Annotated in this window: 93 protein-coding genes and 1 riboswitch (2 of these 94 cut by a window edge); of the genes, 32 read left to right on the forward strand and 61 right to left on the reverse strand. The window is 48.8% G+C overall.

The window, feature by feature from the left end; translation table 11 throughout:
• Both AB8599_RS16040 and AB8599_RS16045 read left to right on the forward strand, forming a co-directional pair.
• Positions 1–1360, forward strand: partial view of an efflux RND transporter permease subunit gene (locus AB8599_RS16040; protein ID WP_407333908.1) — the 3' portion only. The gene continues 1769 nt to the left of window position 1, outside the view; 1360 of the gene's 3129 nt are visible here — the last part of the coding sequence; the start codon falls outside the window, past its left edge; it ends in the stop codon at positions 1358–1360.
• A 54-nt stretch (positions 1361–1414) separates the two neighbouring features.
• Complete coding sequence (locus AB8599_RS16045) at positions 1415–1993, forward strand: copper-binding protein (protein ID WP_407333909.1); 579 nt, start codon at positions 1415–1417, stop codon at positions 1991–1993.
• Between the two features lie 98 nt (positions 1994–2091).
• Here the strand turns inward: AB8599_RS16045 and AB8599_RS16050 are convergent, their stop codons facing one another.
• A complete protein-coding gene (locus AB8599_RS16050) occupies positions 2092–2376 on the reverse strand; it encodes a hypothetical protein (RefSeq protein WP_407333910.1) in 285 nt (94 codons plus the stop codon).
• A gap of 345 nt (positions 2377–2721) precedes the next feature.
• On the opposite strand from AB8599_RS16050, the gene AB8599_RS16055 reads away from it, so the two are divergent.
• Positions 2722–3330 (forward strand): YitT family protein, encoded by a 609-nt coding sequence (locus tag AB8599_RS16055; RefSeq protein WP_407333911.1) that lies wholly within the window; start codon positions 2722–2724, stop codon positions 3328–3330.
• 55 nt (positions 3331–3385) lie between these two features.
• On the opposite strand, the gene AB8599_RS16060 is transcribed toward AB8599_RS16055, so the two are convergent.
• A complete protein-coding gene (locus AB8599_RS16060; protein ID WP_407333912.1) occupies positions 3386–4255 on the reverse strand; it encodes a GyrI-like domain-containing protein in 870 nt (289 codons plus the stop codon).
• A gap of 112 nt (positions 4256–4367) precedes the next feature.
• Between AB8599_RS16060 and AB8599_RS16065 the strand changes: the two genes are divergently transcribed.
• Positions 4368–5555: a PLP-dependent aminotransferase family protein gene (locus AB8599_RS16065; protein WP_407333913.1), complete on the forward strand. Its 1188-nt coding sequence runs from the start codon at positions 4368–4370 to the stop codon at positions 5553–5555.
• 115 nt (positions 5556–5670) lie between these two features.
• On the opposite strand, the gene AB8599_RS16070 is transcribed toward AB8599_RS16065, so the two are convergent.
• The 8 genes from AB8599_RS16070 to AB8599_RS16105 all read right to left on the reverse strand — a co-directional run bounded on the left by AB8599_RS16070 (position 5671) and on the right by AB8599_RS16105 (position 15997).
• Entirely contained in the window at positions 5671–6108 is a 438-nt protein-coding gene (locus AB8599_RS16070; RefSeq protein ID WP_407333914.1) for a DUF4156 domain-containing protein, read from the reverse strand.
• A gap of 104 nt (positions 6109–6212) precedes the next feature.
• Complete coding sequence (gene atzF / locus AB8599_RS16075) at positions 6213–7973, reverse strand: allophanate hydrolase (RefSeq protein WP_407333915.1); 1761 nt, start codon at positions 7971–7973, stop codon at positions 6213–6215.
• Positions 7973–11656, reverse strand: a complete 3684-nt coding sequence (uca, locus tag AB8599_RS16080; protein ID WP_407333916.1) for an urea carboxylase — start codon at positions 11654–11656, stop codon at positions 7973–7975. Before uca ends, atzF begins: the two co-directional genes overlap by 1 nt.
• Positions 11657–11780: 124 nt before the next feature.
• Complete coding sequence (locus tag AB8599_RS16085) at positions 11781–12425, reverse strand: urea amidolyase associated protein UAAP2 (protein WP_407333917.1); 645 nt, start codon at positions 12423–12425, stop codon at positions 11781–11783.
• Positions 12426–12435: 10 nt separating this feature from the next.
• A complete protein-coding gene (locus tag AB8599_RS16090; protein WP_407333918.1) occupies positions 12436–13161 on the reverse strand; it encodes an urea amidolyase associated protein UAAP1 in 726 nt (241 codons plus the stop codon).
• A gap of 41 nt (positions 13162–13202) precedes the next feature.
• Positions 13203–14060, reverse strand: a complete 858-nt coding sequence (locus AB8599_RS16095; RefSeq protein WP_407333919.1) for an ABC transporter ATP-binding protein — start codon at positions 14058–14060, stop codon at positions 13203–13205.
• Complete coding sequence (locus AB8599_RS16100) at positions 14060–14884, reverse strand: ABC transporter permease (protein WP_407333920.1); 825 nt, start codon at positions 14882–14884, stop codon at positions 14060–14062. The genes AB8599_RS16095 and AB8599_RS16100 overlap by 1 nt, the downstream gene beginning before the upstream one ends.
• A 9-nt stretch (positions 14885–14893) precedes the next feature.
• Positions 14894–15997 (reverse strand): putative urea ABC transporter substrate-binding protein, encoded by a 1104-nt coding sequence (locus AB8599_RS16105; RefSeq protein ID WP_407333921.1) that lies wholly within the window; start codon positions 15995–15997, stop codon positions 14894–14896.
• A gap of 56 nt (positions 15998–16053) precedes the next feature.
• Positions 16054–16197, reverse strand: a riboswitch (guanidine-I (ykkC/yxkD leader).
• Between the two features lie 440 nt (positions 16198–16637).
• Between AB8599_RS16105 and AB8599_RS16110 the strand changes: the two genes are divergently transcribed.
• A complete protein-coding gene (locus AB8599_RS16110; RefSeq protein ID WP_407333922.1) occupies positions 16638–16853 on the forward strand; it encodes a TIGR02450 family Trp-rich protein in 216 nt (71 codons plus the stop codon).
• 203 nt (positions 16854–17056) lie between these two features.
• Here the strand turns inward: AB8599_RS16110 and AB8599_RS16115 are convergent, their stop codons facing one another.
• The 5 genes from AB8599_RS16115 to AB8599_RS16135 all read right to left on the reverse strand — a co-directional run bounded on the left by AB8599_RS16115 (position 17057) and on the right by AB8599_RS16135 (position 23830).
• The gene (locus tag AB8599_RS16115) at positions 17057–17896 is read right to left on the reverse strand and encodes a lipase/acyltransferase domain-containing protein (RefSeq protein ID WP_407333923.1); all 840 of its coding nucleotides are present in this window, start codon (positions 17894–17896) and stop codon (positions 17057–17059) included.
• A gap of 478 nt (positions 17897–18374) precedes the next feature.
• A complete protein-coding gene (locus AB8599_RS16120; protein WP_407334411.1) occupies positions 18375–18791 on the reverse strand; it encodes a GNAT family N-acetyltransferase in 417 nt (138 codons plus the stop codon).
• A 116-nt stretch (positions 18792–18907) separates the two neighbouring features.
• Entirely contained in the window at positions 18908–21538 is a 2631-nt protein-coding gene (locus tag AB8599_RS16125) for a hypothetical protein (RefSeq protein WP_407333924.1), read from the reverse strand.
• Positions 21539–22107: 569 nt separating this feature from the next.
• Positions 22108–23370, reverse strand: coding sequence for a mechanosensitive ion channel family protein (locus AB8599_RS16130; RefSeq protein ID WP_407333925.1), 1263 nt, complete (start codon positions 23368–23370; stop codon positions 22108–22110).
• Positions 23371–23524: 154 nt separating this feature from the next.
• On the reverse strand, positions 23525–23830 hold the full coding sequence (locus AB8599_RS16135; RefSeq protein WP_407333926.1) for a DUF6482 family protein: 306 nt from the start codon (positions 23828–23830) through the stop codon (positions 23525–23527).
• 349 nt (positions 23831–24179) lie between these two features.
• Here AB8599_RS16135 and AB8599_RS16140 point away from each other — a divergent pair, with 349 nt between their 5' ends.
• Complete coding sequence (locus AB8599_RS16140; protein ID WP_407333927.1) at positions 24180–25250, forward strand: M28 family metallopeptidase; 1071 nt, start codon at positions 24180–24182, stop codon at positions 25248–25250.
• A 166-nt stretch (positions 25251–25416) separates the two neighbouring features.
• Here AB8599_RS16140 and AB8599_RS16145 read toward each other — a convergent pair whose 3' ends face one another.
• The gene (locus AB8599_RS16145; RefSeq protein WP_407333928.1) at positions 25417–25611 is read right to left on the reverse strand and encodes a hypothetical protein; all 195 of its coding nucleotides are present in this window, start codon (positions 25609–25611) and stop codon (positions 25417–25419) included.
• A gap of 428 nt (positions 25612–26039) precedes the next feature.
• On the opposite strand from AB8599_RS16145, the gene AB8599_RS16150 reads away from it, so the two are divergent.
• Entirely contained in the window at positions 26040–27194 is a 1155-nt protein-coding gene (locus AB8599_RS16150; RefSeq protein ID WP_407333929.1) for a DUF5666 domain-containing protein, read from the forward strand.
• A 120-nt stretch (positions 27195–27314) separates the two neighbouring features.
• Here the strand turns inward: AB8599_RS16150 and AB8599_RS16155 are convergent, their stop codons facing one another.
• Entirely contained in the window at positions 27315–28988 is a 1674-nt protein-coding gene (locus tag AB8599_RS16155; protein WP_407333930.1) for a Calx-beta domain-containing protein, read from the reverse strand.
• A 1098-nt stretch (positions 28989–30086) separates the two neighbouring features.
• Between AB8599_RS16155 and AB8599_RS16160 the strand changes: the two genes are divergently transcribed.
• Positions 30087–30371, forward strand: a complete 285-nt coding sequence (locus AB8599_RS16160; RefSeq protein WP_407333931.1) for a hypothetical protein — start codon at positions 30087–30089, stop codon at positions 30369–30371.
• Positions 30372–30580: 209 nt separating this feature from the next.
• Positions 30581–32515: a hypothetical protein gene (locus AB8599_RS16165; protein WP_407333932.1), complete on the forward strand. Its 1935-nt coding sequence runs from the start codon at positions 30581–30583 to the stop codon at positions 32513–32515.
• A gap of 293 nt (positions 32516–32808) precedes the next feature.
• Here AB8599_RS16165 and AB8599_RS16170 read toward each other — a convergent pair whose 3' ends face one another.
• Together AB8599_RS16170 and AB8599_RS16175 are read right to left on the reverse strand one after the other, a co-directional pair.
• Positions 32809–33471 (reverse strand): SCO family protein, encoded by a 663-nt coding sequence (locus tag AB8599_RS16170; RefSeq protein ID WP_407333933.1) that lies wholly within the window; start codon positions 33469–33471, stop codon positions 32809–32811.
• A 201-nt stretch (positions 33472–33672) separates the two neighbouring features.
• Complete coding sequence (locus tag AB8599_RS16175; protein ID WP_407333934.1) at positions 33673–36216, reverse strand: galactose oxidase-like domain-containing protein; 2544 nt, start codon at positions 36214–36216, stop codon at positions 33673–33675.
• Positions 36217–36509: 293 nt separating this feature from the next.
• Here AB8599_RS16175 and pyrC point away from each other — a divergent pair, with 293 nt between their 5' ends.
• Positions 36510–37535 carry a dihydroorotase gene (gene pyrC / locus AB8599_RS16180; protein ID WP_407333935.1) on the forward strand — a complete coding sequence of 342 codons (1026 nt, stop codon included), beginning with the start codon at positions 36510–36512 and terminating at the stop codon, positions 37533–37535.
• A gap of 195 nt (positions 37536–37730) precedes the next feature.
• On the opposite strand, the gene AB8599_RS16185 is transcribed toward pyrC, so the two are convergent.
• The 5 genes from AB8599_RS16185 to AB8599_RS16205 all read right to left on the reverse strand — a co-directional run bounded on the left by AB8599_RS16185 (position 37731) and on the right by AB8599_RS16205 (position 44544).
• Positions 37731–39986, reverse strand: a complete 2256-nt coding sequence (locus AB8599_RS16185) for an Orn/Lys/Arg decarboxylase N-terminal domain-containing protein (RefSeq protein WP_407333936.1) — start codon at positions 39984–39986, stop codon at positions 37731–37733.
• Between the two features lie 424 nt (positions 39987–40410).
• On the reverse strand, positions 40411–40998 hold the full coding sequence (locus AB8599_RS16190) for a hypothetical protein (protein ID WP_407333937.1): 588 nt from the start codon (positions 40996–40998) through the stop codon (positions 40411–40413).
• Positions 40999–41290: 292 nt separating this feature from the next.
• Entirely contained in the window at positions 41291–42205 is a 915-nt protein-coding gene (locus AB8599_RS16195; RefSeq protein ID WP_407333938.1) for a hypothetical protein, read from the reverse strand.
• A gap of 105 nt (positions 42206–42310) precedes the next feature.
• Positions 42311–43675 carry a PIN-like domain-containing protein gene (locus tag AB8599_RS16200; protein WP_407333939.1) on the reverse strand — a complete coding sequence of 455 codons (1365 nt, stop codon included), beginning with the start codon at positions 43673–43675 and terminating at the stop codon, positions 42311–42313.
• Positions 43676–43950: 275 nt separating this feature from the next.
• Positions 43951–44544 carry a histidine phosphatase family protein gene (locus AB8599_RS16205; RefSeq protein WP_407333940.1) on the reverse strand — a complete coding sequence of 198 codons (594 nt, stop codon included), beginning with the start codon at positions 44542–44544 and terminating at the stop codon, positions 43951–43953.
• A gap of 411 nt (positions 44545–44955) precedes the next feature.
• Between AB8599_RS16205 and AB8599_RS16210 the strand changes: the two genes are divergently transcribed.
• The 13 genes from AB8599_RS16210 to rocF all read left to right on the forward strand — a co-directional run bounded on the left by AB8599_RS16210 (position 44956) and on the right by rocF (position 58716).
• The gene (locus AB8599_RS16210) at positions 44956–45750 is read left to right on the forward strand and encodes a DeoR/GlpR family DNA-binding transcription regulator (protein WP_407333941.1); all 795 of its coding nucleotides are present in this window, start codon (positions 44956–44958) and stop codon (positions 45748–45750) included.
• Positions 45750–46766, forward strand: coding sequence for an ABC transporter ATP-binding protein (locus tag AB8599_RS16215; RefSeq protein WP_407333942.1), 1017 nt, complete (start codon positions 45750–45752; stop codon positions 46764–46766). Before AB8599_RS16210 ends, AB8599_RS16215 begins: the two co-directional genes overlap by 1 nt.
• Positions 46767–46871: 105 nt before the next feature.
• On the forward strand, positions 46872–48137 hold the full coding sequence (locus AB8599_RS16220) for an ABC transporter substrate-binding protein (protein WP_407333943.1): 1266 nt from the start codon (positions 46872–46874) through the stop codon (positions 48135–48137).
• Between the two features lie 116 nt (positions 48138–48253).
• Positions 48254–49147, forward strand: coding sequence for a carbohydrate ABC transporter permease (locus AB8599_RS16225; protein WP_407333944.1), 894 nt, complete (start codon positions 48254–48256; stop codon positions 49145–49147).
• A complete protein-coding gene (locus tag AB8599_RS16230) occupies positions 49144–49989 on the forward strand; it encodes a carbohydrate ABC transporter permease (protein ID WP_407333945.1) in 846 nt (281 codons plus the stop codon). Before AB8599_RS16225 ends, AB8599_RS16230 begins: the two co-directional genes overlap by 4 nt.
• A gap of 26 nt (positions 49990–50015) precedes the next feature.
• Positions 50016–50813: a phosphodiesterase gene (locus AB8599_RS16235; protein WP_407333946.1), complete on the forward strand. Its 798-nt coding sequence runs from the start codon at positions 50016–50018 to the stop codon at positions 50811–50813.
• A gap of 208 nt (positions 50814–51021) precedes the next feature.
• On the forward strand, positions 51022–51756 hold the full coding sequence (locus AB8599_RS16240; RefSeq protein WP_407334412.1) for a MipA/OmpV family protein: 735 nt from the start codon (positions 51022–51024) through the stop codon (positions 51754–51756).
• A gap of 347 nt (positions 51757–52103) precedes the next feature.
• Positions 52104–52808 (forward strand): response regulator transcription factor, encoded by a 705-nt coding sequence (locus tag AB8599_RS16245; protein ID WP_407333947.1) that lies wholly within the window; start codon positions 52104–52106, stop codon positions 52806–52808.
• A 124-nt stretch (positions 52809–52932) separates the two neighbouring features.
• A complete protein-coding gene (locus AB8599_RS16250; RefSeq protein ID WP_407333948.1) occupies positions 52933–53454 on the forward strand; it encodes a hypothetical protein in 522 nt (173 codons plus the stop codon).
• A 53-nt stretch (positions 53455–53507) separates the two neighbouring features.
• On the forward strand, positions 53508–54206 hold the full coding sequence (locus AB8599_RS16255) for a fimbria/pilus periplasmic chaperone (RefSeq protein WP_407333949.1): 699 nt from the start codon (positions 53508–53510) through the stop codon (positions 54204–54206).
• Entirely contained in the window at positions 54203–56638 is a 2436-nt protein-coding gene (locus AB8599_RS16260; protein ID WP_407333950.1) for a fimbria/pilus outer membrane usher protein, read from the forward strand. The genes AB8599_RS16255 and AB8599_RS16260 overlap by 4 nt, the downstream gene beginning before the upstream one ends.
• Positions 56625–57518, forward strand: a complete 894-nt coding sequence (locus AB8599_RS16265; protein ID WP_407333951.1) for a hypothetical protein — start codon at positions 56625–56627, stop codon at positions 57516–57518. Before AB8599_RS16260 ends, AB8599_RS16265 begins: the two co-directional genes overlap by 14 nt.
• Positions 57519–57786: 268 nt before the next feature.
• Positions 57787–58716, forward strand: coding sequence for an arginase (gene rocF, locus AB8599_RS16270; protein WP_407333952.1), 930 nt, complete (start codon positions 57787–57789; stop codon positions 58714–58716).
• A gap of 146 nt (positions 58717–58862) precedes the next feature.
• Here rocF and AB8599_RS16275 read toward each other — a convergent pair whose 3' ends face one another.
• The 8 genes from AB8599_RS16275 to AB8599_RS16310 form a co-directional block, all read right to left on the reverse strand.
• On the reverse strand, positions 58863–60677 hold the full coding sequence (locus AB8599_RS16275) for a calcium-binding protein (protein ID WP_407333953.1): 1815 nt from the start codon (positions 60675–60677) through the stop codon (positions 58863–58865).
• A 345-nt stretch (positions 60678–61022) separates the two neighbouring features.
• Positions 61023–61742, reverse strand: coding sequence for an aspartate/glutamate racemase family protein (locus AB8599_RS16280; protein WP_407333954.1), 720 nt, complete (start codon positions 61740–61742; stop codon positions 61023–61025).
• Between the two features lie 13 nt (positions 61743–61755).
• Entirely contained in the window at positions 61756–63036 is a 1281-nt protein-coding gene (locus AB8599_RS16285; RefSeq protein ID WP_407333955.1) for a TRAP transporter large permease, read from the reverse strand.
• Between the two features lie 112 nt (positions 63037–63148).
• On the reverse strand, positions 63149–63703 hold the full coding sequence (locus AB8599_RS16290; RefSeq protein ID WP_407333956.1) for a TRAP transporter small permease: 555 nt from the start codon (positions 63701–63703) through the stop codon (positions 63149–63151).
• Positions 63704–63782: 79 nt separating this feature from the next.
• A complete protein-coding gene (locus AB8599_RS16295) occupies positions 63783–64769 on the reverse strand; it encodes a TRAP transporter substrate-binding protein (protein WP_407333957.1) in 987 nt (328 codons plus the stop codon).
• 109 nt (positions 64770–64878) lie between these two features.
• Positions 64879–66066, reverse strand: coding sequence for a DegT/DnrJ/EryC1/StrS family aminotransferase (locus AB8599_RS16300; protein WP_407333958.1), 1188 nt, complete (start codon positions 66064–66066; stop codon positions 64879–64881).
• A 52-nt stretch (positions 66067–66118) separates the two neighbouring features.
• Positions 66119–67432: a histidinol dehydrogenase gene (hisD, locus tag AB8599_RS16305; protein ID WP_407333959.1), complete on the reverse strand. Its 1314-nt coding sequence runs from the start codon at positions 67430–67432 to the stop codon at positions 66119–66121.
• 96 nt (positions 67433–67528) lie between these two features.
• Entirely contained in the window at positions 67529–68539 is a 1011-nt protein-coding gene (locus AB8599_RS16310; RefSeq protein WP_407333960.1) for a D-cysteine desulfhydrase, read from the reverse strand.
• A 163-nt stretch (positions 68540–68702) separates the two neighbouring features.
• On the opposite strand from AB8599_RS16310, the gene AB8599_RS16315 reads away from it, so the two are divergent.
• From AB8599_RS16315 to AB8599_RS16325, 3 genes are all read left to right on the forward strand, one after another.
• The gene (locus tag AB8599_RS16315) at positions 68703–69605 is read left to right on the forward strand and encodes a LysR family transcriptional regulator (RefSeq protein WP_407333961.1); all 903 of its coding nucleotides are present in this window, start codon (positions 68703–68705) and stop codon (positions 69603–69605) included.
• Positions 69606–70057: 452 nt separating this feature from the next.
• Positions 70058–70363, forward strand: a complete 306-nt coding sequence (locus tag AB8599_RS16320) for a hypothetical protein (RefSeq protein WP_407333962.1) — start codon at positions 70058–70060, stop codon at positions 70361–70363.
• 1 nt (position 70364) lies between these two features.
• Positions 70365–70964, forward strand: coding sequence for a hypothetical protein (locus AB8599_RS16325; RefSeq protein ID WP_407333963.1), 600 nt, complete (start codon positions 70365–70367; stop codon positions 70962–70964).
• A 310-nt stretch (positions 70965–71274) separates the two neighbouring features.
• On the opposite strand, the gene AB8599_RS16330 is transcribed toward AB8599_RS16325, so the two are convergent.
• Entirely contained in the window at positions 71275–71718 is a 444-nt protein-coding gene (locus AB8599_RS16330; protein ID WP_407333964.1) for an Lrp/AsnC family transcriptional regulator, read from the reverse strand.
• Positions 71719–71972: 254 nt separating this feature from the next.
• Here AB8599_RS16330 and yjeH point away from each other — a divergent pair, with 254 nt between their 5' ends.
• Together yjeH and AB8599_RS16340 are read left to right on the forward strand one after the other, a co-directional pair.
• A complete protein-coding gene (yjeH, locus tag AB8599_RS16335) occupies positions 71973–73226 on the forward strand; it encodes an L-methionine/branched-chain amino acid transporter (RefSeq protein ID WP_407333965.1) in 1254 nt (417 codons plus the stop codon).
• Positions 73227–73326: 100 nt separating this feature from the next.
• Positions 73327–74217 carry a homocysteine S-methyltransferase family protein gene (locus AB8599_RS16340; protein ID WP_407333966.1) on the forward strand — a complete coding sequence of 297 codons (891 nt, stop codon included), beginning with the start codon at positions 73327–73329 and terminating at the stop codon, positions 74215–74217.
• Positions 74218–74278: 61 nt separating this feature from the next.
• On the opposite strand, the gene AB8599_RS16345 is transcribed toward AB8599_RS16340, so the two are convergent.
• The 4 genes from AB8599_RS16345 to dctP form a co-directional block, all read right to left on the reverse strand.
• Positions 74279–75067 carry an alpha/beta fold hydrolase gene (locus tag AB8599_RS16345; RefSeq protein WP_407333967.1) on the reverse strand — a complete coding sequence of 263 codons (789 nt, stop codon included), beginning with the start codon at positions 75065–75067 and terminating at the stop codon, positions 74279–74281.
• A gap of 5 nt (positions 75068–75072) precedes the next feature.
• The gene (locus tag AB8599_RS16350) at positions 75073–76374 is read right to left on the reverse strand and encodes a TRAP transporter large permease (RefSeq protein ID WP_274164223.1); all 1302 of its coding nucleotides are present in this window, start codon (positions 76372–76374) and stop codon (positions 75073–75075) included.
• A 121-nt stretch (positions 76375–76495) separates the two neighbouring features.
• On the reverse strand, positions 76496–77032 hold the full coding sequence (locus AB8599_RS16355) for a TRAP transporter small permease (protein WP_407333968.1): 537 nt from the start codon (positions 77030–77032) through the stop codon (positions 76496–76498).
• Between the two features lie 17 nt (positions 77033–77049).
• Positions 77050–78054: a TRAP transporter substrate-binding protein DctP gene (gene dctP / locus AB8599_RS16360; RefSeq protein WP_407333969.1), complete on the reverse strand. Its 1005-nt coding sequence runs from the start codon at positions 78052–78054 to the stop codon at positions 77050–77052.
• A gap of 452 nt (positions 78055–78506) precedes the next feature.
• On the opposite strand from dctP, the gene AB8599_RS16365 reads away from it, so the two are divergent.
• Positions 78507–79490 carry a LysR family transcriptional regulator gene (locus AB8599_RS16365; RefSeq protein ID WP_407333970.1) on the forward strand — a complete coding sequence of 328 codons (984 nt, stop codon included), beginning with the start codon at positions 78507–78509 and terminating at the stop codon, positions 79488–79490.
• Positions 79491–79513: 23 nt separating this feature from the next.
• Here the strand turns inward: AB8599_RS16365 and AB8599_RS16370 are convergent, their stop codons facing one another.
• Positions 79514–81517 carry a DUF4157 domain-containing protein gene (locus AB8599_RS16370; protein WP_407333971.1) on the reverse strand — a complete coding sequence of 668 codons (2004 nt, stop codon included), beginning with the start codon at positions 81515–81517 and terminating at the stop codon, positions 79514–79516.
• Here AB8599_RS16370 and AB8599_RS16375 point away from each other — a divergent pair.
• Entirely contained in the window at positions 81516–81656 is a 141-nt protein-coding gene (locus AB8599_RS16375) for a hypothetical protein (protein ID WP_407333972.1), read from the forward strand. The two genes, AB8599_RS16370 and AB8599_RS16375, sit on opposite strands and share 2 nt — an antisense overlap.
• Before the next feature lie 203 nt (positions 81657–81859).
• Here AB8599_RS16375 and AB8599_RS16380 read toward each other — a convergent pair whose 3' ends face one another.
• From AB8599_RS16380 to AB8599_RS16475, 20 genes are all read right to left on the reverse strand, one after another.
• On the reverse strand, positions 81860–82327 hold the full coding sequence (locus AB8599_RS16380) for a hypothetical protein (protein ID WP_407333973.1): 468 nt from the start codon (positions 82325–82327) through the stop codon (positions 81860–81862).
• 14 nt (positions 82328–82341) lie between these two features.
• Positions 82342–85695: a DUF6519 domain-containing protein gene (locus AB8599_RS16385; protein WP_407333974.1), complete on the reverse strand. Its 3354-nt coding sequence runs from the start codon at positions 85693–85695 to the stop codon at positions 82342–82344.
• An 11-nt stretch (positions 85696–85706) separates the two neighbouring features.
• Entirely contained in the window at positions 85707–87791 is a 2085-nt protein-coding gene (locus AB8599_RS16390; RefSeq protein WP_407333975.1) for a hypothetical protein, read from the reverse strand.
• Entirely contained in the window at positions 87788–90544 is a 2757-nt protein-coding gene (locus AB8599_RS16395; protein WP_407333976.1) for a hypothetical protein, read from the reverse strand. The genes AB8599_RS16390 and AB8599_RS16395 overlap by 4 nt, the downstream gene beginning before the upstream one ends.
• 1 nt (position 90545) lies before the next feature.
• On the reverse strand, positions 90546–93065 hold the full coding sequence (locus AB8599_RS16400; RefSeq protein ID WP_407333977.1) for a baseplate J/gp47 family protein: 2520 nt from the start codon (positions 93063–93065) through the stop codon (positions 90546–90548).
• Entirely contained in the window at positions 93062–93427 is a 366-nt protein-coding gene (locus AB8599_RS16405) for a GPW/gp25 family protein (RefSeq protein ID WP_407333978.1), read from the reverse strand. The genes AB8599_RS16400 and AB8599_RS16405 overlap by 4 nt, the downstream gene beginning before the upstream one ends.
• Before the next feature lie 70 nt (positions 93428–93497).
• Positions 93498–93821 carry a hypothetical protein gene (locus AB8599_RS16410; protein WP_407333979.1) on the reverse strand — a complete coding sequence of 108 codons (324 nt, stop codon included), beginning with the start codon at positions 93819–93821 and terminating at the stop codon, positions 93498–93500.
• 76 nt (positions 93822–93897) lie between these two features.
• Positions 93898–94413 carry a phage baseplate assembly protein V gene (locus AB8599_RS16415; RefSeq protein WP_407333980.1) on the reverse strand — a complete coding sequence of 172 codons (516 nt, stop codon included), beginning with the start codon at positions 94411–94413 and terminating at the stop codon, positions 93898–93900.
• Positions 94410–95537, reverse strand: a complete 1128-nt coding sequence (locus AB8599_RS16420) for a hypothetical protein (RefSeq protein ID WP_407333981.1) — start codon at positions 95535–95537, stop codon at positions 94410–94412. The genes AB8599_RS16415 and AB8599_RS16420 overlap by 4 nt, the downstream gene beginning before the upstream one ends.
• Complete coding sequence (locus AB8599_RS16425; RefSeq protein WP_407333982.1) at positions 95537–95881, reverse strand: LysM domain-containing protein; 345 nt, start codon at positions 95879–95881, stop codon at positions 95537–95539. Before AB8599_RS16425 ends, AB8599_RS16420 begins: the two co-directional genes overlap by 1 nt.
• A 77-nt stretch (positions 95882–95958) precedes the next feature.
• Positions 95959–96582 (reverse strand): hypothetical protein, encoded by a 624-nt coding sequence (locus AB8599_RS16430; protein ID WP_407333983.1) that lies wholly within the window; start codon positions 96580–96582, stop codon positions 95959–95961.
• Positions 96583–96585: 3 nt separating this feature from the next.
• Positions 96586–96807 (reverse strand): hypothetical protein, encoded by a 222-nt coding sequence (locus tag AB8599_RS16435; RefSeq protein WP_407333984.1) that lies wholly within the window; start codon positions 96805–96807, stop codon positions 96586–96588.
• A gap of 14 nt (positions 96808–96821) precedes the next feature.
• Entirely contained in the window at positions 96822–98465 is a 1644-nt protein-coding gene (locus tag AB8599_RS16440) for a DUF4157 domain-containing protein (protein WP_407333985.1), read from the reverse strand.
• On the reverse strand, positions 98458–100527 hold the full coding sequence (locus AB8599_RS16445) for an ATP-binding protein (protein WP_407333986.1): 2070 nt from the start codon (positions 100525–100527) through the stop codon (positions 98458–98460). The genes AB8599_RS16440 and AB8599_RS16445 overlap by 8 nt, the downstream gene beginning before the upstream one ends.
• Positions 100524–101834, reverse strand: a complete 1311-nt coding sequence (locus AB8599_RS16450) for a DUF4255 domain-containing protein (protein ID WP_407333987.1) — start codon at positions 101832–101834, stop codon at positions 100524–100526. Before AB8599_RS16450 ends, AB8599_RS16445 begins: the two co-directional genes overlap by 4 nt.
• Positions 101831–102835 (reverse strand): hypothetical protein, encoded by a 1005-nt coding sequence (locus tag AB8599_RS16455; RefSeq protein WP_407333989.1) that lies wholly within the window; start codon positions 102833–102835, stop codon positions 101831–101833. Before AB8599_RS16455 ends, AB8599_RS16450 begins: the two co-directional genes overlap by 4 nt.
• Positions 102836–102898: 63 nt before the next feature.
• On the reverse strand, positions 102899–103699 hold the full coding sequence (locus AB8599_RS16460; RefSeq protein WP_407333990.1) for a hypothetical protein: 801 nt from the start codon (positions 103697–103699) through the stop codon (positions 102899–102901).
• A gap of 10 nt (positions 103700–103709) precedes the next feature.
• Positions 103710–104237, reverse strand: coding sequence for a phage tail protein (locus tag AB8599_RS16465; RefSeq protein WP_407333991.1), 528 nt, complete (start codon positions 104235–104237; stop codon positions 103710–103712).
• 71 nt (positions 104238–104308) lie between these two features.
• Positions 104309–106252, reverse strand: a complete 1944-nt coding sequence (locus AB8599_RS16470; RefSeq protein ID WP_407333992.1) for a phage tail sheath family protein — start codon at positions 106250–106252, stop codon at positions 104309–104311.
• 608 nt (positions 106253–106860) lie between these two features.
• Positions 106861–107352 (reverse strand): cyclin-dependent kinase inhibitor 3 family protein, encoded by a 492-nt coding sequence (locus AB8599_RS16475; RefSeq protein ID WP_407333993.1) that lies wholly within the window; start codon positions 107350–107352, stop codon positions 106861–106863.
• Between the two features lie 197 nt (positions 107353–107549).
• Between AB8599_RS16475 and AB8599_RS16480 the strand changes: the two genes are divergently transcribed.
• On the forward strand, positions 107550–109058 hold the full coding sequence (locus tag AB8599_RS16480; RefSeq protein ID WP_407334413.1) for a DEAD/DEAH box helicase: 1509 nt from the start codon (positions 107550–107552) through the stop codon (positions 109056–109058).
• A 349-nt stretch (positions 109059–109407) separates the two neighbouring features.
• A complete protein-coding gene (locus tag AB8599_RS16485) occupies positions 109408–113940 on the forward strand; it encodes an SslE/AcfD family lipoprotein zinc metalloprotease (protein ID WP_407333994.1) in 4533 nt (1510 codons plus the stop codon).
• A gap of 69 nt (positions 113941–114009) precedes the next feature.
• On the opposite strand, the gene AB8599_RS16490 is transcribed toward AB8599_RS16485, so the two are convergent.
• The 3 genes in view from AB8599_RS16490 to AB8599_RS16500 are tightly spaced (at most 15 nt apart) and all read right to left on the reverse strand, a layout consistent with a single transcriptional unit that may run on beyond the window.
• A complete protein-coding gene (locus tag AB8599_RS16490) occupies positions 114010–114801 on the reverse strand; it encodes an ETEC_3214 domain-containing protein (protein WP_407333995.1) in 792 nt (263 codons plus the stop codon).
• 3 nt (positions 114802–114804) lie between these two features.
• The gene (locus tag AB8599_RS16495) at positions 114805–114966 is read right to left on the reverse strand and encodes a hypothetical protein (protein ID WP_274164248.1); all 162 of its coding nucleotides are present in this window, start codon (positions 114964–114966) and stop codon (positions 114805–114807) included.
• 15 nt (positions 114967–114981) lie between these two features.
• Positions 114982–115343: the final stretch of a transglycosylase SLT domain-containing protein gene (locus AB8599_RS16500; RefSeq protein WP_407333996.1), read on the reverse strand. 1360 nt of this gene lie beyond the right edge of the window; the window shows 362 of its 1722 coding nt (coding positions 1361–1722); the start codon falls outside the window, past its right edge; its stop codon occupies positions 114982–114984.

Below are 115343 nucleotides of genomic sequence, written 5' to 3' on the forward strand. Positions count from 1 at the left end.
AACCGTACCGGAAGTGGAAACCGTATGGGGCAAAATTGGCCGAGCGGAAACCGCGACTGACCCTGCTCCGCTCACCATGATTGAAACCGTCATCCAATTAAAGCCAAGAGAAGAATGGCGAGAAGGGTTGACCACTGACGCATTACGTAAAGAATTTGATGATTTGGTGCAATTCCCTGGCCTCACCAACGCTTGGGTTATGCCGATCAAAACCCGTATCGATATGTTAGCGACAGGCATTAAAACGCCCATCGGCATCAAGATTGCGGGCCCTGACCTCAAGGTCATCGAAGGCATAGGTGCCGATCTCGAACCCATCTTGAATCAAGTGGCTGGTACAGCATCGGTGTATGCGGAGCGCGTGGCTGGCGGACGTTATGTCACCATCGACATTAAACGCCTCGCTGCCGCCCGTTATGGCTTGAGCATAAAAGACGTTCAACAAGTGGTTTCTACCGCTGTCGGCGGCATGAATGTGGGTGAAACCATTGAAGGGTTAGAGCGTTACCCTATCAATGTTCGCTACCCACAAGACTACCGAGACTCTGTGGTGAAGCTGCAAAACCTGCCGCTTGTGACACCCAATGGCGCACGTATCGCACTGGCTGATGTGGCCGATATTCGCTATGAAGATGGCCCACCGATGATCAAAACCGAAAACGCGCGTCCTAATGGTTGGGTGTTTGTCGATATCGACGGTCGAGATCTAGGCTCTTACGTGGTTGATGCGCAAAAAGCGGTCGCAGAACAACTGCTGTTGCCAACCGGTTATTCCTTGGCATGGTCAGGTCAATACGAATACATGGAGCGTGCAAAAGAACGCTTGAGCATGGTCGTGCCTATCACCATCGCCATCATCATGTTGCTGTTGTACTTGAGTTTCCGTCGCGTAGGCGAAGTCATGATCATCATGGCGACGCTGCCGTTGGCCATGGTCGGTGGCCTTTGGTTGATGCACTACTTGGGTTACAACTTCTCGATTGCCGTGGGTGTTGGGTTTATTGCCCTTTCAGGTGTGGCAGTCGAAATTGGCGTCATCATGCTGGTTTACCTCAATCAGGCATGGCACGCCAAAAAGCGAGAAGCCCAAGAAAACAATCTACCGCTTTACCCAGAAGATCTCACTGGCGCCATTCGTGAAGGTGCAGGGCTTCGCGTTCGCCCTGTGATGATGACAGTGTTAACCGTCATTATCGGCCTGATCCCAATCATGTATGGCGAGGGTACTGGCTCTGAAGTGATGCAGCGTATCGCTGCCCCTATGATTGGCGGCATGGCATCCGCGTTAATGCTGACGCTATTGGTCCTTCCTGCCATTTACAAACTTTGGAAAAACCGAGAAATCACACAACACAGTTAACGAATTTTCCGTGTCGACGAGGCACGGAATCTCTACTTTAAGAAGGAAAACACAATGAAAAAAACACTACTGGCACTATCACTGGCTATTTTTACCACCGGCGCGATGGCAGACGGTATGGACCATTCCAAGATGGATCACGGCAAAAAAGCACAAGCAACCATGGACCATAGCCAAATGGATCACGCAGCCATGGGGCACGGCGACATGGATGATTCAAAGATGGATCATTCGAGCATGATGAACATGGAAGGTATGTCTGCGGTAGGTATGCCCGCGAACGGCGCAAAACCCGACAAAGTCGTCCACGTTATTTTGACTGATGACATGCGCATCAACTTCAAAAAAGACGTGACTATTGAGCCAAATGACGTGGTGCAATTTGTGGTGATGAACGTGGGTAAAATCGACCACGAGTTCTCCATCGGCTCAATGGACGAACAACTCAAACACCGCGAAATGATGAAAACCATGACAGGCCATCACGACCACGATTCCGGCAGCACGGTCACCGTAAAACCGGGCAAGGCTAAGCAACTGCTATGGCACTTCCACGGTGATAAAAACGTTGAGTTCGCGTGCAACATTCCAGGCCATGCGGAAGCAGGCATGGTGAAGAGTGTGACACTGTAACGCTCACGGTATTAATCAATACAAAAATAGCCGCAACAAGCGGCTATTTTTATGAATCGCACTTTTATGAGTCGCACGAACACAGAAAAGATGATGATTTATTGGCGCTCTCTGTTGTAGATCTCTTTTTCAAAGCTCGATTCACGAAGATGCCATATAACGAGATATATCAGTGATAGACAGGCCGCCACCACCACTGAAGGAACAATAAGTTGCCATCCAACATCAGTAGGCCAAGGGTTATCTTTGAGATAATAAAACCCGATTGCTCGCCCTAAAGCAACGCCCAATGTGATCATCAGTGCATTGACGGCAATATAACGAAATGCCCCTTTTTGGCGTGTCTTCGCCCATCGCAAGAATGCTTTATCTTTTTTATCCATTCTCTTTTCCTAATCTGCTATTCATCGGCTTTACACGCCACGCTCTTTAATAAAAACGTAATTTAGGATTGGAACTCTTTCCATCTTGAACAATGAAAAGTCACAACTGCTCACAACAATGCATCCAGGGCACACAACCCATTTCACGATTTACGGCAGTGTGTAAGTTCTCATTTATCCCCAAATCCAAGGAAGAAAATTACATACTGTAAATTTTCATGCACACCCATTTTTGCCTTAATTCCATCATTTTCTCGACAAATACAACCAAGAAAAGCATCTTACTCAGTCGATTGCCTGCATGAATTAATGGAAAAGCAGGCGTAATGAAAGGAATCAACAATCATGGATAAAGACCATAGCCTCAGGGAAAACCTGTTGGCCTTGCTGCTTGGCAGCGCACTCGTTTCGCTCGGCGTTATCTTCTTCAATCAAGTCGGCTTACTGACAGGCGGCACAGCGGGACTCGCCATCTTCGTCACCAAAGTGAGCGACTTTAGTTTCGGACAAGTTTTCTTCGCCCTGAACCTACCGTTTTATGTTCTTTCAGTCATGCGTATGGGTTGGCGATTTACGCTCAATACCTTCATTGCCGTCACCCTTGTTTCCTTGGCCGTTGACCACCTTTATCACGTTATCGAAATCGCGCGTATTGAACCGCTTTATGCTGCGCTAATTGGTGGCGGCTTGATTGGCATGGGTATGCTAGTGATTTTCCGTCATAAGATGAGCTTGGGTGGGTTCAATATTCTCGCGCTGTATCTTCAAGAACGCTTTGGAATTCGAGCTGGCAAAGTGCAAATGGCACTGGATTGCGCCATTGTGGTGATGTCGCTTTTCATCGTCGATATCACACTCATTGCGCTGTCTATACTCGGCGCCATCACCACCAACCTGATCTTGGCAATGAACCACAAACCGGGTCGCTATCAGCCTAAACCGGAAGTGGTATAGTCACTAACAAACAAACCATAACAATCAGGCCACCGTTTTGGTGGCCTGATTGTTATTAAAAGAAACTAATTGGCAGATAGAAATCCAACTCAAAGCGTTCCTGATCATCGATAAAATGGTTTTGGTGATAATGCACATACGCAGGCGTTGAGCCTAGCTTAAAACCAGACGCTGGAAGCCATTGCTCCAGCACCTTGCTGATTTGAGGCAGCAACTCACCGTATACCCCCTCCAAGCGAAACACTGCATGCAAACCGCCCGGCACCACCAGCTGATTGACCACACCGCGCACTTTTATTGGCGCATCAATGGCGATGCAGGCAACGTAGCGGCACTTATCCAGTTCCACCCATGCAGGGTTTGAATGGTGTAAGCCAAACTGCTGTGAAAAATCACGCCCTTCACTGCTTGCCCAAGCCTTGAGTATTCGCCAAGCATTTTTGATCGAACGGTCATAGCCGACATGGCGCACATACGCGGCGAACCGCTCTGGCACCTCGACTATTTTAGGCTGAGGTAATGGCATATCAGCAACGCGAAGATAGCCCGCGGCTACATCAGGGTCCTTTAAGTAGGGCTTATTGGCTATCTGCATATCATGCTTTCGCCATTCACCCGGTGCAACCTCAAACGTCGCTTTAAATGCACGACTAAACGAAGACACCGAGTTAAACCCACACTTGTTGGCAATCTCAAGCACGGATGATCGTGTATCAAACATCAGCTGATTGGCGGCATATTCCATGCGAGTGCGGCGGATATATTGATGAATCGACTCGCCCACCACACTTTTGAAAATACGATGGAAGTGTTGTTCTGAATACGCAGCCACATCTGCCAAGGTTTTCGCGGGTAAATCGCGGCTAATATCTTTGTGAATGTAGTACAGCACATCATTGATGCGGGAAATGTGTTGATGGCTCATTTGACCAAATAGCATAAATGGACATATCGAACAGCATAAATGGACATTCTAAAAACCGCAATGCGTTGTAGTATTTTTCCATAAGTCATTCATACGTCGTTCAGGTACTGATATGGAAATCGCAACATCGCTTCAGCAAATCCCTTCTTCCTATATTCGTGAAATTTTGGCGGCAGCGTCAGACAAAAACGTTATCTCTCTCGCAGGTGGTTTGCCGGATGAAAAAACCTTTCCTATCGACTTGATGAAAGCCACCCTCGAAGGCCTGTCTGACATGCCCGAGGTATTTCAATACGGCGCGACAGCGGGTTATGGCCCACTACTCAAGTTCCTGAACAGCTATTTTGAACTGCCAGAAAGCCACATGGCGATGGTTTGTACGGGCTCACAACAAGGCTTAGATTTGATTGCCCGCGCCTATGTGAACCCCGGCGACAAAGTCGTGATGGAAGCACCAAGCTATTTGGGTGCGATGCAAGTATTTGGCTTGGTACAAGCTGACATGGTGACCGTGCCGCAAACCGAATTCGGGCCGGATTTAACTGCACTAGAAACCAGTTTTGCCGAGCAATCACCAAAAATGTTTTACGCCGTGCCAGATTTTCACAACCCAACAGGGGTGTGCTGGTCACTAGAAACACGTCAGCAAGTCGCCGCGCTGTGCATCAAATACAAAGTGGCACTGATCGAAGACGCCCCTTACCGCGAACTGCGTTTTGCTGGTGAAGCCCTGCCATTGGTGTCAGATTTCTGCCCGCAAAACTCGATTGTTCTGCGTTCTTTCTCGAAAATTGCGTCTCCCGGCCTGCGCATTGGCGTCGTCACAGGCAAACGCAGCTATATCGAACCTATGGTTAAAGTTAAACAAGGCGCAGACCTGCATTCAAGCGTGCCAATGCAAGCCCTGCTGCTTGGTCTGTTAGAACACAAAGACTTCGATCAACACATTGATACCATTCGCTCGCTTTACAAATCTCGCTATGAAACCTTGTTCAACGAATTGCAGCAAAAGCTGCCTGAAGGGTGTGAATTGAACGCCGTTGATGGTGGCATGTTTGTTTGGGTAACACTGCCTGAGTGCGACACCTTTGCGCTGGCAAAATCGCTACTCAGTAACGGTGTGGCGGTTGTGCCTAGCCCTGTTTTCTACCCGAAACCAGAAAGTGCGGATGCTGCGCTGCGTTTGAATTTCACCAACGCGACAAACGAAGAACTTGCCGAAGCGGTGACGCGTTTGGCAGCAGGTCTGCGCGAACAATTGAGCGCTGCGACCAATCAAGAAATGCCCGTTTTCGTATAACGGCAAGTCACACACCGCCATCTGATCCCTAGAAAACAGCCAAAAAAAAGGGCATCGCAAATTTCTCTGCGATGCCCTTTTTCGTATGATGTTAACGTTACCGAATGAACGTGTATTAGTTCGCGTCGATCACTTCAACCGTGTCAGCACCATCTACTGTGATCGCGGTCGTTTCTGTCGCCGCTTTCTCTGTAGCACTCGCCGCAGTGGCTAATGACGCATCCACGTCGCACGCATACGCGTTACCAAACATGGTGACAGAGCTTGAGAAACCAAACGGTTGATACAGATACAGCACGTTGCCGCCTTTCTCTGCCGCTTTCTTACGCATTTGGTTTAGCGTTCCCCAAACCATGTCTTTGTCTGCGTGTAACCAGTAATCGTAAAAATGCCCTTCTGAGCCGATCACTGTGCCTTTATGCTCACATCCTTGAATCGCATTGATATCATCCCAAATCACTTGGACTTGTTCTGACTCTTGGGTTGGGAAAGTCACACAGCCCGATAACAATGCAGCAGAAACCCATGCTGCACATAGCGATATTTTTTTCATTTAAGACGCGTCTCTACTGTTTCAAGGGCGCGAAGTTTATCCTGAGTTGATGTAAAAGCAAGCGAAATAGACTGGCATAATTCTGCGTGCTTATTGGCTCTGTTTCAGGAATAGCTCTTTGAAGTCAAAAAAACGCGCCAACTACCAAAGTGAGAGATATCTCGGCCGCCGGTTGCACCCGCTTCTTCGCAGATAAAACCTGTCACCCAAGTCCCGTCATCCAACTCAACTTTCCCCAAGCCTAACGGGCTTGGAATGCCCGCCAGAAAATCACCGAATCGTGCCATTGGCATCTCCCAAAGTTCCAATTCAATGCGATTCCCACCTTCTTTTGTGCGCACCATGCCCGGACGCTTGGGCTCTTCTCCTGCCAACGCAAACAACTGGTAACGCGCGGCACTGCGTCTTTTTTCCAAGAACGTCGCTTGGCGACTAACCAACTGATGGTTAAGCGGCAGTCCCGCCATGTGTGCGCCACAGACAGCAATCACCATAGATTCTGGGATACGCTCACCGACTTCAATGCGAGACTTACCCGTGTACGCTTTGGCCATTTCTAAGAGCTTCGGCTCAGTGCCTTTGTCTGAAAACAGCGTGATACCAAATGGCATGTTTTCGGATTCGTCGTCTGCAGGCACAGCAATGGCAGCATAATCTAACAAGTTCATAAAATTGGTGTAAAAACCCAAGTTGGTATTCAACTGGATCGGGTCAGCCTGCATTTCCTCAATGGTGTAGATACTCCCAGCCGTTGGGATCAAGATGGCATCGACAGAATTCAAAATCGCATCACAACGCTTTTTCAATGCTTGAAGTTCATATTGGGCATTGAACGCATCTACCGCTGTTAACCCACGAGCGCCGCCAATAATGGCTTGAATTGCGGGGTCGCAGTCAGCTTCATGTTCATCAAAAAACGCTTTGATCCCGGCATAACGCTCAGCAACCCAAGGGCCGTGATACAACAATTTGGCCGCATCCAAAAACGGACTGAAATCCACGTCCACTAACTCTGCGCCTAACGCTTCGCACTGGGCTTTGCTTGCGCTATAACGACGCCTGTAATTATTGTTGCCGAAGAATTCCAATTGGGTATCACGCGGCACACCAATGCGTGGCTTATCGAAGGAATAAGTGACCTTTGAATCAGAGTCAGAAAAGTCTCTCGCATAGCAATCAGACGGATCGTATTGCCCAGCTACGGGCAACACGTGTTCAATGTCTTCCACCGAATGTGCGAACACAGTAATGCAATCCAGCGTTCGGCATGCTGGCACTAAGCCGCGACAGCTAATTCGCCCGATACTCGCTTTCATGCCCACCAAGCGATTAAACGCCGCGGGGACACGCCCTGATCCTGCGGTGTCTGTCCCCAGAGAGAACAACACCTGCTTCAATGCCACCGACACGGCACTGCCAGCACTTGACCCCCCTGAGATGTACGTTGGGTCGATACTATTTTGACACGCGCCATACGGGCTACGTGTGCCGTTTAAACCCGTGGCAAACTGATCGAGATTGGTTTTGCCTAACGGCACCGCGCCCGCTTCAATCAAGGCCTGCACCACAAAGGCTGAACGGCTTGGCGAGTAGGCGAATTCTTTGCAGGCCGCCGTGGTCGGCAGTCCCAATAAGTCGATATTGTCTTTGATCGCGAATGGCACGCCATATAGTGGTTTTAGTTCGGGGTTGCTGTTTTTGAGCGCTTTGATATAGCCATCCAATTGCGCTTCGCTGATATTCGAAATCCAACAATGATTGACGTCAGCTTTGGCTTGCTTCCACTGCTGACGTAAGTATGCGTCTGGCGTCGTCTCACCGCTTTTGTACGCATCCAGCAAGGCTTGAATTGACGTGAATTCCATTAGATCTGCTCCATGACTAACAATGTTTGACCTGCTCGCACTTGCTCACCTTCCGCTTTGGCATAGTGCACAACGCGACCCGATTGGGTGGCGGTGACTTCGATTTCCATTTTCATCGACTCAACAATCAAGAGGGGTTGACCAATTTCAATGGTATCGCCGGGTTTTGCCAGCAATTGCCACACGTTGCCCGCCAACTGGCTAGAAACGGTAAATTGCCCATCTTCCAACATGTCGTCAGCCGTGCTTTGTTCTTCCACCGCTTCGGCAACAAAATTGGCGTCGCCACTTTCTTCCCAGCGCTGACGCTCTTCATCGAACGCCTGTTGCTGGCGAGATTTGAACGCGGTGATCGACGCCTTTTCTTGCTCAAGCATGGCTTCATAGTCAGCAAGGCTGAAGCGGGTTTCTTCGATGCGGACGTCAAATTGCCCGCGCGGGAAATCGCGACGAATATCCGTCAGTTCTTCGTGAGAAACCGGATAGAAACGGATCTGATCGAAAAAGCGCAGCAGCCAAGGTTTATCAAAGGCTTTGCTCTTTCCGTAGCGGTTCCACATTTGGAGCGTTCGCCCCATCAGCTGATAGCCACCCGGCCCTTCCATGCCATACACACACATATACGCGCCACCAATACCGACGGCATTTTCAGGCGTCCATGTACGCGCGGGGTTGTATTTGGTGGTCACCAAACGATGGCGAGGATCCATCGGCGTCGCGACAGGCGCGCCAAGGTAAACATCACCCAGCCCCATCACCAAATAGCTGGCATCAAACACGATGTCCTTGACCTGATCCATGCTGTCCAAGCCGTTAATACGACGAATGAACTCGATATTATTCGGGCTCCACGGCGCATTTTTTCGCACCACTTCGTCGTATTTACGCATGGCTAACTGGATTGAAGGATCGTCCCAAGACAAAGGAAGATGCACCACGCGTGATGGCACGGTGAGCTGTGAAATATCACCGATAGCCGCTTCTGCACGTTCGAGGATCGCCAGCATTTCTTCGCAAGGTGACTGCAAGTTGTCGTAATGCACTTGCAGCGATCGAATACCCGGCGTTAGCTCTTTAATCGCGGGGACGGCCATGCTTTCCAAGGTCATCATTAAGGCGTGAACACGAAAACGCAGGCGAATATCCAGCATTTGTGGGCCGTATTCCACCAGCAGGAAATCCTCACCGCTTGGGCGATACACCACCGTCTCACCGTATTTGTCGGCAGCAAGTTCTTTCAACACCGGCGTAGTTGGCATGAAAGCCGCGAGTGAAAGTTCTTGGGTTTGTAACTGGGCAATAGCGAGGCGTTGATGTTTCTCGGCTTCTTCGGCATCAAACATAGTGACAGGCTGGAATCGCACTTTGTCGCCGGCTTTTAGTTGCCCCATTTTCCACAAATCCGCTTTGATAATGGTCGCCGGACAGACAAAGCCTCCTAGGCTTGGGCCATCTGGCCCTAAAATCACCGGCATATCTCCCGTGAAATCGACCGTACCTACCGCATAAGCGTTATCGTGAATATTCGATGGATGCAGCCCTGCTTCACCGCCGTCGGTTCTCGCCCATTCAGGTTTTGGCCCGATAAGACGCACACCCGTGCGGCTGGAGTTAAAGTGCACTTCCCATTCCGCATCAAAAAACGCCGAAATGTCATTGTCAGTAAAGAAATCAGGCGCACCGTGCGGGCCGTAAATCACGCGCAATGTATGCGTCATGCCCAGATCGGGTTTAACCATGGTTTTGCCAGTCAGGCTTTTATCGTGTTCAACGGGATGAAGATGAAGCACATCACCCGCCATTAACGCGCGGCCACCATGCCCCCCGAATTTACCCAAGGTAAACGTCGAACGGCTGCCGAGATATTCAGGACAATCAAACCCGTCTTTGATCAGAAGATACGCGCGAGCACCCTCACCTGTCATCGCGCCAAGCGCAAGCGTATCGCCCTTTTCAATATCCAGTACCGTCCACATAGGCGCGTCCGCACCGTTGCATTTCACATTGATGTCAGCGCCCGTTACCACCACTTGAGTCCGCTGGTTGAAGCGCAGCGTCGGGCCATTAGCGATGATCTCTAAACCCGCACATGTCTCTGAATTTTCGAGTAATTGATTGCCGAGACGAAAACTCAGGCTGTCCATTGGGCCCGATGGCGGAATGCCGACATGCCAATAGCCACTGCGCGCGGGATAGTCTTGAACTGTCGTTTGTGTCCCGCTCGCCAATACATCCACCGTCGATGGTTGATAATTAAACCCAGCGAGACTCGATGTCAGCACAGTGCCCTGCTTCACCATAGGTTCAACAGCAAGCTGAGCTAAATAAGACAGATTAGTTTCAATGCCATACAGATGAGTGCTATTCAATAATTCAGCAATATCTGCCAGTGCACTGTGGCGATCGCCCCCGTGCACCATGACTTTGGCAATCATAGGGTCAAAAAATGGACTGACTTCTACGCCCGCCTCCACCCAGGTATCAATCCGTACTGTGCTACCGTTTTCTTGCGTGATCACGCGGTTTGCATCAATACCCTCAGGGAAGGCCAATGTCGTGATCAACCCTGTCGATGGCTGAAACTGTCGATTTGGATCTTCCGCGTACAAACGGAACTGAATCGCGTGACCATGTGGTTTGGCGGCTTTCGCTTCCACCCAACTTACGTGATATTCGCCCGCGCCAATTTCCACCATCAGCTTGACAATATCGACGCCAAAGATCATTTCAGTGACGCCATGTTCCACTTGCAGACGGGTATTGACTTCGAGGAAATAGAACTGCTGCGTGGACTGATCAAGAATAAATTCCACCGTACCCGCGCTGCGATAATTGACCGATTCGGCCAGCTGAATCGCCGTCTGATGCAATGCTTGGCGGGTTTCATCGTCCAGATTTGGGGCCGGTGTTTCTTCCATCACTTTTTGGTTACGTCGCTGCGCGGAGCAATCACGTTCACCAAGGGCAATCACATTGCCTTCGCCGTCACCCACCACTTGCACTTCAATGTGGCGTGCCGCTGTGATGAATTTTTCCATGAACAAGCCGCTATGGCTGAAGTTGGCTTCACCCAGACGTTTTACAGCATCAAACGCATCCGTTAACTGTTCGGCATTTTCGCAAAAACGCATGCCAATACCGCCGCCGCCTGCAGTGCTTTTCAGCATGATGGGATAGCCCATGGCTTCGGCGCTAGCAATCGCTTCTTCAACGCTTTCCAGCAAGCCCGTTCCGGGAAGCAGGGGCACATTCGCCTGCTCCGCCAGTTCACGAGCAGTATGCTTTAAGCCAAACTGATTAATTTGGTCACTGGTTGGGCCGAGGAACACAAGATTTTCTTGTTGACATGCTGCCACAAAATCGGGGTTTTCACTTAAAAAGCCATAACCTGGATGAATCGCTTCTGCGCCCGCTTCTTTGGCAATAGCGATGATTTTGTTCATGTTGAGATAGGTTTCAGCGGCGCTGCCTTCACCAAGGCTGAAGGCTTCTGTGGCGTTTCGCGTATGCAGGCTGCCTGCATCGTCTTCGTGATAAACCGCCACACTCGCCACACCCATTGCATCTAATGTGCGGATGATCCGACACGCAATCGCGCCACGGTTTGCAATCAACACTTTATTGAACATCTTGTGCTTGTTAAACATCTTGTTCTTGTTAAACATCTTGTTCTTGTTAAACATAGCTTTGTCTTCAATTCGTCGGGTCGTCCCGAATTAAGACCGAAGGTGTGTCGCCAACACGGTGAGTGAGCCTGCTGGCGTGAGGGTCGTCCCTTACCTTATTTTTTGTGTCTACCGTGCGAACTTACGCCGCTTCCCAAACCGAAATTTCAACGGGAGTTGGGTTATACGCATTACAAGGATTGTTCAATTGGGGGCAATTCGACACCAACATAATCACGTCCATTTTCGCTTCCAGTTCCACGTATTTACCCGGCGCGCTGATGCCATCAGCAAAGGTCAGCCCCCCTTCGGCGGTGACAGGCACATTCATAAAGAAGTTGATGTTGTGGCTAATGTCGCGCTTAGTCAGCCCATATTCAGGGTGCTCTGCCACCGCCAATAGCCAAGAGTCTCGGCAAGCATGCATACAACGTTTTTCCAGCGCATAGCGCACGGTGTTGCTTTCGGTAGAGCATGCGCCGCCGAGGGTGTCGTGACGCCCGCACGTATCAGCCACAATTTCGAGCATCGGGTTCGACAAATTCGACATCAACACAGATTCAGCAGTGAGGTAGGCGTTGCCCTGCTCACGCAAGGTGTCCATGGCGCTATAGCGCTCTGAGGGATTATTCGCGTTGTAGAACAAGGTATCCGCAGCCTGATTGCCTTCCAGATCGGTAATGCGAACACGTTCGCCTTTTTTCACCACGTTGAAGTAGTAGTCACCCGCATCGACCACTTCACGAGAAATGACGTTCTCCATTTTAAAATCACTCTCTTTGATCATCTCATTCTCCTTAAGCGACGAATACAGGCTGATATTGGCGAGTGTTGAGGAATCCACGGCGGTTTTCATCGCAATGATTTAGACAAGCATCATCTGCCTCAACTGGAGAAGATTTCACCATTTCGACATCAACCGGATTGCGCGGATAAACCACGGCTTCATTCATCGGGTGCGGGCAGGTGCTAAACAATACGATGGTGTCCATCTCAAAACGCAGTTCAACCACTGAGGCGGCTTTGCTGTGTCTTTGCACAAAGGTGAGCTGACCATCATCAGTGGTTTCGACCTTGCTGAAGACATTGAGCGTGGCGGCCAAATCACGCAGGCCAAGCCCAAATTTCGCCATTTCCACCAGCATGGCGTCATGTCCATTTTGCAGCCAATCATTACGGTCACTTTGGTAGTTACGCTCGCCCCATACCTTGGCCACATGGTTTTTGTTACTCAAACCGCCGACGCTGTCGATCCAGCCCGTATCGTCTTGCACAATGGAGCAGAAAATTCGTCCCATGTCGGAATAGACACAATTGCCTGCCGTCAGCTTGAAGGTGTGCTGGCATTTGAGGGTGTCAGGCAAGTTAATGCGCTCTAACGGGTTACGTGGGTTGAACAGCAGTAAGCTCGCATTCGCGCCACCTTCCACGTCCGTTAAGCGCAAGCTATAACCTGCTGGGATTTCTAATCCGCCGTGTTGACCACCGAGATACCGGTGATAAAACAAATTCTTCAATTCCATTTATTGATCTCCTTGCTATTCATTTGCGAAATAATCCCAGTTCAGGCCACGTCTTGCTGCTTGGCTTGTAAACTGGCAATCAGCGCATCTTGTCCGGTTGAATTGAGTGGGATATCAAACGTGACTTGCGAACCAAAGCGCTCCGGCTCTTGTGGGTCGAATCGCGGCTTGTCGAACACCCAAAGACGCGAGCCCAATTTGAAGCCTTCGTGTAAATCGTGAGTGATCATAAAAATGGTGAGATTCTGCTCTTGCCATATTTGGTTGATCAATTCGTGCATGTCTTTACGAATACCGGGGTCGAGCGCGCCGAAGGGTTCATCGAGCAATAAAATGCGCGGCTTTTTCATCAATGCCTGCGCAATGGCAAGTCGCTGCTGCATACCGCCTGACATTTCTGCTGGATACTTATCTGCCGCGTGCGCCAATCCAAGCTTGTCGAGCTGCGCCATCGCTTTGTCTCGCAACACGGCGCGACCACTGCCCCATATTCGGCCTGTTAAGCGACTCATTTCTAGCTCGTCCGCCACCATGATGTTTTGTAGTGCTGTCATGTGTGGAAACACCGAATACTTTTGGAACACAATGCCGCGCTCCGGCCCCGGCTCAGAACTCAGCGGTTCGCCATCAAGCAGCAATTGACCACGTGAAGGAGCTTGAGTACCGAGCAGCATGTTGAGAAAGGTTGATTTCCCGCAGCCCGACGTACCCAAAATACTGATGAACTCCCCCGCCATCACTTTGATGTTGAGGCGTTCAATCACCACATGGCTGCCATATTCTTTCCAAAGACCTTTTGCTTCGATGATCGGCGTGTTGGCTTCCATCATTGACGCATTGCCATCAACAATGGGCTTTGGCCCTTGGCTGTTCGACGTGTTGCTTGCTGACTCACTCATTAGGATTTCCCTCCCTGTGCGTGAAACCATGGGTAACGGTGGGCTGACAATTTCTGTAAGGCCCAATCCATCAAGAACGCCAAAATCGTAATCCACAGCACGTAAGGCAAAATCACATCCATCGCCAAGTAACGGCGAATCAAAAAGATGCGATAACCCAACCCTTCCGTCGCAGCAATGGCTTCCGCAGCAATCAAAAACAGCCATGCGCTGCCAAGCGTCAGTCGCACAGCTTCAATGAGCCGAGGCATCACTTGCGGAAGGACAACGCGCAGCATGAGCGTCCAAGAGTTTGCGCCCAAGGTTTGGGCTTTGATGATTTGTTCGGCAGGAAGGCTTTCGGTGCGTAGCTGAAGATCGCGGATCATCATCGGTGTAATCCCAATGATAATCAGCATCACCTTAGACAGTTCACCCAACCCCAACGCGATAAACAAAATGGGAAGAATCGCCATTGGCGGGATCAACGACAAGGCGCGAACCATGGGAGACATTGGCGCACGCACATACGGGATCATACCGTTTGCCACACCAATCACCAGCGCCAATAACCCGCTGATCCCCACGCCCAGAAACAAGCGCTGCAAGCTCGCCCAGGTATCGACCCACAATAAGTAATCGCCAGTGCGTTTGCTCGGCTCAAAAGCCATACGATCAATCGCGGCAGCAAAGCTATCAAACGATGGCAGTAACTTGTCGTTGGGATTAATCGCCAATCGCGCATCGGATGCCACCATGTAGGCAGCGATCAGAAGAACAAAGGGCAAACAGGCCAGAACAGTGCGCCCAAACGCGGAAGGCTTACGGTTAATAATCCGAGTCATCATGCTTCCTTACAGCGCGTTATCTGCCGCCATTGCCATATAAATCGGGTTGAAGCGAAGCGTGATGTTTTGCTCATCACCGAACACACCCACTGGCGTTTCAATACCGATGAAACCGGCGTCCGGTGCGCCTTCACCCAGCAAACCATGTTTGAATGAAAATTCAGCCACTTTCGCCATGGTGTCTTTCAGTGCGGCAGATTCAGTGAACGCCACAGCGTCAGCGGGTTCATAGAACATTTTGGTCGATGCCAGTTGGTCTTTGTAGCCCGCCAAGTCCGTACCGGAAGCGGCCGCCATAAACTCGAGTGCTTGAGCGCCAGCTTCGTTGTCCTGCTGCATAGTTGCCATGATTTCATACCATGCGCCCGTTAGTGCTTTACCCAGCTCAGGATGCTGCGCCAAGGTGTCTGTGTTCACCACCAAAAGGTCAATGATTTCGCCGGGGATCATGGAAGAATCGAACACTTTGTTGGCATTGGGCATTTGGGTAATTTCAGCCAGTAACGGGTTCCACGTCGTCACAGCCGTCACCTCTTCGGTTGCAAATGCAGGCACCAAATCAGCGTCAGTGGTGTTAACCACAGTGACATCACGCTCGGTCATATCGACAGTTTCAAGCGCACGAGCCAACAAGTAGTGAGAAACACTTAACTCTACCAAGTTGACCCGCTGGCCTTTGATGTCAGCGAGTTTGTCAGCACTTTTCAGCACGATGCCGTCATTACCGTTTGAAAAATCCCCCACAATCAGTGCGGTGGAATCAACGCCGCTGGCAGCCGGAATAGTCAGTGCATCCATGTTGGTCATCACAGTGGCATCAAACGAACCCGCGGTGTATTGGTTGATCGACTCGATGTAATCGTTCACCTGCACCACATCGATGTTAACACCGTATTTGTCGCCCCACTTTTTGATGATCCCTGCGTTGTTGCCGTAGTCCCAAGGCATCCAACCGACATAGATTGACCAAGCAAGACGAAACGTGGGCTTGTCTTCCGCTATCGCTGGGCTTGATAGAAAAGAGAAACAGACAGCAACGCTCAGGATCAAACGTGAGATGGTTTTTCGGGTTGATGAAATATTGCGGAGTATTGATGAGAACTTATACATAACTACCTCTACCTTGAGTTTCACAAACTGGATGGAGCCAAAGAGATATCGATTTCATCTCCCGGGCTTTTATCCCTCCGTGTGACCTCAAGTGAGGTTGACAACTCTCGGACCAGACACCGTGACCTTCTTCGTTCGGGCAATTAACCGCGATACATTGACGAAGAGAAGAAACAGCCGGAACCCTAGTTATCTATTGCAAATTGTCGTCTAGCGCTAACAAAATCGAGTATTAACGCTACGTAGTGTTGATGTTAAATCACCATTCACCGATACATCTTTGGCTCGCTACTGTTTCGATAACAGCAAATGCCTTGCCAGATTTTCATCTTATTGATTAGTATGATTTTAAGGAGATTTTCTCGTATTTCATCGAATATCGATGCGCCAATTCAGTGCGTGAGTTGCACCGATTTACACCTAAATATCTTCTGCCAGTGCATCACCGAAGCCCACCGAGCAAGGCACCTCAACGCTATTCACCTTATTTACCAAAACATCCCATAGATTTACCAAAACATCCCATAAATTGACTGAACTTAAATGGCTGAAGAACCGTAACAATTGAACGGTTTCCAGATATACCCAAACCAACACTGACACTGACACTGACACTGACACTGACAACGATGGAGTACATGTGAATCAAATCAATCCAGCCAAGTTACGAAACAGCAAATGGACAGCAGTGAAACCGATGAATCGAGAAAAGCATTTTCTGGTCTCAGACATTGAGTTTGAAGAAGACGGATCAGTGATTTCGTGTCAACTCAAAGCGGTAATTTCTAAAAATGCGTATCTCATTGATTGGAAAGACCTAAAAAATAGTGCGAATTGGGCTCAAGGTTGGAAATAACGAAGGCTCAGTCAAGAACGCTGACTCAGCCACAAGGATCTCAAAGCCGATCTATTCCCAGCTGATTTACACGGTAAATTCGAGCTCAATGTGTGGGTATCTAGCGGTAATCTAACAAGAGAAGCCGACGCATTCGTCGGCACTTTCTTTTAAATACGATGAATGGCGATGCCCATTACAAATGGCTTCAGCAATAATAACGACTACAGTAACGACGCCAAATGTTCAGAAAACTCAGGGGTTCGCAGATAACCGTAAGATTTATGCTCATTGTTCGGGTAATCATTGCAGACCAAATGATCCTTCACGCCTATATTGCTGCTATTGCGGCTGTAGTCATCGGCAAGATGGGTATCAATACACACGTAATCACCAGGATCGGAAAAATTCGCCCAAGATTGCGTCACACAAGATGGCGTTCGAAGCTGGTTTCTATGGTTCAGCATATTGCCTTGCACTGGCGCCATGCCAAGTGGGGATCCCATGGTGATAAAGTGATCAATCTGATAGCCCGTTTTGCCCATATCACGCAGCACTTCATAAGCCACGATCGTGCCCATCGAATGGGAAACCAAAATCACTTCGTCGTCGCGATGTTTTTTCAAAATGTCTTCAAGTCGCTTATTAACACTGTGGCGAAACGCGGTTTGGCTATAGTACTTGCCCAAATCTCTCAGCACTTTCTTAGCGACACTTCGCGCAAGATGAGAAAACACCCCGCTGTATTCTTCAACGGTATCAACGACGCCTTCAATCCAATTGCCTGAAAGCTTTCTTATCCGGTCAAAGAAGCCCTTTTTGTAACGTTTAATACTGCCCGGCGCGGCTTTTTTATAAGGCTCGCTGTTATCGACATCATTCACAGGCCCTCCTGTGTAATGCAAATCAGCGTAATACGCCATTTCAACCTTGGTGTCACCCAATGACGTCAGAGAAGTATTGGCCCTCAATCCTTCATTGATGGCTTCAATCCAATTATCTTTTAATGTCGCGGGCGCTGGCTTATTCGATCGCCCGTGAATCAATACGATTACCTTTGCCATTTTCATCACCATTTATTCTATTTTTACTGTATGAAATACGTAATGCACCAACAGAGTAGATTGGCATAGGATGGTAATGTGTCTATATATAGCTACAACAGCGGAAAAAGGTTGTTCGACAAAGAACGCAAAGGAAGCAGGAAGAGATGAAAAAGCATCACGTAAATTGAGATGAGGGAGTAATTAGTTCAGTGGATGAAGCGTAGATATGAAGTACAAAAAAAAGGGTTTCTCTGCCAACCGACATGACGCCGATTGAGCAGAGAAACAAATTTTGACAGCAAGGAGTAAACGTTTATTGTCTGTAGGACATGTGCCTTACGCACACTTCTCTTATTGCAAACCCCTTGCCAGTTTTTTATTCATCTGATTTTAAACAGAAAAATTCAAATTACCTGACGTTCATCTCTGGCCGGGCGCTGTTGTAGTGCACTGTTTGCACTGCTTTGTTTCACTGGCACTTACTTTAGCGAGCGCATCAATGCTCCAGCCGAACACTCATTTTGAAGTAAGGGATATCACCTTTGTAAAAACGCTCGCCTTCTGGCGACATACCAAAGCGTTGATACAACCGCATGGCAGATTCACGCGCATCGCACCAAAACACCTCAGCGCCTTGGTTTTTGAGCACGTTTCCACTTAGCAGCGTAGAAAGCACTTCAGCACCGATACCCTGCCCTTGATAGCTTTGCAGCGTGGCAAACTTTCTCAACCGCGCACGGCTGCCATCAAAGAACACTGACGCGACACAAACAAGCTGCCCTTTTATGAACGCGCCCAAATGCAAGGCCGTTTCATCACCGTCTAATTCACAAAACACGGGTGGCTTGTCAGGCCAAAGCACTTCATGCCGAATAGGGATGGCCTCTTGCCAAGTAATGTTTCTAATATTGATACGCTATCCTCTTCAACACTCCGAAACCCTAATAATAACGTTGACATGATAGGTGACGAAAAAAATCCCCGATGAATCGAGGATTTCAAACATCATTGTCAGCACTGGATTAACGTTTACTCGTTCAGTAACTCGACTACGCCAATACCACCGACATAACTGCCACTTCCTAACGGTAAGTCATCAAAGTTTTCATCGATGTACGTGGTGCTGCCGTCCGAATTGGTAAGCAGTATGTTGTCGAGAATACTGCGATATTCTGCGCCAAAACCGTTGTCGTCAAACGTATACGTCAGAGAGTAATCTTCATTTAAATGGTCGATTTCTCGTGATACGTCATACGTATTACCGAGTTCATCAGTTATTTTCAGGCTAAAGACAATCTTGCCGTTGCTTTCAACAAGATCAGCATCCATTTTCACTACAGAACCAATGACTTTCGGATCTTCGTATAGCCAGTCACGATCACCACTAAAATTATCACTCTCTTTCAAGATGTGTAATGAGCCAGTGATCGCCAAATAATCGAATTTAATGTAGCCCTTCCACTCGCTAGAAGATGTATGGAATGCCAACTCCCAATCTTCGTTATACGCCGTAACCAAAGACAGCTTGTGATCGAAAGTGCGCTCACGTTCAATAAGTGGAATTTTCACATTTTTGCCAAACACATTGATGGCCTTACCCGTAGTGAAGCTGTAATTATCTTGATCAGCATCGACAACAGTTAAGCCTTCCCCAATTCGCGTAGACCAATTGAATGTCCTTTCTGCATCACTTTGTGCCAGTGACAATGGTACACCTTCAAGGTTTGTCCCTGAACCACCCAAAGCGATTTGATAATCTGTGCTGAATTTCAAGGGTTGATTGGTGATGCTGCTTGAACCGCCCGACGTGTCATAAATTAGGTGTACAACCTTACCAAGCCAGATTGGCATCACATCTACGTCATCCACATATCCACCGAGCCCGTCGTGCTCGGTCACGCTTAAATTGTTTGAAACGCTTTCTATGTCCATCCAGTGATTGAATTCGATCGTACTTGCGTAAACCTCTTCTTGAGGCTGAATGTGATTTACCACTTTCGGCGATCCGACATTTACGCGCTGTTCTTCATCACGCAATAGTTGGAGGTCTCGAATTTCAAGAGAATCGTCATAAACTGATGCTGTATTATTTAGCGTTAAGTATTCCGATTCCGGTCGTCCTTCAGACAATGCCTCAATGTCGATTTGACCTGTCACCATGGTGGATTTAGCATTGTTTACGCCGGTAAAGTGGAGTGTGTTACCACTTAGTTTCCACGCTTCAATACTCAACCTAAGCTCAGTAAGCGCATCACCAAACAAAAGGGTTGGTGACTCACCTGAGAGCGGCTGAACGCCCACTACATCATATTGACCATAAGCAGAGTGTGTCTGTTCTTCGACGTAAAACGCATTCCCCTTGGAGACATGAATAGGTGTTTTCCAATAGTAATAGTCTGGTACTTTTACCGAGAGAATTTCACCCGCAGCGTAAGGTAAAATACGCTGCATTTTTTCATATCTGCTAAAATCGCCTTCAGAGTCGTCTTCATACGTTACATACATGCTGTAAACATAGCCATCATCACCAATAACCACCCGGTTAGACCAACTCAAACTGTCTGGACGATAACTTTTGATGGTTCGTTTCTTGACGCCACCTTCAAATTCTTCGCTCGCACGAGCGATACTAATATCGTCATTTGCCGTTAAATTATCACGGTAGATAACAGTACCGTTGTCATCCAAAGAGTAGAAACCATCACTCCAGTACAAACCATCCGTTAACGTGACCGTGCTCAGGGATGTCGCCAAAACATTAGGGATCATATTCAGCGTATCGGAGCGATACACCAAAGCATCATCTTGCGTCACTATGAAGCTATTCACTTCATCAGCATCAGAAGTTATGGTGACTGCGTTACCGCTCACAGCATCAATTTTAGTCAATTTTGCATTCGTAAAATATGAGTAATCTAGCGATTTGTATTCATAATCTGTGCCTTCATTTTTTGTCGTCACGGTGAATGCTTGGCTTAAAAAGTAAACATTACCTTGGCTATCAAACTGAATCGGCTTGTATCGGCCATCGTTGACTTCTTTCAGCCATGTACCCCAAGGCGCTTCTGCAAAATGACCAGGTAGCAGACAGCTCACACCATTGTCTGCAAGAGTAATTTTAAAGATGGCGCAGTTTTCTTCTAGAACCAGAGAATAGCTGTCGTATTTATTCAACCAATCCAACGCAGCATAAATGTACTTGCCGTCGGGGCTCTTGACTGTAAACGAGAAATTGGTATCAAAATCGGAAGTGACTACGGGTAATAGCGCACCATCGTCTCCCAATGCAAATAAGTTAGTGTTACCTGAGCCCGAGCTTAGTGATTTTTTCGCCGAAGACCAATTGAAGTCACGAAATTCAATCGATGGCAAAGTGTCCTGCTGATTGCTAGCGCTAGACATTGTTGCTCGCAATGCGCTTTGAGAAAAGGCTTTCTCCGTTGTCACTAATGTCGACGCGTTACGTAAATCAAACGCAATCTTGGTGTATGTCGATGACGAAGAATCACTGCCACCTGAGCTTGACCCATCATCAACACCAGGAGAACTTCCAGAGCCTCCGCCTGTTGCCGAATCACTACCGCCTCCTCCTCCACCACAGGCGGACAGCATTAAAGAGAGAATAACCGACGTTGCAATTTTACTTTTATAGAAACCCATGATTGTCCCTTTCTGAGCAATTAACTTCTCAGTGTTTTGATTCACCATCAGGCGCTCGCGCTTTTCTTGAACGCTATCTTGTGAATCGAAGCACCATTTGCTTCTGGTTCTTTCATGCTTAAGAGCACGAAGCCAACAAATAAAGAGTTTCATATTTTGGCAATACAGGTTGTCGCAAAATTTGTAAAAATACACAGAATCCCTGTCTGCAAATTAAGACAATGTGATGAATGAAAATGCGGATTAACACCTTTGATGAGGGAAAATAAATGCAGGATATGAGAAAAGTAACCTGAATAGGCAGCTCGACCGCGACAAACAACATACTAACCAATTGGTCAATAATAAAATTCAGAATTACCAGCGCAGTGCAAAAAGATAAATCACAACGATTACTGACAGCAGGAATGTAGATGAATGTCTCATTATTTCAGTGGGTTACTCGGTATATTCAACCTATCGAACATGCTGTCGGGCGTACCCTACGATGAGACGAATTCGTCTTTGCCCGACAGCTCTTCACTTCTATCTTTTCAGTCACAATATTCTTCGCTTACCGATAAAAAACACTACTCTTTCATGCCAATCCTTGTTGCATCATTCCCACCAAAAGCTTGAAATGGTCTTAATCCAAACAGCGGCATAATGGCGTAAATGTGATCAAATATATCGGCTTGAACACCTTCGTAAAACACCCAATCCGTGTTGTTGGTAAAGGCATAGATTTGGAGTGGTAAGCCTTCTGCGGTTGGTTCAAGCTGGCGCACCATGAAAAGCATGTAATGGTGGATATCTTTGTGGGAGCGGAGATACGTCGTGAGGTAAGCGCGAAACACACCAATGTTTGTCATTTGACGAAGGTTAGCCACGTGAGGAACATCATCAAAGTTTTCGTTGAATTCTTTAATTTCTCGCGATTTTTCAAAGAGAAACTCGCGAAGAATCCGTATTTCTTTCAGCGATTCTATTTCTTCTTCAGTCATGAACCGAATCGACGTCAGGTCAATCTTCACTGACCGCATAATACGTCGCCCGCCGGAATCAGACATACCCTGCCAGTTGATGAACGCATTTTGCACCAGCGCATACGCAGGCAACATGGTGACTGTGTTGTCAAAGTTTCGCACTTTGACTGTGGTGAGTGAAACCTCTTCTACTGAACCATTCGCCCCATAATCACTCATCTCAATCCAGTCGTTGAGGCTGACCATGCGGTTAGCCGCAAGCTGGATACCTGCGACAAATCCTAATATGGTGTCTTTGAACACCAACATCACCAAACCCGTCGCCACGCCTAAACCACTTAGAAAAATAACGGGAGATTCATTCGCCAGAATGGAGATGGACACCACAATACCGACAATAAAAGTGAACAGCTTTATCAGTTGAACAAAGCTCTTGATTGGCATCCGACGTGTGACGCCCTTGTTATCGGCAATTTCGTTAAGTGCATCGAGCAGGGCAAACATCATCCAGATAAACATCACCAACACCGATACACCGAGAAAACGGTCAGATAGTGTTTCCAGTACAGGTTCATGAGCAAGAATTGGCGGAATAAGCAGATCGAGGATCATGATGGGAACGAGCATCGCGATTTTTTCCAACACTTCATGGTGGGTCAGGCTATTCCCCCAAGACGTTTTGTTTTTGCTAATAGCAAAATTCACAGAACGGACAATGACGCGATGTACAATCAAATAGCTAACAACGGCGACACCAATGGCAGCCAAAATGAAGACGATGGTAGGTTCCGTACCGTAGGGATCGTTGTCGACCCCCATTGACGCTAATTTATCGCTGACGTACTTACGAACCCCGTGGTCTAGCATGGCACTCTCCCTGCAATGAATGACTTCTGAGTGACATCAAGAAGCAGGATGAAGCGTCTTGTCAGTGACTCGCACTTAAGCCTATCAGGCACGTCTCATGTCGGGTGAGGCAGTTTTGATACTGGGGTTTGTTTCATCCTAATTTATGCAATAATTAATACAATTTGTTATCGCTAATCAGCACCTCCAATCGGTTTCCTTCGCCTTTCTCAGGGCCACCTACCATTTCGTCGTAAGCACTTTCTTGGCGCATCATTTGCGTTTTGGCTTTTATATTCTGGCACTGCTTTTGGATCGCTAACAGAGAGTGGGCGCGGATCAAATTGCCGATGTCATCCGTCACCATGAACTCGTCATCACCAATCATCACAGAAGCCTGATACAAACACAGATCAAGCGAGTGGATCACCAAGGTGTCTATATTGTCGAGCTTAGTGAGCGCTCTGAGTGTTTTCTTCATGGCCGATCCCCTCTATTTTCTATCATCTTGAACGTCTTTTTTGCGTTTAAATAATCATTACGCTCACACTAAAGATAAGGATTATTTTTGCGTTAATATCACCTTACTTCCGTGAAAAAATCATGGCCAACATTTGGCGCTGAAACAGCGAAAATGCGAAAAATATCGAAAATGTAAGTGCAACTGACTCAACACACTCCACTTATGGGACAAAGCGTCATGCCTGTAAGAATAAGGCTTTAAACGTTATCCTTGACGGATTTCTGTGCTTCATGTTCAAGGAAATTCGACAAATCTGTGCTCCACTAAAATCGAAACACGACAAATAATCACAGATACGGAAATCATAATGAAAAATACGATCACAACCGCCCTTTACAGCACACTTCTCCTCTCAAGTAGCGCCTTTGTCTCAAGCGCAGCGTTTGCAAACGACTACGCTTGGGAGCAACTCGTCGCGTTAACCGATGAAACCAATGGCATTGGCGCGAGACGTGTTGGCACGCCTGACGAAAAACGGACAGCGGATTGGATTTCAGAGCAATGGAAAAAATCGGGCTATGACGTCATCACTCAGCCGTTTACGTTTGAGCTTGATGGTAAACAACTCACCTCTGAAAACGTGATGGTAGATATCCCTGGCCAATCAGACAAAGTGCTGGTTATAGGCGCACATTACGACACCAAAGGGGATGAAAAAGGCTCACTCGGCGCGACTGACAACGGATCCGGTGTGGTTGCGTTGCTGGCGATGGCCAAAGACTTGAAAGGAAAAACGCTTCCCTACACGGTTCGCCTTATCGCCTTTGGTGCAGAAGAATTTGGTCTGAATGGTTCTAAATACTACGTAAACCAAAAAGGTGCTCTGGATAATGTGGTTGGCATGGTTAACCTCGACACCATTATTGGTGGTGACAACCTATATGTGCACAGCGCCCATTCCACACCGTACAAATGTGACTACGTCGAGAACGCCAATTACTCAGGCGACACATCTGTTCGATCAGGCTTGAAAGCGGTTTCTGACCGACTCTACAAAGAAAACGGCCACAAACTTCACCCCACTTTTGAAGGCTACCCTGAAGGCGAAACAGGCAATTGGTCAGATCATGCGCCGTTTGCGTGCAGCGGCATTCCCATTGGATACCTTGAAGCCACAAACTTTGCCATAGATGGTGAAGAAGGGAATGACGGATATTCGCAAACCACGAATGAAGCGCTGTGGAATTGTTTTGATGACAAAAAGCTCAGTGCATGTAACCGCGAAGAAGAAGAACACTGGGGTAAGATTTGGCACACCAAGTTTGACCGCTTAGACACCCTAACCCCGCTGTTCAAAGACAGACTGCAAACTCAGCTGAATCAAAACATTCAAGTGTTAGAAAACTTTGCCCTTGAGGCGAACAAGTGGGTGCAGTGATAGCGCTAAACTTGCTTTCAACAAATCAAACCCAATAGCTGAAACGAAAAACGGTGCCGTTGGGCACCGTTTTTATTCATTCACCAGCATGCATTCATCGCGCACATTCATTTCACACATTCATTGCACATTTATCGCAAGCCACTTCTGCAGTCCTTTTTAGGACTCAAATATACTCATCAATAATATTGTTGTCTCGACGATCCGCACTGTTGCGGCGGTCGTACCCTTGAAACTTCACACGGTTGTGCCTGCGTTCACGCGGACGCCTGCGCTCAATCACATACATGCCATCCACAAGTTGGGTGTCAATCGTGTCGAAAAACTCATCATAGGATTTAAGGTAGTGTTGGACTTTCATCTGCCGCTCTCTTTCCGCCCGACTATTTCCATCAAACCACTACCCCTTGCGACGAAATAACGTAAGTTCGCAGATCACATGTTGGCGCTGTGCGAAGCACGTGTCACATCACTGACTACTGATTTGATAGTAAGAGTCTTACACCAGCAGCGGGATGACTCCAGTGCGTGAACACCCTGAATGCACATGCGTATCATCCATGAATCACATATTCAGATAAGAGACAGAAAGCAGAAAATGCGATGAGATTTGCATCCCCCCACTCAATAAACGCTTCTTTTCTACGCAATCAAGCACTTATAGCGCCAAGTAACTTGAACCAATGTCACATCTGACAAAACGCTGACATTCGCCCTGATTTTCACGCACAAATGCTGTGATAGATTCCGCGCCGAAAATTAAGCACTTTGTCTTTTAGGGACTTTTGAATGAAACGATACGCAATGATTCCCCTGCTAACCCTGACTCTGACTGCCTGTGGTGGCGGTAGCGATGGCGGTAACACAACAACTCAGCCAGCAACACCAATGTCGGTTGAAGGCAAGATCGAGCAGATTTCCGGAAATACCGTGACCGTCAACGGGCATCAGTATCAAGTAGAAAGCGTCCAGTACCGTGGTATCAATATTGCCCCTGAGCACCTTGAAACCAACTTAATGGTGAATGCAAACACAGCTTCACGCGCACAAACAGGCGCGCACATTGAGCTTGAACCGACGTTTACCGGTCGTATTGAAAAAATCGGCGAACCTGCAGGCACGTTTACCATTAATGGCATTGAGTTAAGCTTTGCTGCCCTTTCACCAAGCATTCAAAACGGTGATTGGGTGATGGTCTCTTCACTCCCAAGCGCCAACAACAGCTACAAAGTCTTGTCAGTGATTAGCTTCGACTTTGATCAAGACGGGTTGGCGGAAGCAGAAGGCCGCATTTCATCCATTGATTTCAACAACGGCACTTTTAAAATTGGCAAATCGCTAACCGTGTTGTTTGATGAAAACTTAGTCAACAACCCAAAGAAACTGCGCAATGGCACCTGGGTTGAGGTGATTGGTGGTTACAACGAAGATAACGGCGTATTGACCGCCGAAAAGATCAAACTCAAAAACTACAACGACGTCCATGGCGACGGCGAGATTGAAGGTATTGTCACTTGGGTAGCGATAGATAAGAGCGCGTTTGAAGTGAACTATCGCGGCACCTTTGATATTCACCCATCGACCAAATACGACGATGGCGACAAATCCTCTCTACGCATCGGCGCTGAAGTGGAAGTCGATTACATCAAAAAAGGCGACAAGCTGATTGCCAAAGAAATCGAATTTGAAGACGACGTTGATTTTGACTTTGATTGGGATGCGTTTGAATTTGAAACCGAAGGCACTGCATCAAGCGTGAACGTCGATGACGAAACATTCGTTATCAAGATCAAAGGTAAAGAACAAACTATCTACATCGATGCTCAAACTCGCTTTGACGACGGCCTAACCATAGATACTCTTGATGGTGAACGTCTAGAAGTAGAAGGCGTGATCATCAGCGGTGATTATGTTGCGCGTGAGATTGAAAGAGAAGACGACTAAGTGAACCTCTGAATCAAGACGACAAACATAATAAAAGGGGCGAACGCCCCTTTTTGTTTACTGAATACTAACACCGAGCTTGCAGCTATCTGGTTCACGCTCAGTGTTAATCAATCAGAATTAGTTACAGCCGTTAGAACAGTCAACTGGAACGCTTTTGCCACCCAAGATGCTCACGCCGACGAGACTAATGCCGCCTTTTACGTAATATGTCTTTCCGTTTGTGCCGACTAGACGTGCTGAAACAACCTGACCGAATTGCATACGACGCATATCATTGGGACCACGCTCATAGTATTTGCCGCTACCATTGATTGTGAAACTGTTTAACTTCGTGCCATCAAGATAGAACTCAAGAGTTGTTCCCCTTGGAATGGTACCACCTAAACTGGCATGAATACCTTCAATGTTTTTATCTAAAGAGAAGTAAATAATGTTAATACCATGCCAAGTCACTTCCCCCTTTGAGGCTGCATCAGTAAGCAAGCCATCCACATCAACATCGTTATCACGGATTGTCACACTCGCCGATTTCAGATCGCTCTTATCATCTTCCAGCCATGCTTGAACCGAAAAGTTCTCGTTTTGTTCAAATGTGCTGTCATTCACAGTAGAAACGGAGATCTTGAATGAATCCACACCTGACGGAAGCGCAATTTCAGTTCCCGTCGCAGACAACGTCGCACTTGCTGTTGAGTTGTCAGAGAACGTTAACGTTACCGCGTTTTTGTAATCACTGTTCAAATGCGCAGAGCCACTGACCAAAGCCAAATTAATAGTGTTACTCGTACCAACGGTCTCTTTAGCAAATGAAACCGTAAAGTCTGCCGTAAAGCCTTCACTCACCGCTGTCGAACTTGCCGTCAGGCCAGACAATTCGGTTTTAGCATCGCTAACAAACACGGTAGTGTCATAACAAGTATGCGTTTCAGATGTCACCGTCGCCATTGCGCTAATTCGCGCTGGGAAGATACCAACAGAAACAATTTCACCCGTAGAAGGCTTTAAACGCCAAATTCGGTTCGTGTTCACATTGCCCGACACATTTTGGTTTTTAGTCGTCACAAGTAATTGGTTATTTTGATCTTTCGTTACGCCAGCGACAAAGTCCAAATTATGGAAAGCAAGCAGCGTCAGATCTGCCGTTTCAGTGTTTACAACGAAAGTGCGCGTGTTGGTCACAAACAACAGCTCACCATCCACAAACTCAAAATCACCCCAGTTTGTATACCCACCTAGTCGAACGTTCATTGGAAATAATGCAACTTGAACCATCTCACCAGACACAGTATCAACCGTGAAAAGGCGATTAGCATCTGACGCGTAGAGCACACCAGTGGCAGGGTCAAACGCCATGCGCAAAATTTGATACTTGGTATCTGCCGCCAAATGATGCGTACCACTTGCCACATCAAAGTAAGCTAGCTGAAACTTAGTGCTCGTGCTTGCCTGAAAATCCAGTGCTTTTAACTCTTCTTCGGTAAATACTGATTCGACACCCTCCACATGGTAAGTAACAGGTGCTGGAACGCTTGCATAGTAAATTCGGTCGGAGTTAGCATCGTATGCCATTGAAGAGGCGCTAAATAGTGCTTTCGAATCAAGAAGCATGCGCTCTGAAGCATCGAGAAAATATTGAGAACCCATTTCCTTGCTTTCTTGAACGTCTAGAAGCGCACCCACATGCCCTCTGCCTGCATTCATTGAATAAACGTTGCCATAACATTCTGCATAAGCAGCGGCAGAGGTTAATGTAGTCGCCGCGACAAGCATTGCAATACGAGCATACTTCATAAAGGTGTCCTTCCTTAATAGATGAAAATCCAACGTTCCTTACCTGAATCTTTTGTAACTATTTCGATAACTCACTGTTGATAACATTAACAGTAAAATGATCGCTTATCCTTTGGCTGATATGACAACTAGGCAATATTCACAACAAAGGATGAGTACATAATGAGAAAGTATTCTCAATATTGAACTTGCTTGATGAAATACGAGCAGAAAAGTATGAGCCAAGCAGATATCTATCTGACACCACAGATACTATTCATATCCATGTGTATTAAACCCATATATACCCAAGCAACCCCAAGATGAGAGGCCTCCAAAGGGCGAGTTTTGCTGACCACCATTCTTTGTTGCTGATTTTCAACGTAGAGCGACTATGCTTTCAAACCAGCGCCACGCTTGACACCCAAACAAACTCTCGTTGAACAAGCCGCTTGCGTTTGTTTGGGTGTATTTCATGATCTTAAATTCAACTCCCTTCAATGCCATCACATCTTAGGGCCATCACATCTTAGGGGTTGAGGGGTTTCGCCTGTTAGATCAAAGAATACAAATCAATACATACACCTAGAGCTGCTCACCTTCTTGCGATGAGTCGAGATGGCAATCACCAACCAAATCAATGAAGAAAAACCTTTCGAAAGCTATGGATTACCGTTCATCGGCTAACGATAGCAAAATATATAAGCCTCAGTAACCAACCAGCGTTTAGAGACAACGACAAGGCGCGTTCAGATAGACAGTATTTTTTATCTAGCGAAGAATTCAGACACCGGGCAATAATATTTGCCTAAATTAACAAGCAGAGAAGAAAAGATGAAAGCAGTAATAGTCTCGGCGTTGATCGCTAAAATACTGCATAGACATCACCTAATCACTTATCTCAGGGATCAAACCTAAAGGCATCTTGTAGCTACCCGTTTTAATCAAACGGTTGAATAGATGAGTGCCGCATTTCTCCTTCTTTGGACGGATTAAGGTTTAAAACGGCATCAACACAGATTACTCTGTCAAAACATCAAGCTAACGCCGTGTATTAAAACAGTGTCGACGGCGCTAAATACTTAATAAAAAACATGTTTGGCTGGGAGAATAAGACCAATGAAGGTGACGCATTTTTTTAAGCAGTTAAACAAAAACCTGATTGGTAAGCTTCACCGTACCAGTGAATTTCAACAAAGAATGTGGATTGTAAACGTGCGAGAAAGCACGTTGAAGAATGAATCGTTTGTGGTGAGCGAAGACAGTTTCTCAGAACCCATGCAATGGATGAAGCGCCATGACTACGATGACTACATGATTGACGAACTAAACCAACTCAAGCTCTCCGAATCAGCTAGCTTCAAAATTGGCAATGCAGAACATTGTTTGTTCAGAGTCAAATAGGTGTCGAAATGGAACACGCTGTAAGGCTAGTTCTATCTATAACATCCACAAAGGTGAGACAACATCCACAAAGGCGCGGCAACATCCTCAAGGCACGACTCTCGCAAAAATTTTGACCAAAGTGAGACTGACCCTATTTAGCAAGCGTGAACAGACTGGAAATTTAGAACTATCATTAGCATATGTTTCAATGTTGAGAAATATGCAGTATGACGCAAAGCAAATTGCCATTTTTTCCTTTTCTAATGTTCCTGCTTCTCACTGGCTGTTGCGATGATCCCTCGCTCACAGGCGCTGTTGCAGACTCAGACAGCAACGAAGATAGCCCGCCTTCACTCTCGTCATTCAATTTAACCAGTATCAATGCGGGAACATCAGGCCCCAAACAACTTCAATTTACTTGGACAGCGGCGTCAAATGAGGCGGGAATCACCTATTCCGTCTGTCAAAAAGACACAAATGAAGACAACAACTGCCAAGCGCTCGGTGCCTCAGTCACAGACGTTTTAACGACGACTATCGAAATAGAAAGTGTCGCTGAAGCCTTGGGGAAGGATTACTTCATGCTGGCGTCGAACGGAACAAATGTCATGTCATCGAGCGAGTCGGCACCTGACCCATCTGTGATTACAGGGATGATCGGCTATTTTAAAGCGTCGAATACAGAGACGCTGGATCGCTTTGGCGAATCGGTCGCCATTAGTGATGATGGAACCCTACTTGCCGTTAGCGCTTACAGGGAAGATAACGGCGCGTCAGGCATATTTTCTGATAACTCAGAAACCACAGATACTGGCACGGCCAACGATTCTGGTGCCGTATACATTTTTCAAAAAACGAACGGCGTCTGGTCGCAAACAGCCTACATTAAGGCATCCAATACGGGTGCTGATGACAACTTCGGTGGAAAAATCGCGCTCAGTGGTGATGGGTTAACCTTAGCGGTAGGCGCAAAATATGAAGATAACAGTGCGCAAGGGATCATTACTAACGGCTCAGAAACGTCAGACGTAGGCACGGCTTCAAACGCGGGTGCTGTTTATCTGTTTACCCGAAACGGCAATGTGTGGACTCAAACGGCTTACGTCAAGGGGTCCAATACAGGTGATGATGATCAGTTTGGTCATAGTCTGGCGGTGAATACCGATGGCACTGTACTCGCGGTAGGTGCAGTCAGAGAAGACAACGGTGTAACAGGGGTCATCACCAACGGTTCTGAAGTCACGGATTCTGGCACCGCTTCCAATTCCGGTGCCGTTTATCTTTTTGAGAAAAGTGGAACAACTTGGAGCCAAGTCGCGTATGTCAAAGCATCCAACACCGGCGCAGGTGATGGCTTCGGCGATTCCGTTGCGTTAAGCGGTGATGGCAGCACCTTAGCGGTAGGCGCGATGGATGAAGATAATGACGCAACCGGTGTGATCACTGACAACTCAGAAACCACAGATACCGGAACAGCGTTTAGCTCTGGTGCTGTCTACCTTTTCAAGAACACCAGCGGTTGGAGCCAAATTGCGTACGTAAAAGCATCCAATACTGGCTCTATTGATGATTTTGGAACAAGTGTGGCATTGAACGAGGATGGTACTGTTTTAGCCGTCGGCGCCGCCTTTGAAGACAACGGAGCGACAGGCGTCATCCTCGATGGTTCAGAAACCACAGATACTGGCACGGCCGTCGATTCTGGTGCCGCCTACCTTTTTGAAAACAATGGAGGAAGTTGGAGCCAAACCGCTTACTTAAAAGCCTCAAATACCAATGAAGCTGACTACTTTGGCCATAGTGTTGATGTCAGTTCCGATGGCTTAACCGTGGTGGTGGGTGCTTACAGTGAAGACAGCGAAGCGACGGGTATCACAACTGATGGATCAGAAACAACATACAGTGCTACCGCAACCTATTCTGGTGCGGTGTATATGTACAAAAAATCAGGAGGGGTTTGGTCTCAATCTGCGTATTTCAAAGCGTCTAATACAAGCGAAAGTGATGACTTTGGGTCAAGTCTCGCCTTGAATAGTGACGCCTCCACATTGGTTGTCGGCGCTTCAGGAGAAGAGAACGGAGCCACAGGCCTCATTTTTGATGGTTCTGAGACAACAGATTCTGGCTTTGAAGATAAATCCGGTGCGGTGTATTTGTACTAGGTGATATGTTTCACGCCCACAAGATAGCGACAATGTTATGAACGTCATCAGTCGAAAGATCGCCATTCACAAAAACCATCTGCATTGATATCAAATCCATTGATGTTCTCAAACTTGTTGGTTTCGAACTAAATGGCTCTGTCTATATAGGCGTATCTATGTAGGTGTATCTATATAGGTGTATCGTTAATCGCGGCATAAATCACTTCGCGCCAAGACCGATATGTGCTGCCATCATCATTGCGTTCTTCCGCCATAGATTTCAGCGTCTGTTGGTTTCCTGTTGCTTCTCTTTAGTTTGTTGCGCTAGAAAATGATGCCGCCTTGGCACTCAGTCCCGCTGAGTTAGCGATATTTAGCTCATGCAGCGCCATAACGTCTGAAGTGATTCTTTGAATAGCAGCAACTTGATTTGCGTATCGCTGAATAATCACACCATTGCCGTCTAACAAGAAGAAGGTTGCCGTGTGCTCCAGTACGTTGTTTTCGCTGCGCTGAGTCTTAATACCAAACATTTCTGCTGCTTTGGTCACAACAGACGGCAGTCCCGTCAGAAAGCGCCAATTCTCTGAATCAATGTTCATTTTCCGTGTGTAATCAGAAAGCACGTTTGGCGTCTCTTCCTCAGGAAGTAAAGAGACAGACAACATAACAAAATCACGTCTGATCTCCTCTGGCATTTCCTGATGAATGGATTTCATGTATTGCGTCTGCATCGGACATACCGTCCCACAGGTGGTATACATGAAGTTAATCAGGACTATCTGCCCACGAAAATCACCTATCGATACCGCTTCACCAGTTTGATCAGTAAAGCTGATCGCAGCCAACCGCTCAGAGAAAACCAAAGGGTCAATAGCCTTTGGCATCTCTTTGAGAGGATCAAACGCCGCTCCATGCAAAGAAAACGGTATCAGCAACGCTGAAATCAGCGCAATCGTAATCATTCGTTTCATCATCACTCCTTAATCGGCAGGGACAACTAGATACCGTTCTTGGTTGTCCCTGCCAGTTACCCTTGCCATCAACCTTTGTGCATTGGACTACTACATAATCAAGTGTTGATCCAACGCTTCCAGTCATGCTTATCATCACTTCATATGATTCACATTGACTCGATGCACCACCACCCCGCCGAATAACGACGGGTTTTATCCTTATGTATTGTCAGATTTCACTTGAATAATCTGACCTACAGAAGGCGTACCCTCATCGTTAAATGCGTAAAGGATGTAATGGCCAGGAGGTAAATAATTCCGGTCAGCGGTGAGCGTAGTACTTACATGACCATTCGAGTGTGTAAACGCCAAATCATAAAAACGCTGTTCCATATTGAAGGAGTGCGTCACCGCGCCGGTTCTGACAAGCGTCAGACGCGAGATATCTTGATTTGAGGAAAAACTGATTGCGCCATTGGCTGGTAAAGAGGCCGGCACTTCTGAGATCGTTGGCCTAACTCTAGGCTCACCCGACTCGGTCAACAAGTAACCCGGAGAATAGATTTCTACATTGGTATTGGTCAATGGCCCGGGTGCACCGCCGCCCGCAATCAGTACTCTGCCATCGGCCAACAATAGCGATGTGGAGTGATAGAGCCTTGCCAAACTGGCTTTCGCCGCAGTCGTCCATTGACCCGTTTCAGGATCCCAGATTTCGGCGGTATACGCCTCTTCAACCAACGCATTGTCCTGTGCTGATCCCCCCGTTACAAGTACGGTGCCATCCGGCAAAACCGTCGAGTTCGCCCAGGCAAAACGGCTGTGATGCATGTCGTTGGTTTCTGAAACAACAGGCGCACCATTGCGGATATCAATGATGATGGCGCCAGTTTGGCTTGGACCGCCCATTTGCAAAATGAGACCGGGACGATACATTACCGCGGTTGAATAGAAGTTTTTAACGTCACCATTAAGCAGTCCGGCATTTTCAACGGCGCCATTCCCTTCAGTATCCACGTAATACATCATAGAACCTGACACACCAAAGACTTTACCGTTTTGAGCAACCCACTGTCTTGGATACCACCAACGCCCTTCATCACTACCAAACGCTTCATAGCTTATAGCTCCAATCAAAGAGCGCCACTGCTTCGCTTCTACGGAATAAATTTCCGGTGTCCAGCTGGGAACAGCAGCCCCATCAATACCGCCCACCAGCAAAATATCACCACTTGGCAGTGTTGTTGCCGTTGGATACCAACGCGCGGCGTTCATGTCTCCCGTTTTAGAGAGGGAATTGTCAACTTCATTGAATACGACCGCATCAACAATGCCCTTATTCTGACCCTGCCCATAGCGCGCATCACCACCCGAAATCAGGATTTCTGCTGAGTCTGGGATAACAACAGGCGCACTACAAAAAGAGTCGACTTGCATTGTATTCTCTAGGGTTAGGTGCGAATCGGCACCCATTCCTTGTTCTGGGTTCCATACGTCGTAGTAATACTGAGCGCCCTGAATGCCTTGATCATTAGTACCAAAGGTCATCACTTTGCCTGCCGCCGTCAACACCGAGTGAATACCAATTAATGGCCAATCATGAACTTCACTCCAACTTCCTGCATTTTTAGGGTTGGCGTAACACGTCACGCCCAAGCGGTCAATATACCCACTCGCACGACCAGTAATGCCTGTGGCTGCCATATTGCCACAACTCAGATTCTTCGCAGGCTCACCTGACAACCCAGTAACACCATAATTCCCCTCGTTTCCTCCTGACAAACTCACGCGAGAAAGCAATGGTTGGCAAAATGCACTGACTTTTCCAACAAGTGTCGCGCCGTTATGTTGGCCATCAGAAACATCTAAACGTGATACGGCTTGGTCTTGCGGACACAGTAGCTCAAATTCGTCGCCACCCGCCCCGCCAGCTTTCTCTGAACGTACTGGTGCATCAATCCAACTGCCGGTCTCATTAACCTCAACGCAGATAGCGCCAATCCCATCGATGATGGAGCCCCCCCCGCCAAAGACACCGGCCAACACTTTTCCGTCCTCGCATTGATAGCTAAACGGCGCACCACCAAAAGTACCTACTTCAGCGGTTTCAGTGATCACAGCTTTACCAAGGTTTGACGCTGTGTTGCATCGCAGAGCAACTTGATCAATCAGCGAGCCTGAACGACCCGTTATACCTTGCGCTGCTTTCCCATCTGCACAGGACAAATCCATGAAATCAAGGCCTTGTTGGCCAGCTGTTCCGATGGTGCTCTGCACGCCAGAAACTGAAGTGGCACCTGAAAGTGCTTTACAGTGCACTGACAGTTTTCCGACAACCCCAATATCCCACTCAGTTGACGAATAAGCATTGATTCCCGAGATGGCGCTACCACTAGGACAGATTAAATCAAACGCACCTCCGCCGTTTCCACCAGCTTGTTCTCCATACGTTTCCGGCGTTCCCTGCCAGTTGCCCTGGCCATCAACAGAAACACATACCGCCCTAAGCTGATCGATAACATTCCCTGAACGACCACTAATGCCGACCAAAACCGCGTTTTCAGAGCAATCAACGAGGTATGGCTCACCACCGGAACCGCCCACCCTGGCCGTTTCAGTAATAGGGGCCGCGACCGAAAGAAAAGGCAGACCTATCGCAGAAATAAAGACGGGAAGAAGAAAGAATGAGGATGAGCTTGAGCTTGAGCTTGAGCTTGAGCTTGAGCTTGAGCTTGAGGATGAACAACGAACCTTAAAAATCATCAGAATACTCCATGTATTATTGACACTCTCATGTGCACCTGCGGATGATAGGGATATTCACTTCTAAGCACTGCCTTATAAATGAGACTTTTGTGTAAAAAATCATATGAACTAGAGGGATAGACACTTTAAGACTATCTCAACAACCAATAAGACATTTTCAACAGAAAGAAGATGAAATACAGACGCTTTTCTACTATCATCCTGCCGCCTGAGCGCAAGCGTTTGCTTTCTTTTCTCATTCCTTGCTGACAGGCGCCAATCCGAATTTTTCTATGGAGGGACGCCTAAAAATGACCACACTAACAATCACACGCCCTGACGACTGGCACGTTCACCTACGCGATGGTGAAGTTCTGACCCATACCGTCCAAGACATCAGCCGCTACAATGGTCGCGCGCTGATTATGCCGAACACGGTTCCTCCTGTTACCAACACTGAAATGGCCATCGCCTACCGCGATCGCATCATGGCAGAAAAGCCGTCTGCACAGTTCGAGCCCCTGATGGCGCTTTACCTGACAGACAACACAACGCAAGAAGAAATCAAAAAAGCAAAACAAGCGGGTGTTGTGGCTGCAAAACTCTACCCTGCTGGCGCAACCACCAACTCAGATTCTGGTGTGACGTCTGCGCGTAATATCTACCCAGTATTGGAAGCCATGCAGGAAGTCGGCATGCTTTTGCTTATCCACGGTGAAGTCACCACCCATGACGTAGATATCTTCGACCGTGAGAAAGCATTCCTAGATACCGTGTTAGCGCCAATCGTTAACGATTTTCCAGAACTGAAAATTGTGCTTGAACACATCACCACCGCTGACGCAGCCACCTTTGTGAAAAACGCCAACGACAACGTAGCGGCAACCATTACTGCGCACCACTTGATGTATAACCGCAACCACATGCTGGTTGGTGGCATTAAGCCGCACTTCTACTGCTTGCCGATTTTGAAGCGCAACACGCACCAAAAAGCCTTGGTAGAAGCCGCAACCAGTGGCAGTAAGAAATTCTTCTTGGGTACAGACTCTGCCCCTCACGCCAAAGGCGCGAAAGAATCTGCGTGTGGTTGTGCCGGTTCTTACACCGCTCACGCCGCGCTAGAACTTTACGCAGAAGTGTTCGAGCAAGAAGGCAAACTGGACAACCTAGAAGCGTTCGCCAGCTTCAGTGGCCCCGACTTCTACGGCCTACCGCGCAACAGCGATACCGTGACCCTCACGAAAGAAGAATGGACAGTGCCAGAAACCATGCCATTTGGTTCTGACATTGTGGTGCCCATTCGTGGTGGTGAAAGCATTAGCTGGAAAGTGAAGTAACCGGAAAGCAAAATAACTGAAAAGTAAAATACCCGAAGAGCTTCGCTTGCTCGTCAGCGAGTAACGCGTAAATAATTCCAAGGCGCAAATGATTGAAAAGGCCCAACCACTGTGTGGTTGGGCCTTTTTTATTTAGTCACTTTTTGTATTCACTAACCATGCAATTCAATCGTTAGCGTTAGCTCACTCAACCCGCTATTCGCGTGTTACCGCATCCACAAAATAGTGATCAACACCGTCGATGTTTTCACACACCAAGCCGTGTACATCGGTTTCAAAACCAGGGAAGCGCTGATTGAAATCACGCACAAACTGCAAATAGCGCACGATGGTTTTATTAAACAGCTCACCCGGAATAAGTAGCGGAATACCCGGAGGGTAAGGTGTCACCAGCATGGCGGTGATGCGCCCTTCCAACTCATCAATAGCAACACGTTCAATCTGGCGGTGCGCCATTTTCGACCATGCATCCGCTGGCGTCATCGCGGGTTCAATGTCAGACAAATACATCTCAGTGGTAATACGCGCCAAATCATATTCTTTGTAAACGTTATGAATATCCGTACAAAGATCACGCAAGCCCATTTTGCTGTATTTTGGCTGACGCGCCGCGAATTCCGGCATCACGCGCCACAGTGGCAGGTTCTGATCGTAATCATCTTTAAACTGCTGCAACTCCGTCACCATCGAGTTCCAGCGGCCTTTGGTAATACCAATGGTGAACATGATGAAGAAGGAATACAGCCCCGTTTTTTCAATGATGATGCCATGCTCCGCCAAGTATTTACTGACGATAGACGCAGGAATACCGATGTCATCGAATTTACCGTCCACGTCCAAGCCGGGGTTAATAATGGTCGCTTTAATCGGATCAAGCATATTAAAGCCCGAATCAATCTGACCAAATCCATGCCATTTGTCATCGGTATGGATCACCCAATCATCACGCTCGCCAATCCCCTCATCTTCAAACGTGTCTGGCCCCCACACCTTGAACCACCAATCTTCACCGAACTCATCGTCGACTTTTCGCATCGCTCGACGAAAATCTAACGCTTCAAGAATGGACTCTTCCACCAATGCCGTGCCACCCGGAGGTTCCATCATGGCTGCCGCCACATCGCACGATGCTATGATCGCGTACTGCGGGCTTGTGGATGAATGCATCAAATACGCTTCATTGAAACGATGCGTATCAAGCTTACGGTTTTGACTGTCTTGCACCAGAATTTGCGACGCTTGAGACAAGCCCGCCAACAGCTTATGGGTAGATTGCGTGGCGAACACCAGCGCATCTTCTGAACGAGGACGATCAGACGCAATGGCGTGCATGTTGCGATAAAAATGGTGGAACGACGCATGCGGCAACCACGCTTCATCAAAATGCAGGGTATCAATGGTTGAACCCAGCATCCCTTTTATCTCTTCCACGTTATACAACACACCGTCATACGTGCTTTGTGTAATGGTCAAAATGCGCGGCTTTTTGTTCACAGCCTTGCTCGCAAACGGATGTTTTTCAATCTTCTTGCGAATCGCTTCTGGGGCAAACTCGGCTTTGGGGATCGGGCCGATAATGCCGTAATGGTTACGCGTCGGCGTTAAGAAAACAGGAATCGCGCCGGTCATAATAATGGAGTGCAAGATCGACTTATGGCAGTTGCGATCGACCACCACCACGTCGCCAGGGGCAACCGTCGAGTGCCACACCACTTTGTTCGACGTCGACGTGCCATTGGTAACAAAAAACAGGTGATCACAACCGAAAATACGCGCTGCATTTTCTTCACTGTCATAAACAGGGCCGGTGTGATCTAGCAGTTGTCCAAGCTCATCGACGGAATTACACACGTCAGCGCGAAGCATATTCTCACCAAAGAATTGGTGGAACATTTGGCCGACAGGGCTTTTCAAAAACGCCACACCGCCCGAGTGCCCTGGGCAGTGCCAAGAATATGAACTGTCATTGGCATAATCCATCAAGGCATTGAAGAACGGCGGAGCCAATGAATCTAAATACTTGTTGGCTTCACGAATAATGTGTCGCGCTACAAATTCAGGCGTGTCTTCAAACATATGAATAAAGCCGTGCAATTCGCGCAAAATGTCATTGGGTATGTGGCGCGATGTGCGCGTTTCGCCATACAGAAACACAGGAATGTCGCGATTGCGTTTGCGCACGGCGTGCAGAAAATCACGTACCGCCGTCAGCGCGATATTCACGTCATTTTCATCATTGGTGTCGAACTCTTCATCGTCTATCGAGACAATAAAACACGAAGCGCGGCTGGCCTGCTGCGCGAACGACGTTAAGTCGCCATAACTTGTAAAACCGACAACTTCCATGCCCTCATTGCTGATAGCCTCAGCAAGATCCCGGATACCCGACCCTGAAATATTTTCAGAGCGGAAGTCTTCATCAATGATTACGATGGGAAAGCGAAATTTCATCAGTTGAGTGTCACCTGTTAAAGAAAAAGATACGGTTTATCGCCTGCACGATGAAAAGAAATGCGAAGGAGAATTCGCCCCTCTTTTCGCGCTAATAGTAGCAGCATCAATAAATTGGGAAAGCGAATAGTCTCGCCCTGAGCGCTTCAAAATTAAAATAGTTGCACAAAATTCGCATAACAATTCAACCCCAGTGATCTTGACTACTCCCAACATCGTCTCCGATATTTCGTCGACAATTCCACCAAATCGGCAGCATGAATCTTCCATTGGCGAATAGCGATTAGCGATTAGCGATTAGCGATTAGCGATTAGCGATTAGCGATTAGCGATTAGCGAAAACTTAAAAGGCCTCACCGTGATGTGGTTAGGCCTTTTGGTTATGAGCGATCGACCCACTGAATCAGCGTTGTCGAAAATGAAATTACAGCACTCTTAGGCTTTTCACGCTCAAGGTGCTGGTTTCGCCAGTTTTAAAATTCAGTTTTGGCGAAAGGTAGATGTCTTTTACATTGCTTAGGTTGAGTGCAATTTTCTTCGTGCTTTCAGGTGCCCAGCTCGGTTGGGCAAAATCATTGGCATTCAGCGTTACCGTTGTCCACTCATCAGACGCAGGGATCACGGTTTGGTAGTGCGCGTAGGAACCATCGCCGCTTGAACCAAAATCAGACTGGTTAAACTTAACCGAAACGTCTGCGCCAGAACGGTAAGTGATCTCAACAAAAGACACGCCCGTTAGCGCAGTATCCGTCGCACAAATCAGCTCTACAAACGGCCAATTCTTACCTTCCTGCTTTTTGTACAAGGTGAATTCAACATTGATTTCATCATTTTGAACCAATGGGCTGTTCGCTTTGAAGCTCGAACCAAAGTTATCTGTCGCCGCCTTCCAATTCGCCGTGTGAAGTAAATTAACGCCCTTAATGTCGTCTGCCGCTTGAGCGATAGGCATCGCTAAACTGCTGAACATAAGCGCACCAAATAGAAAGAGTTTAGAAGAAGTGATTGTCATGTTAGTCAGAAACCTTATGTGAATAATGGTTTCTTCAGTATGGATTTACCGAAATAACCTGTCTGTAAACAAGACGTTAAACTATGAGACAGGTCATTTGGCGGTGGTTTTGGTGAGTGAATTTGCGAGTGGCAGTTACTTTTGTTTGATGGTGAGTGAAAGAACCAAAGCCACTGCGCAGAGGGCGGATTTCAAAACCAGACTGATAGAGACGGACATTTAGTGTCGGTTACTAGAAGATTGCTAAAGTGGCTGTCCCTTTATTGCATTAGCTGTATTTACCACCTCACAATCAGTCGAGAATGTCTCTCAAAAAGATTAGTTTTGGAATACGATTACCCTTTTTATCTCCCCCCCAAACAACAGTTATGTGCCCATTAATTGAGAGTTTGTTTTTTAGGTCTAAGGGTTTGATAGTTGGGTCAAGCTGCAACTTTACACGTTTATTATGTAGTGATGGAGCAACCACAGCCCAACCTCTTTTGGTTGAGTCTAGATCTATTGCCCGTATTTCAAGCCTTACATCGTGAAAATCTTCAATGACTTCTTCAAGCTCTTCAGAAGCCGACTTATATTCAGGCATTGCTCGAACTGAGTCATTTGTGATCCTAAGATGAGGGTCGTCGTTAAATGTAATTGTAGCGTTCGCATCGAGTTTTGCTGGCTTTACAACATTGAGCGCATTCTTTGCTAACTTCTCTTTGTCTTTAATTGCAGAAATTACGATGGACGTAAATTCATCAGCAGTCATATCGACCATTCCTGCGCCAATTTGAATAATAGTATTATTATTAGCTTCAATTGTTGCTTTCGCCTCTTTATCAGAGGGTGAAGATGACTTACCTAAATAATAAGAACCACCAGCTAGAATCATTGCTACTAATACCGCTGACAAAAAGTTTGGATTATTGTTCATGATTTTCTCAATACCTAATTTTTGCCTCGTGTTATCAATGCACTCATCAAATCTTTGCTGGTTTCCAAAGATAAGTTTTACAACTAAATCTTCCCATACACTATCGGAACGAAGCTCCTTAATGAAAACTTCAACATCAATAATCTTTGCGTCGGGGAAAAGAGCTTCAAGCACTTCAGGTGCTTGTTTGACAAGGCATTCAAAGGCAATAAGAGAATGAGCTATTTCACCAAGTGGAACGTATTCTTTATTAGAGTAGTAAACTCGCTGGCTAACTTCATGGTACTGCATATTGCCTCAAAATAATAATTAAAATCTCATGTATAACACATCACTCAATAATCTAATTGATTGACATAATTCATGATATAGCTAACGCAAAAATCAGCAGCGAGTTTACGAGTACGCTAAATTTTCTTGTTCAATGATTTTCATGCGATTGGACACTTCTTTCTCTAGCTCCATCATTTTCATTTGCATATCTTGTTGCTTCATCGATGAATTTTCCAAACCATGCTTAACTTGTGCATACTCGTCAGAAAGTGCCGCATATCGTTTCATTATGTACTCATATTCCGGATTATCTATGTCGTCTCTTAATAGATGCTCCTTATGATGTCGCATGTCATTCCGCACTGATTCTAATTCATGCAGACGCTGCTGAAGCATATGACGCTCTTCTTCGTATGTCATCATTATATGCTTACTGCGTTCCAACTCTTCAAATAGCCGGCTCATTTCCATTTTTCGTCTTTTGAGGTATTCCATCTCCCTCATGCGTTTATGAGCAAGCTTATCTCGTCGCTTCACTTCCCTGATTTCTTCAACCACTTCGTCGCTGACTTGTTCGTCTAGATTTTCTCTCGCCAACTCTAGAAAACGGTCAGCTTGATACATATGGAACGTGTTGTTAGCCCTATCCTTAAATTCCTTAACTAGCTCAGGGCGTGGGCCTACAGTTTTACCTTTGAATTTTTCCCACCAATCCTCTTTCTTATCATCAGTGACCAGTACTACACCCTTTCCTGATTCAATTGCCTTGTCAATTACCTGAGACCAAACGATAAGGTCACCATATTTCCTGCATTTCTCAGCAAAAACCTCACTATCACCAGACTTGGAGCCGTCTTTGAAACCTGGAGGTATTTTTTGTTTATATCTCTCTTCACCTTCCAAAATAAGCTCTTCAAGCCTATCTTTTTCAAAAGGAGAGCCAACCCTGTTTTCAAAAATAGAAGCAAGAGCATCTTTTATTTCATCGTTCGATATTCGTGCAGTATGAACAGATTTATTATTTTTCAACTCCTCACAAAGCTCTTCAAATACTCGACTTACTTTATCCATTGTCCCCGAGCTAACAAATGGGTGTTGTCGAGCATTCTCCAGATCACTTCTTAATGAGTTAATCGATTTAGTAGTGTCGTCATATGACTTTTCTTGTTGGTCGATAACAGACAAACGATTGTTAAAATACTCTTCTGCTGCTCTATGCGGGAGCCAAGCTCTGTTTTTTATCTTCTCTAAAATACGAAGAAATTCACTTCTTGTAGTATCTGAATATCGATACAAATTTAGTAAAATATTGGCATCAAACACGAACAGTGACGTATCCCATACTTCTCTAAGATGCCCCTCACTTTCTTTAAAATGGCCGGGGAACAGATCCTTCATGCTACCTCCTTCATTGAACAGCTTATTAGATCCCAAAACGGCATGTTTAATCCCACCACCAAGACCAACAACAACGCGATCTGCCTTCATCGTCACTTCAGACGACCTGCAATTTCTCGCCCAGTCGACATGCCCACAATTTTGGCGTTAAAGATACCACGAAACACAAAAATCCATACTATTGATGAGTCACATATTCCGTACAACTGACTGATATTTATCTAAATATGCATGTTGCGTCGCAACAAATTTCTTATGGAAGGTTCTGGCGTGGGATTGAAGTAAACGAGGTAGAGGTAAAAGAAACCAAACAGTGCGCGCTTGGCGCACTGTTTGTTGGCGTTTTTATGTTGTGAAGCGGGAAGCTAAAACGGTATTGCGTCGCCTTGTTTTACCAGCAGTTTAAGTTCGCCGGTTTCATGGTGGGGTAAGGTGCGGTGCTTATTTGGTGGTAGATCATTAAACGCGGTGGCGAGTATTTGTAAAGTATCGCCGTGTGCCACCAGCAAGATCACTTCATTGTGATATTTGGCTTCGAGGGCATTGATTAAATTCAATGCACGGGCTCTGACTTGGGCGGTGCTTTCTACGCCGTTTTCTGTGTTATCCGCCGTGAGCGCGTCTTGCGCCCACACCTGCTCATAGGCGGCGGAGGTCTTCCCTTCCCAATCACCGAAATAACGCTCGCGCAGGCGAATATCAAGCTTGGGTTCTGGCAAGTTAAGCGTGTTGGCAACAATCGCGGCGGTTTCTCTGGTGCGCGTGAAATCTGAAGCGAAAATCTGGGTGATTGGTGCGCCTTGGTATTGTTCGGCGGCGGTTTTGGCTTGCTGTTCACCGAGTGGCGAAAGGCCATATTGTTCGCAGCCGATGGCTGGGTCACTGACCACGATGTCAGCCACATTGGCTTGGCTCTGGCCATGTCGCATCACCAAATAGGTGTTGTTAAATACTGTCATCACACGTCCCTTTCGTTCTCATTCTTTTCATTCTGCTCAGTTTGTCCTGTCTGTGGTCAGGAAAACGCGTTCATAAAACCAATGTGCCGCGCTGCATGGCTAAAGGCTAATGCAGCCGCCCTGACTTTGCTATTCCCTTCATGCTTATGAGCGATAAACACGCAAAACCTTCATCTGACTGAAACCAGAGTTTCACATTCGCTTGCTAACAATACGCACCAGCAAACACGGAAATGACCATATGCTCATAATCACAGATTAGCCTGACTTGAATGAGCATTTGACCATAAATTGACTCAAAAATGAGCATTTGGTCAACAAAGGAATGTTGGTAGCAATCAAATGCTCAAAGATGTTGGCGAAATGTTAAATCAAGAACTAGGTTGAGTAGAAAATGGAGAAGCACGCAGTATGACTCTGGATTCCAAGCTCAAATCTAAAACCGAGATTCGGCGCGAGTTGATCATTGAGATGACCCAAGCCAAAGGCAATGTGTCTGTCGAAATGCTAACCGAGTTTCTCGGCGTGTCGGCACAAACCGTGCGACGCGACATTAATCAGCTTTGCGGTGAGAACTTGTTACGCAGACGGCATGGCGGTGTGGAAAGCTTTGAGCGTCAACTCAATGCCCCCTACCAACAGCGTGCATTGACCAAATCTGCTGAGAAGCGCGCCATTGCGCGTGCCGTGGCCGAGATCATTCCTGATGGTGCAACCATTTTCATTTCCATTGGCTCAACCCCGGCCATTGTTGCCGAAGCGCTTTCGCAAAAATCTGAACTGACGGTGATGACCAATAACCTGAATGCCGCGATGACGCTGAGTAATGAGCCGTCTAATCGCATCATCATTCCCGGCGGTGAATTGCGAATGCCTGACCGCGACATTCTCGGTGATGGCGTGTTGGATTTCTTTAATAGCTACCGCGCCGAATTCGGCATTTTTGGGGTGGCAGGCGTATCAGAAGACGGCGGCATGTTGGATTTTCATGCATCAGAAGTGCGCGTTCGTGAAGCCATTCGCACCCATTGCAAAACATCTGTGTTGGTGATGGACAGTACCAAGCTAACACGCACAGCACCCGCCGTTGGCGGCAGTATTTTCGATGTTGACCAGATCATCATGGATCGGCATCCCGGTGATGATTTTTCTGCGCTCTCTGAGCGTGTGGGAGATCGTCTGAAGTTAGTTGGAGGCGAGGTTTGATGAACACAGAGTCCTTTGTGGTATTCGACAATATTGGCAAGCGCTGGAAGGGTCAGCTTGGTGTCGAAAACATTTCTATGCAGATCCCCGAAGGATCGTTTGTCGCCTTACTTGGGCCGTCGGGTTGCGGTAAATCCACCACATTGCGCTTGCTGGCGGGGCTGGAAATTCCCGATGAAGGCAATATTTATATTGATGGCCTTGATGTGACAGAAATGGCGCCGTCTGCACGCAACCTGTCGATGGTGTTTCAGTCTTATGCCCTTTTCCCGCACCTTTCTGTGGCGGAAAACGTCATGTTCGGCATGAAGGTACGAAAAGTGCCCAAGCAAGAACGCTTGGAAAAGCTCAACAACGCGCTCGATATTACTGGGCTTCTTGGTTACGAAGACCGAAAGCCCGGCGAACTATCGGGCGGTCAGCGTCAACGCGTGGCACTGGCGCGAGCGATTGTGGCAGGTCAGCCATTGTGTTTGATGGATGAACCCCTTTCAAACCTTGATGCCAAGCTGCGCCATTCGGTGCGAAAAGACATTAAGAAGCTGCAACGCGATCTCGGCATGACGGTGGTGTATGTCACCCACGACCAAACCGAAGCCATGAGCATGGCTGACATCATCATCTTGATGAAGGACGGTCACATCATGCAGACCGGTTCGCCACGCGAGCTTTATAACCAACCTCAGAATACGTTTGCTGCCGAGTTCATTGGCGCGCCGCCGATGGCGTTGATCAATGGCGGCACAATTTCAGGCAGCGACCATGCTGACAAAGTAGGCGTAAGAACTGAAAACGTGACCGTGGTGGAAGCCGGACAAGGCCGTTTAACCTGCACGGTGGCAGAAAGTGAATACCTTGGCGAAGAAACGCACGTGTTGTTAGAACACCCTGCCGCCAAAGGGCTTGTGGTGAAAATGCACGGCTATGCTTCACTGAAAGAAGGCAGCACCGTCGATATTACCTTTGAGGATTCGGCGCTGCACTACTTCGATAACAAAGGTAACAGGATGACTTAGCAAAGCATGCTGAGCTGTTATTCCCGCACTGCTTGTTGATGGGATTCAAACGCAGTGCGGGGATCGAACTTGAGATAAATGTTCAACTAAACCAATGGTGAAACTATGAAGTTCTCTACGTTATTCAGTTGTGCCTTTGCGGGTACATTTGCTTTAGCCACCACCTCTGCGGCTGCGGTCACAGAGCTAAACATGTACTACCCGATTGCCGTGGGCGGCTCGCTAACCAAGGTGGTCGATAAATTAGTAGACGATTTTGAAGCTCAGAATCCGGATATTAAAGTCAACGCCATTTACTCGGGCAACTATGATGACACCCGCGTTCGTGCCCTGTCTGCACTCAATTCAGGAGAACCTGCACAGCTTGCGGTAATGTTCTCGATTGATGTGTATGACTTGATTGACCAAGAGATCATTTCGCCATTCGATGAAGTCATTAATGTGGAAACCGACAAAGCATGGCTGGAAGATTTCTACCCAGCGCTGATGGAAAACGGTCAGGCAGAAGGCCAAACCTGGGGCATTCCGTTCCAGCGTTCCACCATTGTGGCTTACTACAACAAAGACATGTTTAGAGCCGCAGGTCTTGACCCAGAAAAGCCACCAACAACGTGGGCGGAAATGGTCGAAATGGGCAAAAAGCTCACCAACGATGACACCTACGGCATCATGATCCCATCAACGGGCTACCCCTACTGGATGTTCCAAGCGCTGGCGATTCAGAACGGCAAAAAGCTGATGTCGGATGACGGCTTAACCACGTATTTTGATGACAAAGACGTGGTGGATACGCTGAAATTCTGGAAATCACTCTCGACTGAACATGGCGTGATGCCATCTGGCACGGTGGAATGGGGCACGCTACGTCAGGCATTCCTTGAAGGTAAAACCGCCATGATGTGGCATTCAACGGGCAACCTGACCGCAGTGAAAAATGCGGCGAAATTTGATTTCGGCGTGGCGATGCTTCCGGGCAATGTGCGCTTAGGTTCACCAACGGGCGGCGGTAACTTCTACATCTTCAAAGACACCTCTGACGAAGAAAAAGCCGCTTCACTGAAACTCATCAAATTTATGACTGCGCCTGAACAAGCGGCGCAATGGTCAATCGCAACCGGTTATATGGGTGTTTCCAAAGGCGCATATAAAACAGAAGCACTGAAAAATTACGTCGTGGAATTCCCACCTGCCTTGGTTGCAAGCAACCAACTGGAACATGCGGTGGCGGAGTTCTCAACCTATGAAACCGCGCGTGTTCGTGAAGGGTTGAACAACGCGATTCAGTCTGCGCTTACGGGCAATAAAACGCCGGAAGAGGCACTGGGTGAAGCGCAGCAATCAGCGCAACGTCTGCTTCGTAACTACCAGTAGAAGATCAAACCACTGTCAGTCGCAGTTCAACTAACAGTGGGTAAAGACTCATTATCTAACCCGCAGACACCTCACCGCCGCTTGGGTGGGGTGTCTGTCCCATACCGAGCAGTATTATGAATCATTACGCGGAAATGGAACGTCGCAGGCAGCACCTCTATGGGTGGTTTCTCCTCACGCCTGCGGCCATTCTGTTAACACTGTTTGCGTTTTATCCGTCATTAGCGACGTTCTGGGAAAGCTTGTTTTCCAAAGGCACGCGACGCAGACCCTCCGAATTTGTCGCCATGGAGAACTACACGGATCTGTTTAACGATCCCACGTTCTGGATTGTGGTGAAGAACAACCTGTTTTATGCCGCCATGACCATTCCGATCTCGATTGCTATCGCACTGATCATGGCGCTGTGGGCAAACTCGAAAATTTCAGGCAAAGGCTTTGTCCGAACGGCTTACTTCACGCCGACCGTGCTGCCGATGATTGCTGCTGCAAACCTTTGGCTGTTTTTCTACACGCCTGATCTGGGTGTACTCGATCAAATTGGGGCATTGTTTGGTTTTGAATCCGTCAACTGGCTGGGCCGTCCCGAAACCGCGCTGTGGGCGGTGATCATCGTGACCATCTGGAAAGAAGCGGGTTTCTTCATGATTTTCTATCTCGCGGCATTGCAGACCATTCCTGCCGATTACAAAGAAGCCGCCGACATTGAAGGCACTAGCCGCTGGACCTACACCCGCCGTATTGTGCTGCCCCTTTTAATGCCGACTACCTTGTTCATCACGGTGAACGCGATGATCAACTCGGTCAAACTCATCGACCATTTATTTATTCTGACCAAAGGCGGGCCGTCTGATTCGTCCAAGCTGATCCTTTATTACATCTGGGAAATGGCCTTCGCCTTCTTCGATGCGCCACATGCCGCCGCCATGACGGTATTGGTGTTGCTAGTGCTGGGCATTGCTGCCGCTGTACAGTTCTTGTACCTCGATAAAAGGACGCATTACCAATGAGTTCCGTATCCTCAATGAAAAGCGTATCTGGGATGAAAATGGTTGAAAAATACCTCGATTCCTTTGGTGCATTGCTGCTGGCGGTGATTTGGATTTCACCGCTGTTATTTGCGTTTTGGGCGGCATTTCATACCACGTCTGATGCGGTGAACTTCAATGTGATGTCCGCGTGGACACTCGATAATTTCAGGGTGGCGTGGGAAGGCGCACCGTGGATCAAATACTTCATCAACACCTTCTTTTTGGTCACCATTGTTTTGATCGGCCAGTTTGTGATCACCACCTTGGCAGGCTTTGCCTTCGCGCAGGTCAAATTCCCTGGTAAAGATTTCGTGTTCATTCTGGTGTTACTCCAGTTGTTCATCTTGCCGGAAGTGCTGATCGTCGAAAACTATGCCATCACGTCAAAACTGGGGTTGTTCGATACCATTTTGGGTGTGGGTATGCCTTACATGGCAAGTGCTTTCGGGATATTCCTGATGCGCCAGTCGTTCAAATCCGTGCCCTATGAATTGCACGAAGCAGCCAGCGTTGAGGGCTGTTCACTGTTCGGCATTTTGATGAAGGTGTATGTGCCATTGGCGAAACCGACTTACTTAGCTTACGCGCTGGTATCGGTTTCGACGCATTGGAATAACTTCCTGTGGCCGTTAATTGTGACCAATTCCGACGATACACGCCCACTGACCGTTGGCCTTTCAATCTTTGGCGCACCAGAGAACGGGGTCGATATTTCGGTGATTTCCGCCGCGACCATGATGTCGGTTGCGCCACTGCTGATCGCGTTTTTGATTTTCCAACGCCAGTTTGTGCAAGCATTCTTGCGTGCGGGTATTAAATAGTCGAATAGCTAAGTAGAGGCTTTATTGTGACTCGGATTATTCAAATAACAGATATTCACCTGACTGTGCCGCCACACAAGGTGTCCGGTCAGCTGAATACTTACGCACTGTTTGAACAGGCGATAGATAAGATTGAACAAGATCTTCCGTTGTTCGGTGACGTTGACGCCATTATCGCAACAGGCGACATCACAGATTACGGCGATGTGGAAAGCTATGAGCTGTTTAAGACACAGATTGAGCGCCTCAACTTGCCCTATTTGGTGATACCGGGTAACCATGACAGCCGCGAAGCCATGAATGCGAGCTTTCCGCAATTTGCGGGGTTCGCCCCTCACGATGAAATCAATTGGGTGCAGGAATATTCAGATTTCGATGTGATTGGGTTGGATTCGGTTATCCCCCATCAAGGCGGAGGGGCGTTGTCAGCATCTACCTTGCACTTTTTGGAACGCGCACTTGCGACAAACCAAAACAAGCCGGCGTTGATTGCCCTCCATCACCCGCCGTTTGAATCTGGCATTCGGTTCATGGACAGCATTGGTTTAAAAGGCGCTGACGACATGGCCGATTTGTTGAACCAGACATCACGAGAAGTCCGGGTGATTTGCGGCCATTTGCATAACAGCATTGTGTGCAACATGGGCCAAGCGACCGTGTTGTCCTCCCCCGCTATTGCCAGTAGCTTCATGACCGACCACCGACCGAACGCCCCAGTGGGCTTCACACAAAAACCCGGCGGTTACATGCTTCATGAGTGGCAAAACGGCTTTCGCAGCAGCTACCTTTCTTTGTCACCAAATGGGGATCTTTATCCGTTTTAAGGCAGAAAACGACGCTGTTCGCGTCGTTTTCTCTTCATGTCAATTTTCGATAATCAGGAAGCACAAAGCCTCTCAATTCTCACAAAATGCTCTCAATGCCCTGCTAAATCTCTCAATATCTAAACATTTCCACATTGATGCAATATTGTGGTCTGCCGTCTGTTCTTTATCTACTCAATACACAAAAAATGATAGGACGTGTTCCGTGATGAGACTCTGTGTACTCCCCGTGTCTGGGCTTGCCTTGTTGGCGTTATCCATCAATGTGGCCGCTAACGAAAAATATGACAACTACGGCTTTGTGGGTGGCAGTGTCACTGTCGGAGAATCGGTATTTTCTAACGGTGGAGCAAAAGGCGGCGTAGAACCCAATATTTTCTACAACGGTGAATATGGGTTTATTGATGGCAGCTTGTTGAACTATTCCGTGTTGCCTTGGGTGGGTATTTCAGGCCAATGGCGATTCGCTGAAGTTTCTGATGATTTTGATGATTTTGATGATATTCCAAATGGTATCCATGATCGCGACGGCAATGGCGAGTTAGGCCTCACCTTAGGCACTGTCGGCGCTAGGCTGACGTATTTGCATGATGTTACCAACGAGCACAACGGCTATGAAGTGCAACTGCATTTGGGGCGAGCCTTTCATACCCCTTTTGAACCATTCACTCTTTCTCCGTATGTCGAAGTGGATTACCGTGATGCTAAGTTGTCGAATCATCTTTATAGGGTGTCAACGAACGAAAGCCGTGCCTCTGGTCTTGATGCTTTCGATTCAGGCAGCACTTGGGTATATAAATCGGGCTTGATAGGAATATACGATTTTTCTGACGAATTCATTGGTTTAACCAAGTTAGAGCTTGAACATCACGACAACGCCAGTCCATTGGTGCAGCAAGATGTGGCCTGGCAATTTAGCATTGGGGCAGCGTATACATTTTGATCCGAGTTTGCCCTTTCATTGTTGGCGATGCTCACTCCATCGCCCTGCGATTTCCCAGCCACTTCACGCACAAGAAAAACCTGATATCGCCCTATTTCAATCCACATTTGCCAGCATTTAGCAGACTCTACTGATAACCATCTACCCACCGTCGGGAATATTTCGTTCTTTAGCGGCTTCCTCAAAATATGATTGCCTTAACATGAAGTATGTTCAAAACAATCGACTCACCCGCAATTCTATTAACATAAGCATCAAATGTTAGCTTACTGTTAATCATGTCAAAGAATGAAACGCATGTTTATATATAATCCATTGAAAGATATGTAATTAAAAACAAGCGTTGGATGATGATAAATAAACATGTCTACATACTCTCCGGAGATGCCACGTGGTCCAGCTTTGTCTTGGCGGGATTAAAATCCATCTTTTCAAATCACACATTTTCCGCATTGTCAGAGCCTGAACAACTGTGGGCGCTTGAGGAAAATAGCATTGTGATTTTTGACAAATCGACGTTGGGACACCCCTCTTCACTGTTAATTTCCCCCGTAGAACGTGGAGGACAGTGGCTAATCGTTAATGGCGAAGATATTGATGAGGAAAGCGTCTCTGGCCTGATTTCACTGGGCTTCTCTGGATTAATCATCTCGCCGTTCACGCTGGAAATGTTGCCTCGTGCCATCAGAACCATCACATCTGGTCAACTGTGGTTTAGTCGGAAAGCGATGTCCACCGCGCTTAAATTTCTCGTCAAGACGGGCGGAAATTCATGCCATTCGGTAAATGTGTTGAGCGCCAAACATTCCCTTTCTATACGTGAACAACAGGTATTTCTTCACCTGTTGCAAGGCAAAAGCAACAAAGACATTGCCGTACAACTGCACCTAAGCCCGAGCACAGTCAAATCTCATGTGTCCAGTATTTTGCTCAAAACAGGAAAAAGCAGTCGGAATCAATTGAGCACGCTCCTCTTAGAAGAAGACCAAGATCAAACTGAAGATCAGGCAGATACCGGGGCTAAAAAGTTCGCCCTTGAGCACACAGCGTGATCTTTAGTCCATTTCTAGTCCCTAAATGAATAACAATATAGACATTTGGCCGATACAAAAGCAGGTGCATGCCATCTAAAGTTCTCCCTATCAAGACAAGGTGGTCTTAACATTGGAGAAAGAGATGAAACGTTTAATTGGTGGTATCGCAATCACACTACTGTTTTCTGCTGGCGTAAGCGCTGATGGCTGGTCTAGTTCACCTCGCGAAGATGGCCAGACTCAATTTTATGTTGATTTAAGCGGTGAAGTGCCACAGCGCTGCCGTATGCATACACAGCAAGAAAGAAGCATTGAGCTGGATGTAGAAAACACGAATTCACAAACCAGTGATTTCACATTTAAAGCTTGGTGTAACAACGACAATGCAAAAGGCTTGCTGGTCGTTGGTGCTCAACCGTTTAAGAACCAAAATGGTACTGACGTTATCCCATTGAATGTGGCTTTCAAAGACGCTTCTGGCGTTATTGATGGTTCAAATAACGCATCAAATGGCCACGCTATTCACACATCTATGGATGTGAGCAACAGCACTCAAGGTGATTTGGGCGACGCGAACACCATCAACATCACGCCAACGATTAATGGTTGGGAAAAAGCGGGTCAATACACAACGGCTATGTACGTTTCTTTGTACCCGAACTAAGTAACACTTTTCATTTAAATATTTGGGGGCGCTAGCCCCCTTTTGAGGATTATATGCGTTTAGTCAGAATATCGCTGATGGCGCTTTTGCTGTTTTCTCCCATTTCAAAAGCCTTTGAACTGTTGCCTATGGTCTCGTTTTTCTCAACGCAGAGCACCAACAGTGAGAAGTTTTTCCAGATTAACAACACCACTGATCAACCCTTGCCGATCGAAATCTTTGTTAAAAGCCGGTCGATTGAAGGCGATAAACCCGAATCACTCTCGGATTCGGATGATTTCTTTGTCTTCCCCCCTCAGGTGCTTATTCCTGCAGGTAAAACGCAAATGGTAAAGGTGAAGTACATTGGTTCACCCATTGAATCCTCAACGTCTTATCGCGTTATTTTTAGCCAGCTTCCCATCCAAGATGATGAAACGGCAAGCAGCATTAAAATGTTGTTTCAAATCGGCGCATTGGTGTTTGTTTCACCCGACTCAGCCACTAGCCTTGTTAGCGCTGCGGTTAATGTCGAGAACAAAGAAGCCCCTTCTTTGGTGTTGGAAAACACAGGAACGGATATCGTTATCATTCCTCAGTTAGAGCTAAACGTAAAAACCAATGTCGCTGCGCACACCTGGAAATGGGATGACATTAGTTCACTCCTGAATCGCCAATTTCTGGTACCAGGAGAACGCGTCCATGTTCAGATCGACGCTCTTTTAGCGGCTAATGAAATCCCTAACACGGTGGATGTGAAAGGATTCCAGTGAGTATATTAGGGAAACTGCGTGCACTTTTTTTCCTTTTCCTGCTTTCTGCTTCTGCGAACGCAACAACATTCAATCTGCCGCTAAACCTCTCGCAGAAAGAACTAGGAATGGTTTCTGTCTCCTTGCAGGGAATGGATATTGACGCAGTTTCGCTTTCTCAACTTAAAAACCTGTTGGGGCAACGTGTCTCTGACGAAAGTTGGTTGGCACTTTCCCTGAGCGAAAGCCTCAGCAGTGATGGCATGGTTTCACTCAATACACTTGCTGAAGCCGGCATTGATATTAGCTTTGACCCTTCAACACTTTCTCTGACAGCAAGGATCACCGACAAAGCACTCGGTCTAGCCAATGTTGATTTTGGTGAACAATACGAACCCTTTAGCCCATCGGACAACAGCCCATTCAGTTGGCTTAACAGCTTCAATTTTGCACACAACTCACGGTGGGAAGGTGAAGAACAAGAGCACGACCGCTACAGTTCTGTTGAATGGCTAACGCAACTGAATATCGGTGGTGCTTCGGGTGTGCATTTTGAGGCCGCTAACTACTTACAAATGTCTGAAACGGATTCTCAGGTGTTACGTGGGGAATGGACGGCATTTTACGATAACCCTCACGCGCCTTTTCGCGCATCTGTCGGCGATGTTGAATCCGGTATTTCAGGCTTTCAATCTAACGTGAGCCTTGGTGGGCTTTCCATCGAGAGTGACTATTCCGAATTACAACCACAAAGAATTATCGGCCCGAGCAATAGCCAAGAATTGATATTGCAAGAAAGTGCTGAAGTGGAAATCATCGTCAACGGACAAATCATCTTCAGTGGGCGTCAAGACGCAGGTCGCTTCAATTTGATGAATTTACCCATGTCTAACGGTGCAAATGACATTACGGTCAACGTCACGTATCTGTCGGGAAAAACGGAAACATTGGTATTCAGCCAGTTTTACAACAGCAACCTGTTAGATGAAGGGATGTTTAACTACGCATTCAGCGTGGGTGTGCCTTCTACCTTCAGTGATGATGGCATTGAGTACTTAGATACTTGGGCGGCAACCGGTTTTACGGAATATGGTTTGTTTCCTTGGCTCACTCTTGGTGTGAATGGCACCTTCGCAAAACATGGCCAAATCTTCGGTGGACTGGCAACGATACGTTCAGATTGGGGCAACATTTCTGCCCGTTTGGGACTGAGCAACCATGCCGAGGCTGACGCTGGAAATGTCACTTCCCTCAGCTTTGAAAGCGCCATTATCGGTGCTCCAGAAAGCCAAACGCCAAACCTTAGGTTGAGCGTGGAATTTGCAGACAACTATGCCTCATCACCTTGGGATAACAAGGCGCTGCCTGTCTCTTATGAACGCTATCTCGCCAATTATGTGCTTTCTATTAACGCACGGTGGGATGCAACCTTGTCTGGCTCCTACTATCTGGATAATAACGATGACGAACTGACGGGTATTACGTCGACGCTGAACTGGAAAAACGGTGATATCACCCTAGGCGCAGGCGTGACCTACAGCCAAGACAGCAATGTGGCATCTGATGATACCCAGTATTTCTTTACGCTTGATTGGCGATGGAACCATAAACAATACGGCTACAACTTGGGCGCAAGTTATAACACGCGGGAAAACCAATCTCGTATCGATGCAAGCAAAACCAATAATGACCGTGTAGGCAGTGTCGGATTCCGCGCCCTAGGCGAGTACGAAGACACCAGACAACGCCAAAATGCACAACTGAGCTACACCGCAAATCGCGTTCGTTTGGAAGGCGAAGTGGAAAGAAGTGAGTTAAATAACACCTCGTCAGACGCCAGCTATTTGGCTTCGATTCGCGGAAACACGGCGTTCGGTTTTACTGATGGCAAACTGGGTTGGGGTCGCGCACAACCGGGCCCATTCGTGGTTGCTCAACTTCACCCTACGCTTTCTGACCACGAAGCACAGTTAGGCGTGGCACAAGATGGGAGCTATAAAGCGGCCGCAACCTCTTTGATCGGTGGCTTGTTACCTCTCGACATGCCCTATTCACGTAACACTGTTGACCTCTCTGTGCAGAATGCACCGATAGGCTACGACTGGGGAGAAAGCCGAGTCATTTTCTCCCCTGCCGCGACCACTGGCCACCTCATCATGATCGGTTCTGATGCCTCCTACACGGCGAAAGGTGTGCTCCTTACCGACAACGGTACTCCCATCTCTTACCTGCAAGGTGAGCTCATACGGGGTGACAAGCGCCTCTCGTTTTTCACCAACAAAACGGGACGCTTTTTTGCCCAAGGTATTGGCCCCGGCACTTACACAATGACTATCGGCAATTCCACGTACCAGCCACTGACCATCGTGGTTGAGGAAAACGACAACCGCTTAATTGACCTTGGAACGCTAACCGCGAAATGTGTCGAGGAGAACTGTGATGCAAATCCTTAAATCGCTCACCAAAACGATCATAGGCTCAACAATTGCGCTGATGGTTTCATTCCATGCATTGGCGCAAGCCGAAAACAATGAATGCAGCGGAAACTGGTACATTAACGTCAACACCACGTCTTCCGTCGAAGACCAAAAGGGTCAGAAAGGCGTGTGGATCCCGGCTACCGTTTCCCTTGACCGCGAACTGGCGAAGTGCGCCGATAAAATGTTACTGAAGCAGCCTGAAGGGGGAAAACCAACACTCAATGGCCCAATGTCTTCACATCATTATCAATTCAAAAATGCAGCACGTCAGGATTTAAAGATCCGAAAAACAGGTGTGTATGTGCTGAATTTATCCGGCCAGCCTTCCGTCGATTTTTGGATCTATGCTCCCTCCGCGAGAACATTTTCTCCGGGTGACTATAAGGGGATCATCGAAGCTCGTCTCAACGGTACCAAGATAGACAAATCGTTCACTCAGACACATGCTTTTAACTTCCAAGTGAAGCCTTATGTCCGCGCGAAATTAATCAATACCCATGACGATTGGCTAAAGCCAACAGGCACATCGGTAAGAGTCCACTTGGGTGATTTAACGCAGAGGAATCGCCGTGAAATTCCTGTTTACATGGAAAGTAATGGCTTTGTCAGCATTGCTTTCTCTTCGCAAAATAAAGGACAACTGGTCAACACCACAAGTCGACGAAACCAAGTGCCCTATCAGCTTCATTTTGCCGATCAATCGGTGAACTTAACTGACGAGGTTACCTTTAACGCGGGAAATCGCCCATTCCGTGGCAAAAAAGTGACCATCGCATTTGAAAATACGGCGTCTCCCTATGCGCGTGCGGGTCAATATGAGGATGTTGTGACCATCAATATGTTTGCGCGATAGTTTTACTTTTATTTGTAAGGCGCGTATCACTCGCTGATTCGCGCCTTTGTCACTTTCCCCGTATACCCTTCGTCCATCTATCTCTTTACTTCTTTATCTCTTTATCTCTTTATCTCTTTATCTCTTTTCAACCTATCAGCCTGTGAGATTTCCTCCCCTTCTTATTTTTGAACCCTACAATGTTAAAGGAGTGTTATCAAAGCACGTTCTTTTAACGGCGGGATATGGAAGACTGCGTGTTACAGGGCTAAATGGAGAGGGCAAACTGATGGAAAAACAAGGCGTAGCGAAATCAATTCAAATTATCGGTGTTCCCGTGGATTTAGGGGCCTCACGCAGAGGCACAGATGGCGGTGTCTCTGCCGTCCGTATTGCTGGCCTCGGTGAGCAACTCAAAAAGATGGGATATACCATTTCACAAGAGCTAGATATTGCCGTCCCATCCAAAGAATCTCGCCCGGTCGAAACCAGTGGCAACATGCGATTTAGAAGTGAAATTCTACAAGTTTGCCGTGATTTAGCCGTCGTGACGCGAAATGCCCTCGAAAATGGTGACATTCCTTTGGTGGTCGGCGGTGATCATTCGATTGCGATGGGCTCCATCTCGGGCATTGCTGATTTTTACCAAAAACAAAACCAAAACATTGGTTTGGTTTGGTTTGATGCGCATGCAGACATGAATATTCCGGGCATTTCGCCTTCAGGCAATGTTCACGGTATGCCGCTGTCTCACCTGCTTGGTTATGGCGATAAAGACTTCACCAGCATCCTGAGTGCTAATCCAAAAATTAAGCCCGAAAACGTTGCACTGGTTGGGGTTAGAGACATTGATGCCAAAGAAAAAGAGCTCATCAAGGAGTCTGGCGTTAAGGTTTATAGCATGCGCGATATCGACGAATTAGGCATGAGCAGAGTCAGTGACGAAATCATCGAAATTGTCACTAAAGACACTATTGGTTTCCACGTCAGCTTTGATGTTGATGGCTGCGACCCCGAGTTTATCCCCGGTTCAGGGACACTTGTCCCGGGTGGTGTCACTTATCGCGAAGCACATCTGCTGTTGGAGAAATTGGCCGAGACAAATCTCATCACCTCCGTTGATCTGGTGGAATTGAATCCCTTCTTGGATCAGAAAAACGTGTCTGCTGAACGCGCTGTCGCATTGATGCTAAGTGCTTTTGGGCGCAGCGTGCTGTGATTTAAGGCCAAGCACAACCCCCGAAGCATTGACGGCACTAACAACAAAAAGCCCCTGTCTTTCGACGGGGGCTTTTTTAGCGGTTTGAACTCAGCGTTGTGCTGTTACTGTTTCAACACGAACTTCAAACGAATGATTGCTTGATACTAAAGACCGTTACCGTTTGCTTGAACGGTTTCAGCATCTGTCCATACAGTGATCTTTGAATTTGCGTAAGTAAACACGTAAGCACGCAGCTCAGTAACCTGTTGGAAGCTCAGCGACATGAAGGTAATCATATCATTGGTAATTGCTACAGACGCTGAAGCGTTTGCGTCATATTGCCAAATACCCGCTTCGACATTCAATGTATCGTTGCCGTCACCAAGATACGCCACAAATCCATTCCAAGCGCCTGGATCAGTATTTGTCACCGTCTGCATATTGTCTGACTGTGAGAAAATCGCACTCGCATTCACCGTGACTGTTTGGTTACCTGTTTCAGCCACAATCGCTTCAACTTGCGCAATGGCTTTGCTTCCCGGTACCTTGCCGCTGGCATAGTAGCTGCTGCCTGAAAGGTCGATATTCGCATCACCACTCACAGTCAGTTTGTCAAAGCCACGGTCGCCGACATAAACGGTACCATTTTGGGTCAAGAAAGCTTCGTTTGAGAAATCTTCCTGATCAAAGACCATGGTGTCGTTGCCTTCGCTACCGATATAGAGATCTAGACCCGTGCCACCATCCATAATGATGTCATCGTCATAACCTGCTTGAAGTACGTCGTTACCTTCATCACCAAACAAGGAATCATTACCGCCCGCGCCAAACAGCTTGTCGTCACCTTTACCACCATGTAGTACGTCGTCTCCGTTGCTACCATTGATGATATCGTTACCCGCACCACCATAAAGTGTGTCGTTACCATTGAAGCCTGTGATCACATCGTTTCCTGAGCAACCATGAAGCACGTCGTCACCGGATGTTCCGTTGATCACCTGATCACTGGCTTTCGTTGCCGCTAAAACGCGCATTGAACGAGGAGCAGAGAAATCAAGATTCTGACCGTCATATGCTTTCACGTTTTCCAACGCTAAGTTTGGTGTGTGGCAGCTAAATACTGCAATACGGTTGTAAGAAAGGTTGTCCCAATTTCCAAGCATCACAGCCGTGCCTTCTGAAGGCTCGACATACACTTCATGTGCATAGATCCATGATGGCAATGAATACCCTGAACGCTCGCCAACAGGGAGACAGTATCTATCGCCCGTTTCAAGACTCACGATACAACCCAATGCTTTATCGCTCGCAACAACTCGCATTGAACGTGGTGCAGAGAAATCAAGATTCTGACCATTAAATGCTTTCACATTGGTCATTTTTTGGTTTTCTACTGTGCCTTGAAAAACCGCCAAACGGTTGTAAGACAAGTTATCCCAATCAGAAAGCATCACCGCGCTGCCTTCTGAAGCCTGAACGTAGACTTCGTGTGATTTGATCCAAGATGGCAGTGAATAGCCTGAACGCTCACCGACTGGCATACAGTATTTGTCACCTGTCTCTAGGCTAACAATACAACCCAAGGGTTTGTTACTTGCAACAACACGCATTGAGCGTGGCGTTGAGAAATCAAGAATTTGACCGTTGTATGCTTTTACGCTGCTCAATTTTTGGTTATCGACAGTACCTTCAAAAACAGCGAGACGGTTGTAAGACAAGTTATCGTAGTCAGACAGCATGACTGCACTGCCCTCTTCCGCCTGCACGTACACTTCATGAGATTTGATCCATGATGGCAGGGAGTAGCCTGAGCGTTCGCCAACAGGTAGGCAGTATTTTTCGCCCGTTTGAAGGCTCACAATACATCCTTGTGGTTTTTCCTCATTTGTTGCGCCAGTTGCTGCCGCTGCGTGCCCACTCATTGTGGTCATTAGGAACAAACCGACAACTGACGTCAATGTACCAACTACTTTATTCATAAACTTAATCTTCCTTATGAATCGATCAAATGAACAATGTGTAAATGGAGAGAATAAGACCCTGCATAAGCATTGAGTTTCTTCATATGTTGACATTCACATTTAGCAATGGGTGGCAATGGATCAATATTGATACATGAACGTCAGATTTTTTAACTTGTTTGAATTCTGACTTCACGCTGACATACCAGCAACCCTGATGAGCAAAGTTGAGCCGATAATCAGTCAATTGCATGCGAGGATCCTAAGGGGAAAATCAAACTAAATTGGTACTCTAAAACTGGAATGTAAAAAAAGACGCACATGTCGTCTTAAATTCAATGCAGAGAAGCGGTGTCATGTCGATTAAGAGTGCTCAAGCCTTCCCTTCACTCGCTCAACCACATGTTCTGCCAGTATTTGTGAGGCATCCAATACTGGAAGTGCCGTTGTCAGTGATTTGGCAATAACCGACAATTCCGTGCAGGCAATCAGCAAACATTCCGCACCTTGATCTTCCAAATCTTCAGCCGCGCGATTAAACGCTTCAATTGATTTGTCATTGTGCGCATTGGCTTTCACAGCGCGGATCAGCGCCATGAGCGCAGTTTGTTCAACGTTACAGGGATACAAGGTTTCAACGCCATATTGCTCAAAAGCGGGCTGATAGAGTTGGGTGATTTGTAACGCCGTCGAACCTAACAACCCTACCCGTTTAATATTTGGGTAGAGACGTAGAATCTTGTCCGCAGACAGCGTCAGAATATTCATAACGGGGACAGACACTGCATGCGCCACATCGTCGTAATATTTATGGGCTGTGTTACACGGGATCACCAGAAAATCCGCGCCGCCTTTGACCAACCCCTGCGCCATGTTTGCCATATAGGGCGCAGGCGATTCACCCGTTTTCTCGATTAACGCCTTGATGCGTGACGGCACTTTGGGGTCGTTATCCACCAACAGGCGAATATGATCAGCATCATCGTTTGCGGGAGTTGCTGCGATGATGCGTCGCATCAAATCAACGGTTGCCTCTGGCCCCATACCGCCGAGGATCCCAACGGTCATCTCCTTTTCGATCATGGCCTTACTCCTTCTAATATCCCATCATGCTGGGCAGCCAAAGCACGGTTTCGGGAAAATAACTCATCACAAACACCACTAAGATCTCCACGAGAACAAATGGCAACGCCTTCACGGATATTTCTTCAATGGTGACCTTGGCAATACTGGAACTGATGAACATGTTCTCCCCAAGCGGCGGTGTGGAAAAACCAATTTCACAGCAACAAACCAACACCACGCCGAAATGAATCGGGTGGACACCAAACTGCACCATAACGGGCAATAGCACGGGCGTGACGATCATGATGGTGGCAAGGGTTTCCATGAACATGCCAATTAAGATCAAAAACAGGATCACCACCAGCCAGATCAGTGCGAGGCTGTCTGTCATCGACAATAACGCATTGGCGATTTCGGTGGGTGTATCGTTTTCGACCAGAATACGCCCAAACGCAGTCGCGGCGAACATGATGATCAACACACGCCCCGTCAGCCAGGTGGTGGAACTGAGCGACTCTTTTAAGCCATCCAGCGTCAGTTCTTTGTGAATGAATTTACCCACGAACAAGGTGTAGAAGACAGACACCACGGCAGCTTCGGTTGGGGTAAACATGCCCGAGTAGATACCACCAAGGATCACAAACGGGGCGAGGATTGACCAAATACCCTCTTTGCACGCTTTGCGAAGTGCGCCGGGTTCATCATTTACCGCACCGACATAACCGCGCTTTTTACTGATCACATAGTTGGTGATCATCAAACCACCTGCCAACATGATGCCGGGAACCACACCCGCAATAAACAGTGCGCCGATTGATTCACTGGCAGTCACACCATAAATCACCATGGGAATGCTCGGCGGAATAACCACCCCCAAACCACCGGAAGACGCGGTAAGTGCTGCCGCATAGCCTTTGTTGTAGCCTTTATCGGCGAGCGCAGGGATCATCAACATGCCCACAGCGGCTGTGGTGGCTGGGCCTGACCCTGAAATTGCACCGAAAAACATACTGGCAAGAATGGCCGAAAAGCCGAGACCACCCGCCATTGGGCCGGCCATCAATTCTGCAATGTGTACCAAACGGCGAGAAATGCCCGAAGCCTGCATTAATGCGCCAGAAAGAATAAATGCCGGTAGCGCCATAATGGGAAATGAGTCCACGGCGTTCCATGCGGTTTGTACCAGAGAAACGTAATCGTCACCCGACAGTAAATACACCAGCATGGCCGAGCCACCCAGTGCAATGACGATGGGAGCGCCAATGAGAAGAAGCCCAAAAAATGAGCCGAAAAGAACGAGCGATGCCTCCATTGAGGACTCCTTTTCTATTTGATTGCAACAATCCGTATTGCGGCTTTGTCTTTGTTAACAATCGTCACGGGTTATACGGCTTAACCCTGCTAAAACACATCGAGACGACCCGTCAATCGACCTGAACATCGTCCACATCTTTGAACTCAACCCCTTTCACTATCTTCAAATAGTTAACCTGAATGATCCGAATGGAGGTCAAGGTGAAAGAAATAGGGAAAATCCAATAGAGGTAGGCCATTGACCAATCAAGTGCCGGAGACATGAACTTGTATTCCATCAAGCTTTCAATCACTTCAATGCTTTTGATGGTCATCAAGGTGTTGAAAGCAATCCAAAGCGTATCGGCAATCAGCTCAATACCGGTGCGTACTTTGGTCGGCAGCATTTTCAAATGAAAGGTCACACGGTTATGTGCCGCCAAACGCGCCGCATACGATGCACCCAAGAACACAAACCACACAAAGGCGAAGCGGGATAATTCTTCACTCCATGGAATGCCGTAATTGAAGGCCACGCGAAGAATAACTTGAATAAACAGTAAGGTGACAAACAGACAAAGCAACGCCTGACAGGCGTAACTTTCAAATTGGTCCATTCTTTGCCAAAAGGTTTGCCATACACTTTGCGGAACATTTTTCGGTTCATTTTGCGGTACATTTCGCATAGACACGTCCTTGTAAGGGGCGTTGCCGCCCCTTCTATAAGTTGGACAGTTCGTCAACTATTCCGAATTGAGCGGACGATTACTTCTGCAATTTCTGCAGTACATTGTCGAAGCTTTCCTTGCCACCAATGTCTTCATAAAACGCAGGCCAAACTTTTTCTTTCGCCATTTGAATCCACTTGTCTTCGTCTTCCAGCGTGAACACTTCTACACCGTTCGCAATCATGTTTTGCTTGGCGTTTTCCGCTTCCGTCATCTGGAATACCAAGGCGTATTGCTGCGCTTCCAACCCTGCACGAGTCAAAATGGCTTGCTGCTCTTCACTTAATTTGCCCATGGTGCGGTTGCCAATCAGCAAAGGTTGCAGCGAATACTGGTGGTGTACTTCTGTCAGGTATGGCTGCACTTCGTAGAACTTCATGGTGTTGTTCACGATGTACGGGTTGTCCTGTCCATCCACCACTTTTTGTTGCAGTGCAGTGAAGGTTTCTGTCCATGCCATCGCAATCGGGTTTGCACCGAACACTTCCCATGATTTCAGCATGATGCTGTTTTGAGGAACGCGGATTTTCAGCCCTTTCACGTCTTCCATGTTTTTCACGGGGCGCTTTGAATTGGTCAGGTGGCGGAAGTTGGAATAGGTCCAACCCAAAATATTCACGCCCGCTTCTTCTTTGGCGAGGGTATTCCAATATTCGCCCAATTCACCGGTGGTAATTAACACCGCATCAGAAGAGTTGGTGATCAAATACGGCATGGTGAGTGCGCCGAGTTTTTTCGAAAACGGGGTCACGTTACCAATACCCACTAACGCCATATCTAATGAACCCAAGCGGATGTTTTGCACCATTTCGGTTTCACCGCCGAGCGCACCACCGGGATAGAGTTTGATTTTGATATCGCCACCTGAATAGAACTCAACCAAGTCTTTAAAACGCAGTGCATACGCACCCTGATCGGATTCAATTGGGTCGCCCATTCCGACCTTCATGGTTTTAGCGCTGACGAGTACGGGAAGTGCCAAAATAGAAATGACGGCCAATTTTGCCAATTGCTTTAACTTCATATCCTTTACCTCTTAGTCGATAACATCCGTGAATTTCTAGGCGTTAACACGCCGCTTTCTAGAACCTGTTGTTTTATTTAATGCACTACAGACACCGCATTCGCGATGCTTACAAGGTTTCAAGCACCTCTGCGATCACTTGGGCGATACTGGCCGCGTCTGACTGTTCAAACGTCAGTGGAATACGCATATCCAATAGCGACCCGAGAACGCGCTCGGTTTGTGGCAAAGGGGGTTGATCTTGCAAATATTCCCAATGGTCATATTTACTGCTGTATCCCGAAGGCTGACTGTCGCCGACCCATTTCAGGCTGACGCCTCGCGCTGTGCATCCTTTCACCAACTGTGAAAGCTGGTTAGCCGTCAGATCAGGGAATGAGAACTGGATAGAACTGCCAACGAAATGTTCTTTGGGCGAACGTTCAATTAAGCGAATGCCGCGCAACGATGACAGCGCAGACACCATGGCGAGATAGAGCTGATTCCAACGCTCGCACTGCTCATCTAAATGCGCCAATTGAGGACGTAAGATAGCCGCGCGAAGGTTGTCCATTCGCCCACTGTAATTGGGCGTGCCCTTGGCAATGCCTTCAAACGTTTCGATGGGCGGAAGGGTTGGGTGCTGACCAAACAACATGTAAGAACCGGAGTAAATAATGGCTTTAGCCATTACCTGATCGTCGTTGGTGACTAAAAAGCCCCCTTCGCCGGAATTAATGTGTTTGTAGGTTTGCGTGCTGAAACAGGAAACCAAGCCAAACGTGCCGCTTTTCTTGCCGTTCCAATCTGCCCCCATGGTGTGGGCACAATCTTCAATCAGCGCCACGCCACCTTGCTCGCAAATCGCCACCACCGCATCCATATCGGCAATGTGACCACGCATATGAGAAAGCAGCAGAAATTTCGCGCCAGTTTCCTTCACTTTGGTAGCCAAATCGTCGAGATCAATCGTCAGATCGTCTGCCGTTTCAACCAACACAGGCACACCACCTGCGTTGTTAATTGCCCCCGGTACAGGAGCCAAAGTGAAGGCATTGCACAAAACTGCATCACCTTGTTTCACGCCCGCACAGAGCAAAGCCACATAAAGGGCATAACCACCGGATGCGCAGCTCAGGCAATATTTCATGCCGAGATAATCGGCAAATTGCTTGTCGAGTAAATCCGCTTCGCTACGCTCACCGCTCACCGTGTTATAGCGATGAAGCCTGCCAGTACGCATGACTTCTACCGCACTGGCAATGGCGTTTTCCGGTATCGGCATTTGTTGCGTAAACGATTTTTTAAACGTGTGCATCGTCGTTTTCCTTAGGCTTTGCGCATTCAAACCGCACTCAATGAGGCTGTTATCAGTCGTAACGCTTTTGCTGGTAGACCTCGAAATCCCAATCTGTGTCAGGGAAATACTTGGTCAAACGCCAATCACATGCCCGCGCGTGACCTTCCATGCCTTCTGTGCGCGAAATGCGAGAACCCGCAGTGCTAAAGGTCAAGTTGGCTTCTTTGCTCAATTCCTGCGTGGTTAAGATTTTCAGAAACTTCTGCACATTCAGGCCGCCGCTGTAACGCGCCGCTTTTTTGGTGGGCAAAATGTGGTTTGTGCCTGAGCATTTATCGCCGTGGGTCACTGTGCTGCCTTCGCCTAAAAACAACGAGCCATAATTGGTGAGGTTTTCTTTCCACCAGCCTAAGTCCGCGGCTTGAACTTGCACATGTTCACATGCCCATTCATCACTCACTTTCGCGGCTTCTTCACGGTCGTCGCACACAATCACCACACCGTGGTCGCGCCAAGCGGCTTCGCAGACATCTGCATTGGGCATGTCTGCAATCACATGGGGCATCATCTCAATCACTTTCTGACCAAGCGCTTTATCCGTGGTGAATAACCAAACCGGAGAGTTTGGGCCATGCTCTGCTTGTGAAACCAAATCCACCGCAATGGTCATCGGGTCGGCGGTTTCATCGGCAATCACCGCGGACTCTGTTGGCCCTGCAAACACATCAATACCCACTTCGCCAAACAACAAACGCTTGGCTTCTGCCACATAAGCATTTCCTGGGCCAACTAAAATATCGGCGGATTTTCCGGTGTAGAGCCCGAATGCCATGGTTGCAATCGCATGCACACCGCCCATCTCAAGGATGATGTCTGCACCAGCAAGATCCATCGCATACACCACAGCGGGGTTGATTGAGTCACCACGAGGCGGAGAGCAGGCAATCACGGTTGGCACACCCGCCGCTTTCGCCGTTGCCACACTCATCAATGCAGACGCTGCATGGGCATAACGCCCGCCGGGCACGTAGCACCCTGCGCAATCAACAGGGATCACCCGTTGGCTCAGTTTCACGCCTTCTTCGGTTTCAATCTCAAACGCTTGCAAGCTCTGGCGTTGCGCGTCGGCAAAACGTTGGATCTGACGATGCGCAAAATCGATGTCGTCTTTTACGCCTTGCGGCACAGACGCAATCAGTGCTGCTCTTTTTTCATCAGACAGAACGAAATCACCCTGCCAGTTATCGAACTGCATGGCGTATTCTTCGACTGCCGCCGTCCCTTCACGACGGATCTTGGTCAACATGTCTTTGACCACTTGCTGAATGCGCTCATCATCGGTTTGCACGTCGGCTTCCCGCTCAGCGCGTTTTAGGTATTCCATTGTGTTTACTCACTGATATTCGGATTCAAAAAGAAAGAGATACGTGAAAATTCCCAACGAAAAGCCGCTCAAAGACAGCGGCTTTATCAGGACGGATTAGCAGTAAGCTTCAAATCCAAACGCGTCTCGGTAGCCCGGTAGCGCTTGTGCACCCCCTGTGTGCAAGAACACGATGTTTTCGCCTTTTTTGAAGTGACCCTTGCGGATAAGGTCGATCAAGCCTGCACCGCCTTTGCCTGAGTAAACAGGGTCGAGCAAAATGCCTTCATGTTTGGCAAACAAAGAGATCGCTTCAATCGTGCTTTCAGCAGGAATACCGTAGCCTTCACCCACGTAATCACAGTTAGCCACCACGCTTTCACGGGGCACTGCACCCGGAATGCCGAGTAATTCACAGGTACGCTCTGCCAGTGCAAACACGTTGGCCTCTTGCTTGTCTTTTGGTACACGCACACCAATGCCCAGTAGTGGAATCTGGCTGTTCGTCGCGCATAGACCCGTGATCAAACCCGCTTGTGTACCCGCAGAACCCGTTGCATGAACAAGGTGGTCAATCAGAAGGCTCTGATCGTTGGCTTGCGTCAGCAACTCCAACGCACAATTCACGTAACCCAGTGCACCGATTGGATTAGAACCCCCACCAGGAATGATGTAAGGCTTGCGACCTTCCGCGCGCATTGTCGCTGCCACATCTTCCATCGCGGCATTCATGTCGACGCCTGCAGGGAATTTTTGTAAAGAAGAACCAAACAGCTGATCCAACATCACGTTGCCGTTGAATATATATTCAGGGTCTTCTGAACCGGTGCGATCTTCCAACAGAATGTGACACGCCATGCCGCACTTGGTCGCTATCGCTGCGGTTTGACGCGCATGGTTTGATTGGGTCGCGCCTTGAGTGATGATGATGTCTGCGCCTTGAGCAATGGCATCTGCCATCAAAAATTCCAGTTTTCGCGTTTTGTTACCGCCACCGGCCAAACCCGTGCAATCGTCACGCTTGATCCACAAATTGGGACCGCCAAGCGCTTTAGACAGGTTTGGCATAGGTTCTAACGGCGTAGAAAGGTGTGCAAAGTGAAGACGAGGAAAGCGAGATAAATGCATAGTCATGTCCCTTTTAATAACTAACTAAAAAATCGGCTCAAATGGCCTTTTACAATAATTACAGCCTGTGAGACGCCGAGGACTTCCGCCAATACCTATATTGAATAGACACCGGTTACTTTTCGGCATATCTGTTTTAGCAGGACGCTAAGGGATTGAATTGATGGAATTGAAATGGCTTAAAGACTTCATTGCGCTCAGTGAAAACGGCAGCTTTTCTAAAGCCGCTGACGCGCGATTTGTGACACAACCAGCGTTTAGTCGGCGGATCCGTTCGCTGGAAAATTGGTTAGGCATTGCCTTGGTTAACCGCGATACCCTGCCCACAACGTTGACAGAGGCTGGTACCGATTTTGTCGACGAGGCACGGCGATTAATCAATGACATCACGGATGTCAGGCATAGACTGCAACAGCGTAAGAACCCGCATTCGTTGATTTTTCTCGCTCAACACTCCACGGCGGTGTCGTTCTTTCCGGGGTGGATACAAACCCTCAGCCCATTGGTTGGTGATGCTTTGGTGAAACTCGTTCCGGGCAATATTCACCATCTGAATGAATCGTTTTTGGCAGGTTCAGGGGATTTTCTACTCGCGTTTGCGTCTCAGGCGTTTGATAGCCCGCAAATGAAGCGCAAGAGTCAGTCGATTCAAGTGGGACGAGATCGCCTTATTCCGGTTTCTGCGCCGGATGAATTTGGCGCGCCATTACACACCTTCACCGAAGGAAAAACCTGCCGTTTGCTAGCGTTTCCCGAAGAAATCTATCTTGGCGGATTGGTCAAAAGATCCGCGATAAGCGCGATCCCTTCCCATTTCCGCTACGAAGTGGTGTGTGAAAACGAAATGGCGGAAGGGCTAAAAGCCATGGCCATACAAGGATTCGGCGCAACCTGGTTACCTTCAAGCTTGGTAAAGCAAGAGTTAGAGGAAAAGCGATTGGTCGAGCTCGATGAAGCGTTACCTAGAATTGATTTGCGAATTTTGCTGTACCGAAACCGCCATACTGCCAAACCGGAAGTTGAGCGATTTTGGCAGTATTTGAACGAGCTTTATGGGCAGCAGTAAGCGGTATTGGTCTGGATTCAACCTGCCAGTTTGTTAAGCGCGATGCAATCAGTGCTGACAGATTACTCTATCTCTCCAATGTCCAAACTCGTGTCAGGGTAGCGCCTTCTGGCACGTTGATACCACATTTCGTTTTAGCTAAAGCAAATAAAGCAAACTCAGTCACTGAGCTTTCAAGAGTTTTCTTAATGCTAAACGTGAGGTGTGTGGACATTGTCGTCTTATTGCACCTTCTCGTTCGTCAATTTGGCGGGAAAAGATGATATTCTATTAAAAACAGATAATTACAATGAGTTCTGGTGTTGGGCAGACGCAAAATAAAAGCCCAAAGGGAGGAAGACGTTGACTTCACCTCTTTATGAACAAAGTTTACGAACTGAAGATTATGTACGAAGCTTATCGTACAATAATTGACTGTACGATAGGTTTCGTACATAATCTTACGGACAAATATGGGTTTTAGTGAAGTAAAGCGAAAGGTCATTGAGTGTATTGAAAATGGTGCTTACGATCATGAGGTTAGATGCAATATTGATGTGAAGAATCTCTTTCAATGTGGCCAACTGACTGATGAGTTTGTTGTGGGGTTGATTAAAGCTACAAGAGGTAATGAGTATGATGTTAGTCCTCATCACCAAGCCCCTACAGTGGACGTGCATGTATTCAAACCATTTAAAGATGGTAAGCAATGGTATGTAAAATTCTATTTTGTTGAACCAGATGTAATGTTTATAAGCGTTCATGAAAGTGGGGTCTGAGATGAAAATTGTAAAAGAAGGCGATAAACGACAAGTTGTTTGCCCTAAATGTGGTTTGTCACATGCGACTTACACTCTGCGTGATGTAGACTTTAGCGATAACTCAGGTACAGTGAAAAATGTGCTTGCTGGCGTATGCGATAGTTGTAATGAAGTGGTTAGTATTCCTAAACAGTCAACCGCTAAAGTGAAGGCCGAGTACAATAAGGTGAAAACTCCCGTTGATGTAAGAGTTCCTGCACATTACTTAGATATCCTCACTGTGGCATCTCAAATAATCGAACCAAGCTTGACAGAAAATTTTAACAAGGCACTTGTTTTGTATTATCTACACGCATTGAGTAGCGGGCGTTATCCTGCTGAAAATTTAAGCAGTTTACTTAGTGCGGATATTGCGAAAGCAAAGGCATCAAAAAGACTATCTTTAAAGCTTAACCAGAATAGTCTAGATGAAATTGATAGTCTTATGAAAACGCAAGGCTTGAAAAATAATACAGAAGTATTTAAGTCTCTAATTCTTAAAATTAATGAGGATATTGTGCAACCTAAAAATCCTCGCCACCTAAGAGAGTTACAAAATTTTGCGGCTGCATTTTCGTAGAATGACATAACACGCATGAACTCTTCTTTCGACTATTTGGTTATAGCTCTGATTTGGCTGCGCCAGCAGCCAATTTTCTCGAACAACAAAGCCCGGATGTACGATTTACCCAATCTAAAGTTATCCGAATATGGTGTGCTAGAACACCAACTCTAAGCCACTTCTGTCCAAAGTTACTTTGGTGGCACTGAGGTTCAGGTTGTGCGTATAGGTTAGATTCACGCTACCAATGCTGTCCGATCGAGTATGCGTCAATACAAGTAATCGCATTGGCTGTTTGATGATCATCAGGCAACTCAGCCAAACACGTCTATCGGGTCGTATTGAAAAACTCCGAGAGTACCATATGGGTGATCACCTGCTTCAGCTCAGGATACGCCTGAATATGCTCGCGGATTTCATTTAATCGCGCCATATTGGGTACATCGACATACAACATCATGTCCGTTTCTCCACTAATGGCATGACACCATTTCACGCCATCAAGTGTGTAGATGTCGTCGGCGTAGGCTTCGCAATGCTGAGAGCATGCGGAAGTATCAAACTTCAGTGCTAAATACGCCGTCACGCCGATGTCTGATTCTGCTTCGGCAATATCAGCGTGATAGCCGAGTATGACCTTGTCTTGTTCTAGCTTGCGGATTCGGGCGGTGACCGCAGAGCGCGACAGGCTCACATCTCGTGCAATTTCACTCACGGTTCGACGAGCATCAAGCCGCAATATATTCAAAATCTGTGTATCAAATTTATCCATTGTTCTTTGCTCTCAACTTACATGTTGATTTTATTATTACTTCCTTCAGTCACCATACTTTATCTTCCCTCTCGATTTAGCGCTCATAAATTTCGCCCAAGAACGCCCTGTATTCACGAAAAAGCGTCATTTTGACGGCGACACGAAAAAATTCCGTTAATCTGATGCTGAACAAAGACACTTTGCGCGATGCTTTTTTCGCCAAACCGCATTACTCTGGAACGGCTTTCCACTCAGATCACATAGAAGTGACAATGAATCAGTTAAAAAAAGAAATCACCTTGTTATCAGGTATCGGGCAACTGTCTACCACATTGCTCGGTACTGGCTTGTTTATGATCCCGGCCATTGCAGCAGGGATTGCTGGCGAACTGTCACTTTGGGCATGGTTGGTGTTGTTTGTGGCGATTTGCCCCATTGCACTGACCTTCGCTCAACTTGGAAAACGCTATCCTAACGCAGGCGGTACCGCTTACTTTGTGCGTCAGGCATTCAACCCACGGTTAGAACGCAGCGTCGCTTGGCTGTTTGTCAGTGTTATTCCTGTGGGTGTGCCTGCCGCGATTGCCCTTGCCGCTGGCTTTTTGCAACAACTGCTTCCCGAAGCGTTGAACGATTTCTTGTTGGCACAACTTATCACCGTGGTGCTCTTGATTAGCGTGAATTTAATGGGGGCGAAATCATCGGGCCAATTGCAAACCCTGATTGCGGTGAGCATTTTTGCCCTTGTCGGCGCATTTCTGTGGCGCGGCGAAGTCGGCATCGCGGATTTAACCATGCCTGCGATGAGTTCAGATTCCCTCTGGCCGATTGGCGCGGCATTGGGTGTGATGTTTTGGTGCTTTGTCGGTATCGAAGCCTTTGCGCATATGGGTGAAGAATTCAAAAACCCGCAACGAGATTTCCCCATCGCCATTATCGTCGGCTGTTTTGTGGCGGGCGCGACCTATTGGGCCATGTCAGTGGTTATCTTAAAATTCCACGCCTATGGCAGTGTTGAGTTTGATAGCGCGTCCATCCCTTATCTGAGTGAAAAGCTGTTCGGCCCTAACTTTAAACTGCTCGTCAGTGTCGTCGGTTTCTCCGCCTGTTTCGCCAGCGTGAATCTCTACACACAAAGCCTATCGCGCATGGTGTGGGCGCAAGCGCGAGAATATAAACCCAAGGGGAAAATGGCGCAGGTGTCTGCACGTGGCGTGCCCAAAAATGCCACCTTGGCGATTGGCGCAGTACTGGCGATTTCATGCGTGATTGGCGAATTGTCCGGACTGAATCTAGAGTTTTTCTTAAAGCTCGCCAACGGGATTTTTGTCTTGGTGTATCTCATGGCGATGCTCGCTGCCTTTAAGTTGCTTCAAGGTGCGTCCAAGTGGCTGGCGGCCGTCTCACTGGTACTTTGTACTTTTGTTTTTATTTGCTTGGGTTGGTCGATGCTTTATGCCCTGACTATTTTTGGTTTGTTGATGCTGCAAGGCAAGAAAGACAAGCGCAAAGCATTGAACTTATAGCAAGTTATACGCTGCTTCTGCATCAATCTACTATCGACAATACTGTTAATATATGAGATTTTTCGAGTCAGGCACGACGCAATCACGGGGAATCGACACAATGTTTGTACTATTGGACGGCGGCATGGGAAGAGAGCTTCAGCGCATTGGCGCACCCTTCTCTCAGCCACTTTGGAGCGCTCAGGCACTCATTGAATCGCCAGATTGTGTTTATCAAGCTCATCAGAATTTTATTGATGCGGGCTGTGATGTGATCACTGTGAACAGCTATGCTTGCGTCCCCTTTCATCTTGGCGAAGATCGCTATCAGCAACACGGTTTTGATCTTGCAGAATTGGCCGCACAAATTGCCCAACGCGCAGCGGAAGACAGCGAGCGAGAAGTGCGTGTGGCTGGGTGCATTCCGCCCGTACTCGGCTCCTATCGCCCTGATCTGTTTCACGCAGATATCGCCGCGCCTATCATTGAAACCCTGATTAATGCACAAGCGCCTTACGTGGATTTCTGGCTGGCTGAAACGATTGGCTCTATTGAAGAGTTTCACACGATTTGTGATTCCCTAACCCGCACCACATCCGTAAAGCCTGCTTTCTTTGCGTTTTCCTTGATGGACGTGGAAATGGATCAGCCTCGCTTGCGTTCAGGAGAATCTGTAGCAGATGCTGTGCAAGCCGCTTGTGAGCGAGATGTGGATGGTATTTTGTTCAACTGCTCTCAACCGGAAGTGATGCTAGATGCCATTGGTGTTGCCCGCGTGATCGTGGATAAACATTCAAACAGCATTTCGCTTGGCGCGTATGCCAATGGATTTTCTGTCATCTCGCAAGATCACGAAGCCAATGACGCGCTAACAACAGTACGAGAATTATCTGCCGACCAATATGCGGCTTACGTGAAAGCGTGGCTGGATGCGGGTTCTAACATTGTGGGCGGCTGCTGCGCAATTTTCCCCGAGCACATTGCCTATCTCGATTCACTGAGAAAGCAATAGCGGCTCCGTTTATCCCTCGTTGTGCGGCAACACACAACGAGGGAATACAGTGGTAAGCCTATTAAATACACTCGTTGAGCGCTAACCGCCGCTGTTTCACCTTGTCACTCTGCAGAAAATCAAGCACGAGCAAGTTAAAGATCTGGGTTTTCTCAAGATGAATGTTATGAGCGGCCTGCGGCACAACCGCAAGATTCGCCCCCGTAATTCCCCGCCAAAGCGACTCGGTTTGTTGCCACATGTAAGAGCGATCACTGTCTGGCCAAAGCACTAAGGTTTTAGCCTCTATTTCAGTCAAACGCTCAAGTGAACGCCACCCTGCCATGGCTCGTAACCCATTGATATAAGTTTGAGTTTGAACGCGCAGCGCCAACTCCATGCCACCAGCAAAATCAGGATCGCCTTCTCCATCTGAGAACCAGGTTTTGACCGTATCATGCGCGACTTGCTCAGTCCCTTGAGTTTCAGCACGCACTATGCTCTCTTCAATGGATTCAAAGCGCCCAGGCAAACTGCCCATTGGTCCGGTCGCATAAAGCACTAAACCGATCACTCTCTCAGGGGCTTTGATCGCCACTTCTTGCGCAATCATGCCACCCATGGAATGTCCCATGAGGTGAAACTGGTCAATGCCCATTGCATCCAGTCGCTCCAACACATAATCGGCAAAGCCATCAACGCTGTCTAAGCCAATCACATCTGCTTTTCCGCCGTATCCCGGCAAATCAAAGGCGACAACATCAAAGCGGGAGGAAAACAGGGAGATCTGTTTTTCCCAATAAGCCAGACCACTTAGAAAACCATGTACAAGTACCAACGTGGGCCCTGTACCGACACGTAAACAATTCATCGTATTTATTCCATTAATTCAGGGAGCCAAAGCGCAGTATCAGGCATGCCAATCAGCACGAACAACAAGACAACCAAAGCGGCGATAAACGGAATACATCCAATGATCACGTCGCCTATGGTCACTTTGTCTCGGGCGAGACTTTGAATGACAAACAGATTTAACCCCACGGGAGGTGTTAGCACAGCAATCTCCATGGTGATGGTGTACACCACGCCAAACCAAATAAGATCGAACCCAGCGGCATGTATCAAAGGGAACAAGGTCGGTAAGGTGATAAAGGTCATGGAAACAGGTTCCAAGAACATGCCGAGAATGACATAAAACACAATGATCATCGCGAGCACGGCATAAGGCGATAACTGCATGTCGACAAACAATTCTGTAAATTGTTGCGGGATCTGGTGGTAGGTCATCACGAAACCAAACAACACACCGGACGACAGCAATAGACCCAAGTAGCCCATGGTTTGCATGGTGGCTTTCAGTGCCTCTAGCAAGCCTTTCAGTCGCAACCCGCCGAAAGAGAAGGCAAGACCCAGCATAAATATCGCCGAGACACCTGCCGCCTCTGTGGGCGTTGCAATACCTGCATAGATTGAAATGGTGATCACCAAACCAACAAGGACAATAGGAAGCAATGCTGAGAGCGCGATTAACCAAGGAATAGGCGTTGCATTTTCATGCCCTGGAATATCCTCAGGATTCACCTTGCCCCAAATAAACACGATGATGAAGAACATGGTTACCAGAATCAGGCCGGGCACCACACCTGCGATAAACAATGCGCCGATCGACTGGTCGGTCACAATGCCGTAGAACAATAAAATTAAGCTTGGTGGCAGCAAGACACTGAGTGTCCCCCCTGCGGCGAGCACACCACTTGATAGACGCTTGCCATACCCAAGTTTGAGCATTTGTGGCAAAGCAACACCACCAATGGTCAGCGCACCCACCATGCTGGAGCCACATACCGCACCAAAACCAGCACACGCGCCAATACTGCCGTAGGCGGCAGCCCCGCGAATGGGAAGTTTACTGTGCATGAACCAATAGAGATTTGGCCCAATGGAGGATCGCCCTATCAGCTCTCCCAGAAACACAAACAATGGTACTGCCAGCAAAATATAATTAAACCACACGCCCCATAGTTTTAGCTCGACCGTCACGAGAGACGACTTGAGACTTAGAATATCGAGCAAAAAAGGGATTGAAGCAGCGGCTAGCGCAAAAGGGATCGGCAAACCAATGAGGATAAACCCCATCAGCAAACCCAACATCCCCAACCCAACGACATACCATTCCATCACTGATCCTTGTTTTCTTTGTTTAGTCTTCAGTTAAACGTTTGTTGCCACGAGATGACTGTGTTCGCGGAACGACTATATGTTCGCGGAACGACAGCATGTTCACGCAATGACAATTTGTTCACGCCGCGTCCTGCGAGCGAATGTCATCGTCCAGAGGAGATGTACTTTTTTCCTCTTCTGGCGGGTCACCGAAAATGAGCATGCACAGCGCGGTAATGCAAAAACTCAGCAGCGCAATAACCACAGGAATCCAGAAATAGAAACGCGGCCAGAGGAGAATTTCAGACGCAGAGCCAGAATCAATAGACTTGAACATGGCTTTGCCAGACGCAGCCAAAAAGAAGCTGCCGACAAGCAGCATCATCAACATATTGAATTTATCGACCCAGAACTGGATGCCCTTTGGCAGCCTGTCTCTGATCAGGCTCACTTTCGGGTAAGAATGGTTGAGCAGCGCATAAGAGACGCCAAGGAAAGCCACAGGCACCAGCAAAAGTGCGGTGGCTTCTGTCACCATGCCGTCTGGGCTATTAAGTATGTAACGCACTCCCACCCCGTAAGTGATCCAGGCAGCCTGGATCACTACGATGGCAGCGCCAACATACAACAACGCCAGAGACACAGTGCGCAAGAGTTGAAATATTGTTGTTTTCATCAAGCGCACCTCATCAACTACTTAGCGTGCGCCGCGAACAGGCCCCGGATCTCATCGGCAAGTGGCACACCACAGGCTTTGTTCACTTCTGGACTCCATTTCTCAACAATGCCCTCTAGCAAAGCTTCGGTGCGCTCTTCCGACATAGAAACTGCCGAACCACCGTTCGCCATGACCGCGTCACCCACACGCTCGTTTACCCAAGTTTCATAACGAGGCTTCAACCAGGTTTCGGCTTCTACTGCGGCTTCTTTTAATGCTTTCTGATTGGCAGGGCTGAGATCATCAAACTTATCTTTGTTCATCATGTAGATGATGTTGCCGTAGAACATATTGGCGTTGACCATGTGCGGCATCACTGACCACAACTTCCAAGAACTGTACGTCGCCACCCCCATGTTGATGCCATCTACCACGCCACGCTCTGCGGATTGGAAGACTTCTTTCGGTGCAACGAATACGGGTTTGCCGCCCCACGTTTCAATCATCAAACTCACTAATGGGCCAATTGAGCGTACTAATTTTCCATTCAATTTACCGATGTCTGATACTGGATCTTCAAACCACCATTCCTGATCGTACGAATAGTTAGAGTTAATCAAAGGGATCAGATCTGACTTCGCCGCTTCCGCTTCAATCAAGCTGGCATAAGCGGCGTCAAGTTCAATTTGTTTTTCCAAATTAATCGCAACCGGATACAAAGAGGTCACGCGATAACATGGAAGACGTGTATCTGCTGGCACCCAGCTGATATCAGACACGCCGCCTTGCATCGCATCCACCCCTTCACTCCAACCATGCAGGGTCGATGATGGGAAGATCTGAACTTTCAAATCACCGTTACTTTTCGCAGCGGCTAGCTCAGCAAACTTCTTGAAGCCTTGGTAGCGAACATCAGATTCATTCACATAGGTCGACAAGCGAATAGTCTCCGCAGCTTGGGCGGCAATTGGCATCGCGCCAATGAGCGCGCAGGTGATTGCGGTGAGGCGGAAGGCGTTGGCAGTTTTTGCAATATTCATGTGACTTCTCCTTGTCTCTTTCGACACAGATTGGAACGTTTAAAACATGAGGCCGCCCGTTGGTGATTTGCGGCGAGGTCTATAACAGGTGCTAGTAATAAGCATGACCACATACCGTTTTTATGCGTTATGCCAATTCGATTGGTCGGCATGCCGATTTTTAAGGGCACAAGATGTATTGCGAATAATCAGAGAGTTGGGGCAATTGCACCCCCTATACCCCTGAAAAAGAAAAGGGTTTTCACGTAAGGATTTTTTGCTGATTTGGCATTTTCTTATCTTTAATGCCTGAACAACGAATGCGCTTTGTTAAGTTTAAAGAAGCGATATGCGGAACGCAGTTCACACAAAGGAATGTGATGAAAGGCTTTGTAGTCTGCAATGTGGGGGGACTCAGAAACAACCTCATCGCGACGAGCAACTTGGATGCATTACAGGTTTGGAGAGGATGTTTGGACTTTAAACTATTGGAAGATTTGGTGTGTCTCGCCCATTCCACCAGCTTTACGTCAGCAGCAAGAGAGCGATTTGTTACGCAACCTGCGTTCAGCCGACGAATTAAAGCACTTGAGCAATGGGTAGGAGCAGAACTGGTTAACAGGGAATCGCAACAGCTTGAGTTAACCGAACAAGGGCAAGCATTTGTGGTGGAGGCCGAAGAAATTCTTAATCGCCTTTATTTGGCACGTGACTCTGCCCGAGCACTGAAAAAGAACGCGAACAATGAAATCTCAGTCGCGGCGCAAAATTCGATTGTGCAAACCCTGTTTATGCAGTGGATGCAACATGTCGAGAAAGCAGTGGGGCCGGTTTACGTTCGTCTTTCTTCAGACAGACTGGCCGATTGCATTGACCTTTTCGTTCAAGGCAGCGTGGACTATTTGCTGTGCTATACCCACAAAGAACTGGGACTCGGCATTGATCCATCACGTTTCCAAAGCGCAGTCATTGGCGTGGAAACCTTAGTGCCCGTCTCGTTAGCCGTTAATAATCAACCAAAATACTGTCTGCCCGGCACTGAGCATGAACCACTCCCGTTAGTGGCTTACACCCATCAGTCACTGTTTGGCAAAGCGATTAACCAATTGCTGGATAAACAACCTTGCTATCTGACGCGACGCTATGAGAACCCATTCGCGCATACATTGAAATCCATGGTGTTAGGTGGTTATGGCTTGGCGTGGCTTCCCCGTTCATTTGTTAAAGACGAATTGATGCGCGGCGAATTGTGTATTGCAGGTGATGAAAGCTGGCATGTTCCGTTTGAAGTTAGGCTTTATTACCGTGACCCCGACAATGCCTTTTCGAAGTCGATTGTGCGGATTTCTCAGAAGATGTCATGCGAAGAAGGCACAAATGAAGCTCATTCAAATCAGGAGGATAGCAGCAGTGTCAGTGCCAATGAAAACAGGCTTAGTCGCCCAGTAGCCCGTTAAAAGCAGGGTGGCGTTTTTTTAAGCTATCCGCCTTGATAATCCAAACTCCACCCAGCAGCAGATCGCGTGGCTATGATGCGATACTCTCCCATGCCTGCTCGTGCTGCCTGAGCCACAAAAAATGGCATGATGCTACGCATGCTTTCGCCCTGCTCTGTCATCGGTGTTCCGCGCTCCAATTTCTCAAACCCCGGCGCAATCTCACTGGCAGATCGTCTAATCGTGAGCACAACTCGACGATAACCTTGCCTATCTGCATCGGAAAGTACGTCAACAAACACAGCCACCGTGGTATCTATTTGTGACTGTGGAACGGGTTCAACGGTGATCACTTGCGGCTCGCCACCCGTCACTGGGCTGCCGGCACCGGGGGCAGGGCTTGCCGTTCTGCTATCAGAGCCGGAAGATCCACCATCTGGCGTTAACATCACCCGCATCAGCGTGGAGACAATGGTCGGCATAACCGCCCCCGCCGCTAACATGGATTCTTGCACCACGGTGCCACCAATGATTCTCGCCATTCCCCCTTCAACGAGGCGCAATCCCGCGCCTGATTGAGCAATATGATCCAAAATCGTGATGGGAACGAGTCGATTTGCCGCCGCACCTGCTGGCATCAATCGCGCGAGTGCTTCGGCAGAAAGCCCTGAAGCTTCGAGCAAGGCACCTTGCATAATGCCGCAACTGGTTGGGTTACCGCCTAACCAACGAACAATCGCGGGTGCACTGTTTTGCACAAGAGAAGTCGCTCGTTCGATATCAACCGCAGCCTCTGCGGCTTCAACAATCACGTAGGCATTGACACGCTGCCCCATGCCCGCCACCGCTCTTTCTGTGATTTCTCTTGGCGCAACCTCAAACAACAACTTGAGCGGGCCGCCGTGTATCTTGATCAATTGGCCTGCGGCATTTCGCGCATACATGACGGCGTGATTAATTCCACCTTCCGTCACCAAAATCATGGCGCCGCGCTCTAGCGCTTGCATCATTTCAGCTGTCGCAGCTGTGCGAGTGGCAAACACTGCGCCACCTTCGCGAACAAACGCTTCACCGGTTTCCCTTAACACGGCTTCCGTCGCAATCTCGCCGCCTTCTCGCACCACGAGTCGTGAGCCTTGCCGTTGCACTGCGGTTCTCACTAACGCTGCCGGCGCTCGGATCAAGGCTCTTGCAGCCACACCCGCAGAACCTAGTGTTGCCATGTCCAACATCAGAAAACCAACGCCCAATACACGCTGGAAATAGGTTTCCGCTTCGCGTATTTGCTGGATTGAGCCGTAAATCGGCACTAAGGTCCAAAGGCTACGTGATGGGTCAGGTTCACCCGCCGCGTGTCTTGCGCGGTTCTCTTCTGGGCTGTCGGACACCGCCCACGTAACCAGCCCTGCGGCAAGACCAATGCCTGCCAGAATAAGCCAAGGGGCGATTTGGTGAAGGTCCTGATCAACGGCGCGGTTAATCTCATATTTTTTCCCACGCAACGCCGCACTCGCTGCATATTCCGCTTCATATTCAGACTGCCAAAAAGGTTGGCTAATACGCAGATCGCCATACGCCGTTCCCGCCCCTAAACGCCCTTGAACCGTATGCGCCAATTCATGACCAAGAATGTGCTGCCCTGCCCGACTGGCTAGGTCAAGACTGCTATCGACAACAATATGATCATTGAGCGTATAGGCGACCGTGTTTAGGGCTTTCAACGATTGAGTGGCTGCCGCACTTCGATGCAAACGAATGGGGGACAAATCGTAACCGTACGATTGTTCAAACGGCGCTCTCACTGCTGCGGGAATGGGCTGTCCGCTTTCAAGCCCCAATGAATGCACCTGAGGAGCCAAGCGCGGAGACGCGAAACGTGACGTGGATTCTTGCTGGGAGAACGCTGCCTGAGAGGGGCTCTCAGTCGCTGCGCTCAACAACGCATTACCCAATGCCCCCAGCGAAGAGGACACAGAACGAGGAACTGGCGGCAATGCGGGTGCGGGCTTTGTCGGCGTAAACCGCTTGATCACCCGTGCCATATCCATGGGCCTCGTATCGGAGCCACCGGGAAGCGACCGCTGGCGCGTTTGTGATGATGGTAAAGATTGCAAAGATGACGAAGATGACGAAGATGCCGGTGGTGTGCCTGCCATCGGCGTGCCACCGCTTCTCAATAGCAGTTGAGACCCCCTTTCTGACAGTAAAGAGCCCGATTCTGATAATAAAGAACTTGTCTCCATCAAAGCGCCATTCCCCACCGACAACAGATCACTGGTGCGCGATTTTTGGACGAGGCCATTCTTACTGCGTTCGGAATTCGCAGTCTCCGTCTTTTTCTGTGGCGGCGCAAAATCAGGCATGGTTACCGCTACTCCACACTGCTTAAGCTATTTTTTCGTCGGTCTGCCTTTCACGGGTTGCCTTAACGTCGCCTTGCGCCGTGCGGCGGCTTTTTCCGTTGGAGCGGCTTTCAATTTTGCGTCCACATTGAGTGTCGTTTTAGGTCGAGGTTTCGGCTCGGGTCGTATTTCATCTTGCTTGATCGGCTCCTCTTTTGGCTGCTCCTTGTTTGGCTCCTCCTGTTTGGGCTCAGTCGTCTGAGAAACCATGTCTTCAAACTTGCCTATCTCTTTCAACTGCTCACGTTCACGTTGAATAGATTCATCAATCTGCTTATTAAACACTGCGCGTTGCAGCTCCAGATCGGCAATACGACGTTCAACCCGAGACTGTTGTTCCAGCGCATTGGCTTTGGTTCTGCCAATCGGATCGGGCTCTTTGTCGGGGTGACTGACTTTCTGCAACGCCTCGACCAGAGAAATGTGTTTTTTCAGTACCTCACTTGCCTTAGCCATCATGTACTCCTTACTCAAATCTGCTGATTAAATGCGTTCTGAGGGGCAGGAAATTCAGTATGATTTATCACTGAACTGGTCGTGATGTTGCCAACGAATGGCCCCTGCATATTGTTGAAATCAAACGACGGTAAAAAACGGGTATTGGCCTTGACCTGATTGCCCATCACCACCGCACGGAAACCACGAAGTACGACGGTGGCATGTTGCCCAATTTCATCAGGAACAAAGCCCACATGCTCAACATAATTGTTGTTGAAGAACACGCGTTCAAAACGAATATGGAAGTTATCTATCAAGGAATTGGAGAGAATTTCCACCACAGTGTCAGCCCCTCGACCCAAAAATTTGTTGTTGCTGATCTGGGCGGAATAGCCAATGCGCAGTGCCGTTGCCCCCAAAGGGAAGGCAATTTCGATCAACCCTTGCATCAGCAAGGCTCTGTCTTCCAATGTCCGCTCTCGCGTTAACAAATCGGAATAAGAGACCAGATTACTTTCGATGCGCGCTTCCAGCACGAAAAGTGCGCCAATTCCCACGGTGCGAGCGGGGTTGACCTTTTCATCTTTGCTCACGCCCGTGTTCAAAACCTCGTTAGATTCCACATGACATTCGCCAAGCTGAAAGATGCACGCAATGGACGACGCCAGTACGTTCTTACCTTCTGCACCGACATAATTGAGCCGATTGCCAATAATGGCGGCACGCGCCAAACACAGCGCGACGAAAATCCCACCGTTGCGGCAATTGCTAATTTGGTTGTTGGCGATATCCACCCTGACGCAGCGCTCGCAAAGTACCGCCGCGCCGCCATCCGCAATGTGGTTATTCTGCACTTGAATGTCTTCACTTTGGCTGGCAAATACGCCGATGGTGCAGCCCGATAGGGTGTTGTCGTCCACATTGACCACGGTGCATTCCGAGAGAGACACGGCAAGTTCGTCACCAGAATCCCCGGCAAAATCATTGTTTTTTATCCGCAGCCCTGCGACCTGCTCTGCCACAATGTTGCCGGTACAACCTTGAATCCAATTCTGCGCAACGGTGATCCCGCCAGTGAACATTTCATCGTCGCCACCTAACAAAATGGCAATCTGAGATTCAATCTGTTCTTGGGTTTGTATGCGATTACGTTCAATTAACGCACCCAATCCACGCACCATGATGCCAGTGCTGTCTTCAGCGGCGAGCATGATTTGGTTTTCTGATACCACGCCAAACGCACAGGCACTTTCTATCGCGACGGCTTCTTGATTGCTTTGCAATCGCCCTAACACAATTCGGTTTCCCATCACTGTGCTGTATGATGCTGTGGAGAACGAGCGACCCAGTGGCTGGTTATTGATCACCACGCCGCGCACATAGCCTTGAATATCATTGCCATGCACCTGTACTCGTCCCGTCAGACGCGCAACGCCGACGCCGACGATACCGCTTTCCTGCCCTTCTTTGTCGACATGGGCGTTGATTTGGTTGTTTTCAATCACCAGATCTTCGCCGCCATCGTCCATCCAAACGCCAATTTGAGTGCCTGACAGTGAACATTGCGCCACGCGGACGCGCTCGCAATCAAATAGACCAACAGCAGGGTTATCGGTTGGCACGGCATTCTCTCGGGTCGAGATCACTCGACAATCTTCAATCAAGCTGTCTTGCACGTGACGAAACACCATCACGCCTTGCGGCTTTTCGCTGCTTAAACCCGTTAAAACAGAAATCATGGTGACATGAATGCCCGACAAGGTTTCTTCTTGTTCGCCGCTGACAAGCAGCGCGGCATCATTGCCAAGGTGACGAATTTGCGCACCATGAGATTCACCGTGCAAGGTGACATTGGGATAACGAATACGAAGCGGACGACGGATGACATGCACGCCCACTTTTAAGCAGACACAGCCCCCAAATTCTGGTGACAAGCTATCTAATGCGGTTTGAATATCTTCGCCCGGACGCACCACCACGGTACAACAGCCCGTCACACCTATTGGATCTCGACAATCTTGAAAAACCGGGGCGACAAACTCACCATTTAACGCATCGATCACCGCTAAGCGGCAGCGATGATGATGAAAAGCTTGTGGCGGCGCATTGGTCAGTGTTTCAACTGAACTGTCGGCATAGCGGGTGACAAAACTCCAATTGTCACCAATATGGTATTCCCCTGCCCCTGCATCGCGGGACAAGGTCACTTCGACCCCATCTTCGAGTGCGATAAACACACCTTCAGGGACGGCAATTAAACCGTCACTGGCTGGTGCATCAAGATTGGTGATTTCATTGCCATCGGTATCGAGTACCACACCAAACTGGTCCCAACGACGAAGAATAGGATGAAGGGTTTGGTTAGCCGCTGTCGAGGCGGGAACCAATACAATTTCCCCCGCTGCGAGCGGATTTTCCAGCACCACGGTATTGGCAGCGTCATTGACTGAAAGAATACGCACCATGGTGCCGGGCAGGCCTTCCAACACGCGCACATCGTCGGTAATTTCAGCCCAATCGCCTGCACTGAAACGCAGATAATCGTCTTTGGCGACTTGCTCAAGGGTCAGGGTGTTGTTGGCAGGTTGCGCCAATATTCGCCCAGCGAATGCGCCGTTTACCCGCGACCATTTCATTAAGGGCAAACCCGCTTCATTCACATCATGAACCGCCACCATGTAGGTGCGATTTTCTAGCCCTCGATAGCCGCCCTCTGGCGGCAGCAAGCAAGGGTCGTTGACCGCAGATGCGGGATTGGCTCGGGAAGATAATCGCCCTGAAGATGGCGCAATAAACGCGTCCCAACCTTCAATGTCTTCATCGTCAGTATTACACGTCACGCCATCACCGACAGGGCCAAACAATCGCACTTGCCATACGGTTTGCATGCGAGCGCTGGTATCGACGCCAATCGCCGGATCAACTAAATCGGGGGCTTCCAAAAACGTGACCGGACGTTTCCACACATCGAGATAGGCCAGATACCGTCCGTCTTCAGGCTGTATTCCCGGGTCGGCGCTAGTCAGCATCGGTCGATAAGGCTGATCATCAAAGGGGATCGGCATCTCACTGTGCAGTTCTTCAAGGGGCAATGAAAAGTGATGCTCATCGTAGCCAAAGCTCTCAGCTAACAAGCCATCGACATAATATCGCCCCGGATGAATCAGCAAACTGCCTGCTACCACATCCAATCGAAAGCTGTCTGGAAGGTGGGCGGGATAGCCACAGAAGCCCGCTAAATCAATAGTTTCAGCACGAAAGCGGCGATCTATCATGGCCGCCGCTTCATTCAGCGGCGTGTCGGAGACCACCCTGCCTTGCATCGACACCAATTCGGCGTAATTGTGGCGTGGGTCAAAGGTCTTTCCTGAAATATCTACAGCCATGGAACTCTCCTTCAAGTCACATAGATCAAACCGGCATCGAGCCCGATGGGTAAGAATTCATTGAGACGAAACAGCAGCGCATCATGCCGCTGCGGCTGATAAAGATGGTGATACACACCCATTTCGCTGCCACTGTCTGCACCTCGTAATATTTCGGTTGGCGCAGAAAGCAGTAACTGCCCGTAAGCGGGGTCGCCATAACGGGTAGAGGTAAACGCAGGCACGACACGCGCCCGAACACCATGAAGAATATGTTCGCGTTCGGCATCAGTGAGCGAGGGGTTGCGCGCTTCGGCTTTTTCGATAGCGTTTGACCCTGCGAACTGCGGCTGACAACGATGCTGACGCGGTACACGAGAAAAGGGAGGGATATAAGAAAAACGGGCGCATCCGGTTTGTCGTTGTAATGCCCAAACCGGTGATGTCCACGCATCCCCTTCGCCAAGTGCGGCGTCGAGAATGGAATTTGATATCAGTGGAAAAGACCGCGCAGCTATTTTGCCAATGACCGTGGTTTCACACAGAGTCAGCACACCGCCATGACTGATTTCATCAAGGGCTGAAAAGGCGACATGGTTATGTGAAGTGGCATCGACAATGCTGTCTTTCACCGACACTGACGCCCCTTCTACCGTGCGAATTGCACCGACGATGCTGTTTTCAATTTCCACGGTAACATTGGGGATTTCAACCAGCAGCGACGCCGCATTAGGCAGCATCGGCTGTCGGTTTATCGACAAAGCGTGTCCAGGCACTAAAGTGACGTTTCGAAGCACTAAGCGACGTAATTGGTTGTCGCCGGTATCAGGCACCACCAGCCTTCCACCAAACACCACCAACCCATCAATGATCACTTCGGATTCCGCGCCACCGACCACGGTAAAATCACCACCTTCGAGATCGATAAATACGCGGTGTCCGTCTGCGGCGCGCAGCGACACCGTTTGATCGGTATTCACCGAAATGTCAGGCGATACAGCAAATCGATGCGACACGCCAATTTCAACCACACCACCGGATTCCACATTGCCCAGTGCGGCTTGAATATCGCCGCCTGCGCCGACACTGTGCAAATTAGCGGAATGGCTAATAAAGCCTTCGCTGCGAGAATAAGCCCCGCCTCCAATATCGGTGCATGCACCATAGTGGAATGTCACTTCCACGGTTTCTGGCTCAACCATGCTAGCAGGAAACGATAAGCGCCCAAGTTCGGGGTCGACCGAGATTCTGTCTACGGGCGAATGCGCCCAGTCTGCGCCATCATCACTGAGGTTACAGATCTGCAATTGATTGGCGGTTTGCATAATGCCATTAACCACCACAGTGAACGCGTGAGGATAAAAACCGTCGAGCCGATTTGCTGCAATGCCTCGGCGCAACAGCGGCACAGGCAGATTTTCCTCGCGAGCCAAATGGTTAATATCAGGCTCAGTTTGAGGCTCATTGAACAACGGAGCATTGAACCCCATCGGCTGGAACAGATATCGTCGCGCTGCCAAACGAAACGCAGGCGTTAACGATTGACGGTAATGACGCAATCGCCACAAGAATATGCCGACATGCTGGAAATGATGTTTCCCTTCACCTTGGCTGATCCGCCCTGTCGCCATCGTGTAGCTGGCGGTATCAAATGGCGTGTTGATAGCTTCACACTTCGCACTGTCTCTGACATTCAAGGTGTAATGATTATCAGGACGCGGCGCGGCAAGATGTTCTGGTCGGGCGAGCAGTTGGAAGAACTCCACCACTTTGGCAGGCCAGCGCGTGGTATCAGATGCTAATTGTTCCAGCGCTAACGCCACACCGCGGCGTCGGGTTAAGCGAATTTGATTGGCGGCGGCTGCGCGTTGACTCACGCCCGGAATATTTGGCCCGTAACGATAACCCACCAACTCACCAATGTAAGGCGCAGCCCATTCATCACAGGTTTCAATAAACTGGTTATCATAGAGGCGATCGGCATCGTTTTTCACGATCGCCGCTTGCTCGGCGAGAATTTCCATTAAGGCTTTGAGGGGAAACCCCTGTGCTTCATCGCGTTTGCGATAAACTTCTGGCAAGAGTTGATAGAGCGCGTCAGGTGACAAGCTGTTCATACGCTGACCTCCAGAAAATCGAGCGGCCCAGGATGCAAACTCAGCACTGATGCGCCCAGCACTTCGGTATCAACGCCGCTACCCATCACCTCAGCATTCGCTGCCGCGAGACCATCGTGGCGTGTAGGGATCTCGCCCGTGTATAAACGTTCAATCACCACCGCGTCGATTCCCGCCACATCGTGCAACAGCGCAATAATTTCACTGGCAAAAACAGGCTGACCAAAACGGCGAGCGTCAAACGACAATGCCGCACGCAATACAGCTTCGGCACTCTCACTCACTTCATCGGGGAGATAATCAGGATGGACTTGAAGACGCACACCGAGCTTAAAAAAGCGCTGGCGATAACTTCGTAAAATAAAGCGTGCAAACGGGTCGCCGGCTGCGGTCAACGCTTCCGTTAAGCTGCTGTGCAACGCACTGCCCTCTGGCACTTGCGCCCCTTCTTCTGCTGCTACAGTGACCACCACTTGTGGCCCACCAGAAAGATGCAACCACTGCGCACTGGCTTTGGCAATGCCGCCATAACCTTGGGAGAAGTCGGCGTAATCCGTTAAAGAAACCACGCGTCCCAAGGTGCGACAGGACAAAGGTGCGCTGCGTTTTATCGCATCACGCCCTTCGGGATCCGCACCGCCGTCGGCATCGAGCAAATTATCGACCGCCTGAACACCAAGCGGCTGCGACATCAATAAATTGAGTTGCCCGGCTTTTACTCGCCCAATCAAACCATGAGTTTTACGGTAACTGGCGCGAATGTTTTGCTGACCTTTACCCGGCATCGCGCCTTTCACGCCATCGCCAAAGGTGATGTGACTGTAACCTTGTTCATCAACACGCATCGAATACACGCGATCAGCGGGTTGCGTGCTCAAAAAGTTCGCCACCGGATGCCACAGGATTTGATTAACTCTAATTTCTAGCGTGGGTTTCACGCCCGTTGGCGTCGCCGCGGGCACAAAGGTTTGTGGCGCTTGGCGGGTAGTAAAAGAAGCATGGGGCAAAGCCGCGCCATCACCCAAGACTTCCACCACCGATTCACCTTGAGTGGCTTGTGCAACATTGGCAGCAATACGCAGGCTTTGTGGGAAGTAAGCTGCGCCTAAAGGTTCAGTCAGAGTGAGCGATGTGCCCGCACCGGCCGACAGTTCATGGTTAACAGACTGCACAATGCGCGTGGCAATGACAGGCATCTCGCCTGAGCCTTTAGCCAGTCCGTTGAGAATCACTTTGCGCCCTTCTTCTAGGCCGGGAAACCAGCCATTAAGCTGAACGGAAACCGTGTCAGCATCCAAGGGGGAAGTGATCGGCGGTTCCGCCAAGGTTAAAAACTCACTGGCAGCAAACACGGTAGTCTGTCTAATGGAGAACTCGCCAAAATCCTCGTTTCGATCCAACGCCAAGCGGCTACTTTTACCGGTAACAGCAAAAAATGAAGCCGCGACCTCGGCAGTGTCTGTGACCTGATAACGCGCCCATGTGTCGCCATCACGAATAACAACCTCACTGTCATTGGCGATTTCTGCTATCTGCCGTTCAAGGTAAACATGATTAGCGCCGTCTCTCATCAAAGATAACGTACCTTCATCGGCCCATGTTGCGGCAGTCTTGCCCGCGTATGGACCCGGTTCAAGGCTTTCTACCACCACATCGCTGCCGTCCACGCTGTAAACTGGCACCATGCCCGTCAACGAATGATGAAGGCTGCTCAAGGGCGGTGCGGCGTGACCAAAAATGGCGGCTGACGCACGAAAAACCAGCACGGTTGTGTTGCTCTGGCTCGCCGCTTCCAAAGGGGCGAAAAAGGCATTTTCTGACAACTCAGCATCCGCCAATACCGTGACCAGTTCTGAAGTACCAAGGGTGTGATCCAGCTTTTCTGCCAACGCACCAGACACCGTGGTGGAAAAGCTGCTTGATGCAGAAAATCCTATTTCTGAAGCAGGATCCGAAGCAGGTTCAGAAATCGGCTCCGTGCCGATTGGCGATACCGTTACCCATGTCAGATCTTTCGCGTCAGGGTCTTGGGCGATATTCGCCAACACCGGATCGACTGCATTGACCACAGCAAAAACTGGCGTGCCGTCGTCGGCAATAAAATAGACCCCATCGCCCGCTTTCAGCTTGGTATTGGTGCCCCAAAACGGCAGTTGCGTCGTCGAAGCCGTTAACGGATGGGGCGCCGTCAGTTTTGGACGAATGGCATTCCATTCCGCGCGAGCCAAGAGATCATCAAGGGTTTCATAAATAACGGGCGTTTCATCCTGCCCCGGCGTGCTTTGTATTTTGGTGCCTGCTGGGACAGTAATACGCTCAGGAATGCCTGCGCCCGCGGCAATGTTAAACGACAGATCGGCACTGGCTGCCGCGCCGGGATGGGGAATGTAATCAATCAATATCGCCATTTCATGCAGCGATTGGGGCAGTTGCGCGGTGCGCACATAGGCTTCGTTAAGCCACATTTCATTGTAGAAAGTCAGCACGTCACAACTGGCTGCCCAAGCCTCTAACAACGCCAGAGTAAAATCTTCCCCTTCTCGTGTGGTTAATGTACCGAGTGCGCCGTATTGCGATGAAGAAAGCCTCGCCACCATGCTTTGATAGAAATCTTGGTGGCTACCTGCGCGAAAACTAATTCGAGGTAAGCCCGCTGTGTTATCAGGCGCTTGCGGCGTCAGTACGCGAGTGCCATTACACGCGCCACAATGTGACTCTTCTTGTGAGCGAGCATTTAACAGAGAATCGACCATGTCAGCGCCCTCCTTCTAAGTCGAGCAAAAACACACCGTTGCCCGGATGGCTGGCGTCGTTGTCTACTCGCGCAATTTCGGTGCGACCGAACAGGAGTTTTCGCCCTGCCAGCCCACTGGTTCGTGGGTCGCCAAAACGACGAAAACGGGTCGCTTTGGCGGCGATCACCCCTTCTACGTTTTGTGCTGCCGCTAACATGGGCGACAGGTGCAAGATTTGTCCTGCGCGGAACTGATCGGGATGAAGTAGCCCCAGTGCACCATTAGCTTGTCGCTGAGGAGAAAAAATCGTCAATAAGCGCTGGCGAACATGAGATTTAGACGCATTGGGCGCGACACAAACATGCAGCGTAATTTCCAGCGGCACATAAACGGGCGTGGACACGGCGACATCATGGGCGGCAAGACGGAATGTTTCGTAATGACCGCGTAACTGCGTGCGCTGATCTTCGGTGACACCAATGCGCCCTTTTGGGTCGGGCAATGCAAACGTGGTGATCCAACTGCCCGTGTGCACATAGGCACAACTCACGTCTTGCACCCATTCCACGCGGCGTCCAAGGGTTTGATAATCTTCTCGAGTGACGGCTCGCTCTTGCGTTTTGAACAAGAACGGTGCGCGCTTACGAATGGCGGCATTGGTTTCTCGGTTTCGCCCTCCTGCGCCCGCCGTGATGTTTCTCACTTCAATCACTTCAGGCAGGTTTATCGCTAAGTGATGCAGCTTATCTGGCCCAATATGTCCCGACGTGCCCAAGCCCACACGATAACGGGCGCTAAATGCGGTGCCGGAAAGTGGACGACGGCCAAACTGATTATCGCCAAACCGCAGTGAGGCACTGTTGTCGCGTTCAATTTCAGCGGTGAACACACGCGCGCTGGCATCACTGGCTAACAAATCTGCGACCGGCTCATAAGGCAACACTTCAACACCATCATCACCATCGAGTTCAATACAAGGATACGTCGCGTTTGGCTCAGGGGTACGCAACGCTTCTGAGGCCGGTACGCCTGATGCATAATTTGGTGCGAAGGTCAGTGGTGATTGAGCGAGTTTGGGTCGAAATGCAGGCATGATCATTTCTGCCTGTTCTTGATCGCATTGACTATCAGCGCAAGTCACGCCGTGATTCTGACCTGATTCAAAGCCTTTGCCCGCCGCCCAACTGAGCCATGGTGACGGCACTTGGCCGAGATTTTCGTCATCCTGTGTGTGTCCGTGATCGACGAGTATCAAATTGCCACGAACGACACTGACAGGCTCAATGTATTGCCTTCCTTCTTCAATCGAGGTTTCTGACGATATGCAGACAGGGAAACGCAAGGCATCACGTTCATGCCATACGATTTCGGTGATCAAATCGCCCGTAATGGGGTCAGTCAACGGCGTGTTAGCGGCGTCAAATGCGCGTACCTCTGTCAACAACACGACTTGGCGACGGTCTAAAAGTCGGTCGGCTTGATTGCCTGTTTTCGCGCCGGTGATTTCTTCCATCGCGACATACATGCCTTGGCTGAGATTCGGCAGATGCCCTGACAACGTCGCACTCGTTGACCCTTTGGCGAGATGGCACCGGGCGTTACTCCAAGTATAAAATTCCATTTCATTGTGTGCGGCAAACAAGGCTGGCACATCATGACAGGTTTCGTACACCGCGGCGCTTTGAGCCAGTAACGCATTGTTTCTGGCAAAGGTGATCGGCTGCTCGCTCAGCCTTGTACACACTGCTGCGCCTTGTGGGATCACCGCTGTGCTTGGCGCAATGGGCAGCACGTCAGCCGACACGGCAAAGTGACAAAAACATCGCGCGTTGCAGCCTTCATCCACGGAATAATCCAACAATCGTGTTAACCGCTTCAGTGAAATACGCGAACGCGCACGGTTGAGATACGCTTCGGTTTGGGCGGCATCTTGTTGGTAGGCCAATTGATCGGCGGTGTACGCGAGAATATCGACAATGGCGGTAGAAAGGTCGGCAGGATGCCCAGTGGCAAAAGCGGGAGCAACAATGGCCATGCGATCGAGCATCATGCGGCGAAACGAAAGATAATCACGCGCGGTGTAATCTATTTCTGTCTCTGGTTCAGGTGGCGCTTCGCACTCGCAATCACTCAAACAATCAAACGCTGTGGGGCACTCTACCTTGAACGAAAATGTAATGGATGCCAGAACGGGGTCTATCTCGGGCGGCGGCGCAGGGTTTAAAGTGCTGGTGACAATATTGAGCATATAGGGGCCGAAATCGCCCGGTTGTGCAAGTTCAATCACCACCACGTTTTGCTGTCCGCCCAGCCCCATGGTGACAGCGACTATCTCAACGGCGGCGTCGCCTTCAATGCGAATATTGTCTTCTGTATAAACCACCGCGCCGGGGTCGTTAACGAGGTGAAGATGCAAGAAGCGCTGACGATCCGCGGAATTCACCGCTTCCAAATCCAACACTTCGACGAAGTCGATACCGTTGAATGCACTGTTGCGCACCGCTTCTCTGCGTCGTTGATCACAGCAAAAATAAATCATGCGGCAGACTCCCTCACAAATTGGGCTTGCTGGGGATCACCCGATGGCAGCACCACATAGGAGACGTCGATAAACATGGCGCCTTGATCAAACAGGACAGAGACATCCGTCACTTCGATGTCATTTTGCATCCAGCTTTGCAGCGAAGTTGCAATCAAGGTGCGGGTATCTTCTATCAAAGCATCACTGACTCCCGCAAACAGCAGACGGTTTAAGCCACAGCCAAAAGTTGGCATCATCACCCGCTCTCCTGGCTCAGTGAATAACACCTGCTCAATGCGATCGCGAATGAGGTCAAAGCGGTGCGTTGTCGCTGTCCGCCCCTGAGTATCAATGCGATAGGGGAAATCTGGATAATTCATCTTTCCTCCGCGAAATTAAGACGCTAATAAGTTAAGACGTTAATAAATTAAGCCGTTAATCAGTCGGAAATTAACTGGCAATCACACGTACTTGCGCCACAGTTGGCAGCAAAGGTGTCCCTGTTGGCGCGCAGACAGATTGGCCAGTTAGCAACACAAAAGGCTGCCCCATCGACACCACACGCACCGAGCCCGACAAAAACTGGCCTGTTACGCAAGGCCCATTGCCCGCTGTCGGGGGTGGCATTGCGCACCCTGCCACGACATAAGGAGAGGTCAGCAATACGGTGGCCGCGCCAGAAACTAACACACGCGGATTCGGCACTGTCGGTGTGGCCTGCCCCCCGTGTGAGCACATGACTGTCGCACCAACATGTAACAAGGGCCCGGGCATGGCTGCCTCCTTCGTTTCGCGTTTACGGTGTGGTTGAGCGTTTAATCACTAAGCGCTAAGCGCTAAGCGCTAAGCGCTAAGTAATGGTGAGCGCACCGGTATTAATATCTACCGTCGGCCCGACCAAGCTAATTTGTGCCCCTTTCCCGTTAGTAATGAATATTCCCGCGTCAGTCACCGACAAGGTGACGCCGGTGGCGGTCTGCAAGGTAATACCCCCCAACCCCATAGGCCCACCTGCATCACACATCACGATGCCGTTCTTCGCCATGGTTTGCAGCGTAATCGCAGAGATTGGCGCGGGTGCGGTTTTTGCCATGGTCGGTACATCTGCTGCTGAGCCTGCAAAGCACCCTGTCCAAATCGGATGGTCAACTTCGCCCTGTTCAAACTCAATCCAAACACCGGCACCAATGGGCGGCACCGCGAATATGCCGGAGTTCAAACCCAACACGGGTAAACACGGCATGCACCAGCTGCCGGGTGGCATGCCTGTCACATCGGAAACGGTGGCTAGGATTCGCCCTTGCTGAGATAAATCGACGTTGTTCACCACCACGCCGCGATATTTACCGTAAAATTTTTCGCTCATACTGGCACCCTACTGACGGTTGAAAGCAGTCCATCTCGGCTCAATTCAAATTGCTGTTTTAGTGTTCCTTCGCTCATGGTGGTGGTGACGGATTCCACGTAATGCAGCCCGTTAAATGCATGACCTGCACCGCGCACTGACACCAGTTTCCTCGCTTCCAATAAAGAGCCATAGGCCAATACATCAAGCGAACCGGACATTTTTACCGCTCTAACGGCAGACCTTGCCGCTTTGGCTAACCCCACCAGCGCGGCTTGAACGGGCGAGTATTTGGCCGTGCCTGTGATCGGTGCCGTGCGAAGGGGGATTGGGCGCAACACGCCAAGTGGCGGGTTAAGGGGATTCACATCAGGAACGGGTAACGTCAGCGGTACCTTGGTTTGCGGATTTTGAATCGTGATCGTAGGCATCACCGCACTTTGGGTATCAACACTGCCTGAAAGGGATTCCACGTTTCGATGTGCATCTAAGTCGTCATTAATCGGGCGTTGGACCTTGCCAATGCGAATATCAGGCCCCCAATAGGCGGTTGAAACACCCACTTGAGACGTGGGCTCGATGTAGAACACGTAGCCGACACGCTCCGCCAACGACAAGATGTAATTCAGATCGGTGCCTTGATGAGACGGAATACGTTCTGTGGGGACAGGCACATCAATCAACACAGACGGGATGACTTTTGGGATCAGCCCCAAAAACGCGTATTTCGCCAGAACCAGATTAATGCGGGCAAAATCCGGCATGGCGGGATAACGCATAAAACTGAAATCGATATAATCGAGCACACGGCTGAGATCTTCTCCCGTCAGCGTGAGCCGAGACACACCGGGTGCGCTGCCGGGGCTAACGCGATGATCGGTGACGACACCATCAATTAGGATGGATTGCTGTCCAAACATATCGACAGCAATCACGGTGCGCACTAAGGGTATGGGGTTGTTGGCTGACAGTAAAAATACCGTATGCAGTGGCGAGTTGTTGTCTATCTCAAACACCAGTTGAAATCCTGACTTCCCTTCCGTTACTGAACGTACTTCGCAAGAGACAAAGGCGTTAATCACCACTTTTGATACGGGTACAGGGGCAACAGGGCCAATGTAGAGACTCATCACCACCTCTGACATCACTGCTCTCCTTCATCGCCATGCAGAGCAATTCTGCGCCCGACTAGGGTCAACAACTCGCTCGGATTCTGCACCAAATTGGCATCAGCGATACGCCACCAACTGCTTGGGTCGGCGTAATACGCCGCGCCGAGTAAATCCAGCCGGTCTCCTTCTCTGATCGCAATGCTTTGCACGTTTTCAATGGACGCAGGCTGCGGCAGGAATCGGCGACTGACAAACACACGCTCTTTGCCACGATCATCTTTCATCACATTCAACGGCGCTCCGGCATAACGACTGCTAGACGCAAAGTCCGCCGTTTCTTCCGTGTTGCTGAGCAAATAGTGCGTGAGATCAGTCATCAAATATTCCTTATTGGCGTCTGTTCTGTGGTGTTCTCGGTTGCTGCTTTTTGCAATCAGCAACTGGCTAACAGCACTTAGCGGTTTGTGACAGGTTTAATAACTCGCCCCGCCTGCGTTTCTAGCCCAGTGAGGTAATGCAAAAACAGTGAAGATGCAGGATGATCAAAGCCAAGATCGTCGACCGTCAACACTTGTAAACTCAAACTGGCCTTTGCGCGCAGCGGATTCAGCCTCGCGCTAAAAAACTCCTCCGTAAGAGATAAACTTTTGACCTTCACTGGCACACGTCGATAAACACCCCAGCTGAATAACGGCAATGGCTGCGTCATGGGAATAATGGTCAACTTTCCTTCTCGGGCACGGGCATCGTTTTGCAGCAGTTGCCGCTTCGTCGGCGAAATCAAGCTACGCAAAGCGGCGATGTAGTGGCCAATGCCATAAGTCACCGCGTCCTCATCGCCCCGCTCAAGGGCGTCTGTTGCATCAAGCGTGGCTTCAAAGCTGATCGATTCCGTTGGTGGGCCATTGAGTCGCATCTGCTCTGTACGAGTCTGCGACCCAGCCTGCGATTTCATTTCAAACTGCGTACTGAGCGTCGAAGGATTGATCAGCAATGGAATCGCATTCACTGGCTCGCCACTTTGCGGATCGAGCAACACAATGCCGGCTTTAACGTAGTTCGGCTGACTCGATAACATTTATCACCCCTTTGCGCTGTGTTTGTGGCTAGTCAGTTGATGCATTAAGGCATCAGTGGCTTTCACAATCGCCTTCTCTTTAACGATCAACTGTTGCTCAGTCGTGATCGACTCCATCACTGGCCATTGCGTCGACACCGCGGCTGACATAGCGCGATAGACATCGGCATAACCCGCGTCGCTGCTGATTTCAATGTGCCGAAAGTGCACGTTAAGTTGTGTCATTTCGTTCTCCCTTTTTACGGCACCGCAAAGTTGCCAGGTATCGTCCACCAAAGGGGTGGCGCCAGCGATGGGATCATGCGGACACCGCGATAAATCAAATAGCCAAGCCCCACTGTCGCAGCAGCACCCGCCACAGCTTGCGGCGTGACAGTATGCGGTGCTGTTCGTGGCACGGGTTTAACAACCGGCACAGGATTGGGGATCACGATAGGGATCGGACGAGGACGACGACGCGGCTTGTTGGTACAGCGGTAATAATAAACGCCGTTCGACGTTGCGCCGCCTGTTCTTGGCCAAACCGAAATGTTCTGCAACGGATTGCCAACAAATGTCATTCGCGGAAAAGCAAATGAAGACATGGAGGTCGCAGGGCCAATAATGGCCTGATAACTGGCAATGTCTCGGTTGAGCTGGGCTTCAGCTATTGCCTGACGATTATTGAGCGGGTTGAGCCACGAGGCGGGTTTGATTTCCCCCACTTCATCAATGAATGGCCCTGCAGGGTATTGAATCACCATATCTGGCCGTGTTGCGCCGGGGATTTGAAATCCCGGGTGTCCACCACCTAAACATGATGTCGACATCATGGTATGTAAAGCCCCACAAAATCCGCCAATCTGCATGTGTGCTTGAATACCTATTTGATTCGCGCTTAGAGCGGGAACATTGCACCCTGCCACCGTTGCTCGTTGAATAAACGGAAATCCCGCTCTCTCACCTAGAGAGGTCGTGCTTGCACCATCCAGTGCTTTTGTTTGCGCGATAGGCCCGCGAGGTGTTGCAGGTGGTGAAGCTGTTGGCGTTGAAGGCGGTGTTGGTGCCGTTCTGGGTGCTGGTGCGGGAGAGCTTGAACCGACATTCTGCACCGATGATTCAGGCACAAGAAGGAGCCTGTGGCCTTCGTCTTCCAGCATGCTGAGTTCGTCCAAAATGCCATCAAGTTCTTCCGGATCCCAAAACTCCCCTAAGAAATCGAGTTGATGCGAAGGATCAGCCACGCCAACTGCTGACGCAGATTCTCCTGCGTCCATCTTCTGGGTCCATCGGCCAATCGAACCCGATGGCGTCGACAGCTGGAAGGGTTTACCGGCTGCGAAAGCTTCACCACCGCGGTCAGCTTCTTGTTCATAGGTATCGCTCGACCCGTTCAACTTGGCAAAGGACAGCCCACGACGCTGTTGAACAACGTGGGTCAGTTCGTGCCCTATGAGTGAGAGACCCTGTTTCGAATCGGGGTTGTAAAAACCTGCACCAAAATAAACATCTGACCCTGCAGTAAAAGCCTTAGCTTGCAGTTGACGGGCGTAACGCTGTGCTACACCTCCGGTATAAAGCTTGGCTTCCGGAAACTCTGCACCGAAGGTTTTCTCCGCTCGCTGACGCAATTCTTCCGGCAAATGCCCATCGGGTTGCTGCGAGTTTGTGCTCATCGGTGGCTTTGTCATGCTCACACCTGAACCCGCGAAAGCAGCGCTAGACTGTGCTGACATAGTCGCTTTCGCCCCACACGCTGAGCAAGGCGCGCCTTGTGTCGCAGTGCTACCGCAACTGCATTTTCGCTGCAGGATCGGCGATTGCCTATTGAACGGAAACCCAACGGGCGAAGACTGCGCTTTTGCTGTGCCTAGGCTTGGGCTTGGGCTGACAAATTCATTCATATTCCAGATCCCCCGCTTTGATGGGTCGATCCAGCTTTTGTAGCTCAGCGGCCGCCGCTTCCATTAACCATTGCATGGAAACAGAATCGCCGTGCTGCGCAGCCAAGAACGCGCCATTCAGGGCGACATTGTGAATACTTCCGCCCGTTAAATTGAGCCTAGAAAGACGCGTGGGATTCACATCCGCTGACAACGGTGTTTCAGGCGGAAACGCAGTGCGCCAAATACGCTCACGCTCTAATGGGCCAGGGAAAGGAAAGTCCACCACAAAACGCAGGCGACGCAGAAACGCCTTATCGACGGCGGATTTCAAATTGGTGGCGAGAATGGCCAAGCCACGATAGGTTTCGATACGCTGCAACAGATCATCAATACCGATATTGGCAAAGCGATCGTTACTGTTTTTCACTTCGCTGCGCTTGCCAAACAAGGCATCAGCTTCATCAAAAAACAGAATCGCACCACATTGTTCGGCCGCTTGAAACAACTCGCGCATTTTCTTTTCTGTATCACCGATGTATTTGCTGATCACACTCGATAAATCAATGCGATACAAATCCAACCTTAACTCATTAGCAATGGCTTCAGCGGCCATGGTTTTGCCTGTGCCACTGTCACCACAAAACATGGCGCTGATCCCCATGCCGCGACTCATACGATGACGAAAACCCCATTGCTGATAAACTCGACTGCGAAGCCCCACTTGTGCGGTGAGCTGATCCAACATTTTGGTTTGTGCTGGCGGCAACACCAGCGTTTGCCAGCTGGCTTTGCACTCGATACGCTGCGCCAATTTCGACAATGACGAAGCTGCTCGCTGCTGACAACATGTCCAAAGCGCTTTTTCAAATCGAGGGTCTGAATGAAGGAGTGACTCTCCCCCGCCGGACTCGGCAATCAAGGTCATTTGGTTGATATCTTGCTGACTGAGCGAAAACTGCTCCGACAATCGTGCAGGTAAACTTTCATTCGCCCCTTTAAGCGCGTTTCGCCATAAGCCTTCTTGCTCTTCCACCGTCGGCCTTTCAACCAAAAGCGGAAAACTGTTGGCGGTGACACCGACAGGCATGACACCCGCATCAATCATCACCAGCCCGCCGACACGGCCAACAAACTGCTGCAACTGTCTGAGACGCGCTGGGTCGTCAGCCCCTTCAATGAGCAACAGCAGCGGCATTAACCCTGCTTCGCGTTGCCACAACCTCGCCAGTGCATCTAAATCGTTGGGTTGGCTAGGTAAGCTGGCGGCATGAAGAATTTGCACATTTGCGCCAAGTTGGTGTGCAAGAACCGCGGCCATCAAGGTTTTGCTGGGTTTGTCCTCGCCAAAAAACTCAATCACCACTTGCTGTCGATGAGAGTGTTGCGGTTGCAACTGGTTTTGTTGGTGCTGATGGGACTGTTGTATGTAGGTGAGTACAGATTGCAAACCACGTGACTGAGAGATAGAAAGGGACGCATCGCTGGCAATGGCAGGCATGGGTTCAAGCATCACCGCCAATCGTTCATCAAGGTAATTAATCCCGCGTAGGAAATTGAGGATACGTTCATCGATGACTAAGGTAGCGTCACCGTTACCGATGGGCTGCCACTCCAAAAGCAACCAGTAGCGCAGCGGACTATGAGGTGAAAAACTGCCCCAATCACAGGCACGTGAAATTGAAAACGCCAGCGTTGCCGCTGGGTGAGAACGTATTGAACTCTCTGTCATTAGAGCGATCTTTTCAGCGACGCGAGCATCGAACGACATCGCTAACACCAAAGCCAGAACGGCTTGATCGCCTTCGGTCAAATCGAACTGTTGCGCCAACACGTTAAACGCGGTGGGAGGATCGGAGACAAAGCCTTGATTGATGTCCGTCAGAGCACACTGCCCTGACTCCTCATTTCGTACCGCATCGAGCGACACCAGAACCCACTCAATGAGTCGGGAAAGATGCGCTTGATTGGTTGCCTGCCATTGAGAAAACAGATCAACCGCTTGGCCACTGCTGGACGGATTTTTTTCATATTCTGCGCGTTGTTCTTGCGCAGAGGCATTAACACGGAAGGTATCAGTCATGCTGGCACCTCTACTCTTTGCGTGGGGTCATAAATGGGCGCGCGCGGTGTGAAATCTGGCGCGATGGGCGGCCTGTCTTTGAGAATGAACCAACTGTCTGCGCCATCTACTCGCAATCTCGCGGGGTAGATGCCTGCAGCCAAAGGCCCAAAGTGAAAGACCAGTGTGCTCGTGATCACGGACACCGACTCAGCCTGAGCGCCTTCGCTGCCTAACCAAAGTGTTGCTTGTTGACCGGGATGTACATGGGGTGACACCCCGACAGTGACGATGACAGTTTGGCCATTTCGTACAACGCTATTTGGTGGCAGCGCCAAGACAGGCGCGATTTGTGCTGTTAGTTCATTGGATTGTTGTGTTGCCCCATTTACATCTACAGCATAAGAGATTGAATAGATACCTGATGCCCAGTTGGCGGGGACGTTTGGCAGCGTTAAAGACTGCCCTTGCGCGGAGCCGCCAGCATTGGCAGCCACCGTGTGTTCTATGTCGAGTGAGAGATGAGAAAGCGTGAACCGTGGGTTTCCCCCATCTAGGGCTCTACCTTCCACATCCAGAATATCGCCCAGCCTTGCACTTGCTTGGTGTGCAGGCGAAAAAACACGGGTGAGTTGAGGCAAGGACGAAAACAGACTTGGCGAAACGGTAGGACCGAGATCATCTTCGCCAATGGTCAAAACAGGTAGCGGATTTCGTGTGCCATGCTCCGCTTCGATCAATACCGTGGAAACGCGATAAGCCATCGAGGGTCGATATTGACTTTGCAGTGCGCTCCAAAGGCCGGATTTTTCCGCCATTGGCATTTGATGTGGCGCAATACGAAGCGCTTCCGCCTGATCAGCAAGCCCAGTGTCAGCCAACGCTTGCAATAGTGGCGGCAAACCCGCCGCAATAGCAGGCGAAGGGTTCAATGCGGTTTGGATTTCTGTTCGCGTAAATCCAGGGTGTTCGTGCAGTATTTGCATCGCATAGCCGAGCAAGACATCGCCATGCAGATCAGCCGTGCCATAAGCAGACACCAGATAATAAAGATCGAGCGGTAATGGCGTGTTATTGACCCGCTCACCCTCTGGGTTGCGTGTTGGAAGGCACTGATTGGCCCATGCAGCATTCACCTCGGTGTGGTATAGAAAAACATTCAACGCAGGGGCATTGTTGTCTTCTTGTGCCAGCATTTGATCCGGTGCCAATGCGTGAACAGGCACATTAGTGTTCACCACCGCCGCCACATCGTGATCCACCAGCCCATCATTGAGCAGATCGCGCAACAATTGGGTGACGCCCGCGATGGCAAGCGCGCTACTCATCTATCACCATCCTGACGCTGTCTCAAATAATCTGCCAGTGTGAGATCGGGCTTCCACGTTGGGGATTGACGCTGCGCTTGCGGCGATGTTTGCGACGCTGTTTGGCGAGCAAGGATCGATACCTGGTCAATCGTCACATTAACCGTAATGGGTTGCGGGGAATCGGCACCATGTCGGTTGGTGACACTGCGCAGTGCAGGCTTGTCTGTTCCTGCATGACGCTGCGAATCATCACGATTCGGTGATGCATGAGCTGCAGGCTCTGCGCGAAGACGCTGTGCCGCCAATAGATGTAAATTCGACGCTATCCCCTGTTCATCTTGTCTGCTATCTGGCGCGTGCTTTTCAAATGGGGAATGTTCATATGAAGATTGCTCATATGAAGAGTACTCACGTGCCGATTGATTCACATCCGTCTCACCAAGAATGGATGCCGCCACTTGTTGCGTGAAGTCTTGCCGTGTTCGAGCTGGCACCTGCGGTGTATTTGTCGATTCATAAGAAGGCGTATGAATGGGCGTATTCGATAAAGACGAACTGGCTGAAACATGATGATTGGCCCCCTCATTCATTTCAGTATCTTCCGCTTGTCCTTTCGTTTGTTGTTTCATCTGAGAAGAAGCAGGGACATGAGAATCAACCTGTGTTTTGTCGATATTAATCGTGACATCACGGTTACCCGCAACGGGCGCTGATTTGTTTGGATCTCGCGCTGACTGTGTTTGATTTACCAATGTTTGATTAACCAGTGCTTGATTCGTCGATGATACTTCTGCGTCAGTGCGCAACAATGAATTAGTGACACTGTCACCTTCCACCTCATCACTCACGGTATTTAAATCATCGACCAAGGGTTCTGACTGAACACGATCTCGACTGACATTCGCCGCAGAAGCCGACGCCAATCGCGTCGCACCTGCATAGTAAGAGTTCACCACAGGTTTCAGCGTCTGAAAGCCATCAATGTTTCGGCGAATGTAATGTCCTAATTGGCGACTCATACGCGTATCCTTTGGATAAGATGAGGTGACAGCCTGATCTTAATAAGTCTTTCATCTACATCGCTATTCAATCACCATAGCGATGTGTTGACGGCGGCGCGCAGGGCTCATAGCCAGAATGTCCTGACTTGACCAACCGTATGCAGACGCAAGAATGTGTACGTCCCACAATTGGCGCTCCACGTCGGCAGCCAACAATGCCCAAAACTGACTGACAATATCGAATTGGTGTGCAGTCTCGCCTCCGCACTCTGGGCAAGAGGCATTGAGCGAAACAATGGTAAGCGGTTCTATCGCTAACATTTGCGCTTCGAGGGTTTGGTAGAAACCTTCCCACGCGGAAACTGGGTCGCCCCTCTGCGTAATTGCAGTGGCGACATCGTTATAGCTTTCAGGTGCCAGCACACATTGTGCAAGTTGTGAAAGTGGAGAATGGGCAGACGCGAGCAGGTAAAGATCACCGATTGTCGGTAGGCGAAATCGACAACCAAACTCGCCATCAGTCATTGTCACGTAATGTGGAAGATACGCCTCGGTATTGACGGAATTTAAATGGCAGGCCGCTTTAAGGCGGTCTGAACTTGTCGCTAAAACGTCGGAAACACAAAAAGACAACTGGGTTTTGGTGTCGCATGATACGCAAGGTGATGTCACGGTGATGTTTTCACCAAACTCACCGCGATACGCGAGCAGAAGGAAGTGGTCGCGCCCTGCCAGCGTCCATTCGCAGACCTCTTCATCTGAAGGCTTTGGAAGATACGCGGAGAGCAACGCCAGATTGCGATCGGGTGGCGACATATCAACCGCCTTTTCCCAAAGCTCAACGCGATCATTATCATTGAGTGATGCAATCGTGACGCGCATTGATGATCACTCACTGTTCCGGATGCACAAAGCTAGGTTCTTTTGGCACGGCTACCGCGTTACGTTCCCACCCTTCATTTTCAAGTTTCACCGATTGGATCATAAATGCCGAACTCGACGCATCGAGTGCCGGAATGGCTTTGTAGTCTGACACCCAGCATTGGAACAGCGTGTAACTCATGACCTTTTGCCCAGCCTCATTCAGCACGTCTAAGATGAGCGTTTTGCGAAAATCTGCCAGTGAGACTTCACCGCCTAAATCTGTGCCAATTCGCCAGACTTTGTTGGCCCATTGCTCAAATTGCAGGTTTTCCGTTACACCACGTTCAAGGGTGATGGCTTCAAATTTCACTTGGCCCGGAGATTTGCGGGTATGAGAAGGATCTCCCCCTTCGCGATACTCCATCACTTCGACAGAACGGCTCAGACCCGATACTTTTTGCACCGCCGCGAGCACATCTCCACCGGCTTCCTTGATGATAAATTTGTAGCCGGGATAAGGCACAATACGTTGACCATTCACGTTGAGCTGAGACATGTCGCCCCCTCGCTATTTACCAAAAAATCATTCCCAACAGATCTGCTGGCTTCCACCAACAGGTACAAGGATTAGCCGCCGCTGTTATTCATCAATTGCAGACTCACAACCACAAATTCCGCAGGTTTTAACGGCGCAAAACCCACCAGCACATTGACCACGCCCGCATCGATGTGAGCTTGCGTAGTGGTTTCCGCATCACACTTGACACGAAACGCCTGTTCAGGGGCCGTGCCCTGAAATGCGCCTTGTCTGAACAATCCCTGCATGAAATTACCCACCGCAATGCGAATTTCTGACCAAAGCGGTTCGTCATTAGGTTGGAACACTGCCCACTGCAAGCCTCGGAACAAGGACTCTTCGATAAACAACGCAGTTCGCCGCACGGGAATGTAAGTCCATTCAGAGGCCAACTCGTTTGCACCACGCAAAGTTCTTGCACCCCATGCAATGTTGCCGCTGATCCCGCCGTTTCTCAGGCAATTAAGACCGATAGGGTTTAGCTGCCCAATTTCGCTATTGGTCAAGGCATGATTAAAGCCAATCACATTGCGAAGACTTGCCGTGATCCCTGCTGCTGCTGTCCAAATACCCGCTTCAGTATCTCGACGCGCATACAGCCCGGCGATAGTGCCACTCGGGGCAATGGTTCTAAGTCGGTTTTCATTGTTGGGATCAGGAACCTGAACCCGAGGATAGTAAGCTGCCGTATTGCGATGACGAAGGCCTGCTCCCGCCACTTCATCCAGCCAATCTATGGCTTCATCAACACTGTTTGCATCTGCAGGTGGGTCAATCAATAAGAAGGCACGCTGTTCTTCGCAATAGCTCATGGCAGGGCTTATCACGCTGGACATATTGGCAACAGAGCCCAAATCTGACGCTTCAGGAATGGCGAGAATATTGAACAAATCCACGTCTTCCAACGCATAGAAACCCGTGCGCAATGCCCGATTCCCACGCAGTTGTGCAGCGGTAGGAGCAGCAGCTGCGTCGACTCCCGCCGTCGCAACGGTCTGATGCCCAGCCGGTGCAGCGGTATTCATCGCGTATTGTTGAACATTGGCGGTAACACTGCCGACTAAGCCGATTACGCTGCCGAAATCACCAACTGATTCCGCCACTGACACCACTTGTCCTGCGCGATATTCGGCGCTGTTTCTGCCAGTGAAAACACCTATTCTTGTGCCGCGCACCACCACTTGGCATTGCGCCCAAAGCGGATCCGCTGGTCGTGTATCGCGAATCGCGTTTTGCAGCATCAATGCAGCATCAGCAATAGTCACCGGTTTGGTGGTAGCATCCACTGTTACGTCATGCGCCCCCGTCCCTAGATCAACCTGCAAGGTGTTGGCATCAGCAATACCCGCATACTGCGTGGTGTCCTGAACATCGGAGTAAAACCCGGTCGGCGCGGGCATGTCGGTATTCCCCGCCGTGGTAAGTTGCACCATCATCGAATCATCATTGACGACATTCAGTACATAGCGAGGATGGGTCGCGACCATGGATACATTACGGTAGGACTCGTTACGAACCGGAATTTCCAGCCCATCAACGTGACGAATTTCAGTCACCGTGAGATTGAATAACGAGGTTGGGTCGGAGGTTTGATAATCCACGTCTACCCGAATGTGGTTATTCCACCCGCCAGGATCTTGAACCGCATTGTTTTGAAATTGCCTACCCGCAGAAAAGGTCAGCGAAGTTGCACCGTTCCAGCTTTGCGCTGTTAGGTTGCCATTCGTCCCCCCACCTACGCGCACCGCAATCGCTTCCCCCCCGCCATTGATATAAAACTGAGAGATCGCATAGCTGGTTTCACTGTCTGTATGCACGCCGCCGAAATTCGTATCGAAATCACCGACATGAAACATACGCACAGGGACATTAAGTGGGCCGCGAGAAAAGCCACCGACAAACGCAGAAATGGATGTGGCAGTTCCACTAATTGATCGGCTACCACTGGGAATTTCTTGAACATAAACGCCGGGATATGTCAGTGCTACTGGCATGGGTGACCTCCTCTACCAAGACAATGGATCCTTAATGATTGGCGTTAACTTGTGGTACGAATTCCTTGGCTCAAACCCAATGATGTAAACCTAAAATAGCGTTGTGAAACGGATGGGGAATAAGTCAGGGTTGCATACCACGACAAATACAGTATCGATCTTACGATACACAAGATAATGGTCAATATTTGACCTTTGCATTGTCTTAAAAATTAGAGCATGCGATTTAAAAAGATCGTGTAGGGGGAAAAGAACGCTCGTATTAATCAATATATTTCAAAAATTTAGGATAAATGTAATCGTTCTTATTCATTGGTGAATTGAATAAAGGGCGTGTGATTAACACACCCTTTCCTGCCTAATTAGTTAGACCGGATGACTTAAAGGCTAGATCCATTGATGCGCATATTATTGCGCTTCAATGACCTAGATATTCTGGTGTAACCCATCAACCTGCCGCCGTATTTAATAATCACACAGACATTAAAAAAGCTGCAAAGGCAGCTCTTCTCTATTATTTGATGGCTCGAATTATTTGATGGCTCGAATGTCTGTTGTGGATAGCCGAGCAAATTCAAGACGCTCGCTCAACAAGCATAGACAGTCGATTACTGGCTGACGAAATCGCGAATATAATCCATTTGTACTTGTTTGGTGAACGCACCAGGGCGCAGTGCTTGTACTTCTCGAATGATGTCATCCAGATCCCAGCCACGCTCTAGCAGCAAATGTGCAGCCATTAAACCCGTGCGACCTGCCCCCCCCATGCAATGTAACGCCACTTTTTCACCATTGGCGATGGCCTGATGCAATCGAGGTTGGCACTTCTGCCAGCTTTGTACAAACACGGCTTCCGGTACTTCATCGTCTTCAATCGGCGCATGAAACCAGGTGATGCCGACCTGCTCCGCGCTGTCACTCAATTCAGTCACGTTTTTTTGAGCCATTTCGTCGTGATTGATCGCCGTTACCATCACGGTCACACCTTGTGCTTTAAGCTGCACTAAGCTTTCCTTTAGTGGCGTGCCTTTAGTGCCCGGACAAGGCGTTAAAATCAATGCACCCGTTTCAACAGGCAGTTCCCAAGTTGGATGTGTCATTTATTTCCCTTCGACCTTTTCATGTTACTGATTTTGGTTGTGATGTAATTTTGGCGGAAAAGTATTACAAATTAAATAGCGATAGTCGTTGATGATAGTGATCAAAAGCCTCAGAATAGCGCCCCTTTCCCTACTGACTTGGCGATTGTGCCATCAGCCGTCCATTTTGGGACGTAATCTTATTGAGAATCATAAATATGGGTTTTACCTCGTTAGGTCTTTCTGCACCAATCCTTAAAGCGGTACAAGAGAAGGGTTATACGACGCCTTCTCCAATTCAGGCACAGGCGATCCCTGCTGTTCTGGAAGGCAAGGATGTCATGGCTGCAGCACAAACCGGTACAGGTAAAACCGCTGGCTTTGTATTGCCAATCTTAGAAAAACTGAGCCAAGGTGATCGCGCTCGTCCGAATCATGTGCGTGCACTTATCCTCACGCCGACTCGCGAACTGGCGGCTCAGATCCACGAAAATGCGGTGGTTTATAGCAAGCACCTAAACCTGCGTTCTACCGTTGTTTTTGGTGGGGTGAAAATCAACCCACAACTTATGGCACTGCGCAAAGGAACTGAAATTCTGGTTGCTACGCCGGGTCGTTTACTTGACCTTTACAGCCAGAACGCAGTGAAGTTCTCTCAGCTTGAAGTGCTGGTGCTTGATGAAGCTGACCGCATGCTGGACATGGGTTTCTACCGTGACATCAAAAGAGTGCTAGACCTGTTGCCGAAAAACCGTCAGAACCTGCTGTTCTCAGCAACTTTCTCTGATGACATTCGTCAGTTGGCAAAAGGCTTGGTTAATAACCCTGTTGAGATTTCAGTGACGCCAGCAAACTCAACAGCACGTACTGTCGAGCAGTGTATTTTCCCTGCCGACAAGAAAAAGAAACCTGCCATGCTGTCTAAGCTGATCAAAGAGGGCAACTGGCGTCAGGTGTTGGTGTTCAGCCGCACAAAACACGGTGCAAACAAGCTTTCTCACTTTCTGAATGAAGAAGGGATTACGGCAGCACCTATTCACGGTAACAAGAGCCAAGCCGCTCGTACCAAAGCACTGGCTGATTTTAAATCTGGCGAAGTACGTGTGCTAGTAGCTACCGACATTGCTGCTCGCGGCATCGATATTCCACAGTTACCACAAGTGGTTAACTTTGATTTGCCTAATGTGGCGGAAGATTACGTTCACCGTATTGGTCGTACTGGTCGTGCTGGCGAAGTGGGCAAAGCGATCTCTTTGGTTTGTGCTGACGAAGCGGACGATCTGTTCGGCATCGAGCGTTTGATTCAGCAACTGCTGCCACGCGTTGAACTACAAGGCTTTAAACCAAGCATTGCAGTTCCTGAATCTAAGCTAGATACGCGTCCAATCCGCGCCAAAAAACCGAAGAAGCCAAGCGCACCAACAGGTGGCCGCCGCTCTTCAAGCTACAAAGGCAATGGTGACAAGGCGGTATTTGAAAATCGTAAGCCACGCCAAGGCGGACAGCAAGGTCAAAAAGCGGAAGGCACTGGCGAAGGCCAAGCACGTCGTGAAGGCACTGAGCGCAGTAACACATCTCGCAATGGCAACAGCAACAGCCGTAACGGCAACCATGCTGGTCGCAAGCCTCAAGGTAGCAATGGTCAACGACCACAAGGCAACAATGCAGGCAAACCCGGCGCGAACCGTCGTCGCTCGCCAGCAAAGAGCGCGGCGAACGCGAGCTAAGTCAGCCTGAAATAGACGCAAAAACGGAAAGCCAGATCACCGGATCTGGCTTTTTTATGAGTGAAATTTAAGCACTAACATAAGCACTAACACGCATTTATTAACGACAGTTCGCTGTTATTTTTTAATATCCCCCCCTTCCGCGCAACCACTCTCAAAAGCCAATAATCACAACACGTTACGGTCTATAAATGCACAGATCGCCCGTAAACCAATCACTCGTTCAAGAACCTGCATTTTTCCCTCGTCTTCTCCTTATTTTTGCAGTAAAACGTGCCGCCTTTTTATTGAGTAATCAATAAGAAAGGGTCCTCCATTTTTTTGCCCCAAGCGGCACATTGGAACAAGAATGCAAAATAAGAAACGACTTTCCCTACTTTTGATCGCTGCACTTGCCGGATGCAACAATGAATCCCCTATTCCTCTACCGGATGTTGAAACACCCGCTCCTGTTCTTCCCGAGGAAGGGACGGATGGCTCACCAGATATTGGTATGCCAGATCCAATCATTGCTGGCGAATTTTCACTTGATGGCAATGCGGTCTTTGGTGCATCGGTTACCTGCAACGGTCAAGCCGCAAATGCTTTTGAATTCTCTCAAAAAGACGCCGTTGTTTGTGAGTACAAAGGCACCGTACTAGCCTCTTTCAACGATATCTTTAGCGAACAATCGTCTAAAAAACGCGAGGCGATAACGCGTTATCGCCTTACACTCAACAATTCAAATGAATTCGCCAACGAGCCAGATAAATTGCGCAATGCGCAAGCACTGATCAACGCTGTTGCACCGACTCATGGCAATCAAATTGATTTCCCCTCGATGACAATCCAAGACGAGTTAGTATTCTCGTCGACGTACAACAATGATCTCTCTTTAGCGCCAGAAGAATTCGACAAGTTGCTAGAAGAAGAACCTGCAGAAGAGAACCTTGCCGATAAACTCCCAAGTGCTCATGTTCCCGACATCAAACCTGAGGTATCAACAGGTACATCAACCGATCTGAATGGGAGTTTTGTTTCTGCCAACGCCGAAGACGCCTACCAGTACAAACCGACCGAAACGATACTGTCTAAAGCTGTCATCACAGATTCAAACGGCAATCCCGTTCAAGGTTTGTCTTACTTCAGCCGGTCTTCTCGCGGAAAAACCAACGCATCGGGTGAGTTTGAATTTGTGTGGGGTGAAACCCTCTCATTCGGTATCGATACCTTTGAGCTAGGCGGGCTTCGCGCTAACCAAACAACCTTTACGCTGGCTGATTTAGGCGTTGAGCAACGTGGGCGCAATGCTGAAGCACTGGTTCATCGCTATGCAACCAAGCAGGGTGAAACACTCTCAATCAATGACACCGTTGAGCGCGTATTCGCGCAATACCCTAACGTGATCAACGAAGCGATTTCGCTGTCTCTTAATGACAAAGACACTGTGCTTGACGTCGGTGGTGGTCAAACCCAAACCGTAAAAGCAGAATTCGAAAATCAGTTTACTTCTGGCATCGCGAAACAGATTGATGACGCCATTTGCGGCGCTAGCTGTCATTCTTCGGCATTCCGTTTTGACGCTCAACCGAACATTCGCGTTGCTACCGACGAGTTGCAAAACATTCAAGAAGACATCAACAAGCTTTGGGGCATAAATGAAGCCGTCACCCAAGGTTGGAAGCCTGTCGATAAATTCCATGTTTTCGCCGATGCAACTTGGTTTTATGGCAGCGTAGGCACCGCGCGTGGACAAGCGGCGGTGAATATTTCGAACCGCGCATTCCCAGTCATGATGGCGCGTAACGACAATAACTATTGGATTGAATTCGGTCAGCCTAAAGCCTACGACGAGCGTGACTTAGCGTACATCACCGAATCCCCTACTGTGAAACCTGATTTAGCGGGTGCTAACACTGCCACCTATGGCCTGCCGTTTGTCAGTATTGGTGAATTAGGTAAAGGCAAAATCATGGTAATGGGTAACGCCCGTTACAACTCCATTTTGGTGTGTCCAGACGGGTACTCTTGGGGCGGTAATAGTCAATGTACCAATGGGAAAGATGGCGATGACATGAAGAATTTCTTCAACAATGTTATTCGCTACCTGACAAACCGGAACGCTGATGAGCAAATCACAGTCGGCACCAACATTCCGCATGTGTATTTCACGCGCGCAGGCATTACCCTTGGTCATCAAGCCGACTACGTAATTGCTGAAGATTTCAATGTGATCACAGAGCAAACCCAGTCGTTTGATGGCATTGACCCGTCGGATACACCGCTACTGATCATTAACGGATTCGACTACAACGGTCCAACGGGTGACTATTATCTTCCACCTCACACCGCCAATACCCACAGTCCTAAATTGAGCCAAGATGACACCATGGCACTCATGGAATACGTGTCTAAGGGCGGCAGCATTCTCGTCATGGAAACTTTACGTGCGACAAATGACGCTGGCGAGTTAGGTCGCTTGCTGGATGCGGCAGGCATTGCATTTGGCATGGGTGAATCTGTTGTGCCAAACGGCAACGGCCCGAATGATGGCTATGCTGATCGCGTGCGTTCAAACCGCGAATATGGCCTTTACATCATTGAACGTTACGCGGCTATTGATGGTGAAAACGGCGAGCAACCAAAACTGCCTTACAACATTGACGAAAATGGCAATGTGACTTGGGATTTCATCGAAAGCGATAAACCCGATGATAAGCCCAATCTGGAAACTGCTTATTATGCAGAGAAAGGCGAAGACGGAAAGGAAGTGACGCACAAAGCGTTTATTCGCGAAGAAGACCATTTCGTCCGTGATGACAACGGTCATATTGACGTATCCTATGGCGAGCCAGTCATTGATACTAAGTCACTGCGTAAAGCCATCAATGATTTATTGAGTAAATTCTCCGTCGAGGGTAAACGTACTTATCAAGAATGTACTGATTCGAATTACCACTATGAAATCAACTGTCTTGAGTATCGTCCTGGAAATAAGATCCCACTGACTGGCGGCATGTCTCGTCCAATCTATACCAAATTGGATTTGGGAGACAAAGAAGCGCGAGCCATGATCAAAGCAGCGGATCTTGGTACCAATATAGAACGCCTCTATCAACACGAACGCTACTTCCGTTCAGCAGGTAAACAAGGGGAGCGCTTGAGCAGCGTCGATTTGAATCGACTCTATACCAACATGTCTGTTTGGCTGTGGAACGATCTGGATTATCGCTTTGAAGCGAGTCTTGATGACGAACTGGGCTTCGAAAAATTCACCCAATTCCTAAACTGCTATTCACAAAACAAGGGCGCTCAGGGTACGCGTTGCCCAGAGGAGCTTGGCAACCAACTGGTTAACATGGCGATGATCTATGGCGCAGATGCTGGCGAATATTCAGGGCTAATGAACCCAAGCTACCCGCTCAACTACATGGAAAAGCCTCTTACGCGTTTAATGCTGGGTCGTTCATTCTGGGATTACGACATCAAAGTGGATATCCGCCAGTTCCCGGGTGAACCAGACGGGCACAATACGAGCAAAGACCTGACCTTCGATATGAGTGGAAATACTGTTGCTTACTACGCAGGCAACCGACAGGCCACTGGGCAATGGGCCGTTGCACATCAAAAAGTGACCGTCAGCGTATCTGGGAATACGTCTCCTGTTACTTTCACCATCGGTCTGCATGACGATTTGACTGGGCGCGAGAAACACGAGCTTGCGCTTAAACGTCCACCACGTATGCAACAAAGTTATTCGGTGACAAGTAGTGGTGAATTTACTGTGCCTTATGGCGGCTTGATCTACGTGCAAGGTGGCAACAGCAACGCAGTGAATATCTCCTTTGACGGCACAGTCGCCGCGCCATTGTTTGACGGCAGTAAGGGTGAGTGGGTGAATCCCCAGCACTCCCCTGCCCCAATCGGTGATGTGGTGTCCAACAGCTTCATTTACACCGCACCAAAAGCCAACTTGATCGCGGCAAACATTGATGGTGGCATCGCACAATTTGCTGCAGATCTCGATACGTTCGCAAAAGATCTCAATGACTTTTATGCAAGAAACGAAGGTATTAACGGACAACACAACCGTGCAGCAACCCACTCAGATATACCAAACAATCGCCATGCGTTTGTTAACGATGTTGCCATCAGTATTGGTGCCGCTCACTCGGGTTATCCGGTGATGAACAGCAGCTTTAATGCCAACAGCGAAAATATACCGACAACGCCTCTGAACGATTGGTTAATTTGGCATGAAGTCGGCCACAACGCCGCTGAAGCCCCACTGACAGTGGAAGGCGCGACGGAAGTCGCCAACAACGTACTGGGTTTGTACATGCAGCAGAAATATCTTGGCGTCATGTCCCGCGTCGAGCGTGATATTCGCATCGCGCCAGATTTTGTTGCCGCTGAACACGGACACGCATGGGGCGCTGGTGGCGCAGGTGAACGTTTGCTGATGTTTGCACAACTAAAAGAGTGGGCAGACACAGAGCTGGACATCACCCAATGGTACGAAGGCGAACTGCCAGATTTCTACAATCAAGAACTTGGCATGAATGGCTTTAACCTTTACAAATTAATGCATCGCCTCACACGTAACCAATCTGAAAATGGGATGCGTTTAGTCGGTGAGAACCAATGTTACCAATCAAAATTAGGTAAGAGTGACGCTTTGCTGCTGTGTGCATCTTACGCTGCACAAACAGACTTGACGGCGTTCTTTGACGCATGGAACCCAGGAGTGGTGGCTAACATTTTGCCGGGTCAAAGCCAGCCTCAGTATAGCGGTGGTATTGGCGATGCAGGACGAGCAGCGGTGAAAGCGCTGAATCTACCGCTTCCTACACGCAATCCAATTGCGATTGATTCAGTGACGGTGGGAGTGTCAGCTCTGTAATCATTGAAAACATTTAAAAGAAGGGAGCCATTTGGCTCCCTTCTTCGTATGACTCACAATGGGCTTGGCCTATTGCTTTGTAATAAGTCTATATTCCGTCAGTGTCAGAATCGCACTTTCAAGCACCTCTAACCCTTGGTTACTATAGCCATAGAAATTCGGCGTTACCGCGTTTCTCAAGCTCACCACCATCTCTGTAATATCATCACCTAACATCAAGCCATCCGATAGTTCCGACAACAGACGTTGCTTCTGTTCGTCTAACGGCTCAAGAAACTCGCTGTATCCAGCGACAGAGCTATAAAGATTACTGAACGTTCCCGTCGTATTCTCTTCAATGTAGTAGCTCACTGAACGCGAGAAATTGACGCGAATATCGCTCACACTTTCATTGGTTGAAAAGACAGTTTCTAACAAGCCATCCCCACCCGCATGTTCAATAGTGTTTGGCTTATAATCTGTTTTCGGGAAAACAAGAAATGCTGATATTGCACCGTCACGAGTTACCGCGGATAGTACGAAACGTCTGTCGTCATAATATTTAATGACGTCACCAGCCATCGTTTTTTTGATGTAAACCGGCGCACCAAATGTCTCTTCCAGAACATCTTCTGAAGCACGAATATAGATCCGCGCCAGATTATTGTGTGACGGGATATCAGTGAACTGCGACAGCGTAAGGTTATAAACCTTATCAATCGCGTCCATGGTGTCATTCAACCCACCAAGAGCAATCGCGATGATAGAGACAAACGCAATGGTTTTTGCCCATTTTTCTCGAACACGATCTTTCAGATTTCGTTGTTGTGCTGTTTCAAGCGCCAGAGCTTCTTTTTGCTCATTGACTTCAACCACCGACATGCCTTACCCCTTCAAATCTTCTAGTTTTTCAATCGCTGTTTCAATAACGTGCTCACTGATCGCCTCGATCTCGTCTTGACTCACATACTGCTTAATGTCGTCGGAAAATCGCACACCAATAAAAACGCCAAAGCCTATAAGGCCAAAGACAAAAAGCCTAAACATCTTGATTCTCCAGTGTTATTGGTACATCGAAATTCGACCTTTTACCTTTCGTAGGTAATTCTTGGTCTCATCGTAAGGAAGGTTTTCAAGCAGGTGGTCATACACTTCGTCCGGCGTCATGCTGTTAATCACCACAGCGGCTTTACGAATATTGGTAGACCTGTCTTTATTGAACGCTTTAGCGACGTTGCCTGCACCTGTGTTGTAAGCGGCAATCACACAGTAAAGACGCGCTTGATCATTGGTGATGAACTTAAGGTAGCGCTTGTCCAAAATATTGAGATAAGCCGTACCTGTTTCCACGTTAATAGGCGGAACGTATAGGTCTGTTGGTGACATTGGCGAATCGATCTTACGGAACAATTTGTTCACGTCAT

The sequence above is a fragment of the Enterovibrio litoreus genome (genome assembly GCF_045679545.1).
Classification (GTDB): Bacteria; Pseudomonadota; Gammaproteobacteria; order Enterobacterales; family Vibrionaceae; genus Enterovibrio.

What these genes read in the sequence shown, in the direction of transcription:
- AB8599_RS16045 (WP_407333909.1), top strand. Translation starts at nt 1,415, where the DNA reads ATGAAAAAAACACTACTGGCACTATCACTGGCTATTTTTACCACCGGC.
- AB8599_RS16050 (WP_407333910.1), bottom strand. Translation starts at nt 2,376, where the DNA reads ATGGATAAAAAAGATAAAGCATTCTTGCGATGGGCGAAGACACGCCAA.
- AB8599_RS16055 (WP_407333911.1), top strand. Translation starts at nt 2,722, where the DNA reads ATGGATAAAGACCATAGCCTCAGGGAAAACCTGTTGGCCTTGCTGCTT.
- AB8599_RS16060 (WP_407333912.1), bottom strand. Translation starts at nt 4,255, where the DNA reads ATGAGCCATCAACACATTTCCCGCATCAATGATGTGCTGTACTACATT.
- AB8599_RS16065 (WP_407333913.1), top strand. Translation starts at nt 4,368, where the DNA reads ATGGAAATCGCAACATCGCTTCAGCAAATCCCTTCTTCCTATATTCGT.
- AB8599_RS16070 (WP_407333914.1), bottom strand. Translation starts at nt 6,108, where the DNA reads ATGAAAAAAATATCGCTATGTGCAGCATGGGTTTCTGCTGCATTGTTA.
- atzF (WP_407333915.1), bottom strand. Translation starts at nt 7,973, where the DNA reads ATGGAATTCACGTCAATTCAAGCCTTGCTGGATGCGTACAAAAGCGGT.
- uca (WP_407333916.1), bottom strand. Translation starts at nt 11,656, where the DNA reads ATGTTTAACAAGAACAAGATGTTTAACAAGAACAAGATGTTTAACAAG.
- AB8599_RS16085 (WP_407333917.1), bottom strand. Translation starts at nt 12,425, where the DNA reads ATGATCAAAGAGAGTGATTTTAAAATGGAGAACGTCATTTCTCGTGAA.
- AB8599_RS16090 (WP_407333918.1), bottom strand. Translation starts at nt 13,161, where the DNA reads ATGGAATTGAAGAATTTGTTTTATCACCGGTATCTCGGTGGTCAACAC.
- AB8599_RS16095 (WP_407333919.1), bottom strand. Translation starts at nt 14,060, where the DNA reads ATGAGTGAGTCAGCAAGCAACACGTCGAACAGCCAAGGGCCAAAGCCC.
- AB8599_RS16100 (WP_407333920.1), bottom strand. Translation starts at nt 14,884, where the DNA reads ATGACTCGGATTATTAACCGTAAGCCTTCCGCGTTTGGGCGCACTGTT.
- AB8599_RS16105 (WP_407333921.1), bottom strand. Translation starts at nt 15,997, where the DNA reads ATGTATAAGTTCTCATCAATACTCCGCAATATTTCATCAACCCGAAAA.
- AB8599_RS16115 (WP_407333923.1), bottom strand. Translation starts at nt 17,896, where the DNA reads ATGGCAAAGGTAATCGTATTGATTCACGGGCGATCGAATAAGCCAGCG.
- AB8599_RS16125 (WP_407333924.1), bottom strand. Translation starts at nt 21,538, where the DNA reads ATGGGTTTCTATAAAAGTAAAATTGCAACGTCGGTTATTCTCTCTTTA.
- AB8599_RS16130 (WP_407333925.1), bottom strand. Translation starts at nt 23,370, where the DNA reads ATGCTAGACCACGGGGTTCGTAAGTACGTCAGCGATAAATTAGCGTCA.
- AB8599_RS16135 (WP_407333926.1), bottom strand. Translation starts at nt 23,830, where the DNA reads ATGAAGAAAACACTCAGAGCGCTCACTAAGCTCGACAATATAGACACC.
- AB8599_RS16140 (WP_407333927.1), top strand. Translation starts at nt 24,180, where the DNA reads ATGAAAAATACGATCACAACCGCCCTTTACAGCACACTTCTCCTCTCA.
- AB8599_RS16145 (WP_407333928.1), bottom strand. Translation starts at nt 25,611, where the DNA reads ATGAAAGTCCAACACTACCTTAAATCCTATGATGAGTTTTTCGACACG.
- AB8599_RS16150 (WP_407333929.1), top strand. Translation starts at nt 26,040, where the DNA reads ATGAAACGATACGCAATGATTCCCCTGCTAACCCTGACTCTGACTGCC.
- AB8599_RS16155 (WP_407333930.1), bottom strand. Translation starts at nt 28,988, where the DNA reads ATGAAGTATGCTCGTATTGCAATGCTTGTCGCGGCGACTACATTAACC.
- AB8599_RS16160 (WP_407333931.1), top strand. Translation starts at nt 30,087, where the DNA reads ATGAAGGTGACGCATTTTTTTAAGCAGTTAAACAAAAACCTGATTGGT.
- AB8599_RS16165 (WP_407333932.1), top strand. Translation starts at nt 30,581, where the DNA reads ATGACGCAAAGCAAATTGCCATTTTTTCCTTTTCTAATGTTCCTGCTT.
- AB8599_RS16170 (WP_407333933.1), bottom strand. Translation starts at nt 33,471, where the DNA reads ATGAAACGAATGATTACGATTGCGCTGATTTCAGCGTTGCTGATACCG.
- AB8599_RS16175 (WP_407333934.1), bottom strand. Translation starts at nt 36,216, where the DNA reads ATGATTTTTAAGGTTCGTTGTTCATCCTCAAGCTCAAGCTCAAGCTCA.
- pyrC (WP_407333935.1), top strand. Translation starts at nt 36,510, where the DNA reads ATGACCACACTAACAATCACACGCCCTGACGACTGGCACGTTCACCTA.
- AB8599_RS16185 (WP_407333936.1), bottom strand. Translation starts at nt 39,986, where the DNA reads ATGAAATTTCGCTTTCCCATCGTAATCATTGATGAAGACTTCCGCTCT.
- AB8599_RS16190 (WP_407333937.1), bottom strand. Translation starts at nt 40,998, where the DNA reads ATGACAATCACTTCTTCTAAACTCTTTCTATTTGGTGCGCTTATGTTC.
- AB8599_RS16195 (WP_407333938.1), bottom strand. Translation starts at nt 42,205, where the DNA reads ATGCAGTACCATGAAGTTAGCCAGCGAGTTTACTACTCTAATAAAGAA.
- AB8599_RS16200 (WP_407333939.1), bottom strand. Translation starts at nt 43,675, where the DNA reads ATGAAGGCAGATCGCGTTGTTGTTGGTCTTGGTGGTGGGATTAAACAT.
- AB8599_RS16205 (WP_407333940.1), bottom strand. Translation starts at nt 44,544, where the DNA reads ATGACAGTATTTAACAACACCTATTTGGTGATGCGACATGGCCAGAGC.
- AB8599_RS16210 (WP_407333941.1), top strand. Translation starts at nt 44,956, where the DNA reads ATGACTCTGGATTCCAAGCTCAAATCTAAAACCGAGATTCGGCGCGAG.
- AB8599_RS16215 (WP_407333942.1), top strand. Translation starts at nt 45,750, where the DNA reads ATGAACACAGAGTCCTTTGTGGTATTCGACAATATTGGCAAGCGCTGG.
- AB8599_RS16220 (WP_407333943.1), top strand. Translation starts at nt 46,872, where the DNA reads ATGAAGTTCTCTACGTTATTCAGTTGTGCCTTTGCGGGTACATTTGCT.
- AB8599_RS16225 (WP_407333944.1), top strand. Translation starts at nt 48,254, where the DNA reads ATGAATCATTACGCGGAAATGGAACGTCGCAGGCAGCACCTCTATGGG.
- AB8599_RS16230 (WP_407333945.1), top strand. Translation starts at nt 49,144, where the DNA reads ATGAGTTCCGTATCCTCAATGAAAAGCGTATCTGGGATGAAAATGGTT.
- AB8599_RS16240 (WP_407334412.1), top strand. Translation starts at nt 51,022, where the DNA reads ATGAGACTCTGTGTACTCCCCGTGTCTGGGCTTGCCTTGTTGGCGTTA.
- AB8599_RS16245 (WP_407333947.1), top strand. Translation starts at nt 52,104, where the DNA reads ATGATGATAAATAAACATGTCTACATACTCTCCGGAGATGCCACGTGG.
- AB8599_RS16250 (WP_407333948.1), top strand. Translation starts at nt 52,933, where the DNA reads ATGAAACGTTTAATTGGTGGTATCGCAATCACACTACTGTTTTCTGCT.
- AB8599_RS16255 (WP_407333949.1), top strand. Translation starts at nt 53,508, where the DNA reads ATGCGTTTAGTCAGAATATCGCTGATGGCGCTTTTGCTGTTTTCTCCC.
- AB8599_RS16265 (WP_407333951.1), top strand. Translation starts at nt 56,625, where the DNA reads ATGCAAATCCTTAAATCGCTCACCAAAACGATCATAGGCTCAACAATT.
- rocF (WP_407333952.1), top strand. Translation starts at nt 57,787, where the DNA reads ATGGAAAAACAAGGCGTAGCGAAATCAATTCAAATTATCGGTGTTCCC.
- AB8599_RS16275 (WP_407333953.1), bottom strand. Translation starts at nt 60,677, where the DNA reads ATGAATAAAGTAGTTGGTACATTGACGTCAGTTGTCGGTTTGTTCCTA.
- AB8599_RS16280 (WP_407333954.1), bottom strand. Translation starts at nt 61,742, where the DNA reads ATGATCGAAAAGGAGATGACCGTTGGGATCCTCGGCGGTATGGGGCCA.
- AB8599_RS16285 (WP_407333955.1), bottom strand. Translation starts at nt 63,036, where the DNA reads ATGGAGGCATCGCTCGTTCTTTTCGGCTCATTTTTTGGGCTTCTTCTC.
- AB8599_RS16290 (WP_407333956.1), bottom strand. Translation starts at nt 63,703, where the DNA reads ATGCGAAATGTACCGCAAAATGAACCGAAAAATGTTCCGCAAAGTGTA.
- AB8599_RS16295 (WP_407333957.1), bottom strand. Translation starts at nt 64,769, where the DNA reads ATGAAGTTAAAGCAATTGGCAAAATTGGCCGTCATTTCTATTTTGGCA.
- AB8599_RS16300 (WP_407333958.1), bottom strand. Translation starts at nt 66,066, where the DNA reads ATGCACACGTTTAAAAAATCGTTTACGCAACAAATGCCGATACCGGAA.
- hisD (WP_407333959.1), bottom strand. Translation starts at nt 67,432, where the DNA reads ATGGAATACCTAAAACGCGCTGAGCGGGAAGCCGACGTGCAAACCGAT.
- AB8599_RS16310 (WP_407333960.1), bottom strand. Translation starts at nt 68,539, where the DNA reads ATGCATTTATCTCGCTTTCCTCGTCTTCACTTTGCACACCTTTCTACG.
- AB8599_RS16315 (WP_407333961.1), top strand. Translation starts at nt 68,703, where the DNA reads ATGGAATTGAAATGGCTTAAAGACTTCATTGCGCTCAGTGAAAACGGC.
- AB8599_RS16320 (WP_407333962.1), top strand. Translation starts at nt 70,058, where the DNA reads ATGGGTTTTAGTGAAGTAAAGCGAAAGGTCATTGAGTGTATTGAAAAT.
- AB8599_RS16325 (WP_407333963.1), top strand. Translation starts at nt 70,365, where the DNA reads ATGAAAATTGTAAAAGAAGGCGATAAACGACAAGTTGTTTGCCCTAAA.
- AB8599_RS16330 (WP_407333964.1), bottom strand. Translation starts at nt 71,718, where the DNA reads ATGGATAAATTTGATACACAGATTTTGAATATATTGCGGCTTGATGCT.
- yjeH (WP_407333965.1), top strand. Translation starts at nt 71,973, where the DNA reads ATGAATCAGTTAAAAAAAGAAATCACCTTGTTATCAGGTATCGGGCAA.
- AB8599_RS16340 (WP_407333966.1), top strand. Translation starts at nt 73,327, where the DNA reads ATGTTTGTACTATTGGACGGCGGCATGGGAAGAGAGCTTCAGCGCATT.
- AB8599_RS16345 (WP_407333967.1), bottom strand. Translation starts at nt 75,067, where the DNA reads ATGAATTGTTTACGTGTCGGTACAGGGCCCACGTTGGTACTTGTACAT.
- AB8599_RS16350 (WP_274164223.1), bottom strand. Translation starts at nt 76,374, where the DNA reads ATGGAATGGTATGTCGTTGGGTTGGGGATGTTGGGTTTGCTGATGGGG.
- AB8599_RS16355 (WP_407333968.1), bottom strand. Translation starts at nt 77,032, where the DNA reads ATGAAAACAACAATATTTCAACTCTTGCGCACTGTGTCTCTGGCGTTG.
- dctP (WP_407333969.1), bottom strand. Translation starts at nt 78,054, where the DNA reads ATGAATATTGCAAAAACTGCCAACGCCTTCCGCCTCACCGCAATCACC.
- AB8599_RS16375 (WP_407333972.1), top strand. Translation starts at nt 81,516, where the DNA reads ATGGGCCTCGTATCGGAGCCACCGGGAAGCGACCGCTGGCGCGTTTGT.
- AB8599_RS16370 (WP_407333971.1), bottom strand. Translation starts at nt 81,517, where the DNA reads ATGGATATGGCACGGGTGATCAAGCGGTTTACGCCGACAAAGCCCGCA.
- AB8599_RS16380 (WP_407333973.1), bottom strand. Translation starts at nt 82,327, where the DNA reads ATGGCTAAGGCAAGTGAGGTACTGAAAAAACACATTTCTCTGGTCGAG.
- AB8599_RS16385 (WP_407333974.1), bottom strand. Translation starts at nt 85,695, where the DNA reads ATGGCTGTAGATATTTCAGGAAAGACCTTTGACCCACGCCACAATTAC.
- AB8599_RS16390 (WP_407333975.1), bottom strand. Translation starts at nt 87,791, where the DNA reads ATGAACAGCTTGTCACCTGACGCGCTCTATCAACTCTTGCCAGAAGTT.
- AB8599_RS16395 (WP_407333976.1), bottom strand. Translation starts at nt 90,544, where the DNA reads ATGGTCGATTCTCTGTTAAATGCTCGCTCACAAGAAGAGTCACATTGT.
- AB8599_RS16400 (WP_407333977.1), bottom strand. Translation starts at nt 93,065, where the DNA reads ATGATTTATTTTTGCTGTGATCAACGACGCAGAGAAGCGGTGCGCAAC.
- AB8599_RS16405 (WP_407333978.1), bottom strand. Translation starts at nt 93,427, where the DNA reads ATGAATTATCCAGATTTCCCCTATCGCATTGATACTCAGGGGCGGACA.
- AB8599_RS16410 (WP_407333979.1), bottom strand. Translation starts at nt 93,821, where the DNA reads ATGCCCGGGCCCTTGTTACATGTTGGTGCGACAGTCATGTGCTCACAC.
- AB8599_RS16415 (WP_407333980.1), bottom strand. Translation starts at nt 94,413, where the DNA reads ATGAGCGAAAAATTTTACGGTAAATATCGCGGCGTGGTGGTGAACAAC.
- AB8599_RS16420 (WP_407333981.1), bottom strand. Translation starts at nt 95,537, where the DNA reads ATGTCAGAGGTGGTGATGAGTCTCTACATTGGCCCTGTTGCCCCTGTA.
- AB8599_RS16425 (WP_407333982.1), bottom strand. Translation starts at nt 95,881, where the DNA reads ATGACTGATCTCACGCACTATTTGCTCAGCAACACGGAAGAAACGGCG.
- AB8599_RS16430 (WP_407333983.1), bottom strand. Translation starts at nt 96,582, where the DNA reads ATGTTATCGAGTCAGCCGAACTACGTTAAAGCCGGCATTGTGTTGCTC.
- AB8599_RS16435 (WP_407333984.1), bottom strand. Translation starts at nt 96,807, where the DNA reads ATGACACAACTTAACGTGCACTTTCGGCACATTGAAATCAGCAGCGAC.
- AB8599_RS16440 (WP_407333985.1), bottom strand. Translation starts at nt 98,465, where the DNA reads ATGAATGAATTTGTCAGCCCAAGCCCAAGCCTAGGCACAGCAAAAGCG.
- AB8599_RS16445 (WP_407333986.1), bottom strand. Translation starts at nt 100,527, where the DNA reads ATGACTGATACCTTCCGTGTTAATGCCTCTGCGCAAGAACAACGCGCA.
- AB8599_RS16450 (WP_407333987.1), bottom strand. Translation starts at nt 101,834, where the DNA reads ATGAGTAGCGCGCTTGCCATCGCGGGCGTCACCCAATTGTTGCGCGAT.
- AB8599_RS16455 (WP_407333989.1), bottom strand. Translation starts at nt 102,835, where the DNA reads ATGAGTCGCCAATTAGGACATTACATTCGCCGAAACATTGATGGCTTT.
- AB8599_RS16460 (WP_407333990.1), bottom strand. Translation starts at nt 103,699, where the DNA reads ATGCGCGTCACGATTGCATCACTCAATGATAATGATCGCGTTGAGCTT.
- AB8599_RS16465 (WP_407333991.1), bottom strand. Translation starts at nt 104,237, where the DNA reads ATGTCTCAGCTCAACGTGAATGGTCAACGTATTGTGCCTTATCCCGGC.
- AB8599_RS16470 (WP_407333992.1), bottom strand. Translation starts at nt 106,252, where the DNA reads ATGCCAGTAGCACTGACATATCCCGGCGTTTATGTTCAAGAAATTCCC.
- AB8599_RS16475 (WP_407333993.1), bottom strand. Translation starts at nt 107,352, where the DNA reads ATGACACATCCAACTTGGGAACTGCCTGTTGAAACGGGTGCATTGATT.
- AB8599_RS16480 (WP_407334413.1), top strand. Translation starts at nt 107,550, where the DNA reads ATGGGTTTTACCTCGTTAGGTCTTTCTGCACCAATCCTTAAAGCGGTA.
- AB8599_RS16485 (WP_407333994.1), top strand. Translation starts at nt 109,408, where the DNA reads ATGCAAAATAAGAAACGACTTTCCCTACTTTTGATCGCTGCACTTGCC.
- AB8599_RS16490 (WP_407333995.1), bottom strand. Translation starts at nt 114,801, where the DNA reads ATGTCGGTGGTTGAAGTCAATGAGCAAAAAGAAGCTCTGGCGCTTGAA.
- AB8599_RS16495 (WP_274164248.1), bottom strand. Translation starts at nt 114,966, where the DNA reads ATGTTTAGGCTTTTTGTCTTTGGCCTTATAGGCTTTGGCGTTTTTATT.